86 protein-coding genes and 3 pseudogenes (2 of these 89 only partly in view) are annotated in these 115,343 nt (G+C 69.9%); 48 read left to right on the top strand and 41 right to left on the bottom strand.

What is annotated here, in order from left to right; genetic code table 11:
- Positions 1-651 carry the 3' portion of a DUF5005 domain-containing protein gene (locus Prum_RS05025; RefSeq protein WP_173074374.1) on the top strand. Its footprint begins 4,770 nt before the window's first position, so only the last 651 of its 5,421 coding nucleotides appear in the window; its start codon lies beyond the left edge, outside the window; it ends in the stop codon at positions 649-651.
- Positions 652-719: 68 nt separating this feature from the next.
- Entirely contained in the window at positions 720-920 is a 201-nt protein-coding gene (locus tag Prum_RS05020; RefSeq protein ID WP_173074372.1) for a hypothetical protein, read from the top strand.
- Between the two features lie 90 nt (positions 921-1,010).
- Here the strand turns inward: Prum_RS05020 and Prum_RS50900 are convergent, their stop codons facing one another.
- The 5 genes from Prum_RS50900 to Prum_RS05000 form a co-directional block, all read right to left on the bottom strand.
- Positions 1,011-1,184, bottom strand: coding sequence for a hypothetical protein (locus tag Prum_RS50900; RefSeq protein ID WP_246277651.1), 174 nt, complete (start codon positions 1,182-1,184; stop codon positions 1,011-1,013).
- A gap of 5 nt (positions 1,185-1,189) precedes the next feature.
- A complete protein-coding gene (locus Prum_RS50895; RefSeq protein ID WP_246277650.1) occupies positions 1,190-1,354 on the bottom strand; it encodes a hypothetical protein in 165 nt (54 codons plus the stop codon).
- A gap of 23 nt (positions 1,355-1,377) precedes the next feature.
- Positions 1,378-2,364, bottom strand: a complete 987-nt coding sequence (locus Prum_RS05010) for an NAD(P)/FAD-dependent oxidoreductase (protein ID WP_173083414.1) — start codon at positions 2,362-2,364, stop codon at positions 1,378-1,380.
- Positions 2,304-2,738, bottom strand: a complete 435-nt coding sequence (locus Prum_RS50890; RefSeq protein ID WP_173074370.1) for a cyclic nucleotide-binding domain-containing protein — start codon at positions 2,736-2,738, stop codon at positions 2,304-2,306. Before Prum_RS50890 ends, Prum_RS05010 begins: the two co-directional genes overlap by 61 nt.
- 188 nt (positions 2,739-2,926) lie before the next feature.
- The gene (locus Prum_RS05000; protein WP_173074368.1) at positions 2,927-3,844 is read right to left on the bottom strand and encodes an AraC family transcriptional regulator; all 918 of its coding nucleotides are present in this window, start codon (positions 3,842-3,844) and stop codon (positions 2,927-2,929) included.
- A 119-nt stretch (positions 3,845-3,963) separates the two neighbouring features.
- Between Prum_RS05000 and Prum_RS04995 the strand changes: the two genes are divergently transcribed.
- The 5 genes from Prum_RS04995 (at position 3,964) to Prum_RS04980 (ending at position 11,277) form a co-directional block, all read left to right on the top strand.
- The gene (locus Prum_RS04995) at positions 3,964-4,890 is read left to right on the top strand and encodes an NAD-dependent epimerase/dehydratase family protein (RefSeq protein ID WP_173074366.1); all 927 of its coding nucleotides are present in this window, start codon (positions 3,964-3,966) and stop codon (positions 4,888-4,890) included.
- 783 nt (positions 4,891-5,673) lie between these two features.
- Positions 5,674-5,973 (top strand): alpha/beta fold hydrolase, encoded by a 300-nt coding sequence (locus Prum_RS04990; protein ID WP_218577066.1) that lies wholly within the window; start codon positions 5,674-5,676, stop codon positions 5,971-5,973.
- Positions 5,934-6,374 carry an alpha/beta hydrolase gene (locus tag Prum_RS49255; protein ID WP_218577065.1) on the top strand — a complete coding sequence of 147 codons (441 nt, stop codon included), beginning with the start codon at positions 5,934-5,936 and terminating at the stop codon, positions 6,372-6,374. The genes Prum_RS04990 and Prum_RS49255 overlap by 40 nt, the downstream gene beginning before the upstream one ends.
- A 101-nt stretch (positions 6,375-6,475) precedes the next feature.
- On the top strand, positions 6,476-7,606 hold the full coding sequence (locus Prum_RS04985; RefSeq protein ID WP_173074364.1) for a hypothetical protein: 1,131 nt from the start codon (positions 6,476-6,478) through the stop codon (positions 7,604-7,606).
- Entirely contained in the window at positions 7,531-11,277 is a 3,747-nt protein-coding gene (locus Prum_RS04980; protein WP_173074362.1) for an RHS repeat domain-containing protein, read from the top strand. The genes Prum_RS04985 and Prum_RS04980 overlap by 76 nt, the downstream gene beginning before the upstream one ends.
- A gap of 24 nt (positions 11,278-11,301) precedes the next feature.
- Here the strand turns inward: Prum_RS04980 and Prum_RS54890 are convergent, their stop codons facing one another.
- The 3 genes from Prum_RS54890 to Prum_RS04975 all read right to left on the bottom strand — a co-directional run bounded on the left by Prum_RS54890 (position 11,302) and on the right by Prum_RS04975 (position 13,981).
- Positions 11,302-11,430, bottom strand: a complete 129-nt coding sequence (locus tag Prum_RS54890; protein WP_371871353.1) for a LuxR C-terminal-related transcriptional regulator — start codon at positions 11,428-11,430, stop codon at positions 11,302-11,304.
- 11 nt (positions 11,431-11,441) lie between these two features.
- The gene (locus tag Prum_RS50885) at positions 11,442-11,726 is read right to left on the bottom strand and encodes a hypothetical protein (RefSeq protein WP_246277649.1); all 285 of its coding nucleotides are present in this window, start codon (positions 11,724-11,726) and stop codon (positions 11,442-11,444) included.
- Between the two features lie 179 nt (positions 11,727-11,905).
- A complete protein-coding gene (locus Prum_RS04975) occupies positions 11,906-13,981 on the bottom strand; it encodes an ATP-binding protein (RefSeq protein WP_218577062.1) in 2,076 nt (691 codons plus the stop codon).
- A 202-nt stretch (positions 13,982-14,183) separates the two neighbouring features.
- Between Prum_RS04975 and recD2 the strand changes: the two are divergent.
- The 7 genes and pseudogenes from recD2 to Prum_RS04945 form a co-directional block, all read left to right on the top strand.
- Positions 14,184-15,853: pseudogene (recD2, locus tag Prum_RS04970) on the top strand (SF1B family DNA helicase RecD2); the annotation flags it as partial.
- 264 nt (positions 15,854-16,117) lie between these two features.
- Positions 16,118-17,731 carry a PfaD family polyunsaturated fatty acid/polyketide biosynthesis protein gene (locus Prum_RS04965; protein ID WP_173074360.1) on the top strand — a complete coding sequence of 538 codons (1,614 nt, stop codon included), beginning with the start codon at positions 16,118-16,120 and terminating at the stop codon, positions 17,729-17,731.
- Between the two features lie 28 nt (positions 17,732-17,759).
- Complete coding sequence (locus Prum_RS04960) at positions 17,760-23,060, top strand: type I polyketide synthase (RefSeq protein ID WP_218577061.1); 5,301 nt, start codon at positions 17,760-17,762, stop codon at positions 23,058-23,060.
- Positions 22,949-23,608, top strand: coding sequence for a polyketide synthase dehydratase domain-containing protein (locus Prum_RS49245; RefSeq protein WP_218577846.1), 660 nt, complete (start codon positions 22,949-22,951; stop codon positions 23,606-23,608). The genes Prum_RS04960 and Prum_RS49245 overlap by 112 nt, the downstream gene beginning before the upstream one ends.
- Positions 23,605-29,865 carry a beta-ketoacyl synthase N-terminal-like domain-containing protein gene (locus Prum_RS04955; protein ID WP_173074358.1) on the top strand — a complete coding sequence of 2,087 codons (6,261 nt, stop codon included), beginning with the start codon at positions 23,605-23,607 and terminating at the stop codon, positions 29,863-29,865. Before Prum_RS49245 ends, Prum_RS04955 begins: the two co-directional genes overlap by 4 nt.
- Before the next feature lie 76 nt (positions 29,866-29,941).
- Positions 29,942-30,349 (top strand): OmpA family protein, encoded by a 408-nt coding sequence (locus Prum_RS04950; RefSeq protein WP_173074356.1) that lies wholly within the window; start codon positions 29,942-29,944, stop codon positions 30,347-30,349.
- A gap of 486 nt (positions 30,350-30,835) precedes the next feature.
- Entirely contained in the window at positions 30,836-31,501 is a 666-nt protein-coding gene (locus tag Prum_RS04945) for a response regulator (protein WP_173074354.1), read from the top strand.
- A 170-nt stretch (positions 31,502-31,671) separates the two neighbouring features.
- Here the strand turns inward: Prum_RS04945 and Prum_RS04940 are convergent, their stop codons facing one another.
- Positions 31,672-32,889 carry a monooxygenase gene (locus tag Prum_RS04940; RefSeq protein ID WP_246277647.1) on the bottom strand — a complete coding sequence of 406 codons (1,218 nt, stop codon included), beginning with the start codon at positions 32,887-32,889 and terminating at the stop codon, positions 31,672-31,674.
- Positions 32,890-33,221: 332 nt separating this feature from the next.
- On the opposite strand from Prum_RS04940, the gene Prum_RS04935 reads away from it, so the two are divergent.
- The gene (locus Prum_RS04935) at positions 33,222-35,294 is read left to right on the top strand and encodes an MMPL family transporter (protein ID WP_246277646.1); all 2,073 of its coding nucleotides are present in this window, start codon (positions 33,222-33,224) and stop codon (positions 35,292-35,294) included.
- 203 nt (positions 35,295-35,497) lie between these two features.
- Here Prum_RS04935 and Prum_RS04930 read toward each other — a convergent pair whose 3' ends face one another.
- The 3 genes from Prum_RS04930 to Prum_RS04920 all read right to left on the bottom strand — a co-directional run bounded on the left by Prum_RS04930 (position 35,498) and on the right by Prum_RS04920 (position 39,165).
- Positions 35,498-36,949 (bottom strand): HAMP domain-containing sensor histidine kinase, encoded by a 1,452-nt coding sequence (locus Prum_RS04930; RefSeq protein ID WP_173074350.1) that lies wholly within the window; start codon positions 36,947-36,949, stop codon positions 35,498-35,500.
- Positions 36,946-37,689, bottom strand: a complete 744-nt coding sequence (locus tag Prum_RS04925) for a response regulator transcription factor (RefSeq protein WP_246277645.1) — start codon at positions 37,687-37,689, stop codon at positions 36,946-36,948. The genes Prum_RS04930 and Prum_RS04925 overlap by 4 nt, the downstream gene beginning before the upstream one ends.
- A 519-nt stretch (positions 37,690-38,208) precedes the next feature.
- Positions 38,209-39,165, bottom strand: coding sequence for a hypothetical protein (locus Prum_RS04920; protein ID WP_173074348.1), 957 nt, complete (start codon positions 39,163-39,165; stop codon positions 38,209-38,211).
- 272 nt (positions 39,166-39,437) lie between these two features.
- On the opposite strand from Prum_RS04920, the gene Prum_RS04915 reads away from it, so the two are divergent.
- Both Prum_RS04915 and Prum_RS04910 read left to right on the top strand, forming a co-directional pair.
- Positions 39,438-40,403: a zinc-binding dehydrogenase gene (locus Prum_RS04915; RefSeq protein ID WP_173074346.1), complete on the top strand. Its 966-nt coding sequence runs from the start codon at positions 39,438-39,440 to the stop codon at positions 40,401-40,403.
- 117 nt (positions 40,404-40,520) lie between these two features.
- The gene (locus Prum_RS04910) at positions 40,521-42,383 is read left to right on the top strand and encodes an ATP-binding protein (protein WP_218577058.1); all 1,863 of its coding nucleotides are present in this window, start codon (positions 40,521-40,523) and stop codon (positions 42,381-42,383) included.
- A gap of 118 nt (positions 42,384-42,501) precedes the next feature.
- On the opposite strand, the gene Prum_RS04905 is transcribed toward Prum_RS04910, so the two are convergent.
- On the bottom strand, positions 42,502-43,332 hold the full coding sequence (locus Prum_RS04905; RefSeq protein WP_173074344.1) for an SDR family NAD(P)-dependent oxidoreductase: 831 nt from the start codon (positions 43,330-43,332) through the stop codon (positions 42,502-42,504).
- Between the two features lie 135 nt (positions 43,333-43,467).
- On the opposite strand from Prum_RS04905, the gene Prum_RS04900 reads away from it, so the two are divergent.
- From Prum_RS04900 to Prum_RS04890, 3 genes are all read left to right on the top strand, one after another.
- Complete coding sequence (locus tag Prum_RS04900; RefSeq protein WP_173074342.1) at positions 43,468-44,046, top strand: TetR/AcrR family transcriptional regulator; 579 nt, start codon at positions 43,468-43,470, stop codon at positions 44,044-44,046.
- Between the two features lie 148 nt (positions 44,047-44,194).
- Positions 44,195-45,529, top strand: coding sequence for an Hsp70 family protein (locus Prum_RS04895; protein WP_173074340.1), 1,335 nt, complete (start codon positions 44,195-44,197; stop codon positions 45,527-45,529).
- A gap of 32 nt (positions 45,530-45,561) precedes the next feature.
- Entirely contained in the window at positions 45,562-45,951 is a 390-nt protein-coding gene (locus Prum_RS04890; protein WP_173074338.1) for a hypothetical protein, read from the top strand.
- 103 nt (positions 45,952-46,054) lie between these two features.
- Here the strand turns inward: Prum_RS04890 and Prum_RS04885 are convergent, their stop codons facing one another.
- Positions 46,055-46,435: an Mth938-like domain-containing protein gene (locus tag Prum_RS04885; protein ID WP_246277644.1), complete on the bottom strand. Its 381-nt coding sequence runs from the start codon at positions 46,433-46,435 to the stop codon at positions 46,055-46,057.
- 261 nt (positions 46,436-46,696) lie between these two features.
- Here Prum_RS04885 and Prum_RS04880 point away from each other — a divergent pair, with 261 nt between their 5' ends.
- Positions 46,697-46,888, top strand: coding sequence for a hypothetical protein (locus tag Prum_RS04880; RefSeq protein WP_173074336.1), 192 nt, complete (start codon positions 46,697-46,699; stop codon positions 46,886-46,888).
- Positions 46,889-47,247: 359 nt separating this feature from the next.
- Here the strand turns inward: Prum_RS04880 and Prum_RS04870 are convergent.
- The 5 genes and pseudogenes from Prum_RS04870 to Prum_RS04850 form a co-directional block, all read right to left on the bottom strand.
- Positions 47,248-47,876 (bottom strand): annotated as a pseudogene (locus Prum_RS04870) (response regulator).
- Positions 47,873-49,066: a sensor histidine kinase gene (locus tag Prum_RS04865; RefSeq protein ID WP_173074330.1), complete on the bottom strand. Its 1,194-nt coding sequence runs from the start codon at positions 49,064-49,066 to the stop codon at positions 47,873-47,875. The pseudogene Prum_RS04870 and the gene Prum_RS04865 overlap by 4 nt, the downstream one beginning before the upstream one ends.
- The gene (locus tag Prum_RS04860) at positions 49,063-49,884 is read right to left on the bottom strand and encodes an ABC transporter permease (protein WP_173074328.1); all 822 of its coding nucleotides are present in this window, start codon (positions 49,882-49,884) and stop codon (positions 49,063-49,065) included. Before Prum_RS04860 ends, Prum_RS04865 begins: the two co-directional genes overlap by 4 nt.
- The gene (locus tag Prum_RS04855; RefSeq protein ID WP_173074327.1) at positions 49,884-50,732 is read right to left on the bottom strand and encodes an ABC transporter ATP-binding protein; all 849 of its coding nucleotides are present in this window, start codon (positions 50,730-50,732) and stop codon (positions 49,884-49,886) included. Before Prum_RS04855 ends, Prum_RS04860 begins: the two co-directional genes overlap by 1 nt.
- A 213-nt stretch (positions 50,733-50,945) precedes the next feature.
- Complete coding sequence (locus tag Prum_RS04850; protein ID WP_173074325.1) at positions 50,946-52,103, bottom strand: DUF3103 family protein; 1,158 nt, start codon at positions 52,101-52,103, stop codon at positions 50,946-50,948.
- A 196-nt stretch (positions 52,104-52,299) separates the two neighbouring features.
- On the opposite strand from Prum_RS04850, the gene Prum_RS04845 reads away from it, so the two are divergent.
- Positions 52,300-55,218 carry an AfsR/SARP family transcriptional regulator gene (locus Prum_RS04845; protein ID WP_173074323.1) on the top strand — a complete coding sequence of 973 codons (2,919 nt, stop codon included), beginning with the start codon at positions 52,300-52,302 and terminating at the stop codon, positions 55,216-55,218.
- 12 nt (positions 55,219-55,230) lie between these two features.
- Here Prum_RS04845 and Prum_RS04840 read toward each other — a convergent pair whose 3' ends face one another.
- Both Prum_RS04840 and Prum_RS04835 read right to left on the bottom strand, forming a co-directional pair.
- The gene (locus Prum_RS04840) at positions 55,231-55,674 is read right to left on the bottom strand and encodes a hypothetical protein (protein WP_173074321.1); all 444 of its coding nucleotides are present in this window, start codon (positions 55,672-55,674) and stop codon (positions 55,231-55,233) included.
- A 147-nt stretch (positions 55,675-55,821) separates the two neighbouring features.
- Positions 55,822-56,130 carry a hypothetical protein gene (locus Prum_RS04835; protein WP_218577057.1) on the bottom strand — a complete coding sequence of 103 codons (309 nt, stop codon included), beginning with the start codon at positions 56,128-56,130 and terminating at the stop codon, positions 55,822-55,824.
- 498 nt (positions 56,131-56,628) lie between these two features.
- Here Prum_RS04835 and Prum_RS04830 point away from each other — a divergent pair, with 498 nt between their 5' ends.
- The 4 genes from Prum_RS04830 (at position 56,629) to Prum_RS04815 (ending at position 66,479) form a co-directional block, all read left to right on the top strand.
- A complete protein-coding gene (locus Prum_RS04830) occupies positions 56,629-57,879 on the top strand; it encodes a M48 family metallopeptidase (RefSeq protein ID WP_246277643.1) in 1,251 nt (416 codons plus the stop codon).
- A 413-nt stretch (positions 57,880-58,292) separates the two neighbouring features.
- Positions 58,293-59,534 (top strand): IPT/TIG domain-containing protein, encoded by a 1,242-nt coding sequence (locus Prum_RS04825; protein WP_173074319.1) that lies wholly within the window; start codon positions 58,293-58,295, stop codon positions 59,532-59,534.
- A gap of 2,374 nt (positions 59,535-61,908) precedes the next feature.
- Entirely contained in the window at positions 61,909-66,087 is a 4,179-nt protein-coding gene (locus tag Prum_RS04820; protein ID WP_173074317.1) for a hypothetical protein, read from the top strand.
- Positions 66,084-66,479 (top strand): hypothetical protein, encoded by a 396-nt coding sequence (locus tag Prum_RS04815; protein ID WP_173074315.1) that lies wholly within the window; start codon positions 66,084-66,086, stop codon positions 66,477-66,479. The genes Prum_RS04820 and Prum_RS04815 overlap by 4 nt, the downstream gene beginning before the upstream one ends.
- Positions 66,480-66,678: 199 nt before the next feature.
- On the opposite strand, the gene Prum_RS04810 is transcribed toward Prum_RS04815, so the two are convergent.
- From Prum_RS04810 to Prum_RS04800, 3 genes are all read right to left on the bottom strand, one after another.
- On the bottom strand, positions 66,679-66,879 hold the full coding sequence (locus Prum_RS04810; RefSeq protein ID WP_173074313.1) for a hypothetical protein: 201 nt from the start codon (positions 66,877-66,879) through the stop codon (positions 66,679-66,681).
- Positions 66,880-66,973: 94 nt separating this feature from the next.
- On the bottom strand, positions 66,974-67,624 hold the full coding sequence (locus Prum_RS04805; RefSeq protein ID WP_173074311.1) for a response regulator: 651 nt from the start codon (positions 67,622-67,624) through the stop codon (positions 66,974-66,976).
- A complete protein-coding gene (locus Prum_RS04800; protein WP_173074310.1) occupies positions 67,617-69,698 on the bottom strand; it encodes a sensor histidine kinase in 2,082 nt (693 codons plus the stop codon). The genes Prum_RS04805 and Prum_RS04800 overlap by 8 nt, the downstream gene beginning before the upstream one ends.
- Positions 69,699-69,875: 177 nt before the next feature.
- On the opposite strand from Prum_RS04800, the gene Prum_RS04795 reads away from it, so the two are divergent.
- The 3 genes from Prum_RS04795 to Prum_RS04785 all read left to right on the top strand — a co-directional run bounded on the left by Prum_RS04795 (position 69,876) and on the right by Prum_RS04785 (position 76,743).
- Entirely contained in the window at positions 69,876-70,523 is a 648-nt protein-coding gene (locus Prum_RS04795) for a hypothetical protein (protein WP_173074308.1), read from the top strand.
- 104 nt (positions 70,524-70,627) lie between these two features.
- A complete protein-coding gene (locus tag Prum_RS04790; RefSeq protein WP_173074306.1) occupies positions 70,628-71,464 on the top strand; it encodes a hypothetical protein in 837 nt (278 codons plus the stop codon).
- Complete coding sequence (locus tag Prum_RS04785) at positions 71,461-76,743, top strand: PKD domain-containing protein (RefSeq protein ID WP_173074304.1); 5,283 nt, start codon at positions 71,461-71,463, stop codon at positions 76,741-76,743. The genes Prum_RS04790 and Prum_RS04785 overlap by 4 nt, the downstream gene beginning before the upstream one ends.
- A 246-nt stretch (positions 76,744-76,989) precedes the next feature.
- On the opposite strand, the gene Prum_RS04780 is transcribed toward Prum_RS04785, so the two are convergent.
- From Prum_RS04780 to Prum_RS53555, 3 genes are all read right to left on the bottom strand, one after another.
- Positions 76,990-77,301 (bottom strand): proprotein convertase P-domain-containing protein, encoded by a 312-nt coding sequence (locus Prum_RS04780; protein ID WP_173074302.1) that lies wholly within the window; start codon positions 77,299-77,301, stop codon positions 76,990-76,992.
- 44 nt (positions 77,302-77,345) lie between these two features.
- Positions 77,346-80,285, bottom strand: a complete 2,940-nt coding sequence (locus Prum_RS04775; protein WP_246277642.1) for a M4 family metallopeptidase — start codon at positions 80,283-80,285, stop codon at positions 77,346-77,348.
- Positions 80,286-80,441: 156 nt separating this feature from the next.
- Positions 80,442-80,594 (bottom strand): transposase, encoded by a 153-nt coding sequence (locus Prum_RS53555; protein ID WP_173074298.1) that lies wholly within the window; start codon positions 80,592-80,594, stop codon positions 80,442-80,444.
- A 147-nt stretch (positions 80,595-80,741) separates the two neighbouring features.
- Here Prum_RS53555 and Prum_RS04765 point away from each other — a divergent pair, with 147 nt between their 5' ends.
- The 5 genes from Prum_RS04765 (at position 80,742) to Prum_RS04745 (ending at position 83,667) form a co-directional block, all read left to right on the top strand.
- Positions 80,742-82,169, top strand: coding sequence for a serine hydrolase (locus tag Prum_RS04765; RefSeq protein WP_173074296.1), 1,428 nt, complete (start codon positions 80,742-80,744; stop codon positions 82,167-82,169).
- Positions 82,170-82,242: 73 nt separating this feature from the next.
- Complete coding sequence (locus Prum_RS04760; RefSeq protein ID WP_173074294.1) at positions 82,243-82,761, top strand: hypothetical protein; 519 nt, start codon at positions 82,243-82,245, stop codon at positions 82,759-82,761.
- A gap of 228 nt (positions 82,762-82,989) precedes the next feature.
- Positions 82,990-83,193 carry an esterase-like activity of phytase family protein gene (locus Prum_RS50875; protein WP_246277641.1) on the top strand — a complete coding sequence of 68 codons (204 nt, stop codon included), beginning with the start codon at positions 82,990-82,992 and terminating at the stop codon, positions 83,191-83,193.
- Complete coding sequence (locus Prum_RS04750) at positions 83,193-83,375, top strand: hypothetical protein (RefSeq protein WP_173074292.1); 183 nt, start codon at positions 83,193-83,195, stop codon at positions 83,373-83,375. Before Prum_RS50875 ends, Prum_RS04750 begins: the two co-directional genes overlap by 1 nt.
- Before the next feature lie 46 nt (positions 83,376-83,421).
- A complete protein-coding gene (locus Prum_RS04745) occupies positions 83,422-83,667 on the top strand; it encodes a hypothetical protein (RefSeq protein ID WP_173074290.1) in 246 nt (81 codons plus the stop codon).
- Positions 83,668-84,024: 357 nt separating this feature from the next.
- Here Prum_RS04745 and Prum_RS04740 read toward each other — a convergent pair whose 3' ends face one another.
- From Prum_RS04740 to Prum_RS04730, 3 genes are read right to left on the bottom strand one after another with little or no spacing between them, the layout of a single operon-like run.
- The gene (locus tag Prum_RS04740; protein ID WP_173074288.1) at positions 84,025-84,783 is read right to left on the bottom strand and encodes a hypothetical protein; all 759 of its coding nucleotides are present in this window, start codon (positions 84,781-84,783) and stop codon (positions 84,025-84,027) included.
- Positions 84,780-85,286, bottom strand: a complete 507-nt coding sequence (locus tag Prum_RS04735; RefSeq protein WP_173083403.1) for a SigE family RNA polymerase sigma factor — start codon at positions 85,284-85,286, stop codon at positions 84,780-84,782. The genes Prum_RS04740 and Prum_RS04735 overlap by 4 nt, the downstream gene beginning before the upstream one ends.
- Positions 85,287-85,305: 19 nt before the next feature.
- Complete coding sequence (locus Prum_RS04730; RefSeq protein ID WP_173074286.1) at positions 85,306-85,668, bottom strand: hypothetical protein; 363 nt, start codon at positions 85,666-85,668, stop codon at positions 85,306-85,308.
- Positions 85,669-86,327: 659 nt separating this feature from the next.
- On the opposite strand from Prum_RS04730, the gene Prum_RS04725 reads away from it, so the two are divergent.
- From Prum_RS04725 to Prum_RS04710, 4 genes are all read left to right on the top strand, one after another.
- Positions 86,328-87,026 (top strand): response regulator transcription factor, encoded by a 699-nt coding sequence (locus tag Prum_RS04725; protein ID WP_173074285.1) that lies wholly within the window; start codon positions 86,328-86,330, stop codon positions 87,024-87,026.
- Positions 87,023-88,393 (top strand): HAMP domain-containing sensor histidine kinase, encoded by a 1,371-nt coding sequence (locus Prum_RS04720; protein WP_173074283.1) that lies wholly within the window; start codon positions 87,023-87,025, stop codon positions 88,391-88,393. The genes Prum_RS04725 and Prum_RS04720 overlap by 4 nt, the downstream gene beginning before the upstream one ends.
- Positions 88,394-88,614: 221 nt before the next feature.
- The gene (locus tag Prum_RS04715) at positions 88,615-89,982 is read left to right on the top strand and encodes a multicopper oxidase family protein (protein WP_173074281.1); all 1,368 of its coding nucleotides are present in this window, start codon (positions 88,615-88,617) and stop codon (positions 89,980-89,982) included.
- Positions 89,983-89,985: 3 nt separating this feature from the next.
- Positions 89,986-90,432 carry a hypothetical protein gene (locus Prum_RS04710; RefSeq protein WP_173074279.1) on the top strand — a complete coding sequence of 149 codons (447 nt, stop codon included), beginning with the start codon at positions 89,986-89,988 and terminating at the stop codon, positions 90,430-90,432.
- 60 nt (positions 90,433-90,492) lie between these two features.
- On the opposite strand, the gene Prum_RS04705 is transcribed toward Prum_RS04710, so the two are convergent.
- Positions 90,493-91,314, bottom strand: coding sequence for an SAM-dependent methyltransferase (locus tag Prum_RS04705; protein ID WP_173074277.1), 822 nt, complete (start codon positions 91,312-91,314; stop codon positions 90,493-90,495).
- Between the two features lie 116 nt (positions 91,315-91,430).
- On the opposite strand from Prum_RS04705, the gene Prum_RS04700 reads away from it, so the two are divergent.
- Positions 91,431-91,736, top strand: a complete 306-nt coding sequence (locus Prum_RS04700) for a DUF3817 domain-containing protein (RefSeq protein ID WP_173074275.1) — start codon at positions 91,431-91,433, stop codon at positions 91,734-91,736.
- A 350-nt stretch (positions 91,737-92,086) separates the two neighbouring features.
- Here Prum_RS04700 and Prum_RS04695 read toward each other — a convergent pair whose 3' ends face one another.
- The 6 genes from Prum_RS04695 to Prum_RS04670 form a co-directional block, all read right to left on the bottom strand.
- The gene (locus Prum_RS04695) at positions 92,087-95,296 is read right to left on the bottom strand and encodes an efflux RND transporter permease subunit (RefSeq protein WP_173074273.1); all 3,210 of its coding nucleotides are present in this window, start codon (positions 95,294-95,296) and stop codon (positions 92,087-92,089) included.
- A 160-nt stretch (positions 95,297-95,456) separates the two neighbouring features.
- Positions 95,457-96,131 carry a response regulator gene (locus Prum_RS04690; RefSeq protein WP_173074271.1) on the bottom strand — a complete coding sequence of 225 codons (675 nt, stop codon included), beginning with the start codon at positions 96,129-96,131 and terminating at the stop codon, positions 95,457-95,459.
- Positions 96,128-97,069, bottom strand: coding sequence for a DMT family transporter (locus Prum_RS04685; protein WP_173074269.1), 942 nt, complete (start codon positions 97,067-97,069; stop codon positions 96,128-96,130). The genes Prum_RS04690 and Prum_RS04685 overlap by 4 nt, the downstream gene beginning before the upstream one ends.
- On the bottom strand, positions 97,066-98,235 hold the full coding sequence (locus Prum_RS04680) for a sensor histidine kinase (RefSeq protein ID WP_173074267.1): 1,170 nt from the start codon (positions 98,233-98,235) through the stop codon (positions 97,066-97,068). Before Prum_RS04680 ends, Prum_RS04685 begins: the two co-directional genes overlap by 4 nt.
- 122 nt (positions 98,236-98,357) lie before the next feature.
- Entirely contained in the window at positions 98,358-99,911 is a 1,554-nt protein-coding gene (locus tag Prum_RS04675) for an MDR family MFS transporter (protein WP_218577056.1), read from the bottom strand.
- 33 nt (positions 99,912-99,944) lie between these two features.
- The gene (locus Prum_RS04670; protein ID WP_173074265.1) at positions 99,945-101,018 is read right to left on the bottom strand and encodes a lipocalin-like domain-containing protein; all 1,074 of its coding nucleotides are present in this window, start codon (positions 101,016-101,018) and stop codon (positions 99,945-99,947) included.
- Positions 101,019-101,153: 135 nt separating this feature from the next.
- Here Prum_RS04670 and Prum_RS49240 point away from each other — a divergent pair, with 135 nt between their 5' ends.
- Positions 101,154-101,750 carry a TetR/AcrR family transcriptional regulator gene (locus tag Prum_RS49240; protein ID WP_218577054.1) on the top strand — a complete coding sequence of 199 codons (597 nt, stop codon included), beginning with the start codon at positions 101,154-101,156 and terminating at the stop codon, positions 101,748-101,750.
- A 54-nt stretch (positions 101,751-101,804) separates the two neighbouring features.
- Here Prum_RS49240 and Prum_RS04660 read toward each other — a convergent pair whose 3' ends face one another.
- Positions 101,805-102,632: an ABC transporter permease subunit gene (locus Prum_RS04660; protein ID WP_173074263.1), complete on the bottom strand. Its 828-nt coding sequence runs from the start codon at positions 102,630-102,632 to the stop codon at positions 101,805-101,807.
- Position 102,633: 1 nt separating this feature from the next.
- On the bottom strand, positions 102,634-103,557 hold the full coding sequence (locus tag Prum_RS04655) for an ABC transporter ATP-binding protein (protein ID WP_173074261.1): 924 nt from the start codon (positions 103,555-103,557) through the stop codon (positions 102,634-102,636).
- A gap of 439 nt (positions 103,558-103,996) precedes the next feature.
- Here Prum_RS04655 and Prum_RS04645 point away from each other — a divergent pair, with 439 nt between their 5' ends.
- Both Prum_RS04645 and sigJ read left to right on the top strand, forming a co-directional pair.
- Complete coding sequence (locus tag Prum_RS04645; protein WP_173074257.1) at positions 103,997-104,941, top strand: NAD-dependent epimerase/dehydratase family protein; 945 nt, start codon at positions 103,997-103,999, stop codon at positions 104,939-104,941.
- Positions 104,942-104,944: 3 nt separating this feature from the next.
- Complete coding sequence (gene sigJ, locus Prum_RS04640; RefSeq protein ID WP_173074255.1) at positions 104,945-105,886, top strand: RNA polymerase sigma factor SigJ; 942 nt, start codon at positions 104,945-104,947, stop codon at positions 105,884-105,886.
- A gap of 21 nt (positions 105,887-105,907) precedes the next feature.
- On the opposite strand, the pseudogene qcrB reads toward sigJ, so the two are convergent.
- Positions 105,908-107,526: pseudogene (qcrB, locus tag Prum_RS04635) on the bottom strand (cytochrome bc1 complex cytochrome b subunit).
- Positions 107,523-108,605 carry a cytochrome bc1 complex Rieske iron-sulfur subunit gene (qcrA, locus tag Prum_RS04630; RefSeq protein ID WP_173074251.1) on the bottom strand — a complete coding sequence of 361 codons (1,083 nt, stop codon included), beginning with the start codon at positions 108,603-108,605 and terminating at the stop codon, positions 107,523-107,525. The pseudogene qcrB and the gene qcrA overlap by 4 nt, the downstream one beginning before the upstream one ends.
- Before the next feature lie 343 nt (positions 108,606-108,948).
- Between qcrA and Prum_RS04625 the strand changes: the two genes are divergently transcribed.
- The 6 genes in view from Prum_RS04625 to Prum_RS04600 are tightly spaced (at most 52 nt apart) and all read left to right on the top strand, a layout consistent with a single transcriptional unit that may run on beyond the window.
- Entirely contained in the window at positions 108,949-109,482 is a 534-nt protein-coding gene (locus Prum_RS04625) for a cupin domain-containing protein (RefSeq protein WP_173074249.1), read from the top strand.
- 39 nt (positions 109,483-109,521) lie between these two features.
- Complete coding sequence (locus Prum_RS04620) at positions 109,522-110,655, top strand: DegT/DnrJ/EryC1/StrS family aminotransferase (RefSeq protein ID WP_173074248.1); 1,134 nt, start codon at positions 109,522-109,524, stop codon at positions 110,653-110,655.
- Positions 110,656-110,686: 31 nt separating this feature from the next.
- Complete coding sequence (locus Prum_RS04615) at positions 110,687-111,565, top strand: aromatic prenyltransferase (RefSeq protein WP_218577052.1); 879 nt, start codon at positions 110,687-110,689, stop codon at positions 111,563-111,565.
- A gap of 18 nt (positions 111,566-111,583) precedes the next feature.
- Positions 111,584-113,167 carry a class I adenylate-forming enzyme family protein gene (locus Prum_RS04610; protein ID WP_173074244.1) on the top strand — a complete coding sequence of 528 codons (1,584 nt, stop codon included), beginning with the start codon at positions 111,584-111,586 and terminating at the stop codon, positions 113,165-113,167.
- A 15-nt stretch (positions 113,168-113,182) separates the two neighbouring features.
- Positions 113,183-114,091, top strand: a complete 909-nt coding sequence (locus tag Prum_RS04605) for an aromatic prenyltransferase (RefSeq protein ID WP_173074242.1) — start codon at positions 113,183-113,185, stop codon at positions 114,089-114,091.
- A 52-nt stretch (positions 114,092-114,143) separates the two neighbouring features.
- Positions 114,144-115,343 carry the 5' portion of a vanadium-dependent haloperoxidase gene (locus Prum_RS04600; RefSeq protein ID WP_218577050.1) on the top strand. It continues 318 nt past the right edge of the window, so 1,200 of the gene's 1,518 nt are visible here — the first part of the coding sequence; its start codon is at positions 114,144-114,146; its stop codon lies off the right edge, out of view.

Genomic DNA, 115,343 nt, shown 5'->3' with positions numbered 1-115,343 from the left:
GTGGCAACGGCTCGACCGATGCCGCCGCTACCACAATCACCTGTCAACCTGACCGCCACGCCAATCAGAAAGGGATCCACTAAGGGTGCGCGTTTGATCTGGGTGCCCAGCCCGACACCCCCGGTCCTCTACAACATCTATGTGCGCGACCCGTCGACGGGAAATGAATGGGTCAAGCTGCTCTATCCGGTGGCAGCAACCACTTTCGACTACTATCCTATTCGACCGGTTACCACATACGAGTTCCGGGTTACAGCAACCAATATCTCAGGCGAGAGTGGATCAACAAATGTTGTCGCGTTCCGTGTCCCATATGACATAGTCGTCGAAGCCAAGATCACCTGCACGCCACACTACGTCCCAATCCCTCCTGTCGGTTACGAGGTTGGCTGGGTTGACATTGCACTTGATGCTTGGGGTATAGGTCCCGAGCCGTATACCCCATTTACAGCCAGCTTGCTCCTCTACTCGGATGGCCAACTGTGGAGCCGAACGGACCTTCCCTCCGAGGAGACAAGAAGGGACGGTCGCTGGTGGATCGACACTCGCTTCAAGGAGGGTTTGAAGGATCACAACTATGACCTTGTAGTAATAGCGACCAGTTCCATGGGCACGACCTGGGGGATAGCACACGATGAATGCTATGTCTAACTACACACCTTCGCAGACCACAGCCCGCTGTAAACCAAGAACGGAGAGGCCCTAGACGGAGTGGCGGCATGGCGGTCGACAAAACAAAGCCGACCGCCATGCCGCCGCACATAGTCCACCTTCAAGCCGGGATTCTGCGTCTTCTCGTTGCACCACAACAGATCCATCGTGTCGCCGCACCCGCCGACAGTCAGCTACGCAGCGCGACCCATCGTTACGCGGAATGGCTCACTGGTCAGGCGCTTGTGACCCATTTTTCGCTACCTTGACGATGTACTACTTTCGGCATGTTAGGACGGCGTGGCCGTGTTTGCGGATGTCGGCCACGCCGCCAAACAAGATCGTATCGGCTCTGCTGTTCATGGCCTGAATGCCCCGGCGAGCTCATCGAGCCGGCAACTTGCGGCCCGCGGTCCGGACTTCTCGAGCACCGACGCGGCCAGCACGCCCAGCATCCCACCGGTGACGAAGGTGCAGAACACGAGGCTCGCGGTGAGCTCGCCGATCTGGTGGCGCTCGAACGCCCACGCCACGAACGTTACGGCACGAGGAAGCTGCCGAGCAGCACGAGAGTAGCTATCAGGTTGGAGTTGCCGGTGACCAAGGTGGCCACCACCGTGGCGAGCCACAGCGCCAGGCCGATCAGGAACATGCGCAACCAGGGACGGCGCCGGGCCTGGCGGAGGGTTCCGGAATCAATCATCATGACCTCCCGCGTACGCAGGCTCAGGCCGTCGAACGGTCAGCGGCCCGGGAGCGGCCGGTCCTGGCGAGGTGTTCGTGGGCGAGGCGGACCGCCGTGGCTCCCTCGCCTACCGCGGATGCGACCCGCTTGATGGATCCGCTGCGCACGTCGCCCACGGCGAAGACGCCGGGGCGGCTGGTCTCCAGGAGGTCGGACTGGCGGTCGCCGGGCGGGGCCGGCGCGGCTGCCGGTCCGGTGTGGACGTAGCCGTGGTCGTCGAGCGCGAGGCGCCCGGCGAGCCAGCCGGTACACGGCTGGGCTCCGATGAATACGAAGAGCAGGCTGGCGTCGAGCGTGTGGCGAATGCCGGTGTGGGTGTCCTCCGCGATGACCGCTTCGAGCTGCCCGTCGCGGCCCACCATCTCGCGTACCGCGGTGTGCCGCAGCACCTCGACGCGGGGGTCGCGCTCGATCTGGTCGACCAGGTAGCGGGACATGTCGCGGCCCAGGTCGTCGTGGCGGATCAGCAGCCGTACGGCGGCCGCGTGCTGGGCCAGGTAGACGGCGGCCTGGCCGGCGGAGTTGCCACCGCCCACGACGACCACCGGCTGCCGCAGACAGAGGCGGGCCTCCACGATCGTGGCGGCGTAGTAGACGCTGGTGCCCTCGAACTCGTCCAGCCGCGGTACGTCGAGCCTGCGGTAGCGGGCACCGGTGGCGATCACCACGGTGCGGGTGCGGAGCTCTGTGCCGTCCTCGATCCGTACTGCGTGGCAGCCGTCCCGCTGCTCCAGGCCGGTCGCCGCGGCGGGCACGGTGATGGTGGCGCCGAACTTCTCGGCCTGGATGACGGCCCGGTCGGCGAGCTCCGCGCCGGAGATCCCGGCCGGGAAGCCGAGGTAGTTCTCGATGCGTGCGGAGGTGCTGGCCTGCCCGCCGGTGCCGATGGCGTCGAGCACCACGGTCGTCAGTCCTTCCGAGGCGCCGTAGACGGCGGCGGCGAGCCCGGCCGGGCCGGCGCCGACGATGACGAGGTCGAGTTCGGACTCGGGCGGGCCGCGCGTGGGCCGGTGAGCAGGCCCAGCTCGTCGAGGAACCGGCCCGGGCCGTGGACCTTGACCAGCCGCTCCTCGGCGGTGCTGTACCCCTCGAAGATCGCGACTGTGCCGGCCAGGACGACGAAGAAGTCCCGGTGCCGTTCGCCTTCCCGGACCAGCACATCGGGCAGCCCACGGTAGCCGGTGAGGGTGCCGGCGAGCCCGGGATCGTCCGGGTCGGCCCACACCACGACCCCGGCGGTCTGCGACGAGTCGCGGGCGTACGCCAGCAATTGGGCGGCTACGGCGTTGTCGCAACGCTCGCCGTCGAGGACGCTGCGATCCACGCCGTTCTCGGCGAGCACGGTCCGCAGGTCCGCCAGCCTTCAGGAGCGCCGGATCGGGGGCAGTTCGGGCTCATCCAGCCAGACGCGCGCCAGCACACGCGGCGGCTCAGGCCAGGCGTCGGGTTTCCCACTCTACGAACGCGGGTGCAAACGCGGTCCAGACGCCGCCCGACCGTATCGAGGCGCGGTAAGCGCCCGACGGAGGGTTAGCCCAGGGGGGTGCGCCGGTACCGGCCCGGAGCGGTGCCGAACTCGCGTTTGAACGCTTTGGCGAACGCGAACTCCGACCCGTAGCCACAGCGTTCAGCGATGGTGCTCAACGCGACGTCGGACTGGCGCAGCAGTCGCGCCGCGGTCGTCATCCGCCACCATGTCAGGTAGGTCAGCGGCGGCTGCCCGACCACGGCGGCGAACCGCTTGGCGAAGGCGGCGCGGGAAAGTCCCGCCTCCTTCGCGAGGTCTTCGACGGTCCATGGGCGCTCGGGGTGGCGGTGGACGCGATGCAGCGCCACGGAGATCGCCGGGTCGTGCAGCGCCGTGGCCCAGCCGGTCGCGCCGTGGCCGGATTGCTCTTCCAGCCACGCCCGCAGGACGTAGAGGAGCAGCATGTCGATGAGCGCGGGCAGAACGGCCTCCGTACCGGCGCGGGGTTCTCGCAGTTCGTTGCCCAGCAGGTCGACGGCCGCGCGGAGGGCGGGGTGCTGCCCGACCCGTGTGGGTAGGTGGACGACCGGGGGCAGGCCGTGCAGCAGCGGATGCGGGCGAACTCGGTCGAAGCTGTAGGAGGCGCACAGCATCTCCGTCGTGGCGCCCGGGCCGGGGATGGTCATCTGCCTGATGGGTGATTCATCGCCGCGCTGCGGTTGATACTCCATCGTCGGGCTGCCCGGCTGGTCGACGATCGCGTGCGCGTCTCCATGCGGGGTGAACACCACGTCACCGACGCCGAGCGCCAGCGGGGCACCGCGCTGGGGGATGAGCCAGCACGAGCCTTGCAGAACCACATGACAAGCCGCTGCGTCTCCGTCGGGGAAGAGCACGCCCCAGGGCGCCTGGCACGTGGTGCGCCCCGCGTACGGCTGCCCGGTGCGCATGGCGGAGAGCGTGTCGCTGAGCAGGTCCATACCGCGACTTTAGCGCCGCTGGACGCAGACGCTGGGACATCAATCGTAGACGACAAGCTATTCATAGTCTCTGACAGGAGACATACGGTCGAGGTCAAGAGTCAGCCGAAAGGATCTTGATGTCACTTCACATTGTCGTGGGAGCCAACCACTCCGCCACGGCCACCGCTCGCCTGCTCGCCGAGTCCGGTGACCGCATTCGGATGCTCAGCCGACGTGGCGGCGGGCCGGAGCATCCGCTGATCGAACGGATCACCGCGGACGCCAGCGACGCCGCTGTCCTCACCGAGTTGGCGCAGGGCGCGGCCACGCTCATCAACTGCGCTTCGCCCGCCTACAACCGGCTGCCGATCGAGACTCCGCCGCTCGCTGCCGCGCTGCTGGCCGCCGCCGAATACAGCGGCGCGCGTTACCTCAACCTGAGCAACATATACGGGTACGGTCCCGTCGCCGGTCCGATCACCGAGAACCTTCCCCTATCGCCGACCACCATCAAGGGTCGGGTCCGGGCGCGGATGTGGCACGACGCCATCACCCTCCACGAACAGGGACGGATCCGGTACGCCGAGGTGCGACCGGGCGACTTCATCGGCCCTGGATCGGTGTCGATGTTCAACCTGATGGTCGCGCCAGCCGTGCTGGCCGGCCAACCGGTCCACATTCCGGCGGATCTGGACGCGCCGCACAGTTGGGCCTATCCCGGTGACGTCGCCCGCCTGCTTGTCGCGCTCAGTCGGGACGAGCGGACCTGGGGACAAGCGTGGCATGTGCCGTCCATTTCCGACGGCTCGGTGCGCGAGGTGGCGGTTCGGTTCGCGGAAGTGACGGGCTCCCCCGTCCCCGACCTGGTCAACATGTCACCGCTCGATCTACACAACCTGGCCCTCGCCGATCCGATCCTTGGGGAAGTTCCGGAGATGCAGTATCTCTACCAGCGGCCCGCCGTTCTGGACGCTTCGCTGGCCACGCGGACTTTCGACCTCAAGCCGACTCTCCTGGACGACGTCCTCATCGAAACCGCCAACGCACTGAAGGGCTCAGCGTGACGCGTACGCTGCCACGGTCCCTGTCGTCCCTCACCGTGGCCGCCCTGTTGGCGTGCGCTGGCACGACGGCTTGCTCGGGCTCGACCGCGTAGGCCGTTGCCTGGACCGCCACGCCCCAGCGCCCGAGCGCCGCGCCGAATTGGTCCGAGAAGGGATTCGCGAACCACCGGTCCGCCAGGTGGTTCGGGTCAGCACCGGCGGGGTGGCGGTCCGGATACGCCTGCCGAACGCATACGCGGCGCAAATCTGGTGGCGGACATTGAGTCTACGATCCACCGACCGGCCAAGTGTCGGCGTACGAACTCATCTACACAGGCGCCTACGGGCAAGGGTCGTACGTCGTTGTGCACATTAGCCTGTACGCCGACACCAAGATTAGACGCAGTCGGGGCCCCGGTGTATTGCTGCATCGGGGCCCCTCAGATCCGTACGTGCCACTCGTCGCGGCATACGGCTCAAGCAAGGCCCGGGGGTATCCGGATTCCGTGAGCGCCGACACCTTGCCTGGGACACTGCGTGCGGGCAAGGCCCGTAACCGGTCTACGACGTCTGGGGGGCGGCTGGCTTTCGCCAAGTGATGGTGATGCTGAAGGTTGCCTGGGTTCTGTCCAAGATCTCGGCGGTCGACCTCGATCTCGATATATTCGTTGCTCCCATCGCCTATCGGGAGCTTGAGCAGAGCCGATCCCACGGCACCCCTTCTCTGGCCCACGCAGTTGGGCGCTACGCGACTCGTGGCCAAGCCAGACGGGATGGCGGTCAGTCTTGCAGGCCGTCGGTCACGTGGATGTGCCGCAGGCTGGCGTGCCGTACGCCGACTTGGACGAGGTCCGGCTGAACTGCCGGGTCGCGGGCGCCGGGTCAGCGGCCCTGCTGCTCGTCCACGGATGGGGCGGGGACTCGCGCGTATGGGAGCCGATCCCGTTCGCCGGGCACCGCGTCATCGCCGTCGACCTGCGCGGCCACGGCCGGTCGTCTGCGCCCGAGGGCGGGTACCGGCCGGTCGACCTGGCTCGGCTCTGGCCGGGCTCCACACTGGACCAGTGGTGGCCGTCGGCCACTCGATGGGTGCACAGGTGGTGACCGCCCTCGCGGTCGAGCATCCCAACGTGGTCACGGCGCTCGTCGTGATCGACCCGGCCTACGGCGCCGACGCGGAGGAGGAGCGCGGCTTCGACGTACGCCTGGCGCGGCTGCGGGCCGGCGGCGCCGCGGCCCACGACCAGCTCGGGTCCCTGCCTTCGGCCGTCCGGGACCAACTGCTCGCCACCCCAGGGCCGGTCCTGGCCGCCTGCTACGCCGGCATGTACACCGACCCGGGCGCGTGCGGCGCGCGGGCGGGCCGCCGGCGACGACTGTTCCATAGGCCAAAGTGGACGGCCGTGGGCCGGATGCAAGGGCGGAGGACGCTGATCAGGGACTTTCTCCGGCGGTGCGCCGACGACACGCAGGACGAGTCCCCTGATCAACGCGGGATTAGGTAGGGGTTGCTGATTGGTTAGGTAGTGCGGAAATCCGGCATCTTCCATCGCTTATTGGCGTGCTTCAATGACGGCCTGATCCGGGCCTCGGCGATGGAGGAAAAGTGAAGTTCCTCGGCAAGGCGCTAACTCTGGGAATGTCGTTTGTGCTGGTGGTCACGCTGGGTCCGTTCGCGCAGAGCGCGGAGGCGGCCCGGTTTACGTTCACCGTTTCTCCCGAGGAGGGCGCGCGGCTCGGCCCGGCGGTGGCGGCGGACCTGGAGTCCGCGCTGCTCACCGCCCGCCTCCAGCAGCGCCCCATTCAGGTGGCGGACGGCGAACAGGCCGCGCCGCAGGCGTGGGCGCAGCCGGACGGCACGCTGACGCTCGTGGCGCGGCCCGGCGGGGCCACGGCGCTGCGGGGGCCCGCGGGCTGGAAGCGGATCGGTTCCGCCAGGATCACGGCCCGCTACGCCCCGCCGCTCGCCGCGCCGCGGGTCGACGTCAGCCCGGCGGCGCCGGGCTCGCCGCGCCGTGCCGCGAGCGCCAATCCGTTCTTCAGCGCCGTCGCCACTGTGCCCGCCAGCGAGGGCCTTCGGGCAGAGTTCGAGCTGTACCGCGGCGACACCCGCGTCAAGCGGGTCGCCAAGCGCGCCGAGCCGGGCGCCTCTGTGACCGCGACCCCGAAGGACTTCGGCCTAGCCGCCCTCCGCGCGGGCACGACGTACTCCTTCCGTGCCCGGTTGCGCGACAAGCACACGAGCTCGCCGTGGTCGGGCCGGGTGCGGGTGGTCGTCGGCAAGCCCACGGCGCTCGCGCCCGCGGTGTACCCGGCCGCGCCGGCCTATCTCACCGCCGCCGCGGTCGACAGCGTGGCGGTGACCAGTCCCGAGGACGGCGACACCACGGCGCGCCGTGTCAGGCTGGCCGCGACCGGCACGACCGGCTACACCGGTGCCACGTTCCAGTACCGGCGGGGCGAGGCCGACACCTGGAAGGACATCCCGGCGGCCAATGTCGCGACGGTCGCGACGGGGACGACCGTGACCTGGCCCGTCGCCGTCACCAACGGCCTCTCCACCCCCTCACGTGGAACGCCACCGGCACCCTCGCCGCGGACGGGACCGTCTCAGTCCGGGTCGTCTACAGCGGCACGGCCGGCACGCTGTCCTCGTCGTCGGTGGACGTCCTCGTTGACCGCAACGCCGGCTCGGCGTCCAGCACGAGCGTCGGCCCCGGCTCGGTCAACCTGCTGACCGGCGACTACGCCCTGGCGGCCACCGATGTCTCGTTCTTCGGGGCGACGGTGAACCGCACCGCCTCCTCGCGCCGCCCGACGCTCGGCGCCAGCCAGGACGGGCAGGTGCCGATCTTCGGCCCGCAGTGGGCCAGCGGGGTAATGGTCGCCCAGACCCAGTCGCCCTACACCGGCCTCCGGCCGACGTCGACCACCTCCGTGCAGGTCATGCGCCTCGACGGCGGTTGGGTGGACTTCACCGCCACAACCAGCGGCGGGTGGGCGTCCCAGCCCGGGTCGGACGACCTCACGCTGACCGGCTCGCTGACCGGGTCGTTCATCCTCACCGACACCGACGGTGCCAGCACGACGTTCGTGAAGACGTCGTCGACCGACACGGCGTGGCAGGTCTCGACCACCTACCTGCCGACCGAGAACTCCACCACCAAGGTGGTGTCCGAGGCGGTGACCAGCGGGTCCACCACACTCGCCCGACCCACGATGATCATCAGCCCGACCGTCGCCGTCGCCGCGGCCACGTGCCAGACGGCGCCGCAGACGCGTGGCTGCCGGGTGCTCCAGTACGTGTACGCCACGGCGACCACCGCGACCAGCAGCGCACCGGGCGACTACACCGGGCGGGTCAAGCAGATCCTGCAGTGGGCGACCACGCCCGGCGCCACGGCGTCGACCTCGGTCGCGGTGGCGGCCTACGCGTACGACACCGCGGGCCGGCTGGTGCAGTCCTGGGACCCGCGGATCAGCCCGGCGCTCCGGACCGGGTACGCCTACGACAGCACCGGCCGGATCGTCGGGCTGACCCCGCCCGGCGAGCTGCCGTGGACGTTCACCTACGGCACTGCGGGCGGCACCGCATTCGCGGGTGACGGGATGCTGCTGACCGCGTCGCGGCCGACCCTCGCCCAGGGCAGCGCGTCCACAACAGACGGTGGCACCTCGTCCACCTGGATGGTCTACGGGGTACCGCTCTCGGGCAGCACCGCGCCGTACGCCCTGTCCGGCACGGACGTGGCGGCCTGGGGGCAGGCCGACGCGCCGACGGACGGGACCGCGGTCTTCGCCTCCGGCGAACTGCCCGCCTCCCACACCGGCTCCGACGCCAGCATGTACCCCACGGACTACTGGTACTCGACGGTCACCTACCTGGACGCGGTGGGCCGCGAGGTGAACACCGCCACTCCCGGCGGCCATCTCTCGGCCGTCAACTACGACCAGTTCGGCAACGCCGTCTGGCAGCTGTCGGCGAGCAACCGGGAACTCGCGATCAGCACCTCGGGCGACGAGTCGCGCCTCGCGACGCTCGGCCTGACCAGCAGCACCCCGGCGCAGCGGGCCGCGGTGCTCGCCACGACCTCTGTGTACAGCGCGGACGGGGTACGGCAACTGGAGCAGTACGGCCCGCTGCATATGGTCGCCCTCGCCGACGGCCTCGACACCGAAGGCAAGCCGTACCTGTCGCCGGGTGCCTGGGTGCCGGCTCGGCAGCACAGCGTCTACACCTACGACGGCGGGCGGCCGACCGACGGCAGCGCCAAGGTCAGCGGTCTGGTCACGCAGACCGCCACGGGCGCCGCCGTGCCCGGGTACACGACGGACGGCGACATCCGGGTCACGGCCACGGCGTACGACTGGACGACCGGGCGGGCGACGGCCAAGGTGACCGACCCGGGCGGGCTGGCGATCACCACAACGACCGCGTATGACAGCCAAGGACGGGTCGTCAAGAGCACGCTGCCGAAATCCAGCGGGTCGGACGCCGTCACCACCACCACGACCACGTACTGGTCGGCCACCGGCTCGGGGACGTGCGCGGGCCGGCCGGAGTGGGCCGACCTGGTCTGCCAGGTGGCGCCCGGCGGCGCGATCACCGGCGGTGGGACCAACCCCACGACCGCGCCGACCCGGACGACGGAGTACGGCCGGGACGGCACCGTCACGAAGGTCACGGAGGTCTCAGGGGCGGTGACCCGGACGACGACGCCCGGCTACGACGCCGCCGGGCGGCTGGCCTCGTCCGCGGTCACTGGGGCCGGCGCCGCGGTGTCGTCCCGCACCCAGACCTACAACACCAGCAACGGGCGGATCGCATCGGTATCGGCTAGCGGCGCGACGACCAGCTACGCCTACGACGCGCTGGGCCGGCTGATCAGCTATGGCGACGGCGCGGGCGGCACGACGACGACCGCGTACGACGCTCTCGACCGGCCGGTCACGGTCTCGAACAACGTCCCCTCGAGCACCACCTACAGCTACGACCCGCACGTGGAGCCGCGCGGCATGCCGGTGTCGGTGACCGACTCGGTGGCTGGCACCTTCACCGCGACCTACGACTCCGACGGCGAGCTCAACCGGCAGACGATGCCCGGTGGGGTGACTCTCAACGAGTACCGCGACGAGGCCGGCAACCCGGTCGAGCGCGAGTACCGCTCGTCGAGCGGTGCGGTGCTGTTCTACGACTGGGTCGACCGGACCGTCCACAACCAGTGGGGCAGCCGGACCGCCACCTCGTCGACGTCCGCGGATCTGGAGTACCGCTACGACGCGGCCGGGCGGCTGACCAGCGCGCAGGACACCCGGAGCACGGTCTGCACGACCCGGTCCTACGCCTACGACCTCGACGCCAACCGCACGGCGTCGGCCACCGCGACGGCGGCGGCGGGCGCCGCCTGCCCGAGCGGCGGCACGGTGACGTCGCACACCTATGACAGCGCCGACCGGCTGGTTGACGCGGGATACGCCTACGACGCCTTCGGCCGTACCACGGCCGCGCCGAACACCACGCTCGAGTACTTCGTCAACGACATGGTGCAGCGGCAGACCGTCGGGTCGACCCGCCAGACCTGGACGCTGGAGGCGGCGGGCCGGCTCGGGGCGTGGACCACGGAGGCGAAGGACGCCAACGGGGCGTGGCAGGCGACCGGCACCAAGGTCAACCACTACGCGGCCAATAGCGACAGCCCGACCTGGACCACCGACAGCGCGAGCGGGACCGTGTCGCGCCTCGTCGCTGGTCCGGAGGGGCAGACGGCGGCGGCCACCGGTGCGACGGGTGGCACGGTCCTGCTGCTCACCGATCTGCATGGCGACGTGACCATCCAGTACACCGTGGCCACCGCCGCCGCGTCGGTGTACGGCTTCGACGAGTTCGGCAACCCGCGCGCCGGGCAGACGGCGACCCGCTACGGCTGGCTCGGCGGGTTCGACCGGTCGGCCGAGACCCCGAGCGGGGCGATCCTGATGGGCGCTCGGCTGTACGCGCCGAGCCTGGGCCGGTTCCTCCAGGTGGACCCGGTCCCCGCCGCCGACGCCAACGCCTACGACTACTCGGGCCAGGACCCGCTGGCCAAACAGGATCTCAGCGGCCTGCGGAAGCGGGAGTGGAAGAAGAAGTGGTTCGTTCCCTATGCCCTGAGGGTTCTGTACAACCGCCGGGAGACGAAGGATCTGCGGGACCGCTGGGACGCCTTGTACCAGGTTCTCGAGAACTTTTGGTGGGCCACGCCCATCTGGTGGGTGCGTGACAGTTGGGAAGCCGCCGCCCGGTTCGCGTGGGTCATGACCCAACTGGCGACGATCGCGGCCCGGATGAAGCGATGCGTCTGGATGCAGTACTACTACTGGGGCTGGTTCACCGCCGGCCTGTACGGCCCGGGAGGCTACTGCAAGTAGGCCCTCGTCATGATCAGGGCGTCCCTACGACGTGAGGGACGCCCTGATCATGGCGTCCTCGAGTTCGCCCCGTGCGGATACGCCGAGCTTCCGGTAGGCGCGGCACAGGTGGAACTCGACGGTGCGCCGGCTCAGGAACAGCTGAACGGCGATCTCGCGGTTCGTCAGGTGCCGCGCGGCCAGCCGGACGATCTGCAGCTCCTGGGGGTCAGGCCGGGCGCGGCCCCGCGGTCCACCGGCGCTGGCCCCGCCGACTCGCCGGTGGCGGCCAGCTCCATCCGGGCTCGGACGGCCCACGGGCGCGCGCCGGTCCGGTCGAAGACCTGCAGGGCGGCGTGCAGGTGGGTCCGTGCCTCCGCGCGCCGGCGGGCCCGGCGCAGCCACTCGCCGAAGAGCAGCTCCGTGCGCGCCCGCTCGAACGGCCGGCCGCCCTCTGCATGCTGCGCCACCGCGGCCCGGTACTGCTCCTCGGCCGCCGCGCCCTCGCCGGCGAGGGCGCGGCAGCGCAGCAGGACGGCGTCGGCCCAGGGCCGACGCGTCTGGGCCGACCACTCCGCGAACCGCCCGAGTGGTTCCTGGGCGAGCTCCGGCCGGCCGGCGCGGACCGCCGCCTCGACCAGGTCGGGCGCTACCAGGGCGGGCAGGAACGGGGCGAACGCGTCGGCGGGCAGCCCCCGAGCCGGCGCAGCGCTTCGGCGTACCGGCCGAGGCCCAGGTCGAGCAGGCCGGCGGCCCAGATGCCGAGCGCGGCGACCGAGCCGATGCCGTGGGCGGACGCGTGCCCCACCACTTCCTCGGCCAGCACGGCACACCGCTTCTCGTGGCCACCGATCGCGGCGAGCAGCGCGAGAACCGCGGTGCCGAGCGCTCCGCGGCGCGGCTGGCCGGTGTCCGCGGCCAGCCGCACGCATTCGGCGGCGGCGACCGACGCACCGGGGTGCTCGCCGCGGAACAGCTCGGCTATGGCGAGCGCGGCCAGTGCGAGCGGCAGCCGGCCGATCTTCCCGCCGTCACGCAGCTCCGTGACGAGGGCAGTGGCCAGCGTCCAGCCGGTGTCCTCGTCACCGGCCAGGACGCACAGAAGGGCGCTCGCCTCGTCACCCGCGGTCAACCGGGCGAGGTCCACCCTCACGGGGAGGTTCGGCCGTGGCGATACTTCCAGGCGCTCCAGCCGGCGGGTGGCGTCCGCGGCCAGGGCTCCGTCACCGGCGTACCACGCCCGCCACGCCGCCTCCACGAGCAGCGGTAGGGCCGCCGGCGGATCGCGGTCGGCCACCAGCGAGGCGCAGGCGAGCAGCGTCAGGCAGGCCTGGCGGGGGGAGACCCGCTCGAACTCCGCGTTCGCGCGAAGGCGCGCCAAGTGCGTGAGCGCCGCCGGGTCGTCGGCGAGGCCCTGGGCACGGCCGGCCAGCGTGATCACCTGCGCCAGCCGGCCCGCCTGGTGGGCCGCCTCCGCAGCGGCGGCGAGGAGGCGGAACCGTGTTCCTGGGTCGTCGGTCAGCTCCGCGGCCCGCTCGTATGCGGCGGACGCCTCCGCGTGCCCGCCGCGGACGGCGGCCAGCTCGGCGGCGACCTCCAGGTCCGCCGCCACGTCCGCATCGGGTTCCAGCGCGGCGACGGCACGGTGCCAGGCCCGCCGGTCGGTGTGCGCCGCGTCCGTGTACACCGCCGCGAGGGCCTGATGCGCGGCCACCCGCTGCGCCGCTGGCGCGCATCGGTAGGCCGCCGTGCGGACCAGCGGGTGTCGGAAGGCCAGCACCGATCCGGCGACCTCGACGAGGCCGTCCTGCTCGGCGGCCGCCAGATCGGGCAGCGTCGCCCCGAGCCGGTGCGCCGCGCGCAACACGACGCCCAGGTCGCCCGTGTCGTCGGCGGCGGCCACGAGGAGCAGCGTCCGGGTGCGGTCGGGCAGCCGGCGGATCCGGTGCCAGAACGCCGCTTGGATCCGCCCGGGCTGGTACGAGCCGGCCGCGACGTGCAGGGCCAGCGGAATGATCCGGCCGGCCCGCTGCTCCGGATCGAGCTGGGCGGCCACCTCGATCAACGCGAGCGGGTTGCCGCCGGTCTCCTGGATGATGCGGTCGCGTACGCCGGCGGGCAGCTCGCCGGCCACCGTGCCCAGCAGGCGGGCGGCGTCGCAGGCGGCGAGGCCGCCCAGCCGCAGTTCCGGAAGGCCGGGCACCGTGAACGCGCCCTCGCCCTCCCGGGTGGCGACGATCAGCGCGATGCCCTCGGCGCCGAGTCTCCGGATCATGAAATGCACCATGTCGGCCGATGCCTGGTCGAGCCACTGCGCGTCGTCCACCAGGCACAGCAGCGGCTCGCCACCGGCGTACTCCGACACCAGGGCGAGCCCCGCGAGCCCAACGAGAAAGCGGTCGCCGCCGGCTGGCGGGCCGAGCCCGAACGCGGCCCTGATCCCGTCGGCCTGCAGGGCGGGCAGCGCGTCGATGTGGCCGAACGTCGCCCGCAGGAGCATGTGCGCGGCTGCGAAGGGCAGCTGGGACTCCGACTCGACCCCGGTGGCGGAGAGGGTGCGCATCGCGGCGATCGACCGGGCGTGGTCGAGGAGGGCGGACTTGCCGGTCCCCGCGTCTCCGCTGACCAGGAGGGCGTCGCCGCGACCGGACCGGGCACCGGCCAGGAGATCTTCGATCGCCGACAGCTCGTGCGATCGTCCGAACAGCACCCGCCCGCCGGTCATCGTCCGCCTCTCATCACTCGCCGATCGTGATGTTCGTTCGAGCCGCACGTAATCCACGGATACTGTCAACCGACCACATTGGTCGGTAGCATCCATCCCCTTCTTGAGCGAATCTTGAGACCTGTCAAGGGTTCGAGCCGGCGCCGCGTCAGCAGCGTTGGGCGGAGGCCGGGCGGAGTTCGTTCATGACCTCGCGCAGCTCGGCCTCGTGCGGGGCGCCGTCCGCCAGCGCCGCGGTGTCGATCCGGGCGGCGAACGTCTGGCCGTGCTTGAGCTGGACTCGGGCCGGTTGGTGGAGGTGCCGGGTCTCGGGCCGAAGCGCACCAGGATGATCGCGGAGGCCTGGGAGGAGCAGAAGGCCATCAAGGAGGTGATGGTCTTCTTGCAGGGCGTCGGTGGTCCGCAACGAGCCGTACCGGCTGGCGTCGGACGTGTGGGGGATCGGGTTCAAGACCGCCGACACGATCGCCCAGGCGGTGGGCATCCCGCACGACAGCCCGCAACGGGTGCGGGCCGGTATCCAGTACACCTTGTCGGAGGCGGCTGAGAACGGGCACTGCTACCTGCCAGAGCCGAACCTGCTCGTGGACGCCGCCGAAATCTTGGGGGTACCGCTGGATTTGGTGCGGGGGTGCCTTTCGGAGTTGGCCGGCGAGGAAGGCGTGGTGTGCCACGCCGTGCCCAACCCCAGCACGGAGGGCGGGACGATCCCGGCGGTGTACCTGGTGCCGTTTTGACCGGGCGGAGGCGAGCCTCGCGGCGAGTCTGCTGCGGCTGCTCGACGGCCGCGAGGATCGGATGCCGGCGTTCGCCGGCGTCGACTGGGGCAAGGCCCGGGCGTGGTTGCGCGCCCGCACGGGCGCGGACCTCGCGCCGGAGCAGGAGCAGGCGGTACGCCTCGCGTTGACCTCGAAGGTGGCGGTGTTGACCGGCGGGCCGGGCTGCGGCAAGTCGGTCACCGTGAAATCGATCGTCAGCCTGGCGGCGGCGAAGCGGGCGAAGATCGTGCTGGCCGCGCCGACCGGCCGGGCCGCGAAGCGGATGACCGAGCTGACCGGCCACCCGGCGGCGACCGTGCACCGGCTGCTTCAGCTGCGTCCCGGCGGCGACCCGGTACACGACCGGGACAACCCGATCGACGCGGACCTGATCGTGGTGGACGAGGCGTCCATGCTGGACCTGATCCTGGCCAACAAGCTGGTCAAGGCGGCGCCGCGGGGCGGGCACCTGTTGCTGGTCGGCGATGTGGACCAGTTGCCTTCGGTGGGCGCGGGGGAGGTGCTGCGCGACGTGCTGGCCGCCGAGCGGATCCCGCGGGTGCGGCTGACGAAGATCTTCCGGCAGGCGCAGGAGTCCGGGGTGGTGGTCAACGCGCACCGGATCAACGCCGGCCAGCCGCCGCACCTTGCGGCGTACCCGGACTTCTTCCACTTCCCGGTCGACGAGCCGGAGGCGACCGCGGACCTCGTGGTGGACGTGGTTGCCCGGCGCATCCCGCGCAAGTTCGGCATCCGGCCGCGCGACATCCAGGTGCTCACCCCGATGCACCGCGGGCCGGCCGGCGCCGGCAACCTGAACCTGGCCCTTCAGCAGGCGATCTCTCCGCACCGGGAGGGCGCGCCGGAGCGGCGGCACGGCGCCCGGGTGTTCCGGATCGGCGACAAGGTCATCCAGATCCGCAACAACTACGACAAGGGCGCCAACGGGGTCTTCAACGGCACCGTCGGCATGGTCACCGCCCTGTCCGGCGAGGACCGGCAGCTCACGGTCCGCACCGACGAGGACGAGGAGATCGCGTACGACTTCGACGAACTCGACGAACTGCAGCACGCGTACGCGATCACCGTGCACCGCTCGCAAGGTTCGGAGTACCAGCCGTGGTCGTGCCGGTGATGTCGTGACCTTTGTGGTCAGGGGCGACTGCGGGGTCACCGACCGGCCGAAGCGAATGGCGCGCCGGATGCGCCTTCGAGACAGATCTCGTCTCGTTTCCATACCCCGGCGAACGTTGCTGCGTTTTTCGGACACCTCACGTTCTGCCGGCTGCGTTACCGTGGGTGGCAGCCGGCCGGCAACATTCGCGCCCACTCATGGAAGTGTCGTTTGGATGGATCCCGCTTCGGGCGTGCTGCCGGCATGCCCAGCCTGACCGCGGAGGCGCCCGTGCCGCGCTGGCTGCCCGGCCGGCACCCGGCGGCCTTCTCGGCGGCCGACATCGCCGCGAGCGCCTGGCAGGTCCGGCAGCCGCTGCACATCATCCGTGGCGCGGCCGGATATGAGCCCGGGGTGGGCCTGCACGGCACCGTCGCGGCGGCCGGTGCCGGCTACGAGCTGCTCGGCACGCTGCCGCCGATGTATCCGGAATGGCTGGGTGACCGGTCCTTCACCCGGGTGCACGGCGTCCGGTTCCCGTACGTCGCCGGTGAGATGGCCAACGGCATCGCGACCACCGCGCTGGTCGCTGCGATGGCGCGCGCGGAGATGCTTGGCTTCTTCGGGGCCGCCGGACTGGGGCTGCCGGCGATCGAACGGGCGGTCCGGGAGCTGGCCGACACCTTGCCCGGGGTCCGGAACTGGGGCGTGAACCTGATCCACACTCCCGCTGAGCCCGGGCACGAGGATGGCGTGGTCGACCTCCTGCTGCGCGTCGATGTGGCAAATGTGTCCGCATCCGCGTTCATGGAGCTCACCCCGGCCGTCGTGCGGTGCGCGGTGGCCGGGCTTCGATCCGATCGATGCGGCGGGATCGACCGCGCCCGGCACCTGTTCGCGAAGGTCTCGCGACCGGAGGTCGCCGAGCGGTTCCTGTCCCCGGCGCCCGTCGACATCCTGCGCGTCCTGCTGGACCGCCGGCAGATCACCGAGGACGAGGCCCGCCTGGCACAACACGTCCCGCTCGCCGAGGACGTGACTGTCGAGGCCGACAGCGGCGGTCACACCGACAACCGGCCGTTGGCCGTGGTGCTTCCGGTCATCAAGGCGCTGAGCGACACCCTCGCCCGCCGCCACGGCTACCCGCGGCCGATCCGGGTCGGCGCGGCCGGCGGCCTCGGCGACCCGGTTGCGGTGGCGGCCGCGTTCGCCGCCGGGGCGGCCTATGTGCTGACCGGCACCGTCAACCAGCTCGCCGTCGAGGCCGGCCTGTCGGACGCGGCCAAGACGATGCTGGCCGCGGCCGACATGGCTGACGTCGTGATGGCACCCGCGGCGGACATGTTCGAGTACGGCGTGCGGGTCCAGGTGCTGCGGCGGGGCACGCTGTTCGGCGCGCGGGCGGGTCAGCTGTACGACGCATACCTGCGGTATCCGTCGCTGGAGGAGATCCCCGACCCGGTGCGGGACCGCATCGAGAAGGACGTACTACGAAGCACCTTCGCGGACGCGTGGGTGCGGACCCGGCGGTTCTGGCAGCAGCGCGACGCGCGTGAGGCCGACCGTGCCGAGCACGACCCACGCCACCGCATGGCGCTGGTGTTCCGCTCGTATCTCGGCCTGTCCAGCCGGTGGGCCATCGACGGCGAGCCGAGCCGGCAGGCGGACTACCAGATTTGGTGCGGCCCGGCGATCGGCGCCTTCAACCGCTGGGTGGCGGGTAGCCCGCTGGCCGTGCCGCAGCACCGCACCGTCGTCCAGATCGCGCTCAACCTGCTCGAGGGCGCGGCGGCCGTGACCCGCGCGCACCAGCTGCGCACCTTCGGGGTCGCCGTGCCCGACGAAGCGTTCATCCACCGGCCGCGTCTGCTGTCGTGACGCGTCTGCTGTCGTGAGAGGAAGACCCATGCCGGACCGCCCAGCCACAGGTCAGGTCCCCGTCGCCGTGGTGGGCCTCGCCGCGCTGATGCCCGGCGCCCGTGACGCGGCCGAGTTCTGGCGCAACATCGTCACGGGCCGGGATCTGATCACCGACGTGCCCGGCTCACACTGGTCGACGGACGACTTCTACGACCGCGACCCCGCGGCTCCCGACAAGACCTATTCCCGCCGGGGCGCGTTCCTGCCTGAGATCGAGTTCGATCCGCTGGCCCACGGCCTGCCGCCGGCCACGCTGCCCGCGTTGGATCCGGGCCAGCTGCTAGGTCTGGTGGTCGCCGACGAACTGCTCGCGGACCTCGACCAGGGCCTGGCCGGTCCGCTGGACCGGGAACGGGTCAGCGTCATCATCGGCAGTTCCACGTTGAGCCGCGTAGGCACGATGGACGCCCGGATCCAGCGGCCGGTGTGGCTGCGGGCACTGCGGGAGCAGGGTATCGACGAGGCGGCGGCGGAGGCGGTATGCGACCGGATCGCGGCGCACTACGTGCCGTGGCAGGAGGCGACCTTCCCCGGCCTACTGTCCAATGTGGTCGCCGGCCGGATCGCCAACCGCCTTGACCTGCACGGCACCAACTGCACCGTCGACGCCGCGTGCGCCAGCTCCTTGGCCGCGGTGGCCGCCGGTATCAACGAGCTGTCACTCGGGCAGGCCGACCTGGTTATCACCGGCGGCGTCGACGCGACCAACAACCCGCTGATGTACGTCTGCTTCAGTAAGACCCCCGCCCTGTCGCCGACCGGCGACGCCCGCCCTTTCGCCGAGGACGCCGACGGCACCATTCTCGGCGAGGGTGTGGCGATGCTGGGGCTCAAGCGGCTGGACGCCGCCGAACGCGACGGCGACCGGATCTACGCCGTGATTCGGGGCGTCGGCTCCTCCTCGGACGGCCGCGGCGGCGCGATCTACGCGCCGATGCCGCCGGGCCAGGTCCGGGCGCTGCGGCGCGCGTACGCGGTGGCCGGCTATGGTCCCGACACGGTGGAGCTCGTCGAAGCGCACGGCACCGCCACCCGGGCCGGGGACGCCGCCGAGTTCGAGTCCCTGCGCCAGGTGTTCGCCGGGAGCGGCCGGCCGGACCCGCGGTGGTGCGCGCTGGGCACGGTCAAATCGCAGATCGGCCACACCAAGGCGGCGGCGGGCGCCGCGGGACTGGTGAAGGCGGTGCTGGCCCTGCATCACCGGGTGCTGCCGCCGACCATCAAGGTGCGGCAGCCCAACGCCCGGCTCGGACTCGAGGACAGCCCTTTCTACCTCAACACGGCCGCCCGGCCGTGGACCCGGCCGGACGATCACCCGCGTCGGGCATCGGTGTCGAGCTTCGGCTTCGGGGGCGCCAATTTCCACGTCGCGCTGGAGGAAGCCGCGGGTCGGACGGCGCCTCGGTTCAGGGTCGCAGCGAGCGAGCTGGTGCTGCTCGCCGCGGATTCGCCGCACGAGCTGTCGGCGCGCATCCGGGACGTCGCCGGGCGCTCGACGGCCGCGGCACCGTCCGACCTGGCCCGCGACGCGCAGCACGACTTCGCCGCCGGCGCATCGGTCCGGCTGGCGGTCGTGGCCCGCGACGAGGAGGATCTGCGCGCCAAGCTCGACCAGGCCGCCGCGCTGCTCGAGCGCGGCGGTTCGTTCACCGTTCCGGGCGGCGTGTGGTGCGAGGCCGCCCAGCCGGATGCGGGACGCGTCGCGTTCCTCTTCCCCGGACAGGGCTCGCAGTACGTGGGCATGGGCGGTGACGTCGCTATGGCCTTCCCACCGGCGCAGGACGCATGGGATGCCGCCGCCGCGGTGGATCTGGGGGAAGGTGCCTTGCACGACGTGGTCTTCCCACCACGGCCGTTCTCGGCGACCGACGGGGCCGCCGCGGCGGACCGGCTCACCGCGACCCGCTGGGCGCAGCCGGCCCTCGCCGCTCACAGCCTGTCGCTGCTGGCGATGCTGACGGCCGCCGGGATCGAGCCCGCGTGCGTCGCCGGGCACAGCCTGGGCGAGCTGGTCGCGTTGCACGCCGCCGGCGCCATGGACGCCGCCACGCTGCTGTATCTGACCCGGTACCGCGGGGAGCTGATGACGCAGATCGACGGGGCGCCGGGCGCGATGCTCGCGGTCGCCGCCGACGCCGACACGGTCACCTCGAACACGGACACGCTGGAATCCGTTTGGCTGGCCAACCTCAACGCTCCGCGCCAGACGGTCGTGTCCGGCACCACCGAAGCGGTCGACGCGCTGCACGCCCGCCTGTCAGCGGCCGGGATCACCTCCCGGCGCCTCGACGTCTCCGCCGCCTTCCACAGCCCGCTGATCGCGTCCGTGACGCCACCACTGCGCCGGTTCCTTGACGGGCTGAAGCTGGCCGCACCGCGCATCGACGTATACGGCAACGCCGATGCGCGGACCTACGATCGCGACTCGGACGCTGTCCGCGCCCGGCTCGCCGAACACGCCACGGCGCCGGTCCGGTTCCACGACCAGATCGAGGCGATGTACGCCGACGGTGTGCGCACGTTCGTCGAGGTGGGGGCCGGGTCGGTGCTCACCGGCCTGGTCGGGCAGATCCTCGGCGACCGCGACCACCTCGCCGTGAGCCTGGACAAGCCAGGCAAGGACGGGGTCACCGCCTGGCACGAGGCCATGGCCCGGCTCGCCGTCCGGGGCGTGCCGATGAACCTGTCGGGCCTGTCGGAGCACTGGCGGTCGGCCCCGCCACGGCCGGCGCGGCCCGCGGACCGTCCCCGGATGTCGCTACGCATCGACGGCACCGGCTACGGCAAGCCGAGCCCGGCGCCCCAGGAACAACCCGTCATGGCGGCCCCCGTTTTCCCGGAACGCCCCGTCGCTGAGGAGTTTGCCGCCATGCCCGAACCTCGCGAACCCGCGCCCGCTGAACCGAGCGGGCAATGGCTCGCCACGGTCGCCGAGCTGCAACGCCAGACCGCCGAGGCGCACATGAACTTCCAGCGTGTCCTCGGTGACGCCCATCGCACCTTCCTGCAGATGGCCGGGCAGACGTTCGCGGCCTTCGCCGGCCCTCCGTCCGGCGCCTACCCGGAGGCACCGGATCCCGAATTCGCCGGCCCGCTGGCGGTGCCGCCGCCGGCGATGGCACCCCTACCCGCGACGGCATTCCCGGCCGTAGTGCCTCCTGCGCCTGCCATGCCTGCGGCGCCCGTCATGGCCTCCCAGCCCGTGGCGCCGACGCCGCGGGCCGCTTCGGCCGTGGCGGTGCCCGGCCCCGAGGCGGGGCACCCCATCGAGCTCGGGCTGCTGCTGGACATCGTCGCGGACAAGACCGGCTATCCCACCGACATGCTCGACGGCGCCATGGACCTGGAAGCCGACCTGGGGATCGACTCGATCAAGAAGGTGGAGATCTTCGCGGCGTTACGCGAACGAGTAGCGGGCATGCCGTCGGCCGACTCGCCGCAGATGGCGCAGCTGTTCCAACTGCGCACCCTCGACCAGATCGTCCAATGGGCAGGCGACGGCACCAGCGACCGCACCGAGGCGCGACCACCCGCGCGACCCGACGACGGCGGGCGGATCACCACTGAGGTCGCGCGCCGATTAGAGGTCCGGCCGGCCGCCGCGCCGGCCTGCGGTCTTGCCTTGGCGGGCCTCACCGGCTCGCCGCTGGTCGTGGTCGACGGCGGCAGCGGGCTGGCCCCCGCTGTGGTCGAGTGCCTCGCCGCACACGACATCACCGCGGTAGTGCGCGATGCCCCCGGACCCGATGCCCGGGGCGTGATCCTGCTTGGCGGGACGCTCGCTTCGTCCGGCCCGCGGGAGGCGTTCCACGTGCACCGGACCGCGTTCCGGATCGCCCGGGACGTCGCCGCCGGGATGACCGACCGGGGCGGTGTCTTCGTGACCGTCCAGGACACGGGCGGCGGCTTCGGGCGCCTGGATCCTGATCCGGAGCGCGCCTGGCTCGGCGGCCTCGCGGCACTGGCCAGGACCGCGGCGCTGGAATGGCCCCTCGCCGCGGTGAAGGCCATCGACTGCCAGCGCGGCGGCCGTACCGACGCCGAGGCAGCCGCAGCGATCGTGGAGGAATTGCTGACCGGCGGCCCCACACTCGATGTCGGCCTGCGCGCGGACGGCACCCGGTGGATCCTGACCGAAACCGAAACGGAAACAGAGCCAGCCGCCGCGTCACCGGTCAGGGGCGACTCGGTCATCGTCGCCAGCGGCGGCGCCCGTGGTGTGACGGCCGCCGCGCTGCTTGCCCTGGCCGCCGCGCACCAACCCCGGATGCTGCTCATCGGTCGTACCGAACTCGTCGACGAACCCGCATACCTCGCCGTGGCCCGGGACGAGACGTCGTTGACCCGGCTGCTGGCCCGGGAGCACGCGGCGTCCAGCCCGGCGCAGGTGGCGGCCCAGGCCCGGGCCATCCGTGCGGCCCGCGAGGTGCGCGCCACCCTCGCCGGGCTGGCGCGGGCCGGGTCGACGGTCCGGTACGCCGCGGTCGACGTCACCGACCGGGTGGCGCTGGGCCGGGAACTGGACCGGACCCGCGCGGAATGGGGACCGATCACCGGTCTCGTGCACGGCGCCGGGGTGCTCGCGGACAAGCGCATCGCCGACAAGACCGACGAGCAGTTCGACCGCGTGTACTCGACCAAGGTCGACGGCTTCCGCGCGCTGCTGGAGGCGACCGCGGCCGATCCGCTGCTGTTGTTGTGCGTGTTCACCTCCGTCGCGGCCCGCCTCGGCAACCCGGGACAGAGCGACTACGCGATGGCCAACGAGACCCTCAACCAGCTGGCGTTGGCCGAACGCCGGCGGCGCCCGGCGTGCCGGGTGACCGCGATCGGTTGGGGCCCTGGGAAGGCGGCATGGTCACCGACGCGCTCGCCGCCCACTTTGCGCGGCGCGGCGTGCCGCTGCTCCCGCTGGACGTCGGCGCGCGCGCCTTCGTGGCCGAGATCGACGCGAGCCCCGAACCCGTCGACGTGCTCATCGGCATGCCAAGCGGGAGGCGAACGGACGCGCGCCCGAGCTTCGCCGCCGGTGTCTGGGTGCACGCCCGCACCCACGGCTATCTGCTCGATCACGCCCCGGCCGGCGCGCCGGTGCTTCCGCTGGCCATGGCGATGGAGTGGCTCACTGCCGCGGGTCGGGCCCGTTTTCCGTACCGGGAGACGAATCTCCGCGACGTGCGCGTGCTCAGGCGCGTCGACCTGCCGGACCTGGCCACCGGTGGCCACCGCTTCACCGTCGAGGGCCGGGCCGCCGCACACGAGCCGGACCAGCTTGACCTACGACTGACCGCACCGGCGGGCAGCACGCACTACCGGGCCCGCCTGGTCGCACCGGAACCGGCGTCGGCACCGAGGACCTGGACCGCGCTCGTCGCATCCCGCGGTACCGTCCCGGACAACGTCTACGACGCCCCCGTACTCTTCCACGGACCGGCATTCCAGACGCTGAGCAGCCTCGACGCGCTGTCCGAGGACGGCGCCGACGCGCACGTCCGCGGCCTGCGCGACGCGGGTTGGCCCGGGGGTCCATGGTGGACGGATCCGGCCGCCGTCGACGGCGCTCTGCAAACAGCGGTGCTATGGGCGAGCTATGCGGTCGGCGACGCGACGCTGCCGATGGGCGTGGACGCGCTGCGCGTGCACCGCACCGGTCCGGCGCCAGGTCCGCTGCGCTGCCTCGTCCGAGCCGGCACCGTCGCAGATGGACAGATGCGGTGCGACATCGCCCTGCTCGACGCGGACGGAGCGCCGCGGGTGGAGCTGTTCGGTGTCAGCCTGATCCGCCGGCCCGACATGCCATCCGCGCTCAGCACCAGTGCGGCCACTCCCGCATGACAGCGTTCGACGCCGCGGGATTCGAGCCGGTCGCGATCGTCGGTCGCGGTTGTGTGCTGCCCGGCGCGTTGGATCCCGGCCAGTTCTGGGACAACATCGCGCACGGCCGGGTCAGCCTGCGCACGGTGCGGCCCGAGGACTGGCGGATGCCACCGGGCGCCCCGGCCGTCGCCGGCCGGCCCGCGACGGCTGGGGCGGTGACCGGCTTCGACGACGTCTTCGACCCCTCCGGCTTCCGCATCGACGCCGAAGAGGTCGTCGCCTACGACCCGGCTCTGCGCTGGGTCTTGCATGCGGCCCGGTCGGCGCTGTGCGAGGCGGGCCGCGCCGTGCCGCCCGCGCGAGCCGGGCTGATCCTGGGCAGTCTCGGGTTTCCCAGCCGCGGACTGGCCGCCTACGCCGAGCGGGTCTGGCTGGCCGACCGCCCCGACCTGCTCGCCACCGTGCCCCCGATGCCGGGTGTGGACGCCCGCTCGCGGTTCTGTTCCGGGCTGCCGGCGCACACCGCCGCGCGGGCACTGGGCCTGGACGCGGGCGCCGTCACGGTGGAGGCCGCCTGCGCGTCCGCGCTGTACGCCATCAAGATCGCGAGCGACCGGCTGCACGACGGCACCGCGGACCTGATGCTCGCCGGTGCCGTCGCCGGCTGCGACGGGCTCATCATCAATCTCGGCTTCGCCGCGCTGGGCGGGCTGAGCCCCACCGGGCGCAGCCGGCCGTTCCACCGCCGGGCCGACGGTCTCGTGCCCGCCGAGGGGGCGGCGATCGTGGCGCTCATGCGGCTCCGCGACGCCATCGACGCGCGTCTGCCCATCCACGGCGTCATCCGCGGGGTCGGCCTGTCCAACGACGGGCGCACCGGCGGGTTCCTCGCGCCCGCCGAGGACGGCCAGATCCGGGCGATGCACGCGGCCTACCGGCAAGCGGGCTTCGGTCTGAAGACCGTGTCCCTGCTGGAGTGTCATGCCACCGGCACCCCGGTCGGCGACGCCGTCGAGGCGAGGGCGACCGCCCGGTTCTTCGCCGGGCACGACGGCCTGGCCGTCGGCTCCGCCAAGTCGAACGTCGGCCATCTGCTCACCGCCTCCGGCGCCGCCGGCCTCCTCAAGCTGCTTGGCGCCATCGAGACCGGAGTGCGGCCTGCCACGGCCGGCGCCGAGGAACCGATCGCCGAGCTGTCCACCGGCCCCCTGCGGCTGCTGCGGGCCAACGAGCCGTGGCCGGGACGTCGGCGGGCAGCGATCAGCGCCTTCGGATTCGGCGGCAACAACGCCCACCTGATCGTCGAGGCATTCGACGGAGATCCGGCCACGTCCAGCATCGCGGTGCCACGCGACCTGCCGCCGCCGCGCGACGAGATCGCCGTGGTCGCGCTCGGCACCAGGACCGCGGCCGGGGGCGTCGACACGTTTCGCGATGCCCTCCTGACCGGCAAGACCCAGAAGCCGATGCGGTACGACATCGAGGTCGCCCTGACCGGCCTGCGGTTCCCGCCGCGTGACCTTGAGGAGACGCTCGGCCAGCAACTGCTCGTCCTGGAAGCGGCGCGCGAGGCGGCGAGCGGCCTCCGGCTGCCGCCGGAGCGCACCGCAGTCCTGGTCGGGATGGGCACCGACCCGGAAACCGCCCGCATCCACGCCCAGCAGCGGCTGGACGCCTGGCCCGCACGGCACGGGCTCGCCGGCGCGGGGGAGACGTTCAGCCCGCGGCTGACCTCGGCCCGCGTCCTGGGCAGCATGGCGAACATCACCGCCAACCGCATCGGTGCCCAGCTCGACCTCGCCGGTCCGGCATTCGCCGTCTGCGCCGAAGAAGCCTCCGGGACCACCGCCCTGATCCTGGCTGTCCGGGCGCTGCGCGCCCATGAAGTCGACGCGGCGCTGGTCGGCGCCGTCGACCTGTCCGACGAGCCGGTGCATCGCGCGGCCGCGGCCGCGCTCGGCCTGTCGGCGGAGCCGGCCGACGCGGCCGTCGTGCTGGTGCTCAAGCGGCTCGCCGACGCCCGCGCCGACGGCGACCCGGTGATCGCGCTCGTCGAACCGGCGCCCGACGACACCCGGGCCGACCTCGTCGTGGGCGACCGCGCCACGGTGCCCGTCGACTTCGACCCCGCCGACGTGTTCGGCGCGCCGCACGCGGCGCGCGGCCTGCTCGGCGTGGCGGCCGCGGCACTCGCCCTGCACCACCGCTGCGCACCACGCGGCGGGCAGCGCGCCGAGCCCCGGCCGGACATCGCCACCGCCGACATCGTCACCCCGGTGCTCGGCGCCGCCGCCAACCGGATCCGGCTGCACGCGGCCGACGCCACGGCGTGGGCGCCGGCCGCACCACCCAAGGTGCAGGTGTACTCGGGCGCCGACCGCGACGGCGCCCTGGCGGCGGCCGCCGCCGGTGTGGAGGGCGCCGCCGGCCCGGCCCGGCTGGCCATCGTCGCCGACGCCCGCACGTCGGCGGCCGACCAGATCGCCGCGAGCCGGCGGTGGCTCACCGAGGACGCGGCGCGCCCGGACGGTGTCGCCTTCCGCGCTGCCCCGCTGGATGGTGAGACCGCCTTCGTCTACACCAAGGGCTCCGCCGCCTACGCCGGCATGGGCGCCGACCTGATGCTCGCGTTCGCGCCGCTGGCCGGGATGCCCGGCGCGGACCTGGCGGCCTGGGCCCACCGGGGCGACGGGCGGCCGAAGGACGCGCTCGACCAGATCCTCGGCGTCGGCTACCTCGCCCGGCTGCATACCCGGATCAGCCGCGACGTGCTCGGCGTCGAACCCCAGGCGGCCATCGGCTACTCGTCGGGGGAGTCGGCCGCACTGGTGGCACTGGGCGTCTGGCACGACGCACCCGCGATGGCCGCCGACGCGCGCGCCAGCGAGCTGTTCACCCGAGAGCTGGGTGGCGAGCTGCGCGCCGTCCGGCGGTACTGGGCGCGGCGGGGCATCGCGGGCGAACGCTGGGCTGGCGTGGTCCTCGCCGCCGACGCGGACCGGGTGCGCGAGCTGGTCGAAGACGAGCCCGCTGTACACCTGACGGGCATCTGCGCTCCCGGCACCTGCACCATCGCCGGGGAGCGGCAGGCATGCGAGGAGTTCGTCAAGCGGCTCGAACCCGGCGCCTTCACACTGATCAACTACGACCTCGTCGCCCACGCGCCGGAAGTCGCCGAGGTCCGGGACCGCTGGCACGCCCTGCATCGGCGCCCGACGACGGCCGTGCCGGGCATCCGCTTCTACCGTGGCGCTACCGGCGAGCCGTACCACCCGACCGAAGAGTCGGCCGCCGACGCGCTCACCGAGCAGGCGATCTCGCCCGTCGACTTCCCCGCCGTGATCGAGCGCGCCTGGCACGACGGCGTCCGGGTGTTCGTCGAACACGGACCGGGCGCGCAGTGCACCGGCTGGATCCGCCGCATCCTCGGCGACCGGGAACACCTGGCGGTCGCGTTGGACGGACCGCAGGACCAAGGGCTATGGCCGCTGTCCACTGTGGTCGCCGAGCTCGCCGCCGCGGGCACGGCGGTTCGCGTCGACGCGCTCGCGGCGTACTTCGGGCCGCCGACCGAGCCACGTCCCGGCGCGATCGTCCACCTGCCGGCTCGCCTTGCGGAGCCGGTGCCCGCCATCGAGTACGCGGTGATGGAACGAGCACCCGAGCTTGTCCCGACGCCGACTCGGCAACCGGCCACGGCGCTTACGGTGGCCGCCAGCTGGCGGGCGCTGATCACCGCCGCGCACAACGAACACCTTGGCCTACAAGGCGAGGCCCACGCCCAGTTCATGGCAACGCGGGCAGCGGCGCTGCGCACACTGACCCGGCCGCGCGCGTCCGTCGTGACGGCACCAGCACCCGCGGTACCGCGGAAGCCTGGTCCTCGTTTTGATCGCCAGCAGCTCGAGCATCTCGCCGTCGGCCGGATCTCCGACCTGTTCGGGCCGATGTTCGCGGTACAGGACGACGATGCGCGCCAGACTCGGATGCCCAGCCCACCACTGCTGCTCGCCGACCGGGTCACCGGCATCGACGCCGTCCCCGGCTCCATGCGCACCGGCACGATCTGGACCCAGACCGACGTCACCGTCGACGCCTGGTACCTCGACGCCACCGGCCGTATGCCCGCTGGCCTGCTGGTCGAGGCGGGCCAGGCGGACCTCCTGCTGATCAGCTGGCTCGGCGCCGACCTGCACAACCGCGGCGAGCGGGTCTACCGCCTGCTGGGCAGCGAGGTCACGTTCCACACCAGCCCGCCCGCGCACGGTGCGACCCTGGACTACGAGATCCGCATCATCGGCCACGTCGTGCACGGCAAGGCCCGGCTGTTCTTTTTTGAATACGACTGCCGCAGCGCCGGTGAACTCGTGCTGACGGTGCGCCACGGCCAGGCCGGGTTCTTCTCCGACGAGGAGCTGGCGAACACCGGCGGCGTGCTATGGGAGCCCACTGTGGACGCTCCTGCCAAGGGCGTGCCGCCGGATCCGCCGGCTGTTCGCGGTACCGCCGGATCATTCGACACCGCAGCGGTCCTGGCCTTCACCGAAGGCCGGCCCGATGCCTGCTTCGGCCCGGGCTGGGAGGTCACCCGCGCCGACGTGCGCAGCCCTCGCATCGGGTCCGGACGCATGCGCCTGCTGGACGAGGTCCCCGTCTTCGACCCGACGGGCGGCCCCTGGGGTCGCGGCTACCTGCGTGCGGAGACCTCGGTCAGCCCCGACGACTGGTACTTCGACGGCCACTTCACCAACGATCCGTGCATGCCCGGCACACTCATGTCCGAAGGCTGCCTGCAGGCCGTGTCATTCTTCCTCGCGGCCAGTGGACACACCATCGGCCGCGACGGCTGGCGGTTCGAGCCGGTGCCGGGGCGCGCCTCGCGGATGCGCTGCCGTGGCCAGGTCACCCCGGTCAGCCGTCGCCTGGTCTACGAGGTCTTCGTGTCCAGCGTGCGGGCCGGCCCGATACCCGCCGTGATCGCCGACGTGCTGGTCACCGTCGACGGCGTCAAGGCGCTGCATGTCGCCGACTGTGCGGTGCAACTGACGCCGGACTGGCCGCTGGAGCACTGGCGACACCTCGGGCCGCCGGCGGTCCAGCGCACCGCCGAAACCCTGCCGCTGGAGCGGCTCGGCGGTCTCGTCGGCCACGTCGAGCCTCAACCCGTCGCCGAGGTCGGCGGGCTGCGCCTCGGATACGCGTCGCTGCTGGCCTGCGCCTGGGGCCGGCCCACCGATGGGCTCGGGCCGATGGCCACGCCGTTCGTCGGGCCACGGCGGGGACCAAGGCTGCCGGGACCGCCGTACCACTTCATGACCCGCATCACCGCCGTGGAAGGCCCATATCAGGGCATGGCAGTCGGCTCCACTGTGGAGGCCGAGTACGACGTGCCCGCCGAGGCGTGGTACTTCGCCGGCAACGGCAGTCCCACGATGCCCACCGCGGTCCTGATGGAGATCGCCCTGCAACCCTGCGGCTGGCTTGGCTGCTACGTCGGTAGCCCCGTCCAGATGGACACCGAGCTGCTGTTCCGCAACCTGGACGGCGACCTGCGCGTGCTCCGCGAAATCCGGGCCGCGGCCACCGGAGTCATCCGCACCAGGGCACGACTCACCGCCGTGTCACACATCAACGGGATGATCATCGAGTCGTTCGCGATCGAATGCTTCGCCGACGGCGCGCCGCTACTGACCGGCACCGCCGTATTCGGCTACTTCTCGACGGCCGCCTTCGCTTCGCAACCGGGTCTGCCTGCCTCACCCGCCGAACGCGAACGCCTAAGCGCCCCTTCGCCGACGCCGCCGCTGTACCGCCCTGACCGTCGGCCCCGGCTTGCCGGACCGATGCTGATGATGCTCGACCGGATCACCGGCTACTGGCCCGACGCCGGCCCGGCGGGCCTGGGCCGGCTCCGCGCCGAGATGGACGTCGACCCGGGCGCGTGGTTCTTCAAGGCCCACTTCTTCCAGGACCCCGTGATGCCCGGCTCGCTGGGGGTCGAGGCGATGTGCCAACTGCTGCAGTGGTACCTCATCGACCGCGGCATCGGCGCCGACCTGCCCGACCCCCGCTTCGAGTCGACCGCCCTGGACGAGTCGCTGCGGTGGACCTACCGCGGCCAGATCGTGCCCGGCGACCGGCTGGTCACCATCGAGATGGAGGTCCTCGAGTTGCGCGGGACGACCGCCGTGGCCACCGCCTGGCTGTGGGTCGACGGCCGCCGCATCTACCGCCTCGAACGGTTCAGCGTGCGGGTGGTCGCCGGCAACCCCTGACACCCGCCGGCGCCGCCGCGCCGCTATCCGAGAGTCCTGTGCGGACGCGGTCCGGGGCCCCGGCTCGATCACCCGCGTGCAGGACTTCGAGACCTACTATCTGGTGTTCGACCGCGACCGGCCCACGCCGACGGACTCGGTGCTGTCCAACGCCCGCCAGGCGGCCAAGGTGCTGGTGTCAGAGCACACCGTCGACCAGTTCGTGACCGGCTCCGACGTGGTGCCGGCGGGGGGCGCGGCGGCGATCGCCGCCGCGGCCGCCAGCGTGGCCGCTACGCCCTCCGCCACCGTCCTGATCCAGGGGTTCACCGACGACACCGGAACACCGGCGGACAACCTCGACCTTGGCCGCCGGCGGGCTGGTAACGCCTCCGCCAACCTGGTCGCCGCCGGCGTCGCCGCCGGTCGCATCCAGTGGGGCACAAGTACCCCGACCGCATGGCGACGTCGTTCCGTACCGGCGCCCGGTATCGGCTGGAACTGACCTGCGACTTTCCGCCGCGCGCCGTATTGCTCAACCCCTTCGGCCAAGAGATGCCGTACTACTGCACGTCGCTGGCCGTGCTCCGCTGAATCACGACCCGCCAAGGGTCGGAGCCGGCGGCGATCGCCGCCGCCCCTTTCGCCCTGCGCCAACGGCGATCCGACGTTCGCGGTCCTGGATGGCACGTGGCCGCTGCCACCCCGCGGCGCCTGACCGTCGTCGTGATGCCAGGAGAGGCGTTGGCGCTCTGTCCGGATGGACCGTGCGGACGGCTGGGTACCAATGATCAGGCGCATCTGTCCGCAGGCTGGCGAAGGCAGACGGAGAGATTCTTGTTCATCCTTCGTTGAAAAAGGCGGCGTAAAACCGGCACGCTCGCCGTGCAAGTCCGCCTGAGCGCCGTTTCTAACGGTCGTTTCAGGTTCGCTCGGTATGAACTGGGCATCGCCGGGCGACGCGGGTCTCGACCCTGAAGGGCAGCCATTCGTGATTTCTGTGCTCGTGGTGGACGCCCAGCCGCTGCAGCGCTTCGGGTTTCGTGTGCTGCTGGAGTGCACCCCCGACACCGAGATCGTCGGCGAGGCCGGCAACGGCGCCGAGGCCGTTCGGCAGGTCACCGAGCTGCGCCCCGACGTGGTGCTGATGGACATCCGTATGCCGGGCGTCGACGGGATCGAGGCGACCCGGCGCATCGTCGCAGCCGGTGGGCGTTCGCGGATCCTGGTGCTGACGACGTTCGACGTGGAACGGTACGCGTTCGCCGCGCTGCGGGCCGGGGCGAGTGGTTTCCTGCTCAAGGACATCGGCCCGGAGGAGCTGCTCGCCGGCATCCGGGCCGTCGCCGCTGGGGACGCGGTGATCGCGCCGGCGCTGACTCGGCGGCTGCTCGACGCGTTCGCCGACCGGCTCGACGATGACCTCTGCGGACCCGTGCGGAAGGATCCCCGGCTGAGCTTCCTGACCCACCGCGAGCGCGAGGTCCTCGTCGCCATCGGCCAGGGCCTCACCAACGGCGAGATCGCGCAACGGTTCACGCTGTCGGAGTCGACGGTGAAGACCCACGTCGGGCGGGTCCTCGCCAAGATCGGCGCACGGGACCGGATCCAGGCGGTCATCCTCGCCTACAACCTGGGACTCACCCGGCCGGTCTAGCATTTCATCTCGCGCGTCAGTCGAGGGCGCGACCGTAGTTCCCAGCCGCTCCGCTGCCGGGTCCGCCTGCAGCCCTCCACGTCACCGCCCGTTCAGTGCGGAAGTGTGTGAGCTCAGAGCCGTTTCTCGGCTCGTCGACCTCGGTCTGCTCACACACGTTCGACGCTTCCTCAGGACTTGCGGGGGGAGACCGTCATGATGCCCGTGCACATCTCGTCGCTGGTGCCGTCGCCCCACACCACGTAGCGGGGCGGCAGCTTCTTCAGCTGCGGCAGCTGTCTGCGCAGCCTCGCGTCGTGCGTACACGTCACCCGCAGCGTGTCCCCCGGACCGATCTCCACCGGCGACGGCAACTTCATCAGCCGCTGGTTGTCGAAGTCGAACTGCGGCACGTCGAGCACGACCTTGGCGTTCGGCGTGCCCGGGTTGAGTTCGACCTTGATGGCCCGCCCGAGCAGGTGCATGTGGCCGAAACCGGCGAACAGCGTCATCGGCGCCGGCACCTTCTGGTCGCAGGTCTGGATGTTACCGGGCTTCGGCACGCCGCCCGGGTTGCATTCCTCCACCTGACGGTCCGCCGACTCGCCGACATCCGGTCCGAACCGCTTCGTCACGTCCGCGATCGAGGCCGCCCGGTCACAGAGCGGACCCGACTCGTCGGCGGCGCAGGGCAGGTCGGTCGGCGCGTCGAGCGACCACGTTTCGAGTTCCCGGGTTTGGGGCGTGCCGTCCGTCAGCCGCAGCCGCACCGCCGAGCGGTCCGACCCGGCCGGTTTGCCGTCGGTCGCGAGCAGGTTGTAGTGGATCTGGAGGATAATCAGGCTGCCCGGCCCCAGCTTGAAGCCGATGTCCTGGTCGAGCAGCGTCTCCGTGGCGCCCGGCGCCCAGGTGTCCACCCACGTCGCGCCCTGGTCGTCGCCCTCCACGTCGGCGCCGGGCACGCCGGTCCCGCCGAAACACTGCCAGCCGAGGCCGGGCGTCATCGCGTCCTGCTTGCGCACCAGGGCAGCGCGGTCCGGCGGCACCGCGTACACGATGGCGTGGTGCGCGATGGCGACGTTCTCCGGTGCGAATTGGGTCCCGGTCACGAACGCCGTCTTGGTCAGGCCCGGATCGATCACCTGGCACCGGTACTCGTCCGTGCCGCCGCCCTCCGGCGCCGTAGGCGTGTAGGCCTCGGCCATCTTCAGGTCCAGGAACCGCTCGCCGGCGCGCAGCGACTGCGGTGGAGCCGACGACGCGCCCGCGTGCATGCTGTGCGGGCCGGCAGCTGGGGGCGCCGCACTGTTGTCGGCGTCCGACCCGCAAGCGGCGACAGCAGCGAACGCTGTCACCAGCGTCATGGCGCCCGCCGCGAACTTCCACCGTGGACTGTCAGATTTCCTCATAGCCCGGACGCTAGGACAGATTCCGTCTTGTTTCGTCGTACCGCGGTCGTCATCGTCGGGAGGGAGGTGGTACCGCGGTACTACTCACGGAGCGCCGTTCGACACCCGCACGAGAGCCGTGCCGCGTTGCTCATCCGGTCCGACGGCTGTGTCGCCTGGGCCTTGCCAACCGGTCTGATCACCGGATTAACGGTCGTCTCAGATTCGCTCGGTACGAAGTTGGCCTCAGACAAGCGATGCAACCCGTCAGGAGGCTATTGATGTCAGTCAACGCAGCGGCGCCCAGGGAAGCGCCGCCCGGTCGGTTGACAGGCCGGTGGGTGCCGTGGCTGGTGATCGGCTTGTGGCTGGCGCTGGCGGCGGTCATGGTGCCGTTGAGCGGAAAGTTGAGCTCGGTCACCACCGACAAAGCCGTGGACACCCTGCCGGCCAGCGCCGAGTCCACCAAGGTGGCGGTGCTGGAGGACAGCCTCCCCGGCGGCGAGGACAACACGTTCGTCTTCGTGTACCACCGCGCCGGCGGCATGACCGACGCCGACCGCGCGACGGTCGAGCGCCACTACAACACCCTTGCCGAGCGGTACCCGCCGAAGGCGGCGGCCGGCGAGGACGACGAGGGCCCGGCGACAAGACTTTCCACCGACGGCAAGGCGATGATGTTCACCCTCGACGTGAGCACGACCTACGGCGCACCGGAGGCCATCGTCGGCCCGTTGCGTGACGCCGCGAAGGACCGCCCCGCCGGCCTGGAACTCGAGGTGACCGGCCCGGCCGCGATCGACGGCGACATGGACGCTGTCTTCGACGGCATCGACCTGCAGGTCTTCCTCACCACGGTCGTCGTCGTCACGGTCCTGCTTATCCTCACCTACCGCAGCCCGGTGTTGTGGCTCATCCCGCTGGTGGCCGTGGGCGCGGCCGCACTGACCGCGATGGCGACCGTCTACCTGCTCGTCAAGGGCTTCGGCATCGTGGTCAACGACCAGAACTCGGCGCTGCTGACGATCCTGGTGTTCGGCGTCGGCACGGACTACGCGCTGTTGCTCATCGCTCGATATCGGGAGACACTGCACCACCACGAGAACGTCCGGGTCGCGATGGTCCACGCGCTACGCGGCGCGGCGCCAGCCATCGTCGCGTCCGCGGCCACCGTGGTCGCCGGCCTGCTCTGCCTGCTCGTCGCGGACCTGAACAGCACCAGCGGGTTGGGCCCGATCGGCGCCGCCGGCATCCTGTGCGCGCTGGTAGCCATGCTGACGCTGTTCCCGGCGGTGCTCGTGGTGCTCGGCAGGCGAATCTTCTGGCCGGCCATCCCGCGGTTCAGCACGGCCGTGCAGGACAAGCCGGGGCTGTGGGGACGGCTCGGCACCGGCATCAGCCGCCGACGGTGGGTGGCCACGCTCGGCTCGCTCGGAGTCCTCGGCGTGCTCGCCATCGGTCTGACGGGTAACACTGGCGCCCTGCGGGAGCAGGACCAGTTCCTGTCCGCGCCGGAGTCGGTCACCGGCTTCACCGTTCTCCGCCAGCACTTCCCGGAGCTCGGCGGCCAGCCGATGACGATCTACACGCGGCCGGCGTACCAGGAGCGGGTGCTCGACATCGTCAAGCGCACTCCCGGCGTGGCAGAGGCCGTCCCGGGCCAGACCGTCGGAGGCTGGGCCGACATCTCCGTGTTCCCGACCGACGCGCCGGACACCGCCGCGGAGTACGACACGATCAAGCGGGTGCGCACCGCCGTGCACGCGGTGAACGGGGCGGAGGCGATCGTCGGCGGGCCGAGCGCGGAGAACCTCGACACCGAGGTGACCACCAGCCGCGACGAGAAGCGGGTGATCCCGCTGGTGCTCGCCGTCGTCCTGATCGTCCTCGGGCTGCTGCTGCGAGCGATCGTGGCCCCGCTGGTCCTGATGGCCACCGTGATCGTCTCGTTCGCGGCGGCCTTCGGCGGCAGCGTGTTCGTCTTCGACACGATTCTCGGGTTCAAAGGTATCGACTATTCGGTGCCGCTGCTGGCATTCCTGTTCCTGGTGGCGCTCGGCGTCGACTACAACATCTTCCTGGCCAGCCGGGCCCGGGAGGAGACCGTGCGTCTCGGCACCCGAGAGGGCATGCTAAAGGCCCTGTCGGCCACCGGTGGCGTCATCACCTCGGCAGGGCTGGTCCTGGCGGCCACGTTCGCGGTCCTCGCCACACTTCCGCTGGTGATGCTGATCGAGGTCGGGTTCCTGGTCGCCTTCGGCGTGCTGCTCGACGCCCTGCTGGTGCGGTCGGTCCTGGTGCCCGCCCTCACCCTGCTGATCGGCCGGCGGATGTGGTGGCCGAGCCGGCTGTCCCGTCCAGCGGCGGAGCTGCCGGACGGTCAACAGTCGCTCGCCGACCACGAGGAGCCCGCGCTGCAACGGTGAGCGCGGCGGCACGGACAAATCCGGGACGGGCTCAGGCCCGTCCCGGATCTTTTCATGGGCCCACCGGTCGCCGCCCTTTGGTCCTGCGCCACGCGCCAGGGCTGGGGTCGGCGCACCGCGGTGTCCGGCCCCGAAGGCGAACGGCGCGGGGTCATGCCCGAAGGCGGCCGTCTCTTGTCCTGCGCCGCACAGCCGGGACGGGGTCAGCGCGCCGCGGTGTCCTCCCCGGCGGCGCGGCGCGCGATCGGGGCGGGCGGGGCCGCGGCCGGAAGGTCGACCCGAAGCAGCGCGCCACCGCGTGTGGAACGGGCGACAGCGGCCCGGCCGCCGTGGGCGTCGACGACCCGCTGCACGATCGACAGCCCCAGACCGGATCCCGGCAACCCCCGGGCGCTGTCGGCACGGTAGAACCGGTCGAACACCCGCGGTACGTCGACTGCGTCGATGCCCGGCCCGGCGTCGTCGACCTCGAGCACCGCCGACGCGCCCTCGGCACGCAGCCGGACCTGGACCGGCTGGTCCGCGGGGGACCACTTGCCGGCGTTGTCGATGAGGTTGAGCACCGCCCGTTGAAGGGCAGCGGGACGTCCGCTCACCCACACGGAGGTCACGTCGAGCGCGACCTCGATGTCAGGCACGCGGGAACGCGCCCGGGTCGCGGCGGCCACCACCACGTCGGCGAGGTCGAGTAGCTCGGTGCTCTCGTCGCTGACGTCACCGCGCGCCACCTCGGTCAGCTCGGCGGCAAGGGTGCTCAACTCGGCCACCTGAACGCCGAGATCGTTGAGCAACCGAGTCCGGCTCTCCGCCGACAGTGCGCTGTCCAGGGTGCCGCGCCGATCGAGCCGGACCAGCAGCTCGACGTTGAGGCGCAGGCTGGTGAGCGGAGTCTTGAGCTCGTGGGCGGCGTCCTCGGCGAGCAGCCGCTGGGCCCGCCGGGAGTCCCGGAGCGCGGCGAGCATGTCGTTGATCGACTGGATCAGCCGCCGGATCTCCCCACCACCCTCATCCGGGATGTCGGCGTCGAGATCCCGGGTGTGCGCGACACGTACCGCGGCGGCGGTCAGCCGGTCGATCGGTGCCAGCCCGGTCCGCGCCACGGTCCGCCCGACAAGGGCGCCGCCGACCACGCAGAGCAGCCCGATCAGCAGCATCCCGAACCCGAACCGGTTGATCGGGCTGTCGTCGACGACGCGGGCCACCTGGACCGCGCCGTCGCCCGCCCGCAGCGTGTAGATGAGGTAGCCGTCCTCGTCGCTGTCGTTCGACTCCATCAGGTCGGCCGACGCGCCCTGCGCCACGCGCCCGGCGGGCCCGCTGACCGGAGGCAGCGCGGGTTGGCCGACCGGCGTCCGGGTCGAGCCGTCGGGCAGGATGACCCGCACCAGCCGACCGGACCCGGGATACGGCGGTAGCTGGACCTGCGCCACACCGGCGTGCTCCGCGTCCGTCGCCAGGACGCGGGAGTCGGCGCGCAGCTGATCCTCGGCGGTGTCCTGCAGCTCCCAGTCCATTAGCTCGCTGGCCACCTGGAAGGACACGAACACGCTGACCGCGATGGCCGTCGCCGCGATCACCGTCAGCCTGGTCCGCAGGGACCGCCGGCGCCACCATCGGGTCAGCCCGCGCGGTTCCCGGCCGGCGGGCCTGCTCACGGAGGAGTCTCCCGCAACGTGTATCCCAGGCCGCGCAGCGTGTAGATCAATCGCGGCTCACCCTCGGCCTCCATCTTGCGGCGCAGGTAGCTCACGTATACCTGGAGGTTGTTGGCGGTGGCGCTCATGTCGAAGCCCCAGATCGCCTCGAACAGCGCGTCGCGGGTCAAGACCCGGGTCGCGTTGCGCACGAGAACCTCCAGCAGGGAGAACTCGGTCCGGGTCAAGCGCAGCGGCCGCCCGCCACGCCACGCCTCGAACCTGTCGGGATCGACCCGGACGTCGGCGAACGACAGGATCTGCGACTCCCCGTCGGCCGGCGTGCGCCGGCGCAGCAGGGCCCGCACCCGGGCCAGCAACTCCTCGGTGGCGAACGGCTTAGGCAGGTAGTCGTCGGCGCCCGCGTCGAGCCCCGCGACCCGGTCGGAGACCTGGTCACGGGCGGTCAGCATCAGCACCGGCAGATCCCGACCCGCGGCCCGCAACCGCCGGCAGGTCTCCAACCCGCCGAGGCGAGGCATCATCACGTCGAGGATCAGCAGATCCAGCGCGTCACCGCCCGCCCCACCGACCCCGTCGAGCACGGCGAGACCGTTGGCGACGGTGCTGGTGTCGTAACCCTCGACCTGGAGCACCCGCTCCAGCGACTCACGGATGGCCCCGTCATCATCCGCGATCAGGATCCGCACGCCGGCCAGCCCCTTCCAGTCGATGCTTTGCCGCTCATCCTCCCCGATCAACCTGAAGCCAGGATTAGAACCGTCGCCTCTGTGGTGCCCGCGGGCCGTGCTCTTACGGATGCCTGAGCTCAGACTTGACCACTGACGGGACGGCAACGAACCGTGGGACCGCCGGCACGGATATTTGCGAGAACGGAGTGCCGGCGCGCCAGGCGCACTACCAGGCCCGCAGGCCGGCGGCGAACTCCGCGCACTGTCATGCCGCCGGTACGTGACAACGGCGGCGCCCGGCACGCGGTGGTGCCGACGTCAGTGCGCGGTGGCCCTGAAGCAGCACACCCGGCCGATCACATGCCTCACATCGCTGGAGCTCCCACCACGCGCGCGTACCAACCGGCCCGCTCACAGCGTGGGAGGGTTGTGTCGGTGGCACAGAGGGGAAGTGTGGTACGAGGAGGTTGAGGCGCTGCGTACGCAGCATGCCGCTTGGCTGCTGCTGCGCGCGGACAACGCAGCGTTGACGCTGAGCTACGGCTGCGCCGGCATCTTGGCGCGATGCCAGCGCAACCGGAAAGGTGGTCAGCGCACCAGCAGCTGCACGAGGCCGGGCTGGAGGCCGGAGCTGTCGACCACGTCGTCGCCGGCCAGCGTATCGATCAGCAGGAAGTCCTGCGGTTGAAGGAAGACGGCGGCTACGGTGGGCCGGAGCCCGGACACGAGGACGTCCGCTTTCGCGCCGCGCACGGTGATGTGGTCGACGCCCGGCGTCCCCCGTACGGTCAGCGTGTCGGCGCTGCCGTTGGGCGCCGTACTGCTCTGGTCGGTGCTGAAGTTCGCCGTGACCCGGACGACGTCGGTGCCCGACAGGTCGTTGACGGCGACCGCGTCACCGCTGCCGCTCGAGTCGACACTGCCGAAACCGAGGTACGTCACGTCCTCGACGCCGTCGGCGGTGACGTTGTTGCGGAAGTCGTGCTGGACGAAGAGCTGTCCCTTCACCGCGGATAGGCCGACGCTCTCGGACGCGAAGGTGCCTTCCATGTCGAGGACGTCCCGCCCAGCGCCACCGTCCACAATGTCCCGCCGGTCGCCGCCAGAGGCGTCGAGCGAGGTCGTGAACCGGTCGTTGCCGTCGCCGAGCGAGACAGCCTGCCGGGTGGCGCGTGCGCCGCCGATGACACGGTCGTTGCCGGTACCGGCGAGGACCGTGACCTGTGCGGGCGTGGCCGTGAAGATGTTGTCGTCGCCGTCACCGCCGTCGACCTTGACAAGCGCGTCGGTGTCCTTTGTGTCGATCGTGCCGATCGCGGAAAGGACGTCGGCACCGGCGCCGCCGCTGAGTGCGACCGGTATGTCGCCGGTGCTCCGGGTGCTCACCCGGTCGTTGCCGTCGAGCGCGAGTACCCGCACGCCGCTGATGCCGGGCCGGGGTATCTGCGCGTCCACCGTGCCGTCGAACCCGAAGTCGACGACCACCCCCGTGGCGCTCGTCGTGATGCCGATCAGGTCAAGGTCGGCGGTGCCGGTGACGGTCACGACACCGTCCTCCAGCGTGACCGTGGGCCGGTCGCCGCGTGCGCCTGGGCCGGGATCGTCGCGATCCCGAGGCCCAGCAGCGCCGCGCCGGCCATGGTGCGTAGTCTCACGTGCACTCCTCTGCTCGTGCGGCGGCCCCGTCGCCACCGCACCAACAGGGCGGTACATACCGTTCCACCCCCGGTGCATCGCCGGTCCATGAAGCCTCAGCCGCCGGGCTTCGGCGGCGTCGGGACCTGCCACCGGCGAACCGGTTGACTAGAGTGCCGGCCATGCTCGCCCTGACGACGACCAAAGCCGCGCCGCACGTCACACTGACGGACGTCCCCGCCCCGGCCCCGGCGCGCGGGGAGGCACTTGTCCGCGTCCGAGTGTTCTCCCTCAACCGCGGTGAGGTCCTCCGCCTGCCGGACTTGCCCGAGGGGTCGACGATCGGCTGGGACGCCGCCGGCGTGGTGGAACGGCCGGCTGCCGACGGCAGCGGACCTGGAGCGGGAACGCGGGTGGTCGGCTTGGCCGGCGGCGGCGCGTGGGCGCAACTGGTTGCGATCTCCGCCGACCGGTTGGTACCCGTCCCCGATCGGGTCACCGACGCGCGAGCCGCCGCGCTCCCGACCGCCGGCATGACGGCGCTACGGTCACTGGAGGTCGGAGGACTGCTGCTCGGCAAGCGCGTGCTCATCACCGGCGCGACCGGTGGCGTCGGGCGCATCGCGGTTCAGCTCGCGCACGCCAGCGGCGCCGACGTCACCGCGCTGGTCCGCGATGCCGCCGCGGCGCGGGAGCCGCTGCACCGCCTCGGCGCCGCGAGCGTCGTCGAGCAGCTTGACAGCGACTTCGACTTCATCCTCGACTGCGTCGGCGGGGTGGCGTTCGGACAGGCCATCGAACACCTCGCCCGGCGCGGCGTCGTCGTGAACGTGGGAACGCTCCGGGACGACGAAATGGTCACCTTCCGGGCCGGGAGATTCGACCGGGCGTACGGCGGGAGGATCTACACCCTGAACATGCCCGACGAACTCGTGGCGCACGCCAGCGCGACCAATGACCTCGCCCGTCTCTGCAAGCTGGTCGCTGAGGGTCGGCTCGACCCGCAGATCGAGTTCGAAGGATCGTGGCGCCAACCCGCCCCGCCATCGAGGCGTTGCTGCACCGGCGTATCGGCGGCAAGGCCGTACTCCACGTCGACTGAGCGGACTGCGGCCGGCACGCAGCGAAAAACCTGCCGGCGTAAGTGAACCCAGGCACCGATCTGGCCGTAGGAACGGTGTGGGGGACTGGGTGGGGACCTCGACACCGATGATTCGCTGCGGCATGAGTCCGCCGAGTCACTGTGGGAGTGCGGTCACCGTGCCTTGGAGTACGACGGCGACCTGGCGAGCGCGCGTCGCTGGTTCGGTGCCGCGTACGTCGAGGCGGAGCGGACTGGTGACGTCGCGGTCATGGCGCGTGCCGTGGTCGGATACGGCGGGCTGTGGGTGCATGAGCACCGGACGGCCGTCGCCGCGGGCCTTTTCGAGGGCAGGGCGGCGTACGTGAGCACGTTGGTCGCCGCGGCCGGCCTCGACCCGGAGAAGCACGGCGACCTTGCGCTGCGCCTGCGCGTCCGCGCGGCCGGCGAGTCCGACTACCGCGTGGGGCGGTCGGAGACGATCCTGGCATTGCTCGACGAGGCGCGGGCCTCGCCGGATCCCGCCGCCCGCATCGAGGCGCTGAGCATCGCGCACCACTGCCTGCTCGGTCCGGAGTACGTGCATCTGCGCCGCCGTCTTGCCGACGAGCTGATCGGGGAGGCGGCCCGCGCGGGTCGGCGTGGCCCGATGTTGATGAGCCTGCTCTGGCAGGTCGTCGACATGTTGCTGAGCGGTGACCGGCACGCCGGTCGGCGGCTGGCTGAGCTGCGGGCGCAGCTCGCCGAGGGTCCGCACCTGGCCGCCGGCTTCGTGGCCGGCGCCGTCGACGTCATGCTCGCCATCCGCGCCGGCCGCCTGGAGGAGGCGGAACAGCTGGCCCAGCAGTGTTACGAGCTGGGCACCAAGGCTGGCGATGTGGACGCCCAGGCGTGGTACGTGGCCCAGCTCGTGGCGATCCGCTGGTACCAGGGGCGGCTCCCGGAGCTGCTGCCGATGCTGTACGCGACGGCCAGCGCACCCACGCTGAGCGCGGTCGACAACTCCCTGGTCGGCGCCGTCGCGGTCGCCTCGGCCCTGGCCGGTGACCGCAGGGCGGCGGAGAACGCGCTGGCGTCGCTACGCGGGTCCGGTCTGGACCGGCTGCCGCGCTCCTCCAGCTGGCTGGTCACGATGTACGGCATCGTCGAGGCGGCGTATCTGCTGGACAACCGGCACGCGGCGGCACGGGTCTACGGCCTGCTGCTGCCGTTCGCGCACCTGCCGATGATGGCCAGCCTCGGCGTGGCCTGCTTCGGTTCGGTGGAGCACGCCCTCGGCGTGGCCGCGTTGACGATGGGCGACCTGGACCGGGCGATGGAGCATCTACGCGAGGCGGTGCACCGAAATCTGGCGCTCGGGCACTGGCCGGCGGTGCGCACCTCGCGGCTACGCTTCGCCGAGGCTCTGGACCGCCGCGGTGGTCCCGATGACGCCGCGGCCGCCGCGGCGCAGCGCACCGCCGCCGGGGAGCTGGCGCCGCCGGGCGAATCCGGCGCCACCGCCCACTCGGTCACCTGCGTGCGGCAGGGCCGGCGGTGGCGGGTCGAGATGGGTGCTCGATCGGTCACGGTCGACCACATGGTCGGCATGCTCCACTTGGCCGTGCTCACCGCCAACGCCGGGGCGGAGATCCGGTCGATCGAGTTGGTGGCGGGCGTGGAGGCGCTCGGTCGAGCCGCCGCGACCGATGCGGGGTCCGCCCAGGCGTTGCTCGACGAGACCGCCGTGCGGAGCTACCGGCAACGGGTGGCCGAGCTGACCGAGGCCATCGACGGGGCTGGGCACCGCGGGGTCGCCGCGGCCGTCGCCACCATGGAGCAGGAACGGGATTGGGTACTCGCGCAGCTCGGTACCGGCACCAGCCTGGCCGGGCGGCGCCGCTCCTTCGCGAACGACGAGGAGCGGGCGCGCTTGGCGGTGGGCCGGGCTATCCGGCGCGCGGTGGCGCAGATCGACCGCGCCGATCCGGTCATCGGCGCGCACCTACGCGCGAGTGTGCACAGTGGAATGCGGTGCTGGTACCAGCCGGCCGGCCCGGTCGCGTAGGTAGGCGCTCGCACAGCACGGGTCGACGATGGCCGGATCGACGGCGCCGTCGCGGGCCAGGCTGTCAGCGGTCATAGCGGGACACTCCAATGTGGTCGGTCATATCAGGGGATCATGCCTACGCCGCCTGCGGCTGGTTCGGCTCCGCCGGTGCGGGCGTGTCCAGGACCGATCGGGTGACCAGCTTGGCGATCGCGGTGACGAGTCGGCGGGGGCGCCGGGGTGTGAGGTGCGCGTTGAGGGAGTTGCCGAGACCTGGTACGACGTACGCCCGGTCGCGGTCGAGGGCGACGAGGGCGGCGCGCACGACCGCGTGCGCGGCCATCATCTTCCCGCCGAGAGCGGCCCGTTCACCGACTGTGTCGAAGAAGGAGGTCTGGGTCGGCCCTGGGCACAGTGCCAGGACACGTACGCCGCGGCCGCGGTATTCCGATCGCAGCGCGAGGCTGAAGTTGAGCACGAATGTCTTGCCCGCGCTGTAGGTGGCGAAGTAGGGCGAGGGTTGGAAACCTGCCGTCGAGGCGACGTTGATGACCGAGCCGTGGCCCCTGGCGAGCATGCCGGGAACGAGGGCGCGGGTCAGGCCGACGAGCGCCACGACGTTGACCATCAGTTGCTCTTGGTCTCGCCCGTCGGGGATCTCCTCGAACCGGCCGGCGGTGCCGAAGCCGGCGTTGTTGACCAGTACATCCACGGTGAGCCCGGCCGCGGCGAGATCCGCGCTGATCCGGGCCGTGGCGTCCGGTGCGGTGAGGTCCTGGACGATTACCTCGACCCGTATGCCATGCGCGGCGCGCAGCTGCTCGGCGTGTCGCTGCAGCCGGTCCGCGGAGCGGGCCACGAGGACGAGGTTGTGTCCGCGCTCGGCGAGTTGGGTGGCAAATTCTGCGCCGAGTCCTGCGGATGCCCCGGTGACGAGGGCGGTGCGGGTCTGCTCATGGTTTTCCATCGATTTCTCCATCTCCTAGACGTAGGACTGAAGAGTAGCAGTTTCTCAAAAAGCTGCAACATAAGTGTTGCAGATCGTTGGATATCGGCAACGGTCGTGTAACGTTCAACCAGATGTGAAGCAGAGGAGAGTGCGATGACCAGGCCGTTGCGCGCCGACGCCGAGCGCAGCGTGCGCTCGATCCTGGAGGCTGCCGAGCGTGTGCTCAGCATCAATCCAGCCGCGTCGTTGGAGCAGGTCGCCGAGGCAGCTGGGGTGGCTCGCACGACGATCCACCGGCGGTTCGCCAATCGGCAGGCGCTTGTGGACGCTATGGCCGCCATGGCCGTGCAGCAGCTGCTCGAGGCCGTCGAGTCCGGCCGGCCGGAGGCAGCACCCCCGCTGGTGGCGTTGCATCAGATCACCGTCAACGTCCTGCGGACCAAGGTCAGCTGGGGGTTCGCGCTCGGACAGCCGGCCCCTTCCGGTTCGGTCGTCGCCGAGATGCAGCAGCAGGTGGTACGCCGTTGTCTGGAGCTGTTGGGTCGTGTGCGGGACCTCGGCGTGCTCGACGCGGAGGCAGATCTCGACTGGACCCGACGGGTGTACTACGCGCTCATCGGCGAGTCCCTGCACGGCGACGACGCAGAGACCGACCCCGACGTCCTGGCCAGTCGGATCATCGACACGCTCCTGTACGGCGCCGGCCCGCGCCGACATGGCTCCCATCGTTAGGTTCGCCGGGTTGATCGGATCGCGTGGCGGTATCGGTCGGCGGCGCCGGGCCGATCCGAGCCCGGTACCGCAGCGGCGGCCGGTTCAGGACGTTCCGCCGCGAGGCTGGTCGGCTGCCGCGCGCGATGGTGTTCGCTATGTTGGGCGGGTGATCGCTGCGCACCGGGCTGCCGCGGCCCGGTTGGGCATTGACTTCGGTACCTCCAGCACGGTGGCGGTTATCGCGTTGCCGCAGCGGGATCCTCGGCCGCTGCTGTTCGACGGCTCGCCGCTGTTGCCCTCGGCGGTCTGTGTCGACCCGACCGGGCGGATCCTGGTCGGCCGGGACGCCCTGCACACGGCGATGTCGAGGCCGCAGGGGTTCGAGCCGCATCCGAAGCAGCGCGTCGACGACGTCACGGTGCTGCTCGGCGACGCGGAAATCGCGGTGTCGAGGCTGTACGGGGCGGTGCTGGACCGGGTGCTCGCCGAGGCGGACCACGTCACCGGGCGCGTCGGCGACCAGCCGGTCGAGGTGGTGCTCACCTGCCCCGCTGGGTGGGGTCCGCGGCGGCGGGCGACCCTGCTGGAGGCCCTGCCCGGTGCGCGGCTGGTCGACGAACCGGTGGCGGCCGCGCACCACCTCGTCGACCTGGCCGGCGCCGACCTGGCCGAAGGCAGGACCGCGGTGGTCTACGACCTTGGCGCGGGCACGTTCGACGCGGCGGTCCTGCGGCGCACCGGGGACGAGTTCACGGTGGTCGCCGCCCGCGGCGTATCCGACTGCGGCGGGTTGGACATCGACGCGGCGATCGTGGCACACCTGAGCACGGCAGTGCCGCACGCGGACGCCTGGCACCGGCTGAACCAGCCCGCCACCACAACCGAACGTCGCGCTCGGCAGCAGTTGTGGGACAACGTGCGCGCCGGTAAGGAGATGCTGTCCCGGACCACGGCCACGCTGATCCACCTGCCGCTGCTGGACATCGAGGTGCCGCTGGGCCGGGAGGAACTCGACGCGCTCGCCGCGCCGATCCTCGACCGGACCGTCGCCACCGTCCGCGAGGTGCTGCAGGCGGCCAAGGTGGACACGGCCGACCTGGCCGCCATCCTCCTGTCCGGCGGATCCAGCCGGATGCCGGCAGTGGTCACCGTCCTGCACCGGGCCTTCGGCATCACCCCGGTCACCGTCGACCAGCCCGAACTGGCGGTCGCCGAGGGCAGCCTGCGCGCACGGGCCGCCACGGCACCGCCACCGGCGATGAAGCCAGGCGAACACTGGCCGGCGCAGGTCCCGGTGACCGTGCCGGCCGGGGCGGCGCCCCGCGGGTACGGCGGATCGGATTGGCCGCTGCCCTCACCGCCGGGATCCTCGGCCTCGCCGCGACCGTGCTCTACGCCACCGATCCGCACGACCCGGGTGCGGCGACCGGCCCGACCGCCTCGGCCAGCCCTAGCCCGTCGCCGACCCCTAGCCCGTCGCCCACCTACCCGCCCGGCATAGACCCGTGCCTGCTGGGCACCTGGCGGGTCACGATGAACACCGCGTACGGGCTGATCGACGGCGACTCGATCCAGTACGCCGGAGGCGCGGACACCACCTTCACCTACAAGACCGACAACACCTACACAGCCAACTACGCCAAGATGAAACCGCGGATCGCTAAACACCGAGGCAACACCTACACGTACGTGATGCGCGGGACCGTGACCCTCCGCTACCACGCCGACGGCGACACCAACGTCCTGTCCATGGTCCGCAACAACTCGACCAACGAACTGCGCCGCAACGGTGCCGTCGTCAGCCGGGGACCGACCTCGTTCCTTCTGGAATCACAGCAGTACCGCTGCACCAGCGAACGACTGCTGCTATCCAGCAGCCAAGGCAACTACACCATCGACGCGGTCAAGATCAGCGGACCATAGATGGTGCAGCGTGATCGGCCGCCGTTGCAGCAGCAGCACGGCCATGGCGGTGAACTGTTTGGTGATCGAGCGTTGCGGAATCTCGTGTCCACCCGGTGGTTGGTTAGCAGGTCGAGTGGAACAGCCCTGCGACGGCGGCGCCACTGACTGCAAGGCTGTTGTAGATCTGGACGGCCTCGGTGGTCTCGGCCACGTGGACAGTGACCCGGCGCTCGTCCATGAGTTTGAGGGTGCGCGGGTCGACCTTGAGTTGCAGCTGCATGCCACGCGACAGTACGACGGTCGTGGCGCCGTGAGTGAGGAGTTCTTCGACATCGTCGGGCTGAATGCCTGGGCTGTGGCGGGTGCCGGTCTCGGACCAGTCCCAATGGCGGCCACCGCCGGGGTAGAGCATGAAGTCCTTGCCCACTCGAAGGTCTTCGACGTCCATGCGACCCCACGAGATCGACAGGATCCGCGGTGACCGGATTGCTTCGCCAGACACGACGTCTCCTTCCGCGGAGCCGCGTCGGCCGCGGCCAAGACGTTCAGTACAGGATGCCGGAACCTACTATGCCGCGCCGAGAGCGGTCGGCGTCGAAGCATGGATACCTCCCCGCCTGTTCGGCTTGGCCAGGCCGTTGCTGTTGATCCCGCCGTTCTGCCGCTCGCGGTTGCCGCGTACCTGGCCCGTTACAAGGGCCTGTCTCGCTATCACATCGACGTTCACGGTGAAGGGTGCCGGCCGTCGTGACCGCAAACAGCCTTGCTCGACAGGGCGGGTCGGGAAGCACACGCGCCTGACGCGGCGTTCAGCGTCGAGCAGATCGAGCGCGTCGGGCTGCGCGCCGGCACCGTGCACGCGTTCCAGGGCGGCGAGGCCGACGCCGTCGTCGCGTCGCTCGGTCTGGTCGACGGCGACTCGCCGGCCAGGTCGCGCTTCGCCGGCTACCCCTAACCTGTTCAACGTGCTCGTGACGCGGGCCCGTCGTGGATGCTGGTGGTCACGTCGCTGACCGGGGCAACGGGGATCGTCGGGGGACCACCTCGCGGACAGCGCGTCGCCCCCCGCCGCCGATCGTCCGTCCACTTGGGGCAGACGACGGCTGGGCCGCCCGGCTGGGCCGCCCGGCTGGGCCGTCGCCCTGTGCGTCGGCGGGATCGGACTGATCTGCCGAGTCCACCCGGACGGCCCCGCCACCCACATCGAACGCCAACGCACGCTCATCCGGGCCGTCTGGGACCCTGCAAGACGCGTTCCCATCCCGCTGGCAAGGCGACGAGGTCCGTGCCGCCCTCGACCTGACCACCAGTTGATCAACGGAAGGGATCGAGGATGCCTCGGGCCAGGGCGGCCGTTACCGCGGCTGTGCGGTCGTTGACGCCTAGCTTGGCGAATGCTCGTAGGAGGTGGGTCTTGACCGTTGCCTCGCCGATGTACAGTTCGCGGCCGATCTCCGCGTTGGACAGTCCACGGGCCACCAGCGCGAGCACCTGGATCTCGCGCGGCGTCAACTGTTCCCCGGCCGGGGTGCGCATGCGGATGACCAGCCGGGCGGCGACCGGTGGCGCCAGTACGGTCTCGCCCGGGCGGCGGCGCGGATGGCCTCGACCAGCGCGCCGATCGGCGTGTCCTTCAACAGGTACCCGGTGGCGCCTGCCTCGATCGCACGCAGGATATCGGCATCGGTGTCGTACGTGGTGAGCACCAGCACTCGCGTCTGCGGAAAGCGCTCGACGATGCGCGCCGTCGCGGTCGCCCCGTCGGTGCCCGGCATCCGCAGGTCCATCAGCACCACGTCCGGGTGCACGGCGGCGACGAGCACGAGCGCCTCGTCCCCCGATCCGGCCTCGCCGACGACGCGCAGGTCGTCGGCCGACTCCAGCATGCCGCGTAGCCCTACCCGGACTACCGGGTGGTCATCGACGAGCAGTACTCGGATCACATCGCCCGTCCTTCCGGGAGGCTGACGCGCACGGTCGTGCCGGCGCCGGGCGCGGACTCGATCGTGCACGTGCCGCCGAACGCGACGGCCCGGTTGTGCATGCCCCGCAGGCCGTACCCGGCGTCGACCGCGGCCGGATCGAAGCCCTGACCGTTGTCGGTCACCGCGACCGTCGACGACGTGTCGTCGCGCGACAGCGCGATGTGGACGGTGGACGCCCCGGCGTGCCGGCGGACGTTGGCCAGGGCCTCCTGCGCGGCACGCAGCAGCACCGCGTCGGTGCCGGGCGCCGAACTGGCCGGCTGGCCGGACGCGGCCACGTCGACCGGCACACCGGTGTCGCGGGTGTGCCGGTCGGCCAGACGGACGAGCGCCTCGACCAGGCTGCGGTCGGCGAGGTCGGGCGGGACGAGCGCGGCGACCAGCGCCCGTGCCTCGGCGAGGTTTTCCCGGGCGGCGCGCTCGACCAGGTCGAGCTGGCTCTCGACGGTTTCCCGGTCGCGGTCCAGCGCGACCCGCGCGGCCTGGGCCAGCATCAGGATGCTCGTGAAGCCTTGCGCGAGCGTGTCGTGAATCTCGATGGCGAGCCGTTCGCGCTCGGCCCGTACGCCGGCCTCGTGCCGCTCGGCCGCGAGCTCGGCCTGGGTGCGCCGCAACTCGTCGATCAGCTCGGCCCGGCCGCGGCTCTGCTTGATGATGCCGGTGATGTACGTGCCGATCAGGAGCGCGAACAGCATGGGAATGAGCACCCACAGGCCGACCATGCTGAGGGCGTGCGTGTTGAGTCCGATGTGGAACAGTGTCCAGGCGCCGATCTCGCCGTACAGCAGCGCCATCACACCGAACCGCACCCGCCAACTGCGCACCATCGCGAAGATCTGCGGGTTGAGCATGAACAGCAGGAACGAACCGGCCATCGTGACCAGGAAGACCCCGTTGAGCAGCACCGTGACGCCGACGAAGTAGCCGAACGCCAGCCGGTCGTCCTCGTGGCGCAGCGCGGGGATGCCGGTCAGCGCGTACCAGCCGAGGAGCAGGGCGAGCGAGGTCATCGCGATGCCGCGACCGAACGGGGTCGAGTCGTCGATGGCGACGAACACGGCCACCATCAGGATCGTCGCGCCGGCCAGGATGTGCCAGCCGGCGAGGTACCGCTGCCAGAAATCGACCGCGCCGGCCGGCTCGGTCAACGCTCTTCCTTGGCCGTCCAGCGGAACGTGAGCACGCACAGCGTGAACCCGATCACCACCCACACCCCCAGGATGAGCGCTACCTTGCCGAGTTCCCAAGACCCGGCCGCCTCTTGGCTGGCGAACGAGTCGGGCAGGAAGACTGACCGCATGCCCTGCGTCATCCACTTGAGCGGGAACACCGCCGCGATGTGCTGCATCCAGCTCGGCAGGTTGGTGAACACGAAGAAGACGCCGGAGATGAACTGCAGCACCAGCGCCACCGGAGTGACCACGGCCGGTGCGCGCTTGCCCTCGCGCGGGATCGACGAGAACGCGATGCCGCACAGGGTGCACGCGGCGATGCCGAGCATGGTCACCCAGGCGAGCGTGAGCCACTTCGCGGGCGTGTCGGGCAGTGAGAGGTCGAATAACGTGCCGGCGATGGCGAGCATCAGCGCGGTTTCGATCAGCCCGATGGTGTACACCATCACGACCTTGCCGATGAAGTAGGACGCCGGCGGCATCGGCGAGCCGGCCAGCCGCTTGAGCACGCCGCGGTCGCGCTCGATCGGGATCTGAATGGCGAGCGTCTGGAAGCCGTTGGTCAGCTGCGCGGCGGCGATCATGCCGGCGATGAAGTACTGCGTGAACTTGACGCCAGGTGCGATCTCGAAGTTGAAGATCGAGGCGAAGATGACCAGCAGCATGATCGGGAACGCGAACGAGAAGATCATCGAGTCGCGGGCCCGAAAGAACTGGCGGATCTCCAGCCCGGAGCGCAGCAGGCCCAGCGCGACCGGGTTGGGGCGGAACCGCTCTCGGGTCGTGGTGGTCATCAGGCGTCCTCACCAATCATCCGCAGGTAGGTGTCCTCAAGCGTGGGCCGCGAGACGATCAGTTCCGGCACCTCGCCGCCGTACTCCCGGGCCAGGTCGACGACCAGCGCGCTGGGTGTGTCGGTGTCCTCCTGCCGCGGCCGGCCGGAAGCCTGCCAACGTACGGTCGCCTTCGCGGTGTTGCGCCCGCCGAGCGTCGCCGGCGTCGAGACCTCCACCAGTCGGCCGCGCGCGATGACGCCGACCCGGTTGGCGAGCGCCTCCGCCTCGTCGAGGTAGTGCGTGGTCAGCAGGATTGTCGTGCCGGCGGCGGCCAGGTCGCGCACGAGATCCCAGAACTCGCGCCGGGCGGCCGGGTCGAAGCCGGTGGTCGGCTCGTCCAGGAAGAGCAGTTCCGGCCGGCCGATGATGCCGAGCGCCACGTCGAGCCGGCGCTGCTGGCCGCCGGAGAGCGTCTTGGCCTTCGCCGTGCGCTTCTCGCCGAGGCCGACCCGATCGATCACCTTCGCCGGATCGTCCGCGTGCGGGTAGTAGTGGGCGAAATGGCTCACCACCTCGTTGACCGTGAGCTCCTCGAACTCGCCGGTCGACTGCAGGACGATACCGATGCGCGAGCGCCAGTCGGGGCCGGCGTCGCGCGGATCGATGCCGAGGACGCTGACGTCGCCGCCGTCGCGTTTGCGGTACCCCTCCAGAATCTCGACCGTTGTGGTCTTGCCGGCACCGTTGGGCCCGAGGAGGGCGAAGACCTCGCCCCGCTGGACGGACAGATCGACCCCGTCGACGGCGGCGAGCTTTCCGTATACCTTCCGCAGCCCACGAACCGTGATCGCGCTGTCATCGCTCATGCGTCCATCGTGCCGGCCGTACACAGTGGACGGGACAACGGAGTGACCGACATGTCCGTCCACCAGTCGGTGGACGGACTGGCGTGATGGCGGGTGCACGGCGGCGTCGATGCCGCTGTTCATGAAAGACATCCACGACGACATCAGGACGCGCTTATGACGCCGCGCCCCGGGCCGATTGGGCCGGGACGCGGCGACGGATCGGTCAGGCTGTCAGAGGGTGACGAGCGTCGTGAAGACGCTGGCGTTGCCCGAGGCACCGACCCGGTCGTTCACGAACCCCTGGGTCACCCCGTCGAAGTGGTCGATGTAGTCGGGTGGGTTGACGGTGTAGGAGAGCGGCCACGAGCAGATCTTCGTCTTGTCCTTCAGCGCGTTCCGGGCGGCCGTGTTGAGCGGCACGTACGTGGGCCCGCCGGCCAGGCTGGTGATCGCTCCGGCGACGGCGGTGCCGTACTTCGAGTAGGGCGCCTGACAACCCGTGGCGTCCTTCTCCATGATCAGAAGGTCGATCTTGCTCCAGCTGAACCGCTCCCAATTCACGATCGTCTTGAATGGGTAGTAGGTCTTGTTGGGGACGTTCACCTCGTACAACGGCACGACGTCCGCCCGCGGCTGGCCGTTGCTGCCACCCATCGCGATCACGAAGACCTCCGCGTCGCAGAGGCTCCCGGGGCACCACCACTTGCCCGCTCCCGGCTCCTCGACGTCCTTGAGTCTGATGCGGTCCAGCCGCGTCGCCTTGGGCGGGTCGACCGGGACGAGGACGTCGCTCAGCACGCCGGCGGCGTTCAACGCGGCGCTGACGGCGTACATCGCCTGGGGCGTGATGTTCTCCATGTTGAGGCTGACCATGATCAGCGGTGCCGGTGGCTCCGTGGTCAGATCGACGGCCACCTGCTTGCCGTCCATGGTCTCGGCGGTGAGCGTGGACGCCTCGACGTCCTCCTCCGGTGCGGCGGCGAACAGCGGCGGGACGCCCTTGGCGAGCTGACCGTCCTGGTCGGCCAGGTACACCGCCAGCGTCGAGTCGGTCATCTTCGTGAGCCCCAGGAACTCCTTCAAGCCGGCGTCCGCCGCGGCTGCCAGCCGGGTGAACCCCGCGCCAGCCGCCGAGTCCGACTTCGCGAAGACGGTGGCGGGATCGACGACCCCGTCGCGGATCAGCGCGTCGAACAGCGCCTGACCAGCGACCCGATCAGTCGCGGTCAGCCGCAACTGCCGGGCGAGGTCGGTCTTCGTCTGCTCGATCGGCCCGACCTCCGTCTCATCGGCAGCCGCGGCCGACGACCCCGCCGCCAGCGGGATGAGTGACGCGAGCAAGGCACCCGCCACCGCGGCGGCCGACCAGTTGAGTCTCCGTTTCGACATTTCCGTATCCCCTTTTCGTCGATGGCCCGATCTCTCATGGCGGGCTCGAAGACACGGTGGCGTCGATGGCTGGCACCGACCTGACGCGAGGCTGAAACGCCGGATCCCAGGATCCTGTCCGGTGCGCGACCGTCCGCCCTTGCCGGCCGTGTCGCACCGCTAGCCTGAATCCGATCTAGCCCGGGGAGACGGTCGCATGCAGGTGAGACTTCTGGGTCCGGTCGAGGTGGCCGTCGACGACACGTGCCACCCGGTGCCAGGTCTGCGGCGCAAGGCCGTCCTCGCGGTGCTCGGCCTGCACCCGGGCCAGATTGTCAGCAGCGACCGCCTCATCGACGTCGTCTGGGGTGGCAACGGGCCCAGCACGGCACAGAACACGCTCCAACGCCACATGTCCTACCTGCGCAACGTCCTCGGGGCGAAGGCCACGATCGTCGCCCGGCCACCGGGCTATGTGCTCAACATCGGGGCCGAGGCCACCGATGTCGAGACCGCGGAGCGACTGATCCGCCAGGCGCGACAGTCAACGGATCCGGCCGTCAAAGTCAGGCAACTTCGCGGCGCGCTCGCGCTGTGGCGAGGTCGGCCGCTGCTGGACGTGGCCGGGCTGGGCTGGCTGGACGAGCAGGCCGAGCGCCTGGTCCAGATCGAGCATGAGGCGGCAAGCGCCCTCACCGAAGCCCGCCTGATGCTGGGCGAGCACGCGCAACTCGTGCCGGAGCTCGAACGGCTGACCTCGGCGCGACCGTTCGATGAGGACATCCATCGTCAGCTGATGATCGCACTGTACCGGGCCGGCCGGCAGGCCGACGCGCTCGCGACGTACCAGCGGCTGAGACGCAGCCTTGGCGAAGAGCTGGGCATCGACCCCAGTCAGCCCCTGCGTGAGCTGGAGGCGGCCATCCTGCGTCAGGACGCGTCGCTTGACCCGCCCGCGCCCGCGATCACCGTACAGCCCGCGCCGAAAGTGGGGGTGGTGCCGGCGCAGTTGCCGCTGGCCGTGCCCGCGTTCACCGCACGTACCCGGGAGATCGCCCGCCTCGACACCGTGCTCATCCGGACGGGGCACGTGCGGTCCGGTGCGGCGAGCCCGGACGCGGCGGTGGTCATCGCCGCGGTGTCCGGCACCGCCGGGGTGGGTAAGACCGCGTTGGCCGTGCATTGGGCCCACAGGGTGCGCGGCCACTTCCCCGACGGGCAGCTCTACGTCAACCTTCGCGGCTTCGACCCGGGCGGGCTGGTGGTGGATCCGGCTGTGGCGCTGCGAGGCTTTCTCAGCGCCTTCGGCATCGAGATGGACAGGATCCCGGCCGGCGTGGACGAACAGGCCGCCCTCTACCGGAGTGTGCTGGCCGGAAAACGGGTTCTCGTGGTGCTCGACAACGCCCGCGACGTGGAGCAGGTCCGACCCCTGCTGCCCGGGGCGCCGGGGTGCGTCGTGGTGGTGACCAGCCGGAACCAGCTCACCGCCCTGGTCACGGCCGAGTGCGCGTACCCGCTGACCCTCGACCTTCTCACCAGCGACGAGTCACGCGACCTGCTCGCGCACCGACTGGGTACGGACCGGGTGGCTGCCGAACCGGCAGCCACCCGGGAGGTCATCGAGCGATGCGCCCGGTTACCGCTGGCCCTGGCCATCGCGGCCGCCAACTGCTTCACCCACCCCGAACTCTCGGTCGCCTCGATCGCCGGCCAGTTGCGGGAAGCCACCAGCACGCTGGATGCCCTCAACGCCGCGGACGTGGGTACCGACATCGCGGCGGTGTTCTCCTGGTCCTATCAGGCGCTCACCCCCGATGCCGCCCGACTGTTCCGGTTGCTGGGCCTGCACCCCGGCCCCGATGTCACCGTGGCCGCGGCGGCCAGCCTCGCCGGGGTCCCGGCCGCCGAGGTCCGCCCGTCGCTGGCCGAGTTGGTACGCGCACACCTGCTCACGCAGCCCACGCGGGACCGTTACACGCTTCACGATCTACTATGGACATACGCCGCACGCCTGAGCCGCGGCGAGGAGGGCGAGCCGCAACGGGCCGCGGCTGCGCGCCGGCTGCTCGACCACCACCTGCACACCGCGTTGTCGGCGGGTCAGCTCATCAACCCGAAACGGGAGCCGATCGCTGTTTCGCCGCCTGAAGCCGCCGCGGTGTCGGAGCAGCCCGGTGACCGAGATCAGGCCGTCGCCTGGTTCGCCGCGGAGCGGGCCGTGCTGCTCGCTGTGGTCAGGCAGGCCGTGGACAACGGGTTCGACTCGCACACCTGGCAACTGGCCTGGGCCGTTCAAGACTTCCTCAGCCGGTGGGGCCATCGGGAGGACCACGTCGCCAGCCAGCGCGCCGCCATCGACGCCGCCCAACGCCAGGGACACCTGGTCGCGCAGGCGCGCTCCCACTGCGGCTACTCCACCGCATGTGCCAAGCTGCACCGTTACGACGAAGCCCACAGCCACCTTCGGCACGCTCTCGACCTGTACGAGGCGCTGGGCGACCACGCCGGTCAGGCCTTCGCCTACTACCAGATGGGCTGGTTGTCGAACCTGCAGGGCAGGCACGACCGGGCGTTGTGCCACGCCCGGCAGGCTTTGCGCCTGTACCGGGCGGCGGGTCATCCGGTCGGAGTGGCGCGGACGCTGAACTCACTGGGCTGGGATCACGCCCTGTGTGGCGACTTTGAGCGCGCCCGTCCACGCTGTGAACAGGCGCTGGTCGCGCTGCGACGGCTCGGTGACCGCCACTTCGAGGCCGGTGCGTCGGACAGCCTCGGCTACATCTACCACCATCTGGGAAATTATGGCCGCGCCGTCGAGCACTACCGGCAGGCGGTCGAACTGTTTCGCGACGTTGGTGATCGCTACTACGAGGCCGACGCCCTCAACCACCTGGGCGACAGCCACCGTGCGGCCGGTGATCTCGACGCCGCCCGCGCCGCGTGGCGACGGGCGCTGGACATCTTCGACGATCTCGGCCACCAGGACGCCGCCACGATCCGCAGCAAGCTTGATGCCCTGACCGGCATCAGCAGGCGCGCCACGATGACGATCGCGGGACCGGCGAACGGAGCGTCCCGCCAGCCGCCGCGCCTGCCGCAAACGGGGACCAGGCGGCTGGCTCCATTGGCTTGACACGACGGCCCGTTACATCGGCGGCTCCGAATAGACTACGCACGGGAGCTTTGGGTTCCCCAGCTGTTCCCACGTGCACTCCACCGTGAGATCGAAGTCGGGAAGAGCCGCGATCTTGTCGCACGTGAAGATCACGATCTCGTCGAAGAAGCGGCCGCCGGCTTCCTCGCACTTGCTGGGCAGCTGTCCCGGCTTCCTCTCCGCGGCGTAGAAGAGGCAGCCGCGGTCATCGGTGAAACACATGATCGCGTCTTCGCCGAGATCGCAACTGTACGAGTCGCGCGTTTCCGTGTACTCGCTGCGAAACGCGGCGCAGTAGCGGCTGAGTGTGTCCGGATGGCCGGTGGACCGCTCCAACGCCGAGGCCGGCGTGGCCCACACCGTAGCGCCGATGAAGGCGATACAGACCGCCACGACGGCCATCACGCGACGCAGCATGCTTATGCGGTTCCTCATGACGTACTCCTTCGGTCGGGGGATCGTGCCCCGACACACTGTCGCCGTCGGTGCTGAAACGGAGCTGAAGCGGAAGCCGAAGATGGTGCGGTCCTCGCCGGTAAGCAGGGCTAATGCGTGATAGCGCGCCGCGTAGCGCAGGGACCGTCAAGCCAGGACGCGGTAGAGGGTGGACGAGCGCATGCGGGTGGCCCAGGAGGCGCCGCCCCAGGCGCCGGCGAGGCTGTCCAGGAGCAGTTTGATGACCACGGTCCAGTGCGGCGTCAGGGCTGAGATCGGCACGGCCGCGAGGCGGGCGGGCAGGGCGGTGATGACCACGACGAGGCTGAGGGCCTTGTTGAGGATGACGGCTTGAAGGGCGGCGAGCCCGAACAGCATGATCAGCAGCGGCAGTCGGAACTCGGCGCCGCCGAGGCCGATTGGTCTTGCGCTGGTTCCTTGGACGGGGCCTGGCACGTTCCGCGCCTGGTGTGAACGCGACGCCGTAGCATCCCAGTAAACCGTCAAGGTGTTCGAGCGCGTCGCGAGCGTCGCCAGCGGGCGCGTCAGGATGGCTGACGCGGACCACTGCGTGTCCACAGTGGTCCGCGCCAGCGGAGTCGCGGCTAGGACGCGCGGTAGATGCCCGAGTCGAAGTGCCCGCGGTGGTTCCGCGACGAGATCGGCTGGCTCGGCCATGCCCGACACACCGGCATGGACCGCAAGCAATGGATGGCCGACTACGTCGGACCGTACGTCAAGCACGTCGTCGAGTCCGGCAAGTACCCCATGTTCAACCGCACCATCCACGAAGGACGGCTCTCCCACATGTCCCCGACGCGCGTTTCCAGTACGGGTTCAACCACGTACTCAACGGCATCGCCGCCGCCCTCCCCAACACGACGACGCGGTGAGCCCCACTCTCGACGAACGGCCAATGGTCTGGCGCCCGTCGATCAGGCACGATCGGCCACCGTGATCACCACCGATTCGTCCGCGCCGTGCGCCCGTTGCGCTGCGGCCACGGTTACCGTCCATGGTGCGTTGCCGTGGTGCCCGCAGTGCGAGTGGAACCTCGGCCGTTTCGAGCCGGCCCGCCGGGTGCCCGAGTTCGGGGTCCGCGTTGTTGACCGGTGGACGCACCAGGTGGCGTACCGGCTGGCCCGCCGTCAATTCGCGGACCTGTCACAGCGCACGCTGGACCGTCCCATGCTCAGCGCGGCCCGTCTGGTGACCGTCACCGCATCGCTGCTGTTACTGGCCGCTGTGGTCCTGCTGGCAGCGTTCGGTGTCTGGCTGGTGCTGTACGACTTTCCGCGGGTCACGATCCTGTTCGGCATCATCGCGCTCGCCCTGGCATTCACACTGCGCCCACGCCTGGGCCGGCTGGACCCGACCATCGACGTGCTGTCCCGGCAGACCGCCCCCACCCTGTTCGCGGTCGTCGACCAGGTCGCCGCCGCGACCGGCGCACCGGCGCCGCATATCATCGCGGTCGACCAGAGCGTCAGCGCCTACACCACCTCGGTCGGCATCCGCCGCCGCCGCGTGCTGTGCCTCGGGCTACCACTATGGGCGGTACTGCCACCACCACAACGCATCGCGCTACTCGGCCACGAACTCGGGCACTTCGTCAACGGCGACGTCCGCCGCGGGCTGCTGACCCAACCCGCCTTCACCATGCTCGGCACCACCGCAGACCTGATCCGACCGGTAAACACCGCAACGACAGGCGTCGGGGAAATACTCGCCGCGCTCGTGCAGGCCATCGCGGCCCGGGTGCTGTACCTGCTGCACCTGCTGCTGGTCTGGACCGGGCAACGCGACGCCCAACGCGCCGAATACCTCGCCGACGAACTCGCCGCCACTGCCGCTGGCTCCACCGCCGTAGCCGACCTGATGGACACCCTCCTCGCTACCGACGTCATCGACATGGTCATCCGCCGCGAAGCCCGCGCCGGACGCGGCCTCAACGACTGGCACACCGCGGTAGCCCAGGCCCGAACCACCAGCACCGCCCAAGCACCGCTGCTACGCCAACTGTCTATCCGCGACGAGGTATCCCTGTTCGCCTCACATCCACCCACCGGACTACGCACCCGCATGCTCACCGCACGCCCTCACCGCGAACCAGCCGTCACCCTCACCACCTCACAGACCGAACGAATCGACGCCGAACTGACCAACCAGTACCAACGCCTGCAACGCAACCTCGGCCTCGAGTAGCCGATCCCACCCGATATAGCGCCACCCGTCCCGGCCGACGCTTAGGGCTCGGCGGGAAATTGCTTGGCCGGTCCGGGCTGTGTTTCTGGTTCGGGGTGGATCGTGTAGTTCCATTCGCCGTGGAAGTTGTGGCGGGCGAGGGGTACCGCATCAATCTCGGCCTTGCTGATTTCATCTCCGACGCTTCACCGATCTTGTTGTAGTCCACCCGGACCAGCGCCATGCCCTCGTCGGTGTTCAGTCTGCGCCGCTTGGTGGCCGACCATATCTGTCCAATATGGATTATCTGGCGGCGAAAGCCGATGTTTCGTTGGATTCCACGGTGTATACCGTCAACGAAAACCGTCCTTTGACAACACTGGTGATCGTCGATATCGTCACCGCCCTGAAACTGGTACACGGGGAGGGTCGCCATGGCCCGCGGTTCAGGTCGGCTTTCGCTTTTTGTCCTGCTCGTCCTACTCGTCGGCTTGGTGCGCGTCCCGGCCGCGCATGCTGTGGACCCGGTCGCCGTCGACGCGGTGACTCCACAGGTGGTGGTCGCTGGCGAAACGCTGACGGTCACCGGGCACGGCTTCTCGGCCGCGGCGGCCGAGAACGTGGTGACCCTGAATGGCACTACGGCCACCGTCACCTCCGCCACCGAGACCAGCCTGACCGTGACCATGCCGGTCGGTGCCACCTCCGGGCCGGTGACGGTGACCAGCCCGCTCGGGGCGGCCACCTCGGCCGGCGACGTGTTCGTGCCGCCGCCGACCTTCACGGTCGCCGACGTGCAGACCACCCAGCGGCTCGCCTACGGCGTCGCGGGGACGGCGGCGGTCGCCACCGCGAACAGGATCTCCCTGCTGACGATCCCCGGCCAGAGCGGCCATCGGCTGAGCCTGCGGCTGGCCTCCAGCACCTTCGGCTCGTCCACCAGCAACGCGCGGGTGAGCGTCTACCGGCCCGACGGAAGCGCCCTGGTCAGCGCCACCGGATTCGGCTCCAGCGGGGTGTTTCTGGATACCCGGGCGCTGATCGCCGACGGCACCTATCAGGTGCTCGTCGATCCACAGGGCACGGCCACTGGGCAGGTCGTGGTCACCGCGTACGACGTGCCCGCCGACGCCACGGCCGCGACGAATCCGGGCGGCGCCGCGGTCACCGTCACCACGACGACGCCCGGCCAGAACGCCGTCGTCACTTTCGACGGCACGACCGGGCAGCGTGTCTACTTCGGATTCAGCGGTGGAACGTTCGGCGCGTCCAGCTACGCCACGGTCTCCGTCACCGGACCGGGTGGCGGCACTGTGCTGTCCGCCATCAGCTGCGGCACCTCGTGCCGCTACGACACGACCGCGCTCGCCGCCACCGGCAGCTACTCGATCCGGGTAGACCCGCAGAGCCTGTACACCGGTTCGTTGACGGTCCAGCTCTACGACGTGCCGGTGGACGGGGCGTTCGACGTGGTCGTCGGCGGCGAGGCGGTCACCCTGACCACCACGACGCCCGGCCAGAACGCCGTGGCCACCTTCGTCGGGACCGCCGGGCAGCGGGTCTTCGTCAACTTCACCGGGGTACGTACGGAGCCAGCTCGTACGCGACGGTGCTGGTGCGCCGGCCGGACGGCACCAGCTTCGTCAGCGCGCTCAACTGCGGCACGTCCTGCGTGATCGACACGCGGGTGCTGCCGTCGGGCGGCACGTACACGATCTTCCTCGACCCACAGAGCGGCTACACGGGCTCGCTGATGGTCCGGATCTACGATGTCCCGGCCGACGTGGCGGTGAGCGTGTCGCCCGGCGGTGACGGCGTTACGGCGGCCATCTCGACGCCGGGGCAAAACGCGGTGATCTCGTTCGCGGGCACCGCCGGGCAGCGGGTCTACTTCGCGTTCACGTCCGGCACGTTCGGGGCCAGTTCGTACGCCACCGTCACGGTGCGCGCGCCGGATGGCAGCACCTTCGTCAGCGCCATCAACTGTGGCACCTCGTGCGCCATCGACACGAGGACGCTGACCGTCGACGGGACGTACACGATTCTGCTGGATCCCGCCTCGTTTCGAACCGGTGCCCTGACCGCACAGGTCTACGACGTTCCGGCCGATCCCACGGCCACCGCCACGCCAGGTGGCCCGGCGGTGCCGGTCGCGACCGGCACGCCGGGGCAGAACGCGACGGTCACCTTCGGCGCGACGGCCGGTCAGCGAATCAGCATCCAGCTGTCGGCCAGCACGTACGGCAGCAGCTCCTCCGCGGCGTACGCCTCGGTGGTCAGGCCGGACGGCACCACGCTGGTCTCGTCCACCGGGTTCGGCACGAGCGGCGTGCTGCTCGGCCCGGTCGCGATCCCCGGCGACGGCACGTACACGCTTCTCCTGAACCCCAGCGGCGCCGCGGTCGGCGGGGTCACGGTCCAGGTCTTCGACACGGTGAACGTGACGTTCGCGACCACCGTGGGCGGCCCGGCGATCACCGCCACCACGACTGTGCCGGGCCAGAACGCGACGGTCACCTTCGACGGACTGGCCGGGCAGCGCGTCGCGGTCAGGGTGGCCGGCAGCACCTACGGCTCGTCCAGCGGCAGCCTCTATGCCTCCCTGACCGCACCGGACGGCACCACGCTGGTCGGCTCGACCGGAGTGGGTAGCGGCGGCCTCTTCTTCGACGCCCGGACGCTGACGGCCGACGGCACCTACACCCTGTCGCTCGACCCGCAAGGAGTGCTCACCGGTTCGGTGCTGGTAGAGGTCGTCGCGGTGCCGGTCGACAGCGCGGTGACCCTGGATCTCGACGGCACCGCGGTGACCGCGGCGACGACCGTGCCGGGCCAGAACGCCACCGCCACGTTCTCCGGCACGGCCGGGCAGCGGGTGAGCCTGCGGTTCACCAGCGGGGTCGGGAGCGTCTACGGCCAGGTGACGAACCCGGACGGCACCATCCTCAGGGCTCGCTGGTACGTCGGCTCCAGCGACTTCGTGGAGCCGTTGACCCTGCCAGCCGACGGCGTCTACACGGTCCTGCTCGACCCGACCGGCTCCGCGCTGGGCTCGATGGGCGTGCAGGCGTGGAGCGTGCCCGCCGACCTGACGGCCACCGCGACCACCGACGGCACGGCCACCACGGTCACGCCCGCCGTGCCGGGGCAGAATGCGGTGATCACCTTCTCCGGCACGGCGGGGCAGCGGCTCAGCCTCCGCTTCAGCGGTACGGCGTCGAGCTATGTGGCGGTCAAGAATCCGGACGGCACTGATCTGAGGGCGCGCTGGTACGTCGGCACCGCGGACTTCGTCGACCCGATCACCCTGCCCGCCACCGGCACCTACCGCGTGCAGATCGACCCGTCGACCTACGCCGTCGGCACGATGACCCTCCAGGTGTACGACGTTCCCGCCGACCCGGGGTACGCGGCGACCGTGTCCGGCCCGCCGGTCACCCCGACCGTGACGGTGCCCGGCCAGAACGCCACCGTGACCTTCACCGGCACGGCTGGTCAACGGCTGAGCCTCCGGTTCGCCAGCGGCACCGCCAGCGTCTATGCGGCGGTAAAGAATCCGGACGGCACCGATCTGCGGGCGCGCTGGTACGTCGGCGCCTCGGGCTTCGTCGACCCGATAACCCTGGCGGCGACCGGCACGTACACGCTGCTGATCGACCCGTCTGGGGCGGCCGTCGGGTCGATCACCGTTCAGCTCTACGACGTGCCGGCCGACCTGACGGCCGCAGCGGCGGTGGATGGCACGCCCACCGAGGTCAACATCGGCACGCCGGGGCAGAACGGCACGGTGACCTTCCCGGCGTCGGCGGGCACCCGGGTCTACGTGGTGCTGGACGCCGTCGCCTTCCCCAGCGGCTACTCCGTGGTGGCGCTGCGCGACCCCGCGGGTACGTCGCTCACTTCGACCTACCTGTACGACGCCGGCGACCAGGCCACCCTCGGGCCGGTCACCCTGGCGACGACCGGTACCCACCAGGTCACGATCAACCCGTCGGGCTCGTCCGCCGGCGCTGTGCGGGTGCGCATCTTCGACGCGACCGCGCCCCGGCCGTGCCGGTCACGCCGGGCGGCCCGGCCGTTTCCCTCGCCACCACCCGGCCGGGCCAGGTCGCCGAGGCGACGTTCGCCGGGACGGTCGGCCAGCGGGTCAGCGTCGTGGTATCCGGCGCGGACGTCGTCGAGGGCGAGGAGGCAGCCTCCTACCTGGCCTCGGTCATCTCCGCCGCCGGCGTCACCCTCGACTCCGGGTCCACCGACGCGACCACAGACTGGCTGCTGGGCCCGGTGACGCTGGCCGCCGATGGCGTTGTCACGGTGCGGTTCGACCCGGCGGGGCTCGCGGTCGGTTCGGTGCTGGTGCGGGTCCATGACGTCTCGGCCGATGTGACGGGCACTGCGACGATCGGCGGCGGCGCCTTCGCGGTGACCCTGCCGACGCCGGGGGTCTCGGCCGCGATCGACTTCCCGGCCAGCGCCGGCCAGCCGATCGTCCTCGACATGCGGTCCGGCCCCTCGACACTGGCCGCCGTCATCCGGAACCCGGCCGGCGCCGTGCTCTGCTCCGGCACCCTGTCGGTCTCCACCGAGCTGACCTGCACCGCCGCCGAGGCCGGCAGCCACCGGCTCACCCTGACCGGCACGAGCGCCGCGATCGGCGAGTGGAGCTTGGAACTGATCGATGGGCTCGGCACCCCGACCATCACCGTCCTCGGCGCGGCGGCTCCCGAGAACTGGTTGAACGACGGGGACGTCAACGCCTCGTGGAGCACCGAGGCGACGGTCCCGATCGCCGGCTACGCGGTGGTCGTCGACACGGCGCCGCTGACCGATCCCGGTGCGGCCGCGACGCAGACCTCCGCCAGCCTGGCCGTGACCCTCGCCGATGGCTCGCACTACCTGCACGTCCGCGCGATCGCCACCAGCGGCTTCGCCAGCCCGGTGGCGCACCGACTAATCAAAGTGGACGCCACGGCGCCGGTGGTCGCCTCGATCGTGGTCCCGTCCCACCCCGATCCGGACACGCCCGTGGCGGACTTGGCCGTGCATGCCCAGTTCACCGTCGAGCCCGACGTCTCCGGCGTTGCCGAGTACGCCGTCTCGGTGACCCACGGCGCGGACGACGAGCCGCTCGGCGTGGCGGACTCCGGCGCCAGCTACACCACGCTGCTGACCGGCGAGGGCGAGTGGTATCTGCACGTGGTTGCCGTCGACGCGGCGGGCAACCGCAGCGCCCCGGCGCACCGGAAGATCACCGCGGACACTCCGCCGAGCGCGCCGCTGATCACCAGCCCCACCCACCCGCAGCCGGGAACGGCGTACCCGGGCCGGGACCTCGTCGCCGTCTGGGAGGGCGGCGCCGCATGGGCGGACAGCTGGGCGGTGCTGCTCGACGACCACCCGGACACGGTGCCCGGCACGGCGACCACCACCCCGGAGACCCGGTTCGGTGCGCACCTGGACGCCGGTACCTGGTGGCTGCACGTGCGCGGCATCGACGCATCCGGCACCGCCGGGGCGACCGCGCACTTCCGGGTGGTCGTGGCACCGCAGGCCACCGCGTTCACCGCGCCGCGTGCGGGGTCGACCGTGTGGGGCGCCGTCGCGGTCACCGTCGACTGCCCCGGCAGCGCGGGCCCGCTGACAATTCAGGCCCGCACCGGCGGCGGGGAATGGCGAGCCGTCGGGGCCGCACCCGCCGGTGATGGCACCTGCGAGGTCGCGTGGCACACGCCGGGTGCGGCGGCCGGATGGGCCGATGGGGCGTACGAACTGCGCGCGCTCGACGGCACCGACGTCGTCGCCGGACCGGTCGCCGTCACCCTGGCCAACGCGGCCGACCCGCTGGCCCGCCTCGCCGCGGACTATCGGGCCGGTCTGCTCGGTGTGGTCGACTACGTCCGGTACAGCCTGTTCGCCGTCGTCAACGTCGAGGCCGTGCCGGCGCGCTATCGCGACGGTGCCCCGGCGATCACCGATACCGGGTCGGTGCTCGACTCGCTGATCGGTCTCTGGTCGATGCTGCCCGCGGACGTGCAGGCCGAACTCTCCGGCTGGCTGTCGCCGACCGCGTCCGACCCACCGGCGAGCGGGAAGTCGCCCAGCGCGCTCCAGCTGGACAACCCGGACTGCGACTTCTGGACCAGGATCGGCAGCAAGCTCTTCAGCTGCCGGGTCTGGACGGAACACTTCACCATCTACTACTTCGCGGACAATGTCGGCCCGACGACCGGCACCAACGTCCGGCCGGACTACATCCAGAAGCTGATGGTGACCCTGGAGGGGGCCCGCGCGATCTACAGCGGCAGCCTGGCGTACCGGGTGCCCGACCATGTCGAGGTCGCGGTCACCCCGGGCATGCCCTCCGGGCTGTCCGTCCCGTCGTTCCCGGGTTGCCGTTGCGGCGACGGGCTGATGTATCTGGCCGAGGACTACTCCGACATCAAGAGCCTGGCCCGGCACGAGCTGTTCCACTTCGTGCAGTACGAGTACATGAACCACCTGCGGGCGGCGAACTACTGGACGGGCTGGTGGATGGAGGCGACGGCCGAGTGGGGCGCGCACATCAGCGGGTTCCTGGCCGGCGAGGGCGGGCTGGACAACCAGTATTACCAGTCCCTCGGCGAATTCCTGACCGAGTCGGACGAGCGGTTCGACGAGGGCGACACGGTGGCGCAAGGTGGCGGCCCGGAGTACGGCGCCTTCATCGTCGCCGAGTTCCTGGAGACCCGGCTTGACCCCCATGCGATCCGGTGGAGCTGGGAGCGGCTGGGCGGTCTGTTGCCACCCCGGCCCGGCGAGGTGATCAAGGAGCTGCTGGAGGAGAAGCGCATCGACGGCAACTTCGCCGAGGAGATCGAACGGTTCCGGCAATGGGCGTACGTGATCGACGCGAACCAGTCGCCGGTCGGTTTCTACGACGACGACGCCGACAAGTGGGAGGACAGCCTGACTCCGGCTCTCCCCGACGAGCGTCCGCCCCACGACGCGTTCGAGATCAACGACAACGGCGCGCACGTGCAGACCGAGCATGGTGAGTTCGACATCCAGCAGACCGGGGCGCACTACGTCCAGATCAACAACCCGAAGGGGTACGCCGCGGATCTCCAGGTGACCTTCGCGGCGGACGACGCGGACATCCGGGGCAGCGTGATCCGGCTCGACGCGTCCGGCGCGCCGAGCGCCGCGTGTGGGGGAGCGGTCGGCATCGACCGGTCGAACGGCCCCATCATCGAGCTCACCGCCACCTGCCCACAGGCGGTCATCACCTTCGTCAACGCTGAGGAGGCCGGCCGCTGGGGCACCTGGACCGACGGCGACTACACCATCGGGTACGTGCGGCAGAGCCGCATCCTCTCGAACGGCTCGGTGGAGCTCGGGATGGGCCGCTACGGCAACATCACCAGCGCCACGGGCGTCGGCCTGCGTCAGGCAGGTCATCCCGAGACCGAGTCCGTCCTCAACGGGTGCTGGTGCGAGGGCTGGGGCGTCGGCATACCCGGCGGCGTGGGCGCGTCGGTCACCGATTACACAGGCGTCAAGAACTTGACGATCGACGAGTTCACCTACACCAGCAACATCATCTCATCGAAGATGACCGGGCCGGGCGGGCTGGCCGTACTACAGACCACCGCGGCGTCGACCAGTCCATACCTCTTCGAACTGCGGATCACGGTGTACAACACCAACGCCGCGGCGATTGGGCCGGTGCACTACCGGCGGGCCGTCGACTGGGACCCGTTGCCGAACCTGTTCCAGTCGTACAACACCGTGCAGACCCTCGGCGGTGACACCAGCTACATCGGTGGGATCACCAACGACGGGTTCGCTGACCCGGACCCGTCGTACCCGTTGACCGACCTCGGCGCGACCGGCTGGTTCACCGACTTCGGGCCGGACGACACGGGCGCCTTGATCGACATCAATCTTGGTACGATCGAGCCGGGTGCGGGCAAGCTCTTCTCTGTCTTCTACGGCACGGCGCCCTCCGAAACGGCCGCCATCGCGGCCGCGCAGATGGTGGGGGCCCAGGTCTACTCGTTGGGTGAGGTGGACACCGACGAGGGGCGGGACTCCGGCCTGCCGTACACGGCGGTGATGGCCATCGACGGCCGGTACCTGCTCAGCCCGACGCCGCCAATGGGCGTATCGCGCCTGGGTGCGGACCAACCCGCACCCGAGCCGTTGATGACCAGTGAGCCCGGTACCCGGATCGAGCAGGGGGGTGCATGACGACCGCGCGGACGGGCGGGGGCCGCATCCTCGTGCTTGTGCTGGCGGGGGTCGTCCTCGTGGCGCTCGTCGCCTGCTCGACCCTGGCCGTGCTGGTCTGGAACAGCGGCCGGGAGCCCGCCGCGCGCTCGCTGTTAGTCCGGAACGAGCGCCCGACGCCGATCACCATCCGGGTCGTCAAACCTGCCGCCGAGCACGAGTACCAGGTGCTCGGCGGCGACGCCGAGGCGCTGCCGGTGAACGACGACTGCGCCCAGGTCCAGCGCATCGCGCTGGACGAGGCGGGCACCGAAGTCGCGCGCGCGGACGGCGTCTGCGAGACCATGACCTGGATCTTTGCCGCGGACGGTGGCATCCGTCTGGAAGCGGGCCGCATCGAACCCACCGGCTAGTGTCCCGTTGAGCGGGTGGCGGTCACCCGGCGGGCGGCGATCAGCGCCGACTGCTCGAATGTCAACCCTGCCAGCGGGGTTCGACAGCCGGTCGCGGAGGAAGTCGGTGATGATGCCGGCAGTCGTGGTGGGGCTTTCGAGGAGGATGAGGTGGCCGCCGCCGGGTACGACGTGCAGCCCGGCGTCGGGATGAGGCGGCTCAGGAGGCGGCCGGTGGCGAGTGGCACGATGGGGTCGTCGTCGCCGGCGAGGACCAGGGTGGGTTGGGGGAGCCGGTGATCGCGTAGAGGTGGGCTAGGTAGCCGCCGGGGCTCGGCGGGTGGGCGAACCGGGCCAGCGAGCCGTGCAGCATCGCGTCGGGGTCGCGGCGGCCGATGACGAGGTGGCCAGCGACACTCACCCGGGTGGGTGGCCGTGTTTGTGATTCGACGGCCAACGCGATGTGATGCATGACGTAGCCAGCCGGTATCCGACTCCTCGCCGGAGCGAGTCGATTATTGGCCGAGGCCGGCCTTCCGGGCTCGGACGATCGCCTCGGCGCGGTCGGCGACGTGCAGCTTGGCGAAGACGTTGGAGACGTTGTTGCGTACCGTCTTGGGTGACAGGAACAGGGCCGAGGCGATCTGGGCGTTCGAGCGTCCGGCGGCGACCAGCTCAAGGATCTCCCTTTCCCGGGTGGTCAACTCGGGAAACGCCACTTCCGCGGCGGGCGGCCCGGCGGCGAAGAAGTCGGCGATGCGGCGGGCGAGGGTGGCGCCGAAGACCGCGCCGCCGGTGGCGACCGTGGTGATCGCGCGGACGACTTCCTCCTGTTCGGCACCCTTGAGCAGGTAGCCGCGGGCGCCTGCCCGGACGGCGGCGAACACGGTGCCGTCGTCTTCGGACATGGTCAGTACGACGACGCCCACCGACGGTGCTTCGGCGGCGAGCCGGCGGGTCGCCTCGATTCCGTTGAGCCGCGGCATCTGTAGGTCCATCACGACTACGTCGGGCTGCGCGTCGAGCGCCATGTCGATCGCCTCTAGGCCGGTCGCCGCCGTGCCGACGACCTCGATGCCTGACACCGAGGCGAGCAGAGCGGCGAGCCCTTCGCGGAAGACCGGGTGGTCGTCCGCGATCAGCACGGAGATCGGGTCGTCAGGCACCGGTCACCTCCACAGCCTGGGCGCGGTCGCCGAGCGGCAGTCGGGCGCGTACGAGGGTGCCCCGGCCCGCGGGGCACAGTATCTCGCACTGGCCGCCGAGCTCCGCCGCGCGTTCGCGCAGGGATACCAGGCCGACGCCGGCCCGGGTACCCGGGCCGATGCCGCTGCCATCGTCGGCGACCTCCAGGAGCAGGTGACTGTCCTGGATCGCGATCCGTACCCGGCAGGTGGTGGCGCCGGCGTGCCGGGCGACGTTGGTCAGTGCCTCGGACGCGATGCGGTACGCGGCGACCTCCACCGCGGCGGGCAGGCCGGCGAGGTCCGGGTGGGCATCGACGCGCACCGTCAGGCCCGGCGTGCGCAGCCGCTCGGTCTGCTGCTGCACCGCGCCGACCAGTCCGAGGTCGTCGAGCGCTGGCGGGCGTAGATCGTGGACGAGCCGGCGTACGTCGGTCAGCGCCGCGGCCACCTCGTCGCGTGCTTGCCGCAGCAGCCGGTCGGCCTCCTGCGGTGCCGTGGCGGCAAGGTTGCGGGCGGTGTCGATCCGCATCGCCACCGCACCCAGGCTCGGCCCCAGCCCGTCGTGCAGGTCGCGGCGTAGCCGGCGCCGCTCCTCCTCTCGCGCGTTGACGATCTGCTCGCGGCTGCGCTGCAGCGCGATGGCCAGGTAGCTGGCGCGGGTCGCGGCGGCCGCCTGTCGTACGACGTCGCCGAGGAGCCGTTCGTCGCGTATGGACAGTGGCGCCCGGGCTCCGCCGCGGGGCAGTACCAGGCGGCCGACCTCCTCGCCGCGGTACGTGATCGGCAGCGCGTGGGTGGCTGCGGGCCGGGTGCCGTGCTCGACGGTCAGCCGCTCGCCGCCGGAACGGTCCACCTCCACGCTGACGTACGGGGAGCGGAACGCCTCGGCGACGGTCCGGGCGACGGCCAGGAGTTGGTCCTCCGGGCTGCCGGAGCGCTCCAGTTGCTCGGCTAGGCCGGCGACAACCCCGTACGGATCGTCGCGCCGGCCCAGCACCAGCCGGCGGATCGCGCGCCAGAGACGGTGCCGCAGCGGCCCGTACACCGCCGTCACGACGAGCAGCGCGGTCAGCGCGGCGTCCCGTTCGGCGAGCTGCTCACCGAGCACCGCCCCGGTCGCGCCGACGACCGCGACGTCGACGAGCACCACGGCCACGGCGAGGCCGCCGTAGCGCAGCGTCGCGCCGAGCAGCCGGTCGATGTCGAGCAGGTCGGGTTTGACGATGCCGATGGTGATGGCGATCCCGGTCAACGCGATCCCGATCGACAGCCCGGCCGAGGTCCAGGTTTCCGGAGCGACGGCCGACGACAGCATCACCAGGACGTCGACCACACCGGCCCAGACGAGCCACCGCATCGAGGCCCGGTCCGCGCCGGCCGCCGCGCGATAGCGGCGCACGACCACCGCGAAGGGCACCAGAAGGCTGAGCGGGATCGCGGCATAGGCCACACGTAGCAACGGCGGCCACACCGCATCCGGCAGCGGCAGCGGCGTGAGGTCCCGGTCGACCAAGCGGAGGGCGTCCGGCAGCGGGTCGCCTGATTGGGCCTGGACGATGTCGGCCGGCACGAACAGCAAGGTCACCGGCAGCAGCGCGGTCGCGGCGAGGCTGACCAACGACGCCACCCGCCAGTACCCCGCGGGCAGCCGCCCGTCCGGATACAGCAGCAACACCAGCGGCAGGGAGAGCAGAAGCGCGGCGCCCAACCGGTCGTACAGCCACGACGCCGGACCGGCGCCGGGCAGAACCGGGTCGCTCGCGGTCGCGTACGCCAGCCAGGAGGCGGCCACCCCGTCCACCGTCCAGTGCACGCCGATGATGCACAGCACCCACGCGACGGGGTGTCGCGGCCGCCCGCGCAGCAGCAGCGCTCCCGGTATCGCGAGGCCGAGACCCGGTATGCCGGCAACCCATCCAGGCTCCTGCCCGAGCGCTGCCCGATGCGCGGGGTCGACGCCGGCGTCCAGGATCGCCGCGGTCACCGACGCGGCGACGGCCACCGCGACGACGGCGGCGGCCGCGACGGTGGGGATCCGGCGGGAGTCGTGCACGCCGTAATCCTCCCAGTACCCCTGTCCCGAGGTCCCGAGGACAACGGTCCCGACCTGGCCGGGACAGAACGCGGGACCGGATCGAGGGTCGTTGGCCCTGCCCACCCGGGACGCGCACGACGGACAGTCATTCCGGCACTACGCACTCCGCACCGCACAGGAGAACGAGGAACCGCCATGGGAATCACCACCGAACCCGTTCCGGCCCGTACCGACCTCACCGCCGCCGGAGCCGAGCCGGCGGTCCCGGCCATCGCCGCGACCCGCGTCCGCCGCCATGGCGCGGTCGTCGCCGCGGGCGCTCTTATGTGGGCCGCCGGCATCGTGGCGTTCGGCCTCAACCCGCCGACCGAGGTGGGTGTGTCGCTCAGCGACCTGATCGCGGTGCCCTTCCAGCTCGGCCTGTTCGCGCTGGTGCACATCCAGTCGCGAACCGGCGCCGCCGGCACGTCCCGCGCCGCGCGGGTCATGCTGCGCATCGAGTACGTGCTGCTGGCGCTCGCCACGGCGTGGAGCATCCTGCACGGCGCGGTGCCCGCCTGGCGCGACGACGCCTGGCTGGCCGTGCTCGACCTGTTCTGGCCGCTGTCCATGCTCGGCATGTTCGCCATCGGCGTGAAGATCGCGGTTGCCGGACGCTGGCGCGGCCCCGCCCGGTTCTGGCCGCTCGTCGCCGAGAGCTGGGCCGTGGTCACCGTCCCCGCGACGATCGCGCTCGGCGACACGGCCGGCCAATGGGTCGGCGCCGGACACCTGCTGATCGGCTACGCCGTACTCGGGCTCATCCTCGCCCGACGGCCCGCACTGACCGACGTCCGCGACTGAACGCGGCCATTTACCCGCTGGATACCCGCGGCCTACGCACCGAGGAGAGGAACGTGTCAGAACGGACCCGCCGGCGACCCGCCACCGGCCTGCTGTGCCTGTTGATGATCGCCATTCTGGCGGTCGTCCTACCCGGCGGGGATCCGCCGCCAGAACGGACCGTCCCGGCGTCCCACGACGAGCATCCGCCCGGCTGGGGGATGCGGGGCTACCGGTTGTTCCATCCGCTGGCCGAGGGGGAACAGCTGCGCGCACTGAACGGAATGGGCCCGGACGGGAGGGTGGTCGGCACCGCGGCGTCGGTCAGTGGCATCTACCCGTTCGTGTGGGTACCGGGAAAGCCGCTGCAGCCGCTGCCGTTGCCCGATCCGGGGGCGACATTGCCCTACCGGGCCGTGGGGATCGCTGACAACGGGGACGTCTACGTCCACCACAGCGGCGACGACGGCGTCACGCGTGTGCTGCGGTACTCGGCTGGTGAGGATTCGGTCTACGGCTTTCCCGAGGTGGCGACCGACAGCAGCGAGTTGGGTGTGGACTGGCTCGGCGTGACCGCGGTCAACGGCAACGGCGACCTGCTGCTGAGGCTTCAGAGGGAGTTTGATTCTTTCCACGCGGTGTTCGAGCGGCGGGGCACTCTTCGGAGTGGTTTCGCCTACAGCGGAGCCAATCAGATGAACAACACGATGGACGTCGTCGGCTCGATCTACCGGGACGTGGACGGCCATGAGGGGCCCGCACCGGGGTTCGAGGAGCCCACGATCTGGCGGGGCGGCACAGCGCCGGGGCAGTCCCTCGGCTTCCCGCCCGGCTTTACCAGTGCGTACGCGACCGATATCAACAACCGGGGGACGTCCTGGTGTGGACCGGGACGGGGCAATATTTCGTGCGCGGCGACGCTGGCCAATGGACGCGGATCGGACTGCCGCAGGACGGCGTGACCAGGACGTGGATCCCGCGCGACATCAGCGACGACGGTCAGGTCGTCGGCGAATACTACGAGGAGAACGGTGATCGCCACGCTGTGAGTTGGCGCGACGGCCGCCTCACCCGGCTGGAGGACCTGGTCGTCACCGAGTCGGGCTTTTACCTCGATACGGCCAATCTGGTCAACGCCGACGGCGTCATCGCCGGCGTCGGAGGCCGCCACGGCGCGGACACCCTGTTCGTCGCGCTGCCGGTCGACCCGGTGGTGTTCGTGCACGGCATGGGCGCGAGCCGGATGGCCAGTTTCGACGACGGCGGCAATGAGCTCAAGGAGCTCTGGCTGGATTGCAGTGAAGGGCGGATCCAGCTCAGCCTCCACCAGAAGGACATCGACGAAGGCAAAGCGCCGAAGAAGGTAGAACCCACTGATGTCTTGCGGCGGGAGACCTGCTACCAGATCGGCGATTGGTTCAACCCGGCACTCAACACGTACGGGACGCTGCTGGAGCGGTTGAACGGCACCGACACGTACGCCGAGTACAAGGTGGACGGTGACCTGGACCGGCAGACCACGGCCGGCTGCGACACCGACCAACTCACCAACCGTCCGAACCTGTTCGTCTTCACCTACGACTGGCGCCTCAGCAACGTGAAGGCCGCGGAGAAGTTGGCCGACTACCTGGGCTGCATCCGGAAGTTCTGGCCCGACCGCGAGGTGGACGTGCTGACCCACTCGATGGGGAGCCTGGTGGCCCGGCGGTACGTGCTGGACCACCTCGACAATCACGGTGTCGACCGGATGGTCACGATCGGGGCTCCCTGGATGGGCGCACCCAAGCTGGTCAACGTGCTGTACACGGGGAATTTCGCGCCGTGGGCGGTCAACGGACCGGTGGACGTCATCAAGCACATCGCGGAGCGATTCACCTCCGCGCACGAGATGGCCCCCGGCCCGGTGTACGGTGCGGCCGCGATCACGCCGGTGATCCGGGAGGCGGGTTGGGACCTCAATGGTGTCGGGGGCGCCCACCAGCGCTACACCGACGAAGACGTCCGGACGCTGCTCAACGATGACTTCGAGGACACCACGCCGGGTGCGACGGCGCTGGCCTTCCAGTCCCACCGCTCCGGGCAGCAGGTCGACTGGCGCAACGACACGAGCGGGATCAAGTACACGCATATCGTGGGCCTGAAGGCCGGGGCCGACACCATCGGCACCACGGTGGCCAACCAGGGCGTGGTGTGCAGCGGCATCTTCATCGTCCAGTGCACCACGGAGCAATGGTTCAGCGAGGAATTCACCTGCGGCGACGGCACCGTGCCGATCGTCAGCGCGGTCCGGGCCGGGCGGGGCGTGGACTACAACGACCCCAAGGCCGAGGTGCTGCCGTTCATCTCGAACAGCGCGACGGCCAACTTCCACTCCGAGCACACCGGGATGGCCCAGAACCCGGCGGTACTGGACGCGCTGCTCAGCCGGCTCTATTCACTGGCGCCGCAGGACGAGGTTGCCGACCACAGCGACCTGCTGGATCCCGGCATCGAGAACTTCTCCTGCTTCCGCGGCCAGACCCCGCAGCCGGCGCGGGCGCGGGCCGCATCCGATGGCGAGGTGGCCGAGCCGGCGCCGGGAACGGCGCTGCGGTACGTCTCCGTGCTGGGCGCCACCGACTTGACGGTGACGGACAGCCGCGGCACGACCGACCCGCTCGGCGGCACGGCCGGGTACGTCAACGGTGTGACGGTGCTCCCGTCCCCGCGGCCGGACGCGGCGATGGCGACCATCCCGGTCTCCAGCACCGAGAACTACCGCATCCGGTTCACCGGCACCGGCGCCCCACTACGGCTCACCCTGCTGGAAGGCATGCAACAGCGCCCATCCCAAGCGACCCGCTGGCTGGACATGCCACTGGCGGCCGGCACGGTGGCCGAGCTGACCACCGCCGCCGACGGCGTGGACGTACTCCGCGTGGACACCGACGGCGAGGGCACCCCGGACGAGGCGGTGCCGCCGACCGCCCGACTGGCCGGCACCGACGCGGCCGACGTCACGGCGCCGGAGCCGACCGTCACCGCGCTGCGCCAGGGCGGCACCACCCGGTACGTGGTGTCCGCGACCGACACCGGCACCGGGGTGGCGCGGATCCTATGGTCCACCGACGGCACCCAGTTCCAGCCGTACCAGGGTGAGTTGGAACTGGACCCGGCGATGACGCCGAACCTGACCGTGTTCGCCGAGGACCGGGCCGGCAACCGGTCGGCGCCGCGCCAACTGGCGCTGGCCGACCTGGCGCCGGGCCTGTTCACCACGGCGACGCTCGACCCGGCGCCGACCGGCGCCGGCTGGAGTCCGGGCAAGGTCACCGTCACCCTCGCCGCCCAAGCATCTGAGGGTGGCGTCGCCTCGGTGACGTACCGCACCTCGGGCGCCCAGGACGGCCCGGAGCGCACGGTGGACGGCGACACGGCGACCCTGGCCGTCACCGCGCCTGGAGCCACGACGGTCACATACTGGGCCACCGCCGCGGACGGCACCCGGGAGCCGGCCCGCACCGTGCGGGTGCGGGTGGACCCCGGCGCGCCAACCGCGACCGTTCGGGTGCCGGTGGACGGTGCCGTGGTGGGCGCGTTGGACCGGATCGCCGGCACAGCCGCCGACGACGCCTCCGGGGTGGCCAACGTGGTGCTGGAACTGCGTGACGGCCGCGGCCGGTACTGGAACGGGTCCGCGTGGGTCACCGAGGCCGCCACGCTTCCGGTCCAGGGCCGGACGACCTGGGTACGCGACACCGGGCTGCCGGCCGGCGACAACCTGCCGGTCGGGGGCTACCGGGTACGGGCGCTGGTCACGGACGGCGCCGGGCACACGGTGGCCAGCGGATCCAGCGCGTTCACAGTCGGCCAGGCGGCGATCCGGGAGATCCGTGAGCTGCCGCACGATGACGTAACCGCAGCCACCGGCGCGGTTGCGATCAATGACCGCGGCGTCGTCGTGGGCGGGGCGGCTGACGGCCGTGGGATCGCCGTGCGGTGGTACGGCGGTCGCGCCACGCGGCTCGGGCTTCCGGAGGGGATGACCGACTACAGCATCGATGCCGTGGACGCGGCCGGCACGGCCTACGGGGACGCCTGGTCCGGAAGCGGCGTCGACCTCCGGCAGGTACCGGTCCGCTGGGATGCCGCGGGAACACCCGCCGTCCTGCCCCTACCCGAGACCGCTGACAGGGGCGGCGCGATGGGTGTCAGCGACAACGGCCAGACGGTGGTCGGCGAGGTGCGTGTCGTGGATGGATCATCCAGCCGTGGCCTACCGGCCCGGTGGACGCAGTCGGGCGTACAGACCCTGCCGCTGCTGCCCGGAGCGGAATCGGGTTGGGCGGTCAGCAGTGCCGACGACGGATCGGTCGTCGGCGTCCTGAAAGGAGAGGGCGGATACAGCACCGCCGTGGTCTGGTCAGATGGACAGGCCCACGGCGTGCCCACCGAGCCCCTGCACAGCACAGAGGCGGCCGACATCAACAACCTCGGCGTCGCCGTCGGCACCGACACCATTGGCAGTAAAGTCTCGGGCTTTGTCTACGCCGAGGGTGCCCGGACGCAGATCACCACCGCCTTCCAGACGGCGGCGCTGCGGCCAAGCGCGATCAACGATCGGTCCGAGATCGTCGGCGAGTTCGACAGCCCCACCGGGCCCAGAGCCTTCCTGGCCGAGCCGGGTGGGCTGGCGGTCGACCTCAACACGCTGCTGCCGCCGGACAGCGGCTGGCAACTCGTCAGGGCACGTGACATCAACGAACTGGGGCAGATCGTCGGCTACGGCAAGTACCGTGGCGCAGACCGTGGGTTCATCATGACCGCGCGGCACGCACCGGTCGCGCGGGACGTGTCGGCGGCGACGGCGGCCGGCGCGGCGGTCGAGATCGCGCTGGATCCGTTCGACCCGGACGTGGTGGACCAGCCGACTGCGACGGTCGTCGACGCGCCGGCGCACGGCACGGTGTCGGCGGTGACCGATGGGAAGGTCACCTACACGCCGGCGGGCGGCTTCCACGGCACCGACCGGTTCACGTACGTGGCCAGCGACGGCGGGCTCACCTCGGCACCCGGGGTGGTCACCGTCGAGGTGACCAGACCGGCCGGGAACGAGCCCCCGGAGGTCGCGCTGGAGGCACCCGAGACCGCGGTCGAAGGCGGCACGGTCGAACTGAAGGCCACGGCCACCGACCCGGAGGGCGACAACCTCACATGGACGTGGAGCGCCACCGGCGGCGAGATCACCGGCAGCGCCACCACCGCCACGCTGGTCGCCGGCGACGGTCCGGCCGACGTGACGGTGCGGGTTGAGGTGGGCGACGGCACCCACACGGTGGTGCGCACGGCGACCATTGCGGTGAGCAACGCCGCACCGGTGGTCACGGCGGGTGAGGCGGTCACCGTGCCGTGGGGCGTCGCCACCACGCTGACCGGCACGGTCGACGACCCCGGACCACAGGACCGGGCCGCCGGGCTCAGCCCGCGGTGGGCCTTCGGCGATGGTACGACCGCCGACGGCACCCAGGTCAGGCACGCCTGGACCGACCCCGGCCGGTACACCGCCACGCTCACGGCGGCCGACCGGAACGGGGCCACCGGCTCGGCGGACGTGTCCGTCGCCGTCGTGGCGCACCGCACCGACGTGCGGCTGGCCGCCATCGCAGGGGTGTTCGGCGCGGCGACGGTCACCGCGACCGTCACCGACCCGGACGCGCAAGGGACGAGCCTGACCGGCCGTCCAGTGGTGTTCACTGTGGACGGTACGGCACTGCCGACGGTGACCACGGGAGCCGACGGGACCGCGACCGTACCGGTAGCGACCCTCGGCCCTGGCGCGCACACGGTCAGCGCGACGGTGGCCGCGACGGACCGCTACCTGGCCGGCGCCGCGGCGCCGGTCGGGGTGACGGTGACCCAGTCCACCGGCACCGTCACCGGCTCGGTACGCACCGCGGGGGGCTGCGCCACGTTCACCGCCAAGCGCCAAGGCCAGACCACGTCGGGCACCTTGACGTGGGAGGACAGCAACGGCCGGATCACCATCCCGGTGCGCTCGCTGGGGATCGTGAAAACACCGGCGGGCAAGCCCGCCGCCTGGTTCGCCGGGTCAGCCGGTGGCCGCACCTTCCTGGCGTACGTGGAAGACAACGGCAGGCGCGGTGCCGGCGACGTCTTCCGGCTCTGGATCGACGGCAACCTGCGCACCGCCACCGGCTCGGTAACGTCCGGCGATGTCTCCGTGAACATGGTTGGCACTTGACTGGACGCGCCAACGGGAACGCTCACCACGAAGATCCATTGTGGCCGGACGTGGCATCAAAATGGCGGTGGTCGTCTGGTGCTGCGGGGCGGGCCAGGTGTGCGGGGTGTCCAGCCGGAACTCAGGCCCGTGCTTGCACGGCCGTCCGGTGGTGCCCGGCGGGCGGGATGGCTTGGGTAGGCGAAGAACCCGGTCGCATAGTGTTGTGTGGGAGCCCAGGGGCGCGATTCCCCTGGGCTCCCGACCTTAAAGGGTCAGCGCCCAGGAGTCGATGATGCCCGCATTCTCGCTGCTGTTCCGGACTTGCAGGGTCCAGGTCCCGTTACGCATCTCGGTGAACAGATTGACGGGGTAGATCACGTCTATGTCATCGGCGCTGCCACCGTTGTAATCGTGCAGAACGTAGGTGGAGCCATCCGACGAGACGAGAGTGATTCGTATACTGCCGCTGCTCGGATGGAGGATGCGAACCCCCATCGTCGAGAGCGCCGACGCGTTGCCGGAGCACCCGGAGAGCGTGATTGCCGAGGTCGCGGTGGAGTTCGCGGGAATAGGCACGTCGCTGGCGTTGCTAGCGACGCAAGGCGGTGGCGCGGAGTCGGTCAGGTCCAGCCTCCACGAGTCGATCGTGCCCGAATGCGGATCCAAGGCGTCCTGCACCCGTAGTTTCCAGGTGCCCCAGCATATTCGCCGGAAAGGTCGACAGTGTAGGTCCGGATGAGATCGGCGCCGCCGCTCGAACGGTTGTGCAGCGGGTAGGCGGTGCCGTCCGGGGCAATCAGCGAGACAACCAGGTCGCTGATGGAAGGGTGGGCGATGTCGACCGCCACCACGGAGCGGGAGCTGGCTTTGGTCGCGCCCGCCCCGCCCAATTCGCAGCCCGAGACAGTGATCCCCGATTCCACAGTCGACAGATTGCCGATTGCTGTATCAGTGTCAGCGGTGACGGTGCACGCCGGGTGCTCTGACCCGGTCAGGTCCAGCGTCCACGAGTCGATTGTGCCTTGATACGAAAGGTATTCCTTGGCGTCCTGTACCCGAAGTTTCCACGTGCCGGTGGCCGCCTCGCCGGAAAGGTTGACACTGTAGGTCTTGTTGAGATTGGTGCCGCCGCCGGAGAAGATGGATTGTTGCAGCATATAGGCGGTACCGTCCGGGGCGACGAGCGACACCATGATGTCAACTGTGTAGGGGTGGACGATGCGGACCGCGACCATCGAGCGCACGCCGGCCGTGCCCGCACAGCCCGAGAGGGATATCGACGATTCCACGGCGACCTGATCGGGGATGGTCACGTCGGCGTCGTTGGTCCCCGTGCATGCCGGCGCGGACCCGCCCAGGTTCAGCGTCCACGAGTCGATCATGCCCGGGAACGGATCCATGACATCCCGGACTCGAAGCCGCCAGGTGCCGTTGGCCACCTTGCCAAAGAGGTTGACGGTGTAGGTCTGGTGGATGTTTTTGACGCCGACGCCCCACTGGTTGTGCAGCGGATAGGTGGTGCCGTCCGGGGCCACCAGCGAGACGGTCAGATCCCAGATCGAGAGGTGGATGATGTGGACCTCGACCGTGGAACTGGAGCTGGCGATCCCCGCACAGCCCGAGATGGTAATCGGGGACTCTACAGTGGACTTATCGGGAACCGCGACATCCGTGCCGTTGATCTGCGAACATCCCGGCAGCGCATTCACGGTGAGGGCGAACGTGGTGACTCGGGTCGCGCCGGGCCCGGTTCCGGTGATTGCCACGGTATATGTACCGCCAGCGGTCGAACTGCTCGTGACGAGCGTCATCGTTGACACGCCGCCGTCGGAGCCGATCGAAGCCGGGCTGAATACCGCATTGGCGCCCACGGGCAGGCCCTGGACGGTCAGGTCCACCGCCTGGGCCGTGCCGAAGGTCCGGGTCGACGTGATTGTCGAGGTGACCGAGGAGCCGGCGTCGACCGAGCCGGAGTTCGGCGACGCTGTGAGGTAGAAGTCGTTGTCTGGGCAGGGCGGATCATTGCCGGCCACGTTGACCGAGGTCCAGGCCGCCTGCACCGCCCGGTACTCCATCGAGCACCGTCCAAACAGGTCGGTCGTGGCACTGAGGGTATGGGCGCGCGAGTCATTGGCGGGGTTGACGGGGTTGACGTATTGAGTGGTCGATGTGAAGTAGATTTCAAGGGCGCGGTACCAGATCTTCTCTGCCTTCGAGCGGCCGATGCCGGTCACCGGGGGCGCGGAACCGCAGACCGGGCTCGTACCGTAAGGCGTCGCGCCGGTGCCTTCGGCCAGGTTGAAGTAGAAATGGTTGGCCACGCCGGACGAGTAGTGCACATCGAGGTTTTGGGTGGTGGTCGACCAGCAGCTGTGTGAGTGGCCGTCCAGCGACGGGTTGTACATGTAGCGCAGCGGTTTTCCGTCGCCGTCGATGTTGATCTTCTCGCCGATCTCGTAGTCGCCCGGGTCGGAGGCGGTGGCGGCATAGAACTCCACCATGTTGCCGAAGATGTCGCTCGAGGCCTCGTCGAGCCCACCGGACTCGCCGTAGTAGTTCAGGCCCGTGAGTGCCTCGGTCACGCCGTGCGTCATCTCATGTCCGGCAACGTCAAGGGAGACAAGCGGTCTGGCGTTTTCCAGGCCGTCGCCGTAGGTCATCTGCCGGCCGTCCCAGAACGCGTTGTCGTAGCGGTCGCCGTAGTGGACCCGGCTGGGGACGCCCTGCCCGTCACCGAAGATGCCGTCGCGCCCGTGGACGTTGAGAAAGTAGTCGAACGTCTTGGCCGCACCGAAGTGGGCGTCGACCGCAGCGCTCTGACGGTCGTTGTTCGCGCCGGTGCCCCACGCGTTGTCGGCGTCGGTGAAGGTGATACAGGTCGTCGTCCCGTTGTTCATGTCGCATGTGGAGCCGCCGTCGCGTGACGGGTCGATCATCGAGTACAGGCCGCCTGACTCGGTTGTGTCGATCGCGACCGTACCGGCGTAGAGGCTGTCGCCGGTGCCGTGGACCGCCTCGATCTCATCGAATGAGCCGATCAGCGCGCCGGTGTGGGCGTCGGTGATGACGTGCAGCACCGACGGCGTCTGGCCGTCGGTGGCCCACCCTCGCACAACGGTCTCGTAGGCTAGGCGGCCGTCGCCTCTGCTCGCGTCGATGAACAGCTCGGCCCGGCCGGTCTCGGTTATGGTGCCCGTGAACGCGGCCTTCGCCGCTTCGGCGGCGACCGCCGCCTTGATGCTCGCCTTGGTGGACAGTGACAACGGCCGGTTCAGCCCGACCGACACCCCGCCGTAGCTCCCGTCCGCCTTGGTGTGCACGACGAAGTCACCGCCGTGGACCCGAAGGCCATGATAGGTCCGCGTGTAGCGCACGTGCTGCGCCCCATCTGGGTCTACTTTGGACCGCTGAAGGTGGTAGGCATCATCTTTGGCGCTGCGGACGTCGGCCGCGTGCGCCGATACGGCTTGCGCCGCACGGTCGGCAACCGAGGGTTCCGGTTGCGCCGCAAGGCTTGACGATGCGACAACCGCCACGAACGCGCCGGTGAGCACGGGCACGCAAAGGATGGCAAGGGGTCGTTTCAATGGTCCCTCCCCGGACTCAGAACAGGTATGGCGGTAAGCCTGGGAAGCTCCCGCCGACCGGAGAGTTAGGGTAAACCAATGAGTTCTGCGCAGCCCGTTGTGTAACCGACCTGACGTTCCGTCACGCTCTCACGTCTTGAAGTGGTAGTTCACCATCGACCACGGCGGAAAGTCGACCGGCAAGGCCCGCCATACGCCGCCGTTGCGCTTCAGGTAACAGATCGCGTCCACAATGTCACGTCGCGGATAGGTCACCGGGCGGCCGCCAGGCGCACATCTCACGAAACCAAGGAATGGTTGCCTCGAAAAGAAGACTGAGGAAAAGCCCACATTGCGGTGGTTTCTTCATCGATGGCGCCCTACGGTTCGAGCAACGGCCTTGATCACAACGGGGGAGGATTGACAATGCACAGACGCAAAGTCGGGCTGGTGACCGCGGTCGTGGTCCTCGGCACAGTGGCGGCGTCGGCTGGTGCTTCGGCGTATGCCACGACGACCACGTCGGCGGTGGCGAGTGGATCGCGCGATGACGTCTCCATCGCCGAGTATCTGCGGCAAACCATGGACGGGCTGGGGTTCCAAGAGGTTGTCGACCTGGCGCCGCCCGCGACCGCGCAGTTTAATACGCTGAATGCCGACGTCGACGCGGACGCAACCACGGCTGAGCAACGTGCGCGGCAGTATGCCGCCGTGGCTGCCGTTCCGCAGCCGATCGTCCAACAGCCGCAGATCGACGCGTCGGTGCTCGAACTGGATGACGCTGGGCGCATCGTGTCGTCGGGAACTGTCCTGATGAGCCCGCAGTATCCGCACGGTGTCGTGGTGCCGGTCGATGCCAATCACCACACCACGGCCGTGCGCTACCGCCAGTGGGACACTGCCGGCTGGTACGCCAACCATGGGCAGGGCACGATCGACGTGGTGCCGGCCAGGGAATCAGCACCGCTCGATTTCATGTCGCCATATCCGGCGTCGGTGCTCAAGCTGATGGTGAATTTCGGGATTCTGCGCCTGGTCGACCAGGGCGTGGTCGGATTGGACGACACGTACAGCTATCAGCCGGAGACCATCAGCTCCCTGTGCGGGCCAGCCAGCAGCAACACCATCCGCGCCTACGTCGACGCCTCGCTTACCGCGTCCTCCAACGCCGCGACCTGCGCGCTGATCAAGCTGCTGTGGGATTACAACGCGATGGATGGGCTCAACCAGGCGTTCCAGGATCTTGGCCTCGAGACTCTGCAGCTGGCCGGCACCCGGCCGTCCAACGGCGGCAACTGGTCCAATGCCATCACGATGAGCTCGCTGGACACTGCCAAGCTGCTGGTGCTCATCAACGGCGCGCCGGGAACGCTGTGGACCACCCCTGCCGGCGTCCCGGTGACCGCGTCGTCGGCGCTGAGCGCCTCGTCTCGCCAACTGTTCGCCGCTGAGCTCGGGCAGCAGGGCTGGAACTGGATGCTGTCGACGACGAACTTCTGCGGTCGCGGATATCCAGCACCCGGCATCCCGCAGGTCACGGCGGACCGCTGGATCGCCGCAGACGGCACCGTGACCGTGGACGGCAACAGGTTCGGGCAGGATGTGCGGCCCTGCGACCAGGCCGCACAGGTGAGCTTCGCGCACAAGCCCGGCTGGACCACCAACGCCGGCGCGGACGCCGGCATCGTGAAGTCGCTGCCCGGTAAACCGCACCGGCAGTACGTCATCACCGTGTTCTCCAACCTCGGTGACCGATACCAGGACCCGCAGCGCCCGGCTACACCCACCGGCGTCGTCCCGGTCGAATACACGCAGAAGTTCGCCCAGCTCGGCGCGGCGATCGACCAATACGAGGTACGCCGCTGCGCCACGCTGTAACCCCGTCGCGCCGTTGCCATCCCCGACGGGATGGCAACTGTAGTAATCCTTCCTGAATGGAGTGAGGCCCACAATGGACATGTCGCGACGCCGCCTGATAAGCCGGATTGGCGGCGGATTGGCGGTGCTGGTCGTCGCCGCGGGCCTGTCCGCGGCGGGGGCGACGGCGTCAAGCGCCCAACAGAGCAAGGTGCTGGCAGCCGAAACGCTCACCTGCGGAGCCAGCCGTTCTGCCACAGTGGACGGTGCCACCTTCCAGCTTGAACCGTGTGTCCGCCGAGGCGATGACATGTACGGCGGTGGGGAGGCCCTTAGCGGCATCGCCAACGTGACGATCACCGCGGACCCGGCGCAGCCGGTGAACGTCTGCCGGCTGACGGCCTCATTCCGGGAGGCCGGCGCCACCATCTGGCGGCAAGTGGTGGTGGACTGCCTTAGCTACGTCGACGCTGGCCCAACGCGAGTGGAATCTACCCAATTTCTTAACCCCATTGGGATCACGTCGGGGACCACGTTGGTGACGGTGGAGTTCGCCGCCGTCGACGGTCCGCTCAAGGTGGTGTCCACCCGGGCCACCCTCACCGGGTTCTGAGCTGACCCCTCGTGCGGGGCCCGGATTCAGGTATCCGCGCCCCGCACGAGGCGCAACACGGGCCGTAAGCTTGGGTGTCGGCGTCCTCCAGCGACCGCATCACCGGCACCTCGTAGCGGGCTAACACATCGAATCCATCGATCGGCGCATACGCCCGGCCCGGATCACCGACCAGGGCGCTGGGCGGCCGCCGCGGCGGTCACCAGCAACGGGTTCGAAGGCGTGGCGGTGACCGGCGCCGGCGCGGGCGAGCAGGTGTGGGTCGCGATCCAGCGGGAGCTGCGCACCGATCCGGCCGGCACGGTACGCCTCGGCCGGTACACGCCGTCGACCGGTGCGTGGGCGTGGCTCGGGTACCCGCTGGACGCCGCGCCGGCGGGTGCCTGGATCGGCCTGTCGGAGGTCGTCGCGGTCGAGGTACCCCGGGGGTGATGCCCACGGCCAGCAAGCGGCTCCTCGCCGACCTGCTGCCCGCGCTCGCCGCCGACCACGGCTGGATGCAGGACAAGGTGGAAGGGCCGACCATCGGCGGCGACGGCCAGTGGTACGCGGTGACCGACAACGACGTGCTTGACGACGCCGCCGGTGAGATGTTTCTGCGCCTGAACCTGTAACTCAACGTAACTCAACCTTTCGCGCCGGTCGGGTGTCTGTACCGGCGTGGATGTAGCGATCGCGCCGGCACGTCGACCTTCCTTTGTGGAGAGTCGGCTGCCGGTGCTCCTCCTTGGTGTGCTGTTCCTCGTGCTCGGCCTGTATGTGGTGGTCGCCGCCGACGGGTACGGCCGGACCTGGGACGAGGGCCTGCAGAACTGGTACGGCGAGGCGGTGCTGAACTGGTACCTGTCCGCCGAGCGGGACATCGGGTTCATCCGGGACTCGCACCCGGCCGACTTCATGCCGTAGCACGGGCCGTTCGCCGCCGGCACCCCAGACGCGGTCCCAAGTGATGGCCGTTCAGACGCTGGGTCAGGAAGCCCACGCGCTCGCGCCCCGTGCCAGGGCGTACCGAAACAACGGCGCCGTCACGAGCCTCGACGACGTCCCTGTCACCAGCGTCACCACGCCGCCACTAGCCTCCTCGATGGACCCTGGTGGCACCACCGTCTCCGCCGAGCCCACCCTCCACGGTAGGGCTGCCCAGAGAACGGCAAGGCTGGCTGGAATGGCCAGCCACCGCAGCCTTTTCACATAGCCTCTTCGGCAAGGAACGGACCGGGCACGCGGTAGCACACCCGGTCCGAGACAGAAGAACCGTCGCTTTTACGGGAAGAGGGTGAGGCCGGGGGTGAGGGCCAGTGCCTTCGTCTCGGCGATGGACAGCGGCAGGTGCCGGTCCGCGCCCTCGGCGAGGAGGCTCGCGTGTACCGAGATGACGGTGTGGTCCGGTAGGTAGACGTCGACCCGGTGCGCGATCTGCTCGCGGGTGCCGTCGAACACCTCGATGACCGTGCCGTCTGGCCGGGCTTCGTGGGAGCAGCCGTCTTTGCATTCCTCGGCGGTGGGCATGGGCTGTGTCTGGGTCGTGCGCAGCATCACCTTCACCTTGCCGGCGCCCGCCGTCGTCGTCACCCGGGTCACGCTCTCGTACTGGGCGTTGTAGTCGTTGAGCACGAACCCCTGGGCGGTCATCCCCGGCACGATCTTGCTGAACGCCGGACGCAGGACCGTGGTCAGCCGGGCGGTCGCGTCCGCGCACGACTCGGTCAGCCGCGGATCACGCGTGTACTGCGGCAGCCCGTGCCGTTCCCGATCGCCACCCGAGACCCGCGGGCAATCGGCCGCGACCGGGGCGAGCTCGCCGGTCGCCGGGCCGGCATCCGTCTTATCCACGCGGGCCGCGGTTGGTGATACCAGAAAAGCGACAGCGACCGCCGCGGACAGCGCGGCGCCGCCACCGGCCCAGCGCAACCGGCGGGTACGGCGCTGCTCGACGGTGATGAGCCGGTCGACGTCGATGCCGCTCGGCGGTGGGCTGTCCACAGCCGCGTAGAGTTCATCGGTCAGATTACGCATCGTCACGCCTCCTGGGTAAGGGACTGCGAGCCGACCATCCGTGCCCGCAACGCCTCCAGCGCCCGGGCGGTCTGGCTCTTCACGGTTCCGGGCGAGCAGCCGAGGGCGGCGGCGGTCTCCTCGACCGACAGGTCGCAGTAGTACCGCAGCACGAGAACCGCGCGCCGGCGCGGCGGCACCTCGGCCAACAGAGCGAGGATGGCCAGCCGTTCGGGAGCACCCTCGATCCCGTCGCCCCGCGCCACCACGTGGTCCGGCATCACGCTGGTGCTGTGCTCGCGCCGCCAGGGCCGGCGGCGCTCGTCCAACCACACCCGCAACAGCACGCGCCGCGCATAGGCATCCCGGTTGTCCATCACAGACACCCGGCGCCACTGCCGGTACAGCTTCACCAGGGTGGTCGACACCAGGTCATCGGCGGTGTGCCAGTCGCCGCACAGCAGGTACGCGGTACGCCGCAGCCCATCCATCCGGGCTGTCACGAAATCGCGGTAGGACTCCACGTCCATAGCCACCGTGGCCACCTCCTCATCTCCGCCATGAAACGGAACCCGACCCCCGCAGGGTTGCCCACACCAAGAAGCCCGCCGAGCATCCACTCACCCGGTACGCCTCGGAGGCGGTCGGCGACGCCTTGCTCACCACCTTCCACGTGTGCGTGGTGCTGGTGTCGTTGGTGGTCGTGTAGACCCGACTCCAGCCAGTGGCGCCGCTAACGAACGAGTAGATGCCGTCGGGCTCGCCACAGGCCTGGGCCGCCCGCTGCGGGACAGCGACGCCGACCTGCACCGCCGGAATAGCGCCACCGCCACCGAGCTGGCCAGCCGGTACGGCGCCGAGCGCCTTCACACGATGGAGGCCGATCACCTGGCGGCGCCGCTGCCGAATCATTCGGGGAAGGCGATCCGGAGGTCGAGGCCACCATCGGGCAGTGCCATAGCGCGAAGCTTGGCGTCGTGAGCGGTGGCGATGACGGCGACGATCGATAGGCCGACGCCGTGACCCGCAGGTCCGGTGTTGCGCAGGTTCTCCGATGCCTGGTTCGCCGCCGCCAAACGCCGCCGTAGTGGCGATTCCTCGGCCCGGTTCCCACGGCGGCGGCGTGGCCTGGTGCCGGTGCGCTGGTATCACGGCACCTTCACCCTGGACCTCGGGGGCCGGCGGAGTGTGGATCCCGACCGCCCGGGGTGGCCGGCCGTTGTGGCGCTTCAGCGACGGCAACGAGGACGCGCTCGACGGACACCCGGGGTCGAGACCGCGCTGGTCGAGCTGTTCTGGATCACCGGAGCCGCCCGTACCTCGACCTCGCGGCCTGCTTCATCGACTTGCCCGCGGCCTCGCCGGCCGCTGCTGCCGCGATGGGCTGGACCCGTTGCTGTAGTCGTCCGCGGCCAAGGCGCAACCGCATGCGTCGTACCGCTTCTTTGTCGGCCCGGGACCCCGTTGCCGCGCGCAGGAAGAGGCGCGGTGAACGGCGGCGCTGGAGCCGATTCTAAGAAGAGCGTAAGAAAAGTGCCGGGTACCGACATGGCTTTCCTATCGTGAACGCCGTGAGTACGGGCTACCGGCTGCTGGTCAGCGACGACGACACGGCCGTACGGCAGGCGCTGGAGCGCGCGCTGCGGTTCGAGGGCTATCTGGTGGATCTGGCCGCCGATGGCACGGACACCCTCGCCCAGGTCGCCAGACTCAAGCCCGACCTGGTGCTGCTGGACGTGATGATGCCGGGCCTTTCCGGGCTGGATGCCTGCAGCCGGTTGCGTGCCGGCGGGGATCGCACGCCGGTACTGATGCTCACCGCCCGGGACGCGCTCGCCGACCGGGTGGCGGGCCTGGACGCGGGCGCCGACGACTATCTGGTCAAGCCGTTCGCGTTGCAGGAACTGCTGGCCCGGGTGCGGGCATTGTTGCGCCGGACCGGGCCGCTGCTCGGCCAGACCGACGTACAGCAGGTGGGTGATCTCGTCGTGGATCGCCGTGCCCGCCAGGTACACCTCAGCGGCGAACCGGTCGACCTCACGCGGACGGAGTTCAACCTGCTGCAAACCCTCATGGAACACCGAGGGCAGGTGCTCACCCGCAGCCAACTGTTCGAGCACGTCTGGGGCTTCGACCTGGACCAGTCGTCCAACACCCTCGATGTCTACATCGGTTACCTGCGCCGCAAACTGGAAGCCGGTGGCCGGCCGCGTCTGGTGCACACCGTACGCGGGGTCGGCTTCGTGCTGCGCCACGGCGTGCGGCGATGATCCGCCGGCCGTCCATCCGCCGCCGCCTGGCGGTCATCGCCGGGGCCGCCGTCACGGTCGTGGCGGTCGCGGTGGGCGTGCTGGCCTGGCTCGCGCTGAGCCAGACGCTGATCGGGCAGGCCGATCGTGAGCTGCGGGCGATGACACTTGGCCTGCCACCGCGGCTGACCGCCGAGGCCGCGGCCGCCATCCCCACCACACCTCTGGACGCCGACCAAGATGTGCGTCTGCAGATCCGCTTCTCCGACGGTGCCAGCGTCAGCGCGCCTCGCGACGCGATCGCATTGCCATGGACCGCGGCCGATGCCGCCGTCGCCGTCGGCATGCAGGGTCGGGCCCACTACACCGTCGACACCGGCCATGGCCGGTTCCGCGTTTTCACCGTCCGCGGCCACCAGGGTGAGACGATCCAGCTGGCTCGTTCACTGGAGGGAACCGACGCGACGTTGCGACGGTTCGGGCTGCTGATCGCGGCTCTTATCGTCGGTGCGGCGAGCATCGCCGCCGTAGCGGGGCGGCTGGTCGCCCGCGCTGGGCTGCGTCCGGTCGAGGAGTTGACCACCGTGGCCATGCGAATCGCTGAGACTCGCGACCTCAGCCAACCGATCCAGGTGCACGGGCATGACGAGATCGCCCAGCTCGGCACGGCGTTCAACAACATGTTGTCCCGCCTCGACGTCGCCCAGCGCCAGCAGCGGGAACTCATCGAGGACGCCGCCCACGAACTGCGGACCCCGATGGCCAGCCTGCGTACCAATGTCGAGTTGCTCATCCACGCCGGCGATCGGCTCGGCCAATCCGACCGCACCGCGCTGCTGACCGACCTCGACAAGCAGAGCATCGAACTGGCCGACCTGGTCGCCAGCCTCGTCAACCTGGCCCGTTCCAACGCCGTCGACGAGCTGGCCGTCGCCACGGAGCTCACGGAACTGGCCGCCGAGGCCAGCGACCTCGCCCGTGCCCACTACCCGCGCCCGACGTTCAGCCTCCATGCGCCGGATGCCGTGACCATCACCGCCCGGCCCGCCGCCCTGCAACGCGCCCTGGTCAACTTGCTGGACAACGCCGCCAAGTTCGGGCCACCCGAACAGGAAATCGAGATATACATCCGCAAGGCGACCGCCGGTACCGCGCAGTACGCCGAGGTGAGCGTCCACGACCGCGGCCCCACCATCCCTGGCGACCACCGCGACCGCATATTCCAGCGGTTCTACCGCATGGACACGTCCCGTTCCATGCCCGGCTCGGGCCTCGGACTAGCCATCGTCCAGCAGACCGCGGCCCTGCATGGCGGCGCCGTCACGGTGGCCCCCCGATCGGGCGGTGGTAACATCTTCTGCCTCGTCCTGCCCATGAGGCCGCTGTAGATGGCGCGAGGTTGCCTGGCCGAGAATCTTAGGGAACTGTTAGATTTTTCAAAAGATCCTTTTAGGGCAGAGCCCTAACGTCATCGAGCATGATAAATGGGAGGCGTCCGACTTGGGCGCACACGGGTGTGTCACGACGGGCGGTATTCAGCGGTGCGTTGGGGGTCGGTGCCACGACACTGCTGGGTCCTGTGTCCACTATGGGAGGTGCGGCCGCGCGGATGACGGCGGTCGCACTGGTCGGCGGGACCCTACCGGTCCCACCCCTGCTCCAGCCCACCTTGGACAAGGACGTCCTGGTCTTCCCTCTCCAGATGGCGACCGGCAGCACCGAAGTCCTACCGGGGGTCGCGAGCCCGACCGCCGGATTCAACGGCGCCTTCCTCGGCCCGACCATGCGGATCCTGGAGAGGCAGAAGGTGCGCTTCTCGGTCACCAACAACCTGGCCGAGGAGACCACCGTGCACTGGCATGGATTGCACATCGCGCCATCCATGGACGGCGGACCGCAGAACATCATCGCCGCGGGTACGACATGGTCGCCGCAGTTCACGGTGAAGCAGAGCCAGTCCTGCACACTCTGGTACCACCCGCACGGTTTGGGCACCACGGCACGGCAAGTGAGCCTGGGCCTCGCAGGAATGATCATTGTGGACAGTCCCTCGCCGGCCAGCGCGAGCCTGCCGAGGGACTACGGCAGGGACGACTTTCCGCTGATCATGCAGTCCACGGCGGTCCTCGCCGACGGCTCGCTCGCCCAGAACAACGGCGGGTTCACCGCCGCCGGCAGCACCCTCCAACTCCTCGTCAACGGCGCCAGCGCGACCGCCGCCACACCCACCCTCAGCGTGGACCGGGGCCGCGTACGCCTTCGCCTGCTCAACGCCTCACTCGTCGACACCATCACGGTAGCCAGAGCTGATGGCGCCGCCGTGACGCAGGTCGCCAGCGACGCCGGCCTGCTGGCCGCGCCGCTTTCCGTCACGAGCGTGCGGCTCGTGCACGGCGAGCGCGCGGAGATCCTGCTCGACCTCACCACCGGTACGACGGTGACCCTCCAGGCCACCGTCCAGAACGCCGTCAACGCCGTCCGTTACACCGTGCCGCTCGTCGCGGTCAGCACCACGAGCCCTCCTGGCCCGCTGCTGCCCCCACTGCCTCCCACCCTCAACGTGATCACCCCGCTGGCCACCACGAACGCCCTGACCCGGACCCTGACCCTCAACAACAACGGCGCGATCCAGATGATCAATGGCATCGCCGGCACGAGCATCACCACCCTGCACGACAACATGATCATGACGGGCCTCAACGACATCGAGGTGTGGGACGTCGTCAACGCCACCGCCGCCCTGCACCACTCGTTCCACCTGCACGACGTGCCCTACCAGGTCATCTCCATCAACGGCGTGGCCGCCAGCGGCGTCAACCTCGGATGGAAGGACACCATCGAGGTGCCGCCCGGCGCCACCGTGAAGATCGCCATGCAGTTCACCGACTTCACCGACACCGAATACATGTACATGCTGCACTGCCACAACCTGGTACACGAAGACGCCGGCATGATGCTCGGCCTGATGGTCAACTGACCCATGGCGCAGCGGATCAACCTGCCCAAGGTCGTCGGCGTGACCGCTCTCCTGCTCGCGGCCGCCGTGTTCGGCGCGCGGGCATGGCCGGCGGACGGCACCAAAGACGCCCCCTGCGTCACCGTCTACCATGCACAGTCGAAAGGGGACGATCCGGTCGCGGACCTCTGCGTCACCGTGGAAGCCAGCGGTACCCGGGTCGACCGGGTCACCATCACCCTGACCGCGCAGCGGTCGGCGTGCGACGACGCCGTGGGCCTGCACGTGTCGGCATCCAGCCCGAGCGGCGAGATCTCCGACTCCCGCAAGGTGGACTGCGTCGGCGACCGGGCGAGGGCGGCGTTCGACATCGGCCAACAGCTCGACAGCGGCGTCGAGGTCTGCGGCAGCCTGCCGGACGACGCGCCGTACCACCGGTTCCGGCCGGCACGCACCTGCGTACGGCTCTGAACAAGGGGGGCGGTGTCCCGCACGCACCGGACGCGGGACGCCGCTCCCCGCCGGCCCGGGTCAAGAGCCAAGCGGCCTCGCGGGGAGCCGGCCGACACCCGCGTACACGGGCGGCCGCATCGTCGGCTCCTCCGGTGGCGCGGGATCCGGGTGCCACTGGGCGATGTGCACCACGCCCGGGTCCACGAGGTCGAAACCCTCGAACAGCGCAGATACCTCGGCACGTGTCCGGAAGGCCATCTCTATGCTGGGGGCAAAGCCCTTGTCGAACGCCTCCTTGATCTCGGCGTCTTCTGGAGTACCCGCCCAGGTGGCCTGGGACAGCGCCAGGAAGCTGCCCGCCGCCATCTCCCGCCGGTACCCGGCGATGGCCCGCGCCGGCTCGTCTGCGGGCAGCTCGTGCAGCACCCCCACGAGCAGGACGCCGACCGGCTCGCGCGGGTCGATCAGCGCCCGCGCCCGCGGATGGCTCAGCACAGTGCCGTAGTCCCGCAGGTCGGCGGCGATGACAGCGGCCGCGGGATCACCCGCCAGCACCTGTTCACCGTGTGCGACCGCTACCGGGTCGTTCTCCACGTAGACGACCCGGGTGCCCGGCGCGTGCCGGCGGGCCACCTCGTGGACGCTGCCTGCCGTCGGGAGGCCCGCCCCGAGGTCGATGAACTGGCGGACGCCCACGCCGGTGAGAAACCGGACCGCGCGATGGGAGAACGCCCGGGTGGCCCAGATTATCCGCCGGAGCTCGGGCGCCGCCTGCTGGAGTTGTCGAGCCAGCTCCCGGTCGGCGGCGAAGTTGTGGTGGCCGCCGAGCAGGTAGTCGTACACCCGGGCCGCGCTCGGCCGCTCCGCGTCCGCGTTCGAGGCGCCGTGCTGATCTTCCATCGCAGTGCCGACGATACCGGTTACGCTGCGCGATCTGCGGACGGCGTACCTTCAGCAAACTCTCAACTTTGGTTGCGTACCGTCGTCGCGGTACGAGAAGACGGGAGTGAGACGGGATGCAGGCGTTCGGAGTTTTCCGGGTGACCGCGATCGCCGAGGCGATCTCGTGGACCGGGCTGCTGGTCGGCATGTATTTGAAGCACGTCACGCATACCACCGAGATGGGTGTGTGGCTGTTCGGCCGGGTCCACGGAGCGCTGTTCGTCGCCTACCTGTTGGCCACCGTATGGGTGGCGCGGGCGGACCGGTGGTCGTTCTGGCGCACTGTGGTGGCCCTGGCAGCCTCGATCCCGCCGCTGACCACCCTGCTCTTCGAGCGTTGGGTGAGCCGTCGCCAGACCCAGTCCGAGCCGGTGGCCTAGGCCGGCCTCAGCAGGGCGCAGGAGGGTTTCCGCGCCGCGGCGGCCCTTCTCGATCAAGGGCTGCCGGGTCGTCGTCAGGCCGGCTGGCTCCGCCGCCGGGACGTCGTCGAACCCGATACGTCGAGCCCGCGGCTCGGACAGTACGGACATGGCCGTGAGCGCGAGGACGTCGGTCGTTGCGAGGATGGCCGTGATGGTGCCGGTGGTGGGCAGCGCCGGCTCGCGGCGCCGCCCACCGATGCCCGGTCACGCCGGCTGCGTTTCCGGCCAGGCAGTCTTCGCGGTAGATCGTTGGACGCCCGGCCGGTACGCGCGGGGGGCGTGCGTACCGGCCGGGCTGTTTCCGGTCCTCAGGGGACCGGAACCGGTTCGGCCACGGGCTCCTGTCGCGGGGTGTGGCCGTGTTTGCGGGCCTGGCGGCGCTCCCGGCGGCCTTCGACGATCGTGTAGAGGACCGGGATCAGCACCAGGGTCAGCAGGGTCGAGGTGATGAGGCCGCCGATGACGACAACCGCGAGCGGTGTGGAGATGAAGCCGCCCTCGCCGGTGATGCCCAGGGCCATGGGGAGGAGGGCGAAGATGGTCGCCAGGGCGGTCATGAGGATCGGGCGCAGCCGTCGCCGGCCGCCTTCGATGACCGCTTCGGCGACGCTCATGCCCCTTTCGCGGTACTGGTTGACCAGGTCCATGAGCACGATGGCGTTGGTGACGACGATGCCGATGAGCATCAGGATGCCGATGAGCGCGGCGACGCCCAGCGGCGTGCCGGTGACCAGCAGCAGAGCGAAGGCGCCGACGAACGCGAACGGGATGGAGACCAGCAGGATCAGGGTCTGGCGGAAGCTGCGGAACACGGCGACCAACACCAGGAAGACCAGGGCGATGGCGGCGATCATGGCGAGGATGAGTTGGACGAACGCCTCGCTCTGGTCGGCCGTGACGCCGCCGATGTCGTAGCTCGCCCCGTCCGGCAGGGTGAGGGTGTCGAGCTTGTCGGTGACGGCGCTGCTGGCCGCGCCGGTGTTGTCGCCGACGGGCGTGGCGGTGACGGTGTTGGTGCGCTCGCCGTCGACGTGCGTGCGCTGGACGGGCCCGTCGACCTGGCTGACGGTGGCGACCTGGTCGAGGCGGACCGGGCCGGCGCTGGTGGGCAGCGTGATGGCCTTGACCTTCGCGAGGCTGTCCGGGGCGGCGGCGGTGGTCTTCACGATCACGTCGTGCGGGGTGCCGTCGAGGGTGACCTGGGCAGTGGTGGTCCCGTCGACGGCTTGCCGCAGCGCCGACACGATCGTCATGGTGCTCAGGCCGTAGCGGGCGGCTGCTTCGCCGTTCGCGACGATGCTGATCTGCGGCGCGCTTTCGCTCAGATCGCTTTGTACATCGGTGACCTGCGAGACGCTGGAGATGGCCTCCTGGACCTGCTGGGTGGCCTGGCTGAGGGTCTGCTCGTCCTCGGCGTTGACGGACACCGAGATGTTGCTGCTGCCGCCGGGGCCGTCGCCGCCGCCGGGGCCGTCGCCGCCGCCGGGGCCTCCGCCGCCGCCGACGGTCAGATCTCCGGCGTCGGTGACCGTGTCGAGCTTGTCCCGGACGGTGTCGGTGACGGTCTCGCTGTCGGCGTCGGAGGCCAAGGTGAGGGTGAAGGTGACGTTGTTGGCGGTGCGGGAGCCGAAGAACCCGCTCGACGAGCCGATCACGACCTGGTACGACTCGACGCCGTCCACATCGGACAGAGCCTGCTCGACCTTCTGCGCCGCCGCGTCGGTGGCGGCCAGGTCGGTGCCCGCGGGCAGGCTCTGGGTGACGCGGATGGACTCCTGGCCGGAGTCGCCGATGAAAGTGGTCTTCAGGCCGCCGGCCATGGCGAACGTGGCGATCAGCAGGCCGACGGCTCCGGCCAGCACGGTCTTGCGGTGGCCGACCGCCCAGGTGATGACCGGCAGGTAGATGCGGGGGAGCAGGCCGTGCCGCTCGTGTTCCTCCACCCGGGCGCGGTATTCGTCGGCCGGTACGCCGGCGGCGTCCTTGGGCGCCTTCAGGAACCAGTACGCCAGCACCGGAACGACGGTCAGCGACACCAGCAGCGAGGCGACCATGGCGACGGAGACGGTGATCGAGAAGGAGCCGAACAGTTCGCCGACGAACCCGCTGACGAGCGCGATGGGCAGGAACACGGCGACGGTGGTCAGCGTGGAGGAGGTGACGGCGCTGCCGACCTCGCGTACGGCGGAGATGACCGCGGTACGCCGGTCCTCGCCGTAGCCGAGGTGGCGTTTGATGTTCTCCAGTACCACGATCGAGTCGTCGACGACGCGGCCGACGGCGATGGTGAGCGCGCCGAGGGTGAGGATGTTCAGTGTGTAGTCGCGCCACCAGAGCACGATGAGCGCGACGAGCAGCGACAGCGGGATCGACACCGCGGTGACCACGGTGGCGCGGCCCGAACGCAGGAACAGCACGATGACGAGGATCGCCATTGCCAGGCCGAGCGCGCCTTCCTCGACGAGGCCGTTGACGGAGTCCCGGACCGACGGGCCGGAGTCGGACACGACGACGAGTTTGGCGTTGTCGGCGAGCGAGGACTGCAGCGTGGACAACTGGTCGCGTACGTCGTCAGAGACGGACGGGCTGCTGCCGCCCTGGTCCATGGTGATGGAGATGCCGAGGCTGGGCTTGCCGTCGGTACGCGTGATTGACGTCTGCGGGGCGTCCGCGAGGGCGACGTCGGCGATTTCCTTGAGCTGGACGGGCTTCGTGGGGCTGACGGTGCTCTGGCCCGCGTCGGTGCTGCCGGGTCCGGCCGGGCTGGTGGCCGACGCTGCCGGTGAGAGCCACAGGTCCTGGATCTGCTGCAGGGAGGCGACCGGCTGGCCGACGGCGAGGCTGAGGTTGCGGCCGTCGGAGGTGATCTGCCCGGCCGAGGAGGTGCCGCCGAGCGTGCTGAGCGCGTTGACGATCGACTGTGTGGACAGTCCGGCCTTGGCCAGCGCGCCGGTGCGCGGGGTCACGGTGACGATTTGGTCGCGTGTGCCGGAGACGGAGACGTCGTTGACGCCGTCGACGGCCCGCAACGCCGGTACGACCTTGTCGTCGAGGTCGGCGGCGAGCTTGCGCTGGTCGCCGTCGGAGGTGGCGGCCAGGACCATGGTCGGCAGGTCGCTGGTGCTGCCGGTGAGCACCTCCGGCGTCACACCCTGCGGCAGCGATGTGGAGATCTTCGAGACGGCCTGCTCGACCTCGGTGGACGCGTCGTCGATGTCGGTGTCGAACGAGAACGACACCGTCACCTGGACCGAACCCTGCTGCGAGGTCGAGGTCGTGGTCTCCACACCGTCCAGGCCCTCGACGGCCTTCTCGATGGGGCTGGTGACTTGCTCCTCGACGACCTCCGGCGCGGCACCGGGGTAGGTGGCCACCACGGTCACCGCCGGAAACGACAGGTCCGGCAGCAGTTGCTGTTTCAGCGACAGGGCCGCATATATCCCAAGCGCCACGACAAGACTGGTGAGCAGGGCCACCAGCTTCCGGTTCGCAAGACTGATCCGGGACAGGAAGGACACCAGCGACCTCGCTCGGGTGAGACGTTTCGGTGGTGCGGCGAGCACCCCGGCAAGTCTGTGCACCGGCGACGCGGGTCGACATCGTCCATCGGCAGTCGGCCGGATACCGCCGACGTGGTATCCGCGGTCGTCGGTGTACTGCGGCCGCAGACCGCGTCGCCTACGGCGCGGGGCTGCCAGGCTTGACCAGCCCGCTTTGGTACGCGACGACGACGAGCTGCGCCCGGTCGCGTACCCCCAGCTTGGTCATGGCCCGGTTGATATGGGTCTTGGCTGTCAGCGGAGAAAGGTACAGCCGCTCGCCGATGGCCTCGTTCGACAAGCCGTGCGCGACCAGCACGAGGACTTCGCGTTCCCGGTCGGTGAGCACGTCGAGGGGTACCCGCGTCGCGGCGGGTATGTCGGGCTGGGTGCGCAGGTGGCCGAGCAGGCCGCGGACTGCCTTCGGTGACAGCATGCCGTCGCCGGCTGCGATGACGCGGATGGCGTTGATGAGTTCGTCTGGGCCGACGTTCTTGCCGAGGAAGCCGCTGGCCCCGGCGCGCAGGGCGAGCATGACGTTGTCATCGTTTTCGAACGTGGTCAGGACCAGGACGCGTACGCCGGCGAGGTCGTCGTCGGCGGCGATCCGGCGGGTCGCCTCGATGCCGTCCATTGTGGGCATCCGGATGTCCATGAGCACGATGTCGGCGCGGGCGGACCGGGCGAGGGCGACTGCCTCCCGGCCGTCGAGTGCCTCTCCGACGATTTCGATGCCGGGCTCAGAGTCCAGGATCATCTTGTAGCCCGCGCGGATGAGGGCCTGATCGTCGGCCAGAAGCACGCGGATCGTCATGGCCGCCCCGCCGCCGTGCACCGTGTGCGTGACATGCTTTTGGAATTCCTCGGGCGGACGTCGAGTCGTCGAACGCGTATGCGGGCGATCGCCGGGCGGGCGCTGAGGGGATCTCGGGGACCGCCGCCAACCGCGGGGTCGGCAGGCAGGATCGCGACCCCGCGGGCGGCCAGGGCAGCGCAGACAACGGCGATGGCGGTGCCGAAGAAGCCCCAGCGGACTGTTTCGCCGAGCAGGATGATGCCGATCAGGGCAGCCGCGACAGGGTTGGCCAGGGTGCTGGTCGCGACCGCGGGCCCGAAGGTGTCCCGGTAGGACAGTTGGGTGAGCAGCAGGCCGGCTCCGGCGAGGGCCGCCATGCCGAGGGCCGCGGTTGCCAGGAAGAGGGCGCGCGTCGCTGCTTCGCCGCTGCTCAGCTCGATGGTGATGGTCTGGGCCAGGGTGGACGCGCCGGCGAAGCTGACTCCGGCTGCGACAGCTGCTCCGATGCTGGCCATCGCGCGGCCCCGGGTGAGGCGGGCGGCGGCGATGACGAGGGTCAGTGCCCCGAGCAGGATCGGCAAGTCGTGGGGGCTGACAGCGCTGGCGGTCGCCGTGCTGTCGGTGACGGTCAGAAGCCCGGTGAGGCTGGCGCAGATTAGCGCCAAACCCTGCCACTCGGCCGACTGCAGCCGCCTGTGTTGCCGGGAGGCGGTGAACACCAGGGCCAGCACCAGCGTGAGGAGTCCGAACGGCTGAACGAGCAGTAGCGGCCCGAACCTGAGCGCAGCGACATGTAGTGCGGCCCCGACGCCGTTGAACACCAGCGCGAGCCACCACACCGGGTGAGCCGTCAGGGCAGCCAGCGGCCGGGTCGACAGGTCGCGCTGCAGTAGCGCGGCGGCGGCGTACGCGACCGACGACACGATGCACAGCACGACCGCCAGGGTGATCGTCATGACTGTCGGCCGTTGGGGGCGCTGGGGAGGACGGCCTGCACATGGAATGCGCCGTCGGGTCCGGTCGCGGTGGTGAGTACGCCGCCGGCGGCGGAGGCGCGTTCGCGCATGCCGATGAGGCCGTAGCCGCCGCCTGCGGATGGCGGTGTGGTGGTGTGGATCGGGTTGGTGATTTCGATGGCGACGGCGTGTGGGCGGTAGGTGATCGTGAGGTGGGCGCCGCCCGTTCCATGTTTGTGGGCGTTGGTGAGGGCTTCCTGGACGATGCGGTACGCGGCCAGGTCCGTCACCGTTGGCAGCTCGTATGCGTTGCCCTGCTGGTGGCAGCGTACGGTTAGTCCGGCGGTTGCCATGCTGGCGAGCAGGTCTTCCAAACGGGCCAGGCCACGGGTGGGTTCGGTGGATGATTCGTCGGGTTGGCGTAGGAACCCGACCACGGCCCCTAGCTCCTTGACGACGGTGTCGGACTCGTGGCGGATGTGGGCCAGTGCTGTGCCGACCACGTCGGGGCGGCTGTGTAGGACGTGCGCGGCCGCCCCGGCTTGGACGTTGATGACGGCGATGTGGTGGGCGACGACGTCGTGCAGTTCGCGGGCGATGCGCAGCCGTTCCTCGGCCACGCGGCGGCGGGCTTCCTCGTCCCGGCTGTGTTCGGCCCGGCGGGCGCGTTCCTCGACCTCGGCGACGTACGCGCGGCGGCTGCGGGTGGCGTCGCCGAAGGCGACGGCCATGCCGACCCAGGCCAGCGATCCGAGGTTTTCCGGGGCCCACCAGCCGCCCTCGCCCAAGATCGCGCCGGACAGGTAGAGGGCCATGGCCACGCCACAGCCCAGGGGCCAGGCGGTGCGCCGGCCGGTGCGGGCGGCCATGGTGTACGCGGTGACCACCAACGCCACCATCAGCGCCGGTACGGTGTCGGCCACCACGCGGGCTGCCAGTGCAGCCATGGCTGCGGTGAGCAGCGCCGGTATCGGGTACCGGCGGCGGCTGGCGATGGTGGCGAACGTGACGGCCGCCGCGACAAGGGTGGCCACGGGCGATGCCTGCGGGGCGACGTCGTCCGGGCTGACGGCGACCGCCACCAGAAACAACAGCGCGATCGCGGCGCCGAACGCGATGTCCACGCCGGTGCCGGCCTGGCCACGCACCGCCCTCGTCCACGCCACGATGATCACGCTACCGACGTGACCGGGCACGCTGCGTCGTCCGGCCACGGTACCGGCGAGGTCGCGGACTACCGCAGGCGTGGTAGCTCGCCGACTGCTCTGCATGGCAGCGTTCATGCGGATCAGTGCCCTGCCAAGGCCGTCGCGGGCGTCGCGTCGGGGTCGGGGTCGTTGTTGTCGGCGAGCTTCTTCTCCGGCAGGAGCAGGGCGAGCACGAGGCCGAGGACGAACACCGGGATCATGTAGCGGAAGACCGGTATGAGGGCGTGCTGGTAGGCCAGGATCACCGCGTTTTGGACCTGGTCCGGCAGCGAGTGGACCAGGGTAGGGGTGAGTGAGTCGGTGTCGCCGACGGTGGCGGCGGCGTCGGCGGTGAGGCGGGCGTGGAGCTGGTCGGTGAGGCGGTGGGTGAATATCGCGCCGACGGCCGCGGTGCCGAGGGTGGCGCCGACCTCGCGGAAGAAATTGTTGGCGGAGGTGGCGGTGCCCACGTCGGCGTTGCCGAAGTCGTTCTGCACGGCCAGGACCAGGGGTTGCATCGCCAGGCCGATGCCGGCGCCGAGTACGAACACGTAGGTGCAGACAAGGACGAGCGAGGTCTGGGTGTCCAGGGTGGACATCAGCAGCGCGGCCACACCGACGAAGACGGTGCCGGCGATGGGGTAGATCTTGTATCGGCCGGTCTTGCTCATCAGTCGTCCGGAGGGGATGGCGGTGGCCATGATGCCGGCGACCATGGGGATGAGCAGCAGCCCGGACTCGGTGGCGCTGACGCCGTAGACCATCTGCAGGTACGTCGGCAGGTAGCCGATGAACGCGAACATGCCGATGCCGATGACGAGGAGCCCGATGAGCGTGGCGATGTTGAAGATCCGGCTGTGGAACAGCCGCAGCGGGATGATCGGCTCCGCGGCGCGGCTCTGGGAGTAGAAGAAGAGCACCCAGGCCAGCAGGCCGGCGGTGGCCATGGCAAGGATGAGCGGGGAGTTCCAGGCGTAGTCGGTGCCGCCCCATTCGGCGACCAGCACGGTGCAGGTCACCGCGGTGGCCATGAGGGTGAAGCCGAGGTAGTCGAAGGCGACCGCGCCGGTCTTGCGGGGCAGGCGCAGCGCGATGGCGCCGACGGCGAGGGCGAGGGCGCCGACCGGCAGGTTGATCCAGAAAGCCCAGCGCCAGCCGATGCTGTCGGTGAACCAGCCGCCGAGCAGCGGGCCGGCGACGGAGGACAGGCCGAAGACGGCACCGATCGGGGCCATGTACTTCGCGCGCTGCCGTGGCGGTACGAGGTCGGCGATGATCGCCTGCGAGGTGATCATGAGTCCGCCGCCGCCCAGGCCCTGTACGGCGCGGCCGATGATCAGCATGGTCATGTTCTGCGCCGCGCCGGCGATGATCGAGCCGGCGAGGAAGAGGCCGATGCCGCCGAGAAACAGGGATTTGCGGCCGATCAGGTCGCCGAGACGGCCGTAGACGGGCATGACGATCGTGGCCGCCAGGATGTACGCGGTGATCGTCCATGCCATGTGGTTCACGCCGTGCAGTTCGCCGACGATGGTCGGCAGCGCGGTGCTGACGATCGTCTGGTCCAGGGACGCGAGCAACATCGCCGCCATGAGAGCGGCGAAGGTGAGACCGAAATGGCGCGGGACGCCGGAGGCCGGGGTCGAGTCGCTCAAAGTGGGCTCCTGACAGGAGAGGCGGAAGGTTCGCTAGCCTTGCCAGGCGCCGATCATCTCGACGTAGTTCTCGCCTCTGACGTTCCGGCCGTTGTATGTGCCGGTGAAGGCCGCCGTGGCCTCCAGGCGGCTGCCCGCGACGAGCACGAGTTCCTGCTCCGGAGTACCGGTGACTTTCACGTCGAGCCGAGCGTGCAGGGAGGGGATGGTGATGCGCCAGCGGGTGGGGTACTTCGCGCCGGTTGTGGGACTGGTCCATGGCTCGGCGGCGTGGTTGGCGAGGGGTTCGACCGCGGCCAGGTCGTAGGAGCCGTCCGGGTGTAGGACGGTTGCCCAGGCGTTCTCGGTACCGGTTCCGACCGCGTCCCAGATGGCGACCTTGTCGCCGCCCGGCAGGTCGAGGTTCATCCACGTCCACCGCTGGAACGCCTGTGGCAGTGGACCCCATTGCCGGTCCAGCCAGGCGGTGCCGGTGATCGCGTGTTTGCGGCCCTCGATGACGAGTGTTCCGGACGTGCGCATGGCCGGAAACGCGAACTCGTAGTTCTGCACGTCGACGAGTTTGAAAAGGCCGGTCCCCGCGTAGTTCATGACTGGGCCGGTCACCTCGAACTGGGCGTCGAGGGATCCCCAGGGCGCGGTGGCCTTCACCGTCATGCGGGTGTTGTCGCCGGTCCAGGTCAGCTCGGGCAGCGTGATGTCGAGCTTGCCCCGGCTCCAGTGGAACTGCTCCGCGGTGAGGGTGGTCGAGTGGCTCTTGTACCAGCCGTTGGTCTTGTCGGTGACCGAGAGCGCGTAGATGCCGGCCAGCCCTTGCGCGTTCGGTGCGGCCAAGGCGTGTGCCAGGACACCGAACTCTTGCCTGCCCGCCTTCACCATGCTGGTGAAGTAGATCGAGTCGGACCAGGTGATCTCCGGCCCGGGGGTTTGCGATCCCAGGTCGACCGCGGGGTCGACCACGGCGGGGATTCCTTTACCGGCGGGCAGCGTGGCCGAGCCGCCGTACGAGGTCGCCGATGGGGTGGCGGCTCGTGCCGCCGAGGGTGTGGCGGCCGCGGCGACGGCGGCCGCGGCGGCTCCAGTGATGACGGTCCGGCGCTTGATCATGAGAGGTCTCCTTAATTAATCGAACGGTCGGTATGCTTACGGACGGTACGGTGCGCTTCCTGTTGGGAGCCTGAGACGGTGTTACCGTCCCGGACGCAGGATTCGGCGCGAATGCGGCGAGAGGAGAGGGGCGCTATGGCACGCACGGTTGGCAGTAGCGCCGACGCCACGCGCCAGCAGATCCTCGCCGCCGCCCGGGAACTGTTCGTCGAGCGTGGCTACGCGGGCGCCTCGATCAAGGACATCACCGAGCGGGTCGGCGTGACTAAGGGCTCGCTGTACTACCACTTCTCCTCCAAGGAGGAGATCCTGCACGCGCTGGTGAGCCCGCTCATCGAGGCGCTCGAGGCGTTCACCGCCGAGGTGACCGCGGCCGGTGGCCTCGATGCCGACCTGGTACGCCGTTTGCTTGATTTGATCGACGAGCATTCCGGCGTTCTCAAGTCCGTGTTCGGCGACCCGTCGACCGCGCAGAGCCTGGCGATGCGGCACCGGCTGCCGGCGCGCATCGACGCCCTGGTGCGCGCGGTGGCCGGTTCCGACGATCCGGTCGCGGTCTTGCGGGCGCTGTGCGTGCTCGGTGTCATCCATGCGGCCACGCTGGCGCCGGCCGGGATCGAATTCGACGCCGACGGTGTGCCGGCGCCGCGCTTCGGCACCGCGCCGCTGACCGGCGAGCAGCGCAAGTTCGCGCTGGCCGCCGCCCTAGCCGTACTGGACCTGCCCACCTGAGTTCGCCGGGGCCACCGGTACCTGGAGGTACCAGTGGCCTCGTGCCGCTGTCGCCTAGGCATCGCGCTTAATCATTCGGTATGCGGCGGCGGCGAGGGCGATGGCGACCCAGCCGGCGAAGACGGCCAGTCCGGTCCATGGGCTGAGGGAGTCGCTGGTGTGGGTCAGGGACATGACGGCGCTGCCGGCGTTGCTGGGTAGGTAGGGGCTGATCGTGTCGGACCAGGAGTCGGGCAGCAGTGAGGTCAGGCCGGGGACGATGAGTAGGACGCCGGCCAGGACGGTGATGGCGCCGGCGCTGGAGCGTAGTAGGGCGCCGAGGGCGACGCCGAGGATGCCGACGAGGCTGAGGTAGAGGCCGGCGCCGAGCAGGCTGCGTATCACGCCGTCGTCGGTGAGGCTTAGGGCGATGTCCTGGCCGTTGAGTTGGGGGTTGCCGAGGGCGAATGCGGTGAACGCGCCGATGGTGGTGGCCACCAGGGCGATGGCGCCGAACACGGTGGCTTTGGACCAGAGGACTGGGAGTCGGGAGGGGACGGCGGCGAGGGTGGAGCGGATGGAGCCGGTGGTGTATTCGCCGGCGGACATGAGTACGCCGAGGACGCCGATGGCCAGGGAGGCGAAGGTGGCGCCGGTGAGGATGACGCCGATGGCGTCGGAGGCGGCCTGCTGGCCCGGCGGACCGTCGGCGACCGTGGCGGGGTTGTAGGTGATGGCGGCGATCACGCCGAACGCGACCAGTAGGAACAGTGACACCGCGAGGGTGATCCAGCTGGAGCGCAGGGACCAGAATTTGGTCCATTCGGCGTGCAGCACGCCCTTGGTGGTGAGCCGGTAGCGGGGCCGGGTGGTCGACGGTGCGGTGAGGGTCAGGGTGCTCATGTCAGGTGGCCTTTGCGGACGAAGGGGCGGTGGAGGCGTACTCGACGGCGTCGTGGGTCAGTTCCATGAACGCTTCTTCCAGCGACACCGACAGGGGGGACAGTTCGTACAGGGGTACGTCGTGCTTGTTCGCGATCTCGCCGATCTGGCGGGCGGTCAGGCCGGTCACCATCAGCTCTTCCGTGGTGGTCGAGCTGATCTTCACGTCCGGTCCGGCCAGCAGCGACCGCAGCCGGGCGGCGTTGTCGCTGGCGACCCGGACACCGGCGTCGTTCTGCGCGATCAGGTCGTGGACGGAGGTGTCGGCCAGCAGCCGGCCGCGGCCGACGATGACCAGATGGTCGGCGATCAGCGAGGTCTCGGTCATCAAATGGGAGGACAGCATCACCGTGCGGCCCTCGGCGGCCAGGCCGGCGAGCAGGTTACGGACCCACAGCACGCCTTCGGGGTCCAGGCCGTTGACGGGTTCGTCGAGCATGACCACGGCGGGGTCGCCGAGCAGGGCGGTCGCGATGCCCAGGCGCTGGCCCATGCCGAGGGAGAACCCGCCGACCCGTTTGCCGGCCACCGCGCCCAGCCCGGCCAGGTCGATCACCTCTTCCACCCGGCCGCGGGGGATGCCATGCGTGCGGGCCAAACCGAGCAGGTGGCTGTACGCGGTGCGGCCCGGGTGGACCGCGCGGGCCTCCAACAGCACACCGATCTCCTGCAACGGCGCCGCGTGCTCGGCGTACCGGCGGCCGTTCACCAGTGCCGTACCTGAGCTCGGGCGGTCCAGCCCGATGATCATCCGCATCGTGGTGGACTTGCCGGCCCCGTTCGGGCCCAGGAACCCGGTGACCTGTCCCGGCGCGGCGGTGAAGTCGAGCCCGTCGACCGCCACCTTCGGCCCGTACCGCTTCGTCAGTTTCCGCACATCAATCATGCAAACCACGCTATGAAGATCCGGCCCGTCGACCGTGGTACCAGAGCAGGCACTTCGAGGGTCACTGGTACCGCGGTACCAGTGGCCCGGAGACGGTCGCGCTGCAACCGTGGGGATGGTGCTGCGCGCCGGCCGGACGCACCCTCGTTCTCCGCTGTCGAAGGGAGCAACCTTGACGGGAGTTCAGCGGTGAGAGTGACCGACGGCAGCTCGTGAAACTGGTCGCGGTACTGCTGGGCGAATCGCGACTGATGGAAGAACCCCCACCTCAGTGCGATGTCGGCGACGCGCACCTTGGTGGGATCGCCTTGCAGATCGGGGCTCCGCCGGAGTCCCGGAGACGGCGGACGCCGAAGATCAGTGTGAGCTAGGCCACTGTCGTTCATGGGGCGTCGGGTCGTCTCGTCTCTGTTGGCAAGCACGAACGAACGGAGACGTCATGAAGATCTTCCTTGCTGGAGCGTCTGGCGCGATCGGCAGCCAGCTGACGACCGCGCTGGTGGCGCGCGGTCACGAGGTTGTCGGGACGACCCGCTCGGCGGCCAAGGCCGACGCCCTGCGTGCGTTGGGCGCTGAACCGGTCGTCTTCGACGCGCTGGACCCTGAGTCGGTGGCCGATGCCGTGGCCAAGGCCGATCCGGAGGTGATCGTGCATCAGCTGACGGCGCTGAGCGGTCCGACGGACTTTCGGCGCGCCAAGCAGATGGCGGCCGCAACGGACCGGCTCCGCACCGTGGGCACCGACCACTTGCTGGCGGCTGCGCGTGCTGTCGGGGTACGCAAGGTCGTGGCGCAGAGCAACGCGATGTGGATGGAACGCATCGGTGGGCCGGTCGTTGACGAGAACGGCCGCATCGAGCCGAATCCGCCGGCCGATGCTGGGGAAACCGTGGCAGCGTTGCGCCATGTGGAGACTGCGGTGACCGGTATTACGTGGGCCGAGGGCATCGCGCTTCGCTACGGTGCCTTCTATGGCCCAGGCACCGGCGTGGAGTTGGCGCCGGACGCAGGCATGGCCGGGCAGATCCGCCAGCGGAAGTTCCCGATCGTCGGCGGTGGCGCTGGGGTGTGGTCGCTGGTGCACATCGTCGATGCCGTGTCGGCTACGGTCGCGGCCATCGAACGTGGCAAGCGCGGGATCTATCATGTCGCCGACGATGACCCGGCGCCGGTGGGCGAGTGGCTGCCGGAGCTGGCCCATGTGCTCGGTGCCAAACCGCCGCGCCGCCTCCCGGCCTGGCTTGTTCGCATGCTGGCCGGTGAGGCTCCGGTGAATTTGATGACTCAGGCTCGTGGCATCTCCAGCGAGAAGGCCAAGCGTGAGCTGGGTTGGACGTTGCGGTATCCGAGCTGGCGCAAGGGTTTCATCGAAGGGCTGGGCTGACCGGTGTCATCGGCTGATCTCTACGGCGAGCTGCGCCCGCGGGCGTTCGCCATCGCGTATCAGATACTCGGCAGCGTGAGCGAGGCCGAGGACGTGGTGCAGGAAGCGTTCTTGCGGATACACCAGAGTCTGGAGCGAGACGAGCACATCGCCTCGCCTCGGGCGTACATCGCCACGCTGGTCACCCGGCTGGCCATCGATCAGCTCCGCTCGGCGCGGGTGCGGCGGGAGCGGTATGTCGGTGAGTGGCTGCCGGAGCCGTTGGTCACCGATCCGTCACCGGCCGACCACGCGGAGACCGCCGACTCGCTGTCGCTGGCGTTCCTCGTCCTGCTGGAGACCCTGTCGCCGCGGCAGCGGGCCGCGTTCCTGCTGCGTGAGGTGTTCGACTATCCGTACGCCGAGGTCGCCGAGATCATCGGCACCGACATCGACAGCACCCGGCACCTGGTGGCGAAGGCTCGCGCCCACGTGCAGGAGCGCCGGCCACGGTACTACGCCTCCGCGCGGCAGCGAGAGGAGCTTGCTCAGCGGTTCTTCGCTGCTGCCGAGCAGGGCGACCTGCGGGCGCTGGAGGCATTGCTGGCGCAGGACGTGGTTCTGCATGGCGATGGTGGCGGGAAGGTCCCCGCGCTGGCTCGGTCGGTCAATGGCCGGGAGCGTGTGGCCCGGCACTTGTTGGCCGCGATGTCCGTGGTGGCAGAGCACGGTGGCGTGCGTATCCGGATCGCGGAGGTCAACGGCCTACCCGGCGCGATGGTGTTCGACTCGCAGGACCGGCTCTTCGGTGTGCTGGGACTCGACGTCGCCGACGGTGAGATCCAGGCGATCCACTCCATCGTCAACCCCGACAAGCTGCGCCATCTCGACTCGGTCAGCGACCTCGGTGCTCAGATCCGCGCTGGCCGACGACGCCGCAACCAGTTGAGCCGCGATCCACGGTAACCGCCACCGGCCTGATTCTGCTTACTCGGTGATCTCCTCGCGCTCGGGCATGGGAGAGACGGGCGGGTGGCCGGGGAGACCGGGGCCTCGGCGGGTTTTTCGATCGGGAAGAAGAAGCCCTTGATGGCGGGGCCTAGGGCGCCGAGTCGGTTCATCTTCTTCGGTACGACCCAGCCGGCGTACTCCAGTTCGCCGTGGCCGTGCTTGTCGACCGGGGCGAGCGGTTGGTGTACCTCGATGAACTTTCCGTCCGGCAGGCGGCGGATGATGCCTGTTTCCACGCCGTGTACGAGGACTTCCCGGTCGTGTTGCTGCAGGCCGAGGCAGATCCGGTAGGTGACGTAGTAGGCGAGTGGCGGCAGGATCAGGATGCCGATCCGGCCGGCCCAGGTCATCGCGTTCAGGCTGATGTGGAACTTGTCGGCGAGGATGTCGTTGCCGCCGGAGAGCGTCAGGACGAGCCAGAACATGATCGCCATGGCGCCGAGCGAGGTGCGGGCCGGTACGTCACGTGGCCGCTGCAGCAGGTTGTGCCGGCGGTAGTCCTTGGTCAGGCGCGCCTCGATGAATGGATACGCCATCGGCAGTACCGTCAGGATGCCGGGCAGCACCACCGTCGGCCAGAAGATCGGTGGGATGGTGTAGCCGTCGCCCCAGCCGAAGAGGTCGAACCGTATCTCCCAGGAGGGGAAGAGCCGGGTCGAGCCGTCGAGGAACATGACGTACCAGTCGGGTTGGCTGCCCGCGGAGACCGTGTACGCCTCGTACGGGCCGAACAGCCAGATCGGGTTGATCTGGAACAGACCGCCCATCAGCGCGATGACGCCGAAGACGATCATGAAGAAGCCGCCCTGCTTGATGATGTAGCGCGGCACGAACCGCTCGCCGACCACGTTGTGCTCGGTGCGGCCGGGAGCGCGCCACTGGGTGTGCTTCTGCGAGAAGACGAGAGTGAGGTGGACGGTTACCAGTGTCACCAGAACCGCCGGAAGGAGCAGCACGTGCGTGATGTAGAACCGGCCCATGATGACGTGCCCGGGGAACTCGCCGTCGAAGAGCGCCGTGGTCACCCAGGAGCCGATGACGGGGATCGACAGCATGATGGCCGAGGCGATCCGCAGGCCGGTGCCGGACAGCGCGTCGTCGGGCAGCGAATATCCGGTGAAGCCGCTCAGGAACGCGAGCCAGAACATCGTGAGCCCGATGATCCAGTTGGCCTCGCGAGGCTTGCGGAACGCGCCGGTGAAGAAGATCCGGCACATGTGCACGACGATCGCGGCCAGGAACAACAGCGCGGACCAGTGGTGCATCTGCCGCATGACGAGGCCGCCGCGCACGTCGAACGACAGGTCGAGGCTGGATGCGTACGCCTCGGACATGTGCACGCCGCGCAGCGGGGCGTAGCTGCCGTCGTACGTCACCGTTTCCAGCGATGGGCTGTAGAAGAACGTCAGGAACGTGCCGGTCAGCAGCAGCACGATGAACGAGAAGAGCGCGATCTCGCCGAGCAGGAACGACCAGTGGTCCGGAAAGACCTTGTTCAGGATGCGCCGTAGCGGTGTCGATCCGCCGAACCGATCGTCCAGCCCACCGGCGAAGTTGGCGGGGACCGCTTTGACGTCTGGCTTTCGGCGCTTCATGGCCGCTCCCAGAATGCTGGCCCGACAGCAACCTTGTAGTCGGACGTCGCCACGAAAAAGCCCTCTTCATCCACGGTGATGGGTAGCTGAGGCAGGGTACGGGTGGCGGGTCCGAAGATCGGCCGGGCGTTGTCGGTGATCAGGAACTGCGACTGGTGGCACGGGCAGAGCAGGCGGTTGGTCTGCTGCTCGTAGAGGCTGGCCGGGCAGCCGGCGTGGGTGCAGATCTTCGAGTACGCCACGAAGTTCTCCCACTGGGAGCCCTTGTTGATCGGTTTGGCGCTGGCGAGAGCCTTGGCGGAGTCTTCGGCCCGTAGGTGGATCAGCAGGGTGGGGGAGTCGGCGTGCTCGTTGGTGGCGCCCTCCGGGATGCCCGGGAAGACGGTCATCTGGCCGCCCACGCTGACGTCCTCGGGGCGGATCGGCGTGCCGTCCTCGCGGGTCAGCCGCACCGGCTTGCCGCCGTTGGCCGCCGGGTCCCAGCCGGTGTGGAAGAGGATGGCGTCCTTGGTCGGGCTCTTGATGAAACCACCGATGAACGGGGCGGCCACGGCCAGGCCGACCGGGGTGAGCCCCAGCATCGCGGCGAGGCCGAGCGTCTTGCGGCGCTTGAAGCCGAGCTCATCGCCCATGTAGACGATCGACTCACCGGTCAGTCTGCGCTCGACACGGCCGGAATTCCCGTCGTGGCGATCTTGGATCGAGATCTCGTGCGGCAGCAGTCGCTTGCCCCAGATGAGGATGCCGAAGCCGACACCGAGCAGCGAAACGCCGAGCGTGAGGCCCAGCAGCGGCGTATAGAGCTTGCTGTTGTTGGAGCCGAGGTCGTACGCCCACGGCCACCAGATGTAGATGACCATGAAGGCGGTGCCCGCGAGGCCGGTGATCAAGAAGCACAACGCCACGGTGCGGACCATCCGGCGCTCTTCCTTGGTGCCCTTGACCGGGTACGGGTCCTCGTAGTGGACGATCTCGACGCCGTCGCGGCGGGCGCCCTCGCGGACGATCTCGAACCGCGACAGCCGCGGGTCGAAGACGTCCACCTCTTCCCGCTCGGCGCCGTGTGTTTCCGTGCTCATGAATTCCCCGCAATCCGGAGGTGCCGAAAACCAGCGCGAAGCGCCGACCTGGGTGTCGTCAAGATCGGCATGTTTTGCGAGAGATCAACTTTTGGCAGTCGTCACCAAATGATAGACCCTCCCATCAGCCAGGACCAAGCATATCGATGACCTTGACGGCAGTGGGGACCCTTGACAGCCAGCGGTGAAGAACCTATACATACGATGGCACCTCGATTCCGCCCTCCTGCACGCTCTGGGCGTCGATTCATCGCCACGTGCCCTTCATCCCCTGCAGCACCCATCGTCCACTGTGGTGGCACGTTGTCTCGCCGGGTCTTCTCGATGCCGTGAGGTGTTCCGCATGAGCGGTCACGTAGTCCTACCTGGTCAAGGTCGAAGGCTGGTCACAAAGGCGCAGGACGTCACCTTCAAGGTCACTGGGGCGCAGGGCTCCGCCGTCTCGTGCTTCGAGGTGGTGGTTCCGCCCGGCTTCGACGTGGGAGCGCACAGCCATCAGCACGCGCAGGAGTTCTTCTACGTCTTGGAAGGACAGCTCGAGCTGCTGGCGTTCGAGCCGGCCGAACGCACCGCGGACAGCTGGCACGACTGGAAGTCCTCCAGCGGGGGTCAAGTCGTCAGCGCGGTTGCGGGTAGCTGCATGTTCGTCCCGTCCGGATGCCCGCACGCCTTCAGGAACGCCACCGACAAGCCGGCACGCATGCTGTTTCAGAGCTATCCATCGCCCGATCACGAGCGCTACTTCGAGCAGATCTTTGAGATCTTCGGCGCCGGCCGATCGGTGGATCCGGAGGCCGTGCAACGACTGCGTGACCGCTATGACATTAGCCAGATCACGCCGCTTCGCTACGAACCGCCCACTCTGCTGAATTCCTGACCAGCACCAGAACGTGAGACGGAGCGGAGGGCGACCACAATGGACACGATCCCCCTGGTTCACGCAAGTCTCGGCGCGGCGGAGCTGGCGGCCGTCGCGGATGCTTTCTCCTCGGGCTGGCCGGCCGGTCAGGGCCCAAGAGGAAAGGCACTGGAGACACAGCTGACCGAGCGGTACCGGGTTGGCGGCGCGGTCGCGGTGAGCAACTGCGGCGCCGCGCTCCACCTGGCTCTGCTAGCGCTCGACGTCCAGCCCGGCGACGAGGTCATCGTCGCCGACTACACCTTTCCGGCTCCCGCCCATGCGGTGCGGTACGTCGACGCGGTCCCCATCTTCGCCGACGTGCGTGCCGACACCGGCACCATCGACCCACAGTCCGTAGCGGACCTGATCGGCCCGCGAACGGTTGGTGTGATCGCGGTCGACACGGTCGGCCTGCCCGCCGACTACGCGGCCCTGACGTCGATCGCGGACCGGCACGGGCTCTTCCTCGTCGAGGACGCCGCCTGTGCGGTCGGCGCCACGTACCAGGGGCGCGAGGCGGGCGCGCTGGCACCGGTTGCCTGCCTGTCCTTCCACGGGCGCAAGGGAATCACCAGCGGCGAGGGCGGGGCACTGCTCACCACCGATCCGGTAATCGCGGCGCACGCGAGGCTACGGTCGTCCTTCGGCATCGAAAGCATCTTCGATCAGGCAAAGGTCGTCGGTCTGCCGATACCCGTGTTCACCGAGATCGGCTACAACTACAAGCTGTCCGACATCGCCGCCGCGATCCTGCTGGTCCAGCTTGGCCGGGTCGGCGAACTGCTGGACCGCCGGCGCGCGGTCGCAGCGCATTACGCCGAGCTGTTCGCCGACGAAGAGCTCGTCACCCTGCCGTACGTGCCGCAGGACCGTACCCATGCCTGGCAGTCCTACATGGTGAAGTTGGACCCGAGCGTGGACCGCGCGAGGGTCGCCGCCGACCTCCGCGCACAGGGCATCGGATGCGGGCACGGCACCTGGGCGTGCCACCTTCAACCGGTGTACGAGACGAAGCAGCGGTGCCCCGTCTCGGCGGATCTCTTCGCGCGTCAGCTCGCCATCCCCATGCACGCCGAACTCGGCACCGACCAGGTCGAACGAGTCGCGAAGAGCCTGCGTGCCGCACTCCGCGCAGCCATCAAGCAGTGACGTTGGAGGAAAAATGTCGGGAGCTGCTGAGTTGGAACATCTCTACTCGGCCATTGAGGAATCCGCCGCGCTGGTGGACGTCACCTGCTCGCGTGACAAGGTCTGGCCGATCCTGGCAGCGTACGACGCGGCCCGGCAGAACATCATTGCTTTCCGGGTGGCGAATGACACCCGCGACGATGGAGACTTTCACTGCCGCTTCTCGCTGAACGACGGTGTGGAGCCATATGGTGTCGCCCTGTCGAACGGCCTCATCGCGAAGACCGACCATCCCGTCGGAGCGCTGCTCTCGGAACTGCAGGAACGATGCCCCATCGACAGTAGTGGTGTCGACTTCGGAGTCGTTTGCGGATTCAGGAAGATCTGGATCTACTTCCCGGACGGGGAATTTCAAAGGCTGTCGACGCTTGCCGACCTCCGGTCGATGCCCAGCAGCCTGGCGGACAACGTCGACCTTTTCGCCCGCCATGGTCTGGACGACAGAGTGGATGTGGCCGGCATCAACTACCACCACAAATCTGTGAATCTGTACTTTCCCCAGCCGCCCGACCCGACGACGATCCGTTCGTTGCATCGCGACATCGGACTGCCGGAGCCGAGTGAGCAGATGTTGAAGTTCTGCGAGGGGGCGTTCGGGTTCTATACCACCTTGAGCTGGGATTCCCCAAAGGTTGAGCGGATCTCCTTTGGTGCGAAGGCCCAGGATCCGACGGCACTTCCCGTCCGGCTCGGCCCGAAGATCGAGCACTTCGCGAAGAACGTTTCCTACGGGGTCGACGACCCCAAGCTCGTTTACGGGGCAGTGACGTCGACCGGCGAGGAATACTACAAACTCCAAGCATATTATCGATGGCCGTCGCATGGTCGCCGCGCCGGTCGCGGATATCCACGGTCCCGGTCGATGAACTGAGTCGAGGAGGCAGCCGGTATGAAGGGCTTTACGCTACCAAGCTCGATTCGGGAGCGCGGTCTCCAGCTCGGCGTGATGCCGCAAATGGCCGCCGGGATGCACGCTTCGACGCCGCTCACACTCGACCACGACCTCGACGTCCTGCCAGCGGCGGGACGGCGCCTGACGGTGGCCGAACTCGCCGACCACGTGGATGACCTGGCCGGCCGGATGTGGGCGGCGGGGGTGCGGTCCGGCGAGCACGTCGTGATCTACAAGTCCGCCAACTTCGACGTCTGGGTTCTGGCCACCGCGGCGTCGCGGCTCGGAGCGGTGCCTGTGATGCTGTCGCCGGCCTTGAACCCCCCGACCGTCGGCGCTCTGCTGCAGCGGCTGGAGCAGCCGAAGCTGCTCACTGACGTGCACAAGCTCGACGCATTGGCCGAGTTGCCGCTGACCGACCTCGTCGCGCGGGTGGTCATCGTCAGCGGCAGCAGGCCGGACGCGGCATCGCTCAGCGAACTCGCTGGCGCTCCGCGGCTCGACCCGGTGTTCCGGGGGCAGGACGAGCCCGCAATGATCACGCACACCTCCGGCACCACCGGTGTGCCCAAGCTCGTCGTGCACACGCCACGAACCATGGGCGAGCGGCTCAAGCCGCAGTGGCGTCTCCTGGCGCTGATGAGGCGGCGTGAGACCGTCGCGATCCACATCTCGTTCGTGCACTCGCGGATGTTCGCGGCGATGGCTCTGGCGCTCCTCCGGGACATGCCGGTGCTGCTGATGAAGGAGTCCGATCCCGAACTGGTCGCCGAGTTCTTCATCCAGAACCGGCCGGGATTCATCGAGGCGCTGCCCAATTCGTTCATGGAATGGGAGGAACTCACCGAGGACCGGCGAAAGCCGTTCGCGTCGGTGAAGTACTTCAGCAGCACTTTCGATGCCATACACCCCAGGACGATGAGCCGGCTCGTCAACTCGTCCGAGCGGCGTGGGGCGCTGTTCTTCCAGATCTACGGTCAGAGCGAGGTCGGCCCAGCCGTTGGCCGAGCATACTTCCGCAGGTCGGCCCACAAGGCGAACGGGCGCTGCGTCGGTTGGGCGATGCCGGGCAACGCGAGAGTCCGCGTGACTGCCCGGGACGGTAAGCGGCCCTCCGAGCAGAATCCCGGCTACATCGAGGTCGCGTGGCCTGGACTGGCGAAAACCTACTTCGCCGAACAGGACCGTTACGACTCCAACCGGTTCGGCGACTGGTGGCGGACCGGCGACGTCGGCTACCGCACCAGGTTCGGCTGCCTTCACGTGTTCGACCGGGAGGTCGACATGATCCCCGGCGTGCGCAGCACCTTGGAAGTCGAAGACATCGTGCTGAGCAGGCTCGGAGAGCTGAGCGAGCTTGTCGTGGTGCGGGGTCCGAAGGCAGAACCGGTGCCGGTGCTCTGCACCAACGGCGACCAGCCGCTGGACCGGGAACGCTGGCGTGCGGCCGTCGCCGAATTTCCTCAACTGGCAGACCCGTTCCAGATCCCGCAAGCCGAGCTACCTCGCACGGCCACGCTGAAGGTGCAGCGGATCGAGCTGTCCCGCAGGCTCCACGACCAGTTGGAGAAGCGGGCGTGACAACTAGGAGGATAAATGTCCGGAGCCGCTGAGCTGGAACGTGTGTACTCGGCAATCGAGGAGGCGGCTGGGCTGGCAGACGTGGCCTGCGCGCGCGGGAGGGTCATGCCGATCCTGACCGCGTACGAAGACGCACTCGCCGGGGCCGGGATTGGTTTCGGATTGCTGAGCGGTGAGCGCAGCGCGGGAGAGCTCGACTACACCATGACCGTCTCGCCCAGCGTCGACGACCCATACGCCGTCGCACTGTCGAACGGCCTTGTCGCCAAGACGGACCACCCCGTCGGCGCCCTGCTGTCGGATCTCCGGAAGCGACTTTCCATCAGCGATCACCTTATCGACTGTGGGGTCGTCGGTGGCTTCAAGAAGACCCTGGCACACTTCCCCCGGAACATGCAGAAGGTGTCAGAGCTTGCCGACATCCCGTCGATGCCGAGCGCGGTGGGCGAGAATGCCAGCTTCTTCGACCGGCACGGCCTGGACAAGGTTGCGATGATCGCGATCGACTACGGGCGCAAGACAATGAACCTGTACTTCCAGCGGCCCCCTAAACCTCTCGAACGGGAGACCGTCCTGTCGATGGTCGGCGAATGCGGGCTGCCATCGCCGAGCCAGCAGGCGCTGGAGTTCGCCCAAAAGGCGTTCAGAGTCAATGTCACCCTCAGCTGGGATTCGCCGGAGATCGCACGTATCGCTCTTGCTCAGTTCCCGGCCCGCAGCCTCGATCCGTCGGTACTCTCCGATCACCTCGAACCAGGGTTCGAGCGGCTCAGGATTGGCGCTCCGCGCACCTACCCCGGCGAGCACATCAATCTGCTTGGTCTCAAGTGGTCGGCCAGCGGGGAAGCCGTCGAGTTCGTGTCGTACTACCAGCTTTCGCCGGCGCAGCAGATGATGATGGCGGCCCATGGAGAAGAGAAATAGCTTAAATGTGCGTAACTTGTCGGGCACCCTCCTTTCGGAAAGGACGCACAATATGACAACGCTCGGACGCCGGTCGGTGCTGATCGGTGGGGCCGGCGGTGCCGCGGCCCTGGCCATGGGTTACCCGGGAACGGCCACCGCCGGTCCGCTCGCCGCGGCGGCCCCGATTCCTTTTGACCTCGACACCGGCAACATCATCCGGGACCTGTCCGGCGCGGTCGACTCGCGATCGTTGCCGGACGTCGCCCCGATGGACGTGACCCTGCACATGCGGATCACCCACATGGTGTCGATCGCGTGGTTCGACGCGTGTGCGCCGTACCACCCGACCGCGGTCGGCGTGTACACCCGGATCGGCCGCCGCCCCTCCAGCGAGTCCGCCACCAACCGGAACAGGAACATCGCCGCCGTCTACGGCACGTTCCAGGTGATCAAGGGCGTGGCGCCGGACCGGCTGCCGGCGTTCCGGACGCTGATGGCCGCGATCGGGTTGAACCCCGACGACAACTCGGAGGACCCGACCAGTCCGGTCGGCATCGGCAACCTGGCCGGCAAGGGCGTGGTCGCGGCCCGGCTGCGGGACGGCATGAACCAGCTCGGCGACGTGGGCCGCCGGTACAACCCCGTGCCCTACCGGGACTACACCGGCTACCGGCCCGTGAACACCGCCTTCAAACTGGTCAACCCGTCACGCTGGCAGCCGCAGCTGACGCCCCATCGCCGCCGCCACGGCGCGGGCGTCGGTGACAAGGGCATCTTCACCGTCCAGCACTTCGTCACGCCGCAGCTGGGGCGTACCAAGCCATACACGTTCAAGGACCCCGGCCAGTTCCGCCTCGCCCCGCCCGAGTTCAGCGACCACCACCGGGTCAGGGACTACAAGCGCGCGGTGGACGAGATGCTGGGGGCGTCGGCCGCGCTCACCGACGAGCGGAAGGTGAAGGCGGAGTTCTTCGACGACAAGCTGCTGGGCATCGGCCGTGCGGGGATCGCCGCCGGCATCGCCCACCCCGAGCTGGACCTGGACGGCTGGGTCCACCTGTTCCTGACGACCTCGTTGGCGATCTTCGACGCGCTGGTCGCGGTCTGGCACCAGAAGGCCAAGTACGACGCACCGCGGCCGTTCAGCGCGATCCGGCACGTGTACGGCCACCGGCGGGTGACCGCCTGGGGTGGGGTCGGCAAGGGGACGGTCAACGACATCCCCGCCGACGAGTGGACCAGCTACCTGAACGTCGGAGACCACCCGGAG

Origin of the sequence: Phytohabitans rumicis, assembly GCF_011764445.1 — a bacterium.
GTDB lineage: Bacteria > Actinomycetota > Actinomycetes > Mycobacteriales > Micromonosporaceae > Phytohabitans > Phytohabitans rumicis.
This window is presented reverse-complemented; position numbering and strand designations above follow the sequence as displayed.

Excerpts from the sequence above, each read along its gene's own strand:
- Prum_RS04645 (WP_173074257.1), top strand. The coding sequence starts at position 103,997 with ATGAAGATCTTCCTTGCTGGAGCGTCTGGCGCGATCGGCAGCCAGCTG.
- qcrA (WP_173074251.1), bottom strand. The coding sequence starts at position 108,605 with ATGAGCACGGAAACACACGGCGCCGAGCGGGAAGAGGTGGACGTCTTC.
- Prum_RS04900 (WP_173074342.1), top strand. The coding sequence starts at position 43,468 with ATGACCAGGCCGTTGCGCGCCGACGCCGAGCGCAGCGTGCGCTCGATC.
- Prum_RS04685 (WP_173074269.1), bottom strand. The coding sequence starts at position 97,069 with ATGACGATCACCCTGGCGGTCGTGCTGTGCATCGTGTCGTCGGTCGCG.
- Prum_RS04995 (WP_173074366.1), top strand. The coding sequence starts at position 3,964 with ATGTCACTTCACATTGTCGTGGGAGCCAACCACTCCGCCACGGCCACC.
- Prum_RS04690 (WP_173074271.1), bottom strand. The coding sequence starts at position 96,131 with ATGACGATCCGCGTGCTTCTGGCCGACGATCAGGCCCTCATCCGCGCG.
- Prum_RS04660 (WP_173074263.1), bottom strand. The coding sequence starts at position 102,632 with ATGAGCACCCTGACCCTCACCGCACCGTCGACCACCCGGCCCCGCTAC.
- Prum_RS50895 (WP_246277650.1), bottom strand. The coding sequence starts at position 1,354 with ATGATTGATTCCGGAACCCTCCGCCAGGCCCGGCGCCGTCCCTGGTTG.
- Prum_RS04790 (WP_173074306.1), top strand. The coding sequence starts at position 70,628 with ATGATCGCCATTCTGGCGGTCGTCCTACCCGGCGGGGATCCGCCGCCA.
- Prum_RS04605 (WP_173074242.1), top strand. The coding sequence starts at position 113,183 with ATGTCCGGAGCCGCTGAGCTGGAACGTGTGTACTCGGCAATCGAGGAG.
- Prum_RS04845 (WP_173074323.1), top strand. The coding sequence starts at position 52,300 with ATGCAGGTGAGACTTCTGGGTCCGGTCGAGGTGGCCGTCGACGACACG.
- Prum_RS04855 (WP_173074327.1), bottom strand. The coding sequence starts at position 50,732 with ATGAGCGATGACAGCGCGATCACGGTTCGTGGGCTGCGGAAGGTATAC.
- Prum_RS04710 (WP_173074279.1), top strand. The coding sequence starts at position 89,986 with ATGGCGCAGCGGATCAACCTGCCCAAGGTCGTCGGCGTGACCGCTCTC.
- Prum_RS04940 (WP_246277647.1), bottom strand. The coding sequence starts at position 32,889 with ATGAGGAAATCTGACAGTCCACGGTGGAAGTTCGCGGCGGGCGCCATG.
- Prum_RS04730 (WP_173074286.1), bottom strand. The coding sequence starts at position 85,668 with ATGATTCGGCAGCGGCGCCGCCAGGTGATCGGCCTCCATCGTGTGAAG.
- Prum_RS04670 (WP_173074265.1), bottom strand. The coding sequence starts at position 101,018 with ATGATCAAGCGCCGGACCGTCATCACTGGAGCCGCCGCGGCCGCCGTC.
- Prum_RS04625 (WP_173074249.1), top strand. The coding sequence starts at position 108,949 with ATGAGCGGTCACGTAGTCCTACCTGGTCAAGGTCGAAGGCTGGTCACA.
- Prum_RS04890 (WP_173074338.1), top strand. The coding sequence starts at position 45,562 with ATGAACACCGCGTACGGGCTGATCGACGGCGACTCGATCCAGTACGCC.
- Prum_RS49240 (WP_218577054.1), top strand. The coding sequence starts at position 101,154 with ATGGCACGCACGGTTGGCAGTAGCGCCGACGCCACGCGCCAGCAGATC.
- Prum_RS04760 (WP_173074294.1), top strand. The coding sequence starts at position 82,243 with ATGGACATGTCGCGACGCCGCCTGATAAGCCGGATTGGCGGCGGATTG.
- Prum_RS04815 (WP_173074315.1), top strand. The coding sequence starts at position 66,084 with ATGACGACCGCGCGGACGGGCGGGGGCCGCATCCTCGTGCTTGTGCTG.
- Prum_RS05020 (WP_173074372.1), top strand. The coding sequence starts at position 720 with ATGGCGGTCGACAAAACAAAGCCGACCGCCATGCCGCCGCACATAGTC.
- Prum_RS04840 (WP_173074321.1), bottom strand. The coding sequence starts at position 55,674 with ATGAGGAACCGCATAAGCATGCTGCGTCGCGTGATGGCCGTCGTGGCG.
- Prum_RS04915 (WP_173074346.1), top strand. The coding sequence starts at position 39,438 with ATGCTCGCCCTGACGACGACCAAAGCCGCGCCGCACGTCACACTGACG.
- Prum_RS05000 (WP_173074368.1), bottom strand. The coding sequence starts at position 3,844 with ATGGACCTGCTCAGCGACACGCTCTCCGCCATGCGCACCGGGCAGCCG.
- Prum_RS04610 (WP_173074244.1), top strand. The coding sequence starts at position 111,584 with ATGAAGGGCTTTACGCTACCAAGCTCGATTCGGGAGCGCGGTCTCCAG.
- Prum_RS04795 (WP_173074308.1), top strand. The coding sequence starts at position 69,876 with ATGGGAATCACCACCGAACCCGTTCCGGCCCGTACCGACCTCACCGCC.
- Prum_RS04965 (WP_173074360.1), top strand. The coding sequence starts at position 16,118 with ATGCCCAGCCTGACCGCGGAGGCGCCCGTGCCGCGCTGGCTGCCCGGC.
- Prum_RS04825 (WP_173074319.1), top strand. The coding sequence starts at position 58,293 with ATGGCCCGCGGTTCAGGTCGGCTTTCGCTTTTTGTCCTGCTCGTCCTA.
- Prum_RS04960 (WP_218577061.1), top strand. The coding sequence starts at position 17,760 with ATGCCGGACCGCCCAGCCACAGGTCAGGTCCCCGTCGCCGTGGTGGGC.
- Prum_RS04860 (WP_173074328.1), bottom strand. The coding sequence starts at position 49,884 with ATGACCACCACGACCCGAGAGCGGTTCCGCCCCAACCCGGTCGCGCTG.
- Prum_RS04750 (WP_173074292.1), top strand. The coding sequence starts at position 83,193 with ATGCCCACGGCCAGCAAGCGGCTCCTCGCCGACCTGCTGCCCGCGCTC.
- Prum_RS04715 (WP_173074281.1), top strand. The coding sequence starts at position 88,615 with ATGACGGCGGTCGCACTGGTCGGCGGGACCCTACCGGTCCCACCCCTG.
- Prum_RS04620 (WP_173074248.1), top strand. The coding sequence starts at position 109,522 with ATGGACACGATCCCCCTGGTTCACGCAAGTCTCGGCGCGGCGGAGCTG.
- Prum_RS04705 (WP_173074277.1), bottom strand. The coding sequence starts at position 91,314 with ATGGAAGATCAGCACGGCGCCTCGAACGCGGACGCGGAGCGGCCGAGC.
- Prum_RS04975 (WP_218577062.1), bottom strand. The coding sequence starts at position 13,981 with ATGACCGGCGGGCGGGTGCTGTTCGGACGATCGCACGAGCTGTCGGCG.
- Prum_RS04905 (WP_173074344.1), bottom strand. The coding sequence starts at position 43,332 with ATGGAAAACCATGAGCAGACCCGCACCGCCCTCGTCACCGGGGCATCC.
- Prum_RS04720 (WP_173074283.1), top strand. The coding sequence starts at position 87,023 with ATGATCCGCCGGCCGTCCATCCGCCGCCGCCTGGCGGTCATCGCCGGG.
- Prum_RS04735 (WP_173083403.1), bottom strand. The coding sequence starts at position 85,286 with ATGGACGTGGAGTCCTACCGCGATTTCGTGACAGCCCGGATGGATGGG.
- Prum_RS04850 (WP_173074325.1), bottom strand. The coding sequence starts at position 52,103 with ATGTCGAAACGGAGACTCAACTGGTCGGCCGCCGCGGTGGCGGGTGCC.
- Prum_RS04700 (WP_173074275.1), top strand. The coding sequence starts at position 91,431 with ATGCAGGCGTTCGGAGTTTTCCGGGTGACCGCGATCGCCGAGGCGATC.
- Prum_RS04655 (WP_173074261.1), bottom strand. The coding sequence starts at position 103,557 with ATGATTGATGTGCGGAAACTGACGAAGCGGTACGGGCCGAAGGTGGCG.
- Prum_RS04955 (WP_173074358.1), top strand. The coding sequence starts at position 23,605 with ATGACAGCGTTCGACGCCGCGGGATTCGAGCCGGTCGCGATCGTCGGT.